General features: G+C 48.0%; 88 protein-coding genes. 67 read left to right on the top strand and 21 right to left on the bottom strand.

All coding sequences use genetic code 11. The annotated features are described in order from the left end of the window. Nucleotides 1–964: 964 nt before the first annotated feature. From menD to ACXIT9_RS12190, 3 genes are read right to left on the bottom strand one after another with little or no spacing between them, the layout of a single operon-like run. Nucleotides 965–2,578: a 2-succinyl-5-enolpyruvyl-6-hydroxy-3-cyclohexene-1-carboxylic-acid synthase gene (gene menD / locus ACXIT9_RS12180; protein WP_458056512.1), complete on the bottom strand. Its 1,614-nt coding sequence runs from the start codon at nt 2,576–2,578 to the stop codon at nt 965–967. Between the two features lie 18 nt (nt 2,579–2,596). After that, nucleotides 2,597–3,835: a chorismate-binding protein gene (locus tag ACXIT9_RS12185; protein ID WP_458056513.1), complete on the bottom strand. Its 1,239-nt coding sequence runs from the start codon at nt 3,833–3,835 to the stop codon at nt 2,597–2,599. 1 nt (nt 3,836) lies between these two features. Further along, nucleotides 3,837–4,259: a hotdog fold thioesterase gene (locus ACXIT9_RS12190; protein ID WP_458056514.1), complete on the bottom strand. Its 423-nt coding sequence runs from the start codon at nt 4,257–4,259 to the stop codon at nt 3,837–3,839. A 51-nt stretch (nt 4,260–4,310) separates the two neighbouring features. Between ACXIT9_RS12190 and ACXIT9_RS12195 the strand changes: the two genes are divergently transcribed. After that, nucleotides 4,311–4,931 (top strand): histidine phosphatase family protein, encoded by a 621-nt coding sequence (locus ACXIT9_RS12195; RefSeq protein WP_458056515.1) that lies wholly within the window; start codon nt 4,311–4,313, stop codon nt 4,929–4,931. A gap of 170 nt (nt 4,932–5,101) precedes the next feature. Here ACXIT9_RS12195 and ACXIT9_RS12200 read toward each other — a convergent pair whose 3' ends face one another. The 4 genes from ACXIT9_RS12200 to ACXIT9_RS12215 form a co-directional block, all read right to left on the bottom strand. Further along, complete coding sequence (locus ACXIT9_RS12200) at nt 5,102–5,581, bottom strand: hypothetical protein (RefSeq protein WP_458056516.1); 480 nt, start codon at nt 5,579–5,581, stop codon at nt 5,102–5,104. 82 nt (nt 5,582–5,663) lie between these two features. Beyond that, entirely contained in the window at nt 5,664–6,971 is a 1,308-nt protein-coding gene (locus ACXIT9_RS12205) for an MFS transporter (protein ID WP_458056517.1), read from the bottom strand. A gap of 194 nt (nt 6,972–7,165) precedes the next feature. After that, the gene (locus ACXIT9_RS12210) at nt 7,166–7,939 is read right to left on the bottom strand and encodes a zinc ribbon domain-containing protein (RefSeq protein ID WP_458056518.1); all 774 of its coding nucleotides are present in this window, start codon (nt 7,937–7,939) and stop codon (nt 7,166–7,168) included. Between the two features lie 3 nt (nt 7,940–7,942). Beyond that, entirely contained in the window at nt 7,943–9,046 is a 1,104-nt protein-coding gene (locus tag ACXIT9_RS12215) for a Nif3-like dinuclear metal center hexameric protein (RefSeq protein WP_458056519.1), read from the bottom strand. A 41-nt stretch (nt 9,047–9,087) separates the two neighbouring features. On the opposite strand from ACXIT9_RS12215, the gene lpxK reads away from it, so the two are divergent. From lpxK to ACXIT9_RS12505, 58 genes are all read left to right on the top strand, one after another. Then, the gene (gene lpxK, locus ACXIT9_RS12220; RefSeq protein ID WP_458056520.1) at nt 9,088–10,161 is read left to right on the top strand and encodes a tetraacyldisaccharide 4'-kinase; all 1,074 of its coding nucleotides are present in this window, start codon (nt 9,088–9,090) and stop codon (nt 10,159–10,161) included. Beyond that, complete coding sequence (locus tag ACXIT9_RS12225; protein ID WP_458056521.1) at nt 10,148–12,136, top strand: putative porin; 1,989 nt, start codon at nt 10,148–10,150, stop codon at nt 12,134–12,136. Before lpxK ends, ACXIT9_RS12225 begins: the two co-directional genes overlap by 14 nt. A gap of 32 nt (nt 12,137–12,168) precedes the next feature. Next, nucleotides 12,169–12,789: a tRNA isopentenyl-2-thiomethyl-A-37 hydroxylase MiaE gene (miaE, locus tag ACXIT9_RS12230; RefSeq protein ID WP_458056522.1), complete on the top strand. Its 621-nt coding sequence runs from the start codon at nt 12,169–12,171 to the stop codon at nt 12,787–12,789. A 139-nt stretch (nt 12,790–12,928) separates the two neighbouring features. Further along, complete coding sequence (locus tag ACXIT9_RS12235) at nt 12,929–14,167, top strand: ABC transporter permease (protein WP_458056523.1); 1,239 nt, start codon at nt 12,929–12,931, stop codon at nt 14,165–14,167. Nucleotides 14,168–14,263: 96 nt separating this feature from the next. Continuing rightward, entirely contained in the window at nt 14,264–15,553 is a 1,290-nt protein-coding gene (locus ACXIT9_RS12240; RefSeq protein ID WP_458056524.1) for a nucleotide sugar dehydrogenase, read from the top strand. Between the two features lie 309 nt (nt 15,554–15,862). Further along, on the top strand, nt 15,863–17,080 hold the full coding sequence (locus ACXIT9_RS12245) for a proline dehydrogenase family protein (RefSeq protein ID WP_458056525.1): 1,218 nt from the start codon (nt 15,863–15,865) through the stop codon (nt 17,078–17,080). Nucleotides 17,081–17,085: 5 nt separating this feature from the next. Further along, nucleotides 17,086–18,825, top strand: coding sequence for a lysine--tRNA ligase (lysS, locus tag ACXIT9_RS12250; RefSeq protein WP_458056526.1), 1,740 nt, complete (start codon nt 17,086–17,088; stop codon nt 18,823–18,825). A 215-nt stretch (nt 18,826–19,040) separates the two neighbouring features. Then, nucleotides 19,041–19,832: a hypothetical protein gene (locus ACXIT9_RS12255; RefSeq protein WP_458056527.1), complete on the top strand. Its 792-nt coding sequence runs from the start codon at nt 19,041–19,043 to the stop codon at nt 19,830–19,832. A gap of 135 nt (nt 19,833–19,967) precedes the next feature. Continuing rightward, a complete protein-coding gene (locus ACXIT9_RS12260) occupies nt 19,968–20,924 on the top strand; it encodes a GDP-L-fucose synthase family protein (RefSeq protein ID WP_458056528.1) in 957 nt (318 codons plus the stop codon). 29 nt (nt 20,925–20,953) lie between these two features. Further along, nucleotides 20,954–22,105, top strand: a complete 1,152-nt coding sequence (gene gmd / locus ACXIT9_RS12265) for a GDP-mannose 4,6-dehydratase (protein ID WP_458056529.1) — start codon at nt 20,954–20,956, stop codon at nt 22,103–22,105. 73 nt (nt 22,106–22,178) lie between these two features. After that, the gene (locus tag ACXIT9_RS12270) at nt 22,179–23,543 is read left to right on the top strand and encodes a lipopolysaccharide biosynthesis protein (RefSeq protein ID WP_458056530.1); all 1,365 of its coding nucleotides are present in this window, start codon (nt 22,179–22,181) and stop codon (nt 23,541–23,543) included. A gap of 11 nt (nt 23,544–23,554) precedes the next feature. After that, on the top strand, nt 23,555–24,514 hold the full coding sequence (locus tag ACXIT9_RS12275; RefSeq protein ID WP_458056531.1) for a polysaccharide pyruvyl transferase family protein: 960 nt from the start codon (nt 23,555–23,557) through the stop codon (nt 24,512–24,514). Continuing rightward, complete coding sequence (locus ACXIT9_RS12280; RefSeq protein WP_458056532.1) at nt 24,511–25,752, top strand: glycosyltransferase family 4 protein; 1,242 nt, start codon at nt 24,511–24,513, stop codon at nt 25,750–25,752. The genes ACXIT9_RS12275 and ACXIT9_RS12280 overlap by 4 nt, the downstream gene beginning before the upstream one ends. A 175-nt stretch (nt 25,753–25,927) precedes the next feature. Then, on the top strand, nt 25,928–33,508 hold the full coding sequence (locus ACXIT9_RS12285; protein WP_458056533.1) for a PKD domain-containing protein: 7,581 nt from the start codon (nt 25,928–25,930) through the stop codon (nt 33,506–33,508). A gap of 86 nt (nt 33,509–33,594) precedes the next feature. After that, nucleotides 33,595–34,503 carry a glycosyltransferase gene (locus ACXIT9_RS12290; RefSeq protein ID WP_458056534.1) on the top strand — a complete coding sequence of 303 codons (909 nt, stop codon included), beginning with the start codon at nt 33,595–33,597 and terminating at the stop codon, nt 34,501–34,503. A 19-nt stretch (nt 34,504–34,522) separates the two neighbouring features. After that, nucleotides 34,523–35,749: an O-antigen ligase family protein gene (locus tag ACXIT9_RS12295; RefSeq protein WP_458056535.1), complete on the top strand. Its 1,227-nt coding sequence runs from the start codon at nt 34,523–34,525 to the stop codon at nt 35,747–35,749. Between the two features lie 5 nt (nt 35,750–35,754). Continuing rightward, nucleotides 35,755–36,693, top strand: a complete 939-nt coding sequence (locus ACXIT9_RS12300) for a glycosyltransferase family 2 protein (RefSeq protein ID WP_458056536.1) — start codon at nt 35,755–35,757, stop codon at nt 36,691–36,693. Continuing rightward, complete coding sequence (locus tag ACXIT9_RS12305) at nt 36,690–37,907, top strand: glycosyltransferase family 4 protein (protein WP_458056537.1); 1,218 nt, start codon at nt 36,690–36,692, stop codon at nt 37,905–37,907. The genes ACXIT9_RS12300 and ACXIT9_RS12305 overlap by 4 nt, the downstream gene beginning before the upstream one ends. Beyond that, entirely contained in the window at nt 37,876–39,063 is a 1,188-nt protein-coding gene (locus ACXIT9_RS12310; protein ID WP_458056538.1) for a glycosyltransferase family 4 protein, read from the top strand. Before ACXIT9_RS12305 ends, ACXIT9_RS12310 begins: the two co-directional genes overlap by 32 nt. Nucleotide 39,064: 1 nt before the next feature. After that, the gene (locus ACXIT9_RS12315) at nt 39,065–40,198 is read left to right on the top strand and encodes a glycosyltransferase family 4 protein (RefSeq protein ID WP_458056539.1); all 1,134 of its coding nucleotides are present in this window, start codon (nt 39,065–39,067) and stop codon (nt 40,196–40,198) included. Between the two features lie 4 nt (nt 40,199–40,202). Next, nucleotides 40,203–41,633: an MBOAT family O-acyltransferase gene (locus ACXIT9_RS12320; RefSeq protein WP_458056540.1), complete on the top strand. Its 1,431-nt coding sequence runs from the start codon at nt 40,203–40,205 to the stop codon at nt 41,631–41,633. A 7-nt stretch (nt 41,634–41,640) separates the two neighbouring features. After that, entirely contained in the window at nt 41,641–42,525 is an 885-nt protein-coding gene (locus tag ACXIT9_RS12325; protein ID WP_458056541.1) for a hypothetical protein, read from the top strand. A 140-nt stretch (nt 42,526–42,665) separates the two neighbouring features. Next, nucleotides 42,666–43,379, top strand: a complete 714-nt coding sequence (locus ACXIT9_RS12330) for a WecB/TagA/CpsF family glycosyltransferase (RefSeq protein WP_458056542.1) — start codon at nt 42,666–42,668, stop codon at nt 43,377–43,379. Nucleotides 43,380–43,429: 50 nt separating this feature from the next. Then, nucleotides 43,430–44,254 carry a polysaccharide biosynthesis/export family protein gene (locus ACXIT9_RS12335; RefSeq protein ID WP_458056543.1) on the top strand — a complete coding sequence of 275 codons (825 nt, stop codon included), beginning with the start codon at nt 43,430–43,432 and terminating at the stop codon, nt 44,252–44,254. 2 nt (nt 44,255–44,256) lie between these two features. Further along, the gene (locus ACXIT9_RS12340) at nt 44,257–46,674 is read left to right on the top strand and encodes a GumC family protein (RefSeq protein ID WP_458056544.1); all 2,418 of its coding nucleotides are present in this window, start codon (nt 44,257–44,259) and stop codon (nt 46,672–46,674) included. 69 nt (nt 46,675–46,743) lie between these two features. Further along, the gene (locus tag ACXIT9_RS12345) at nt 46,744–48,234 is read left to right on the top strand and encodes an oligosaccharide flippase family protein (RefSeq protein WP_458056545.1); all 1,491 of its coding nucleotides are present in this window, start codon (nt 46,744–46,746) and stop codon (nt 48,232–48,234) included. Beyond that, complete coding sequence (locus ACXIT9_RS12350) at nt 48,231–49,259, top strand: glycosyltransferase family 2 protein (RefSeq protein ID WP_458056546.1); 1,029 nt, start codon at nt 48,231–48,233, stop codon at nt 49,257–49,259. Before ACXIT9_RS12345 ends, ACXIT9_RS12350 begins: the two co-directional genes overlap by 4 nt. Further along, nucleotides 49,240–50,358 (top strand): glycosyltransferase family 4 protein, encoded by a 1,119-nt coding sequence (locus ACXIT9_RS12355; RefSeq protein ID WP_458056547.1) that lies wholly within the window; start codon nt 49,240–49,242, stop codon nt 50,356–50,358. The genes ACXIT9_RS12350 and ACXIT9_RS12355 overlap by 20 nt, the downstream gene beginning before the upstream one ends. Nucleotides 50,359–50,452: 94 nt before the next feature. Next, nucleotides 50,453–51,637, top strand: a complete 1,185-nt coding sequence (locus tag ACXIT9_RS12360) for a glycosyltransferase family 4 protein (protein WP_458056548.1) — start codon at nt 50,453–50,455, stop codon at nt 51,635–51,637. Beyond that, nucleotides 51,634–52,788, top strand: coding sequence for a glycosyltransferase family 4 protein (locus ACXIT9_RS12365; RefSeq protein ID WP_458056549.1), 1,155 nt, complete (start codon nt 51,634–51,636; stop codon nt 52,786–52,788). Before ACXIT9_RS12360 ends, ACXIT9_RS12365 begins: the two co-directional genes overlap by 4 nt. 5 nt (nt 52,789–52,793) lie before the next feature. Further along, the gene (locus ACXIT9_RS12370) at nt 52,794–53,798 is read left to right on the top strand and encodes a glycosyltransferase family 2 protein (RefSeq protein WP_458056550.1); all 1,005 of its coding nucleotides are present in this window, start codon (nt 52,794–52,796) and stop codon (nt 53,796–53,798) included. 80 nt (nt 53,799–53,878) lie between these two features. Next, complete coding sequence (locus tag ACXIT9_RS12375; RefSeq protein WP_458056551.1) at nt 53,879–54,280, top strand: sugar 3,4-ketoisomerase; 402 nt, start codon at nt 53,879–53,881, stop codon at nt 54,278–54,280. Then, nucleotides 54,277–54,696 (top strand): sugar 3,4-ketoisomerase, encoded by a 420-nt coding sequence (locus ACXIT9_RS12380; protein WP_458056552.1) that lies wholly within the window; start codon nt 54,277–54,279, stop codon nt 54,694–54,696. The genes ACXIT9_RS12375 and ACXIT9_RS12380 overlap by 4 nt, the downstream gene beginning before the upstream one ends. Next, nucleotides 54,697–55,812: a DegT/DnrJ/EryC1/StrS family aminotransferase gene (locus ACXIT9_RS12385; RefSeq protein WP_458056553.1), complete on the top strand. Its 1,116-nt coding sequence runs from the start codon at nt 54,697–54,699 to the stop codon at nt 55,810–55,812. A gap of 21 nt (nt 55,813–55,833) precedes the next feature. Beyond that, nucleotides 55,834–56,403 (top strand): DapH/DapD/GlmU-related protein, encoded by a 570-nt coding sequence (locus tag ACXIT9_RS12390; RefSeq protein ID WP_458056554.1) that lies wholly within the window; start codon nt 55,834–55,836, stop codon nt 56,401–56,403. Between the two features lie 398 nt (nt 56,404–56,801). Next, the gene (locus ACXIT9_RS12395) at nt 56,802–57,644 is read left to right on the top strand and encodes a polysaccharide biosynthesis/export family protein (protein ID WP_458056555.1); all 843 of its coding nucleotides are present in this window, start codon (nt 56,802–56,804) and stop codon (nt 57,642–57,644) included. Between the two features lie 4 nt (nt 57,645–57,648). After that, complete coding sequence (locus ACXIT9_RS12400; protein WP_458056556.1) at nt 57,649–60,012, top strand: GumC family protein; 2,364 nt, start codon at nt 57,649–57,651, stop codon at nt 60,010–60,012. Between the two features lie 22 nt (nt 60,013–60,034). Further along, a complete protein-coding gene (locus ACXIT9_RS12405) occupies nt 60,035–61,831 on the top strand; it encodes an ABC transporter ATP-binding protein (RefSeq protein WP_458056557.1) in 1,797 nt (598 codons plus the stop codon). Nucleotides 61,832–61,835: 4 nt separating this feature from the next. Further along, nucleotides 61,836–62,849, top strand: coding sequence for a UDP-N-acetylglucosamine 4,6-dehydratase (inverting) (gene pseB, locus ACXIT9_RS12410; RefSeq protein WP_458056558.1), 1,014 nt, complete (start codon nt 61,836–61,838; stop codon nt 62,847–62,849). Next, the gene (pseC, locus tag ACXIT9_RS12415; RefSeq protein ID WP_458056559.1) at nt 62,846–64,060 is read left to right on the top strand and encodes a UDP-4-amino-4,6-dideoxy-N-acetyl-beta-L-altrosamine transaminase; all 1,215 of its coding nucleotides are present in this window, start codon (nt 62,846–62,848) and stop codon (nt 64,058–64,060) included. The genes pseB and pseC overlap by 4 nt, the downstream gene beginning before the upstream one ends. Beyond that, nucleotides 64,053–64,748 (top strand): pseudaminic acid cytidylyltransferase, encoded by a 696-nt coding sequence (pseF, locus tag ACXIT9_RS12420; RefSeq protein ID WP_458056560.1) that lies wholly within the window; start codon nt 64,053–64,055, stop codon nt 64,746–64,748. The genes pseC and pseF overlap by 8 nt, the downstream gene beginning before the upstream one ends. After that, on the top strand, nt 64,723–65,745 hold the full coding sequence (locus ACXIT9_RS12425) for a GNAT family N-acetyltransferase (RefSeq protein WP_458056561.1): 1,023 nt from the start codon (nt 64,723–64,725) through the stop codon (nt 65,743–65,745). The genes pseF and ACXIT9_RS12425 overlap by 26 nt, the downstream gene beginning before the upstream one ends. Continuing rightward, nucleotides 65,726–66,769, top strand: coding sequence for a pseudaminic acid synthase (pseI, locus tag ACXIT9_RS12430; RefSeq protein WP_458056562.1), 1,044 nt, complete (start codon nt 65,726–65,728; stop codon nt 66,767–66,769). Before ACXIT9_RS12425 ends, pseI begins: the two co-directional genes overlap by 20 nt. 1,289 nt (nt 66,770–68,058) lie before the next feature. Then, nucleotides 68,059–69,162, top strand: a complete 1,104-nt coding sequence (locus ACXIT9_RS12435) for a hypothetical protein (protein WP_458056563.1) — start codon at nt 68,059–68,061, stop codon at nt 69,160–69,162. A 9-nt stretch (nt 69,163–69,171) separates the two neighbouring features. Beyond that, entirely contained in the window at nt 69,172–70,467 is a 1,296-nt protein-coding gene (locus ACXIT9_RS12440) for a UDP-N-acetylglucosamine 1-carboxyvinyltransferase (RefSeq protein ID WP_458056564.1), read from the top strand. Nucleotides 70,468–70,472: 5 nt separating this feature from the next. Further along, a complete protein-coding gene (murB, locus tag ACXIT9_RS12445; RefSeq protein ID WP_458056565.1) occupies nt 70,473–71,333 on the top strand; it encodes a UDP-N-acetylmuramate dehydrogenase in 861 nt (286 codons plus the stop codon). Nucleotides 71,334–71,335: 2 nt separating this feature from the next. Then, a complete protein-coding gene (locus tag ACXIT9_RS12450) occupies nt 71,336–72,487 on the top strand; it encodes a hypothetical protein (RefSeq protein WP_458056566.1) in 1,152 nt (383 codons plus the stop codon). Between the two features lies 1 nt (nt 72,488). After that, nucleotides 72,489–73,763, top strand: coding sequence for a hypothetical protein (locus tag ACXIT9_RS12455; protein WP_458056567.1), 1,275 nt, complete (start codon nt 72,489–72,491; stop codon nt 73,761–73,763). 13 nt (nt 73,764–73,776) lie between these two features. Further along, nucleotides 73,777–74,898, top strand: a complete 1,122-nt coding sequence (locus ACXIT9_RS12460) for a hypothetical protein (protein WP_458056568.1) — start codon at nt 73,777–73,779, stop codon at nt 74,896–74,898. Between the two features lie 8 nt (nt 74,899–74,906). Then, a complete protein-coding gene (locus ACXIT9_RS12465) occupies nt 74,907–76,010 on the top strand; it encodes a glycosyltransferase (protein WP_458056569.1) in 1,104 nt (367 codons plus the stop codon). Beyond that, complete coding sequence (locus ACXIT9_RS12470; protein ID WP_458056570.1) at nt 75,994–77,115, top strand: glycosyltransferase; 1,122 nt, start codon at nt 75,994–75,996, stop codon at nt 77,113–77,115. Before ACXIT9_RS12465 ends, ACXIT9_RS12470 begins: the two co-directional genes overlap by 17 nt. A gap of 20 nt (nt 77,116–77,135) precedes the next feature. Further along, nucleotides 77,136–78,275, top strand: coding sequence for a glycosyltransferase family 4 protein (locus ACXIT9_RS12475; protein WP_458056571.1), 1,140 nt, complete (start codon nt 77,136–77,138; stop codon nt 78,273–78,275). Then, on the top strand, nt 78,259–79,380 hold the full coding sequence (locus ACXIT9_RS12480) for a hypothetical protein (protein WP_458056572.1): 1,122 nt from the start codon (nt 78,259–78,261) through the stop codon (nt 79,378–79,380). Before ACXIT9_RS12475 ends, ACXIT9_RS12480 begins: the two co-directional genes overlap by 17 nt. Next, nucleotides 79,377–80,459, top strand: a complete 1,083-nt coding sequence (locus tag ACXIT9_RS12485) for a CapA family protein (protein WP_458056573.1) — start codon at nt 79,377–79,379, stop codon at nt 80,457–80,459. The genes ACXIT9_RS12480 and ACXIT9_RS12485 overlap by 4 nt, the downstream gene beginning before the upstream one ends. A gap of 35 nt (nt 80,460–80,494) precedes the next feature. Continuing rightward, complete coding sequence (locus ACXIT9_RS12490) at nt 80,495–81,742, top strand: hypothetical protein (protein ID WP_458056574.1); 1,248 nt, start codon at nt 80,495–80,497, stop codon at nt 81,740–81,742. A gap of 9 nt (nt 81,743–81,751) precedes the next feature. Continuing rightward, nucleotides 81,752–82,360: a sugar transferase gene (locus ACXIT9_RS12495; RefSeq protein ID WP_458056575.1), complete on the top strand. Its 609-nt coding sequence runs from the start codon at nt 81,752–81,754 to the stop codon at nt 82,358–82,360. A gap of 8 nt (nt 82,361–82,368) precedes the next feature. Beyond that, nucleotides 82,369–82,998 (top strand): acetyltransferase, encoded by a 630-nt coding sequence (locus tag ACXIT9_RS12500; protein WP_458056576.1) that lies wholly within the window; start codon nt 82,369–82,371, stop codon nt 82,996–82,998. 3 nt (nt 82,999–83,001) lie between these two features. After that, nucleotides 83,002–83,730, top strand: a complete 729-nt coding sequence (locus ACXIT9_RS12505) for a YdcF family protein (protein WP_458056577.1) — start codon at nt 83,002–83,004, stop codon at nt 83,728–83,730. 261 nt (nt 83,731–83,991) lie between these two features. On the opposite strand, the gene ACXIT9_RS12510 is transcribed toward ACXIT9_RS12505, so the two are convergent. Then, entirely contained in the window at nt 83,992–84,411 is a 420-nt protein-coding gene (locus ACXIT9_RS12510; protein WP_458056578.1) for a hypothetical protein, read from the bottom strand. A gap of 837 nt (nt 84,412–85,248) precedes the next feature. Here ACXIT9_RS12510 and ACXIT9_RS12515 point away from each other — a divergent pair. Next, nucleotides 85,249–85,521, top strand: a complete 273-nt coding sequence (locus ACXIT9_RS12515) for an integrase core domain-containing protein (RefSeq protein WP_458056579.1) — start codon at nt 85,249–85,251, stop codon at nt 85,519–85,521. A 178-nt stretch (nt 85,522–85,699) separates the two neighbouring features. Here the strand turns inward: ACXIT9_RS12515 and ACXIT9_RS12520 are convergent, their stop codons facing one another. The 8 genes from ACXIT9_RS12520 to ACXIT9_RS12555 form a co-directional block, all read right to left on the bottom strand. After that, nucleotides 85,700–86,872 (bottom strand): RNA-binding domain-containing protein, encoded by a 1,173-nt coding sequence (locus ACXIT9_RS12520; RefSeq protein ID WP_458056580.1) that lies wholly within the window; start codon nt 86,870–86,872, stop codon nt 85,700–85,702. Continuing rightward, complete coding sequence (locus tag ACXIT9_RS12525; RefSeq protein ID WP_458056581.1) at nt 86,869–89,514, bottom strand: TrlF family AAA-like ATPase; 2,646 nt, start codon at nt 89,512–89,514, stop codon at nt 86,869–86,871. The genes ACXIT9_RS12520 and ACXIT9_RS12525 overlap by 4 nt, the downstream gene beginning before the upstream one ends. Before the next feature lie 1,273 nt (nt 89,515–90,787). Next, entirely contained in the window at nt 90,788–91,306 is a 519-nt protein-coding gene (locus tag ACXIT9_RS12530) for a YciI family protein (protein WP_458056582.1), read from the bottom strand. 534 nt (nt 91,307–91,840) lie between these two features. Further along, nucleotides 91,841–92,758: an alpha/beta fold hydrolase gene (locus ACXIT9_RS12535; RefSeq protein WP_458056583.1), complete on the bottom strand. Its 918-nt coding sequence runs from the start codon at nt 92,756–92,758 to the stop codon at nt 91,841–91,843. Nucleotides 92,759–92,855: 97 nt separating this feature from the next. Further along, nucleotides 92,856–93,422 (bottom strand): Crp/Fnr family transcriptional regulator, encoded by a 567-nt coding sequence (locus tag ACXIT9_RS12540; protein WP_458056584.1) that lies wholly within the window; start codon nt 93,420–93,422, stop codon nt 92,856–92,858. A gap of 753 nt (nt 93,423–94,175) precedes the next feature. Further along, a complete protein-coding gene (locus ACXIT9_RS12545) occupies nt 94,176–94,733 on the bottom strand; it encodes a YfiT family bacillithiol transferase (RefSeq protein ID WP_458056585.1) in 558 nt (185 codons plus the stop codon). A gap of 128 nt (nt 94,734–94,861) precedes the next feature. After that, a complete protein-coding gene (locus ACXIT9_RS12550) occupies nt 94,862–95,239 on the bottom strand; it encodes a nuclear transport factor 2 family protein (RefSeq protein WP_458056586.1) in 378 nt (125 codons plus the stop codon). A 220-nt stretch (nt 95,240–95,459) separates the two neighbouring features. Beyond that, nucleotides 95,460–95,783, bottom strand: coding sequence for a DUF4269 domain-containing protein (locus ACXIT9_RS12555; protein ID WP_458056587.1), 324 nt, complete (start codon nt 95,781–95,783; stop codon nt 95,460–95,462). Between the two features lie 1,043 nt (nt 95,784–96,826). Between ACXIT9_RS12555 and ACXIT9_RS12560 the strand changes: the two genes are divergently transcribed. The 6 genes from ACXIT9_RS12560 to ACXIT9_RS12585 all read left to right on the top strand — a co-directional run bounded on the left by ACXIT9_RS12560 (nt 96,827) and on the right by ACXIT9_RS12585 (nt 104,934). Beyond that, on the top strand, nt 96,827–97,897 hold the full coding sequence (locus tag ACXIT9_RS12560) for a hypothetical protein (protein ID WP_458056588.1): 1,071 nt from the start codon (nt 96,827–96,829) through the stop codon (nt 97,895–97,897). A 15-nt stretch (nt 97,898–97,912) separates the two neighbouring features. Continuing rightward, on the top strand, nt 97,913–98,614 hold the full coding sequence (locus tag ACXIT9_RS12565) for a hypothetical protein (protein WP_458056589.1): 702 nt from the start codon (nt 97,913–97,915) through the stop codon (nt 98,612–98,614). A gap of 9 nt (nt 98,615–98,623) precedes the next feature. Further along, on the top strand, nt 98,624–99,508 hold the full coding sequence (locus tag ACXIT9_RS12570; protein ID WP_458056590.1) for a hypothetical protein: 885 nt from the start codon (nt 98,624–98,626) through the stop codon (nt 99,506–99,508). Further along, a complete protein-coding gene (locus ACXIT9_RS12575) occupies nt 99,498–100,700 on the top strand; it encodes a YjbH domain-containing protein (protein ID WP_458056591.1) in 1,203 nt (400 codons plus the stop codon). Before ACXIT9_RS12570 ends, ACXIT9_RS12575 begins: the two co-directional genes overlap by 11 nt. 898 nt (nt 100,701–101,598) lie before the next feature. Then, a complete protein-coding gene (locus ACXIT9_RS12580) occupies nt 101,599–103,524 on the top strand; it encodes a polysaccharide biosynthesis protein (RefSeq protein ID WP_458056592.1) in 1,926 nt (641 codons plus the stop codon). 258 nt (nt 103,525–103,782) lie between these two features. Continuing rightward, the gene (locus ACXIT9_RS12585; protein ID WP_458056593.1) at nt 103,783–104,934 is read left to right on the top strand and encodes a glycosyltransferase family 4 protein; all 1,152 of its coding nucleotides are present in this window, start codon (nt 103,783–103,785) and stop codon (nt 104,932–104,934) included. Nucleotides 104,935–105,119: 185 nt separating this feature from the next. On the opposite strand, the gene ACXIT9_RS12590 is transcribed toward ACXIT9_RS12585, so the two are convergent. The 4 genes from ACXIT9_RS12590 to mtaB all read right to left on the bottom strand — a co-directional run bounded on the left by ACXIT9_RS12590 (nt 105,120) and on the right by mtaB (nt 108,703). After that, nucleotides 105,120–105,539 carry a hypothetical protein gene (locus tag ACXIT9_RS12590; RefSeq protein ID WP_458056594.1) on the bottom strand — a complete coding sequence of 140 codons (420 nt, stop codon included), beginning with the start codon at nt 105,537–105,539 and terminating at the stop codon, nt 105,120–105,122. Nucleotides 105,540–105,737: 198 nt separating this feature from the next. Further along, nucleotides 105,738–106,364 carry a hypothetical protein gene (locus ACXIT9_RS12595; protein WP_458056595.1) on the bottom strand — a complete coding sequence of 209 codons (627 nt, stop codon included), beginning with the start codon at nt 106,362–106,364 and terminating at the stop codon, nt 105,738–105,740. 125 nt (nt 106,365–106,489) lie between these two features. Continuing rightward, entirely contained in the window at nt 106,490–107,017 is a 528-nt protein-coding gene (locus tag ACXIT9_RS12600) for a sigma-70 family RNA polymerase sigma factor (protein ID WP_458056596.1), read from the bottom strand. A 369-nt stretch (nt 107,018–107,386) separates the two neighbouring features. Next, nucleotides 107,387–108,703 (bottom strand): tRNA (N(6)-L-threonylcarbamoyladenosine(37)-C(2))-methylthiotransferase MtaB, encoded by a 1,317-nt coding sequence (gene mtaB / locus ACXIT9_RS12605; protein WP_458056599.1) that lies wholly within the window; start codon nt 108,701–108,703, stop codon nt 107,387–107,389. Nucleotides 108,704–108,934: 231 nt separating this feature from the next. Here mtaB and ACXIT9_RS12610 point away from each other — a divergent pair, with 231 nt between their 5' ends. Then, nucleotides 108,935–111,097 carry a glutamine synthetase III family protein gene (locus ACXIT9_RS12610; protein ID WP_458056597.1) on the top strand — a complete coding sequence of 721 codons (2,163 nt, stop codon included), beginning with the start codon at nt 108,935–108,937 and terminating at the stop codon, nt 111,095–111,097. Between the two features lie 682 nt (nt 111,098–111,779). Here the strand turns inward: ACXIT9_RS12610 and ACXIT9_RS12615 are convergent. Beyond that, a complete protein-coding gene (locus ACXIT9_RS12615) occupies nt 111,780–112,292 on the bottom strand; it encodes a transposase (RefSeq protein ID WP_458056598.1) in 513 nt (170 codons plus the stop codon). Nucleotides 112,293–112,986 lie beyond the last annotated feature (694 nt).

Genomic DNA, 112,986 nt, shown 5'->3' on the forward strand with positions numbered 1-112,986 from the left:
GAGAGTAGGTCGCCGCCTCATCACTGAAGCCCTTTGGAGAAATCCGAAGGGCTTTTTTTTATGCGTAGGGTTTTTTGGAAAATCGTTGGTTTGGGTAACCATCGGTATGGACAATCGTCGAAACGGGTAACCGTCGAAATGGACAATCGTCGAAATGGACAATTGCCGAAACGGGTAACCATCGAAATGGACAATCGTCGAAATGCGTATCCGGTAGGGGCGACCCTGGCGGTCGCCCTGATTATTGGGCATATACAATTTCATATATTGCGGTCGCCCGTATTATCGGGCATATACAATTTCATATATGGCGACCGCCCCTACGTGTCTGGGCATATACAATTTAATACATCGCGGCGGCCGATTTTTCGGGTTGAATATGTTCGTTTTTGATCGTTTGGTTTCGTTTTCTTTCTATTTTTGGGATTTTCGCTTTCGTTTGGTTTCGTTTTCTTTCTTTTTACTGTTCGATTATGATCGTTTGGTTTCTTTTTGGATTCGGAAATTTGGTGGATTTCTGTAGATCTGTTGATCACGGTGTGTTCGGGGATTAGGACAATCGCCGAAATGGGTAACCATCGAAATGGACAATCGTCGAAATGGGAATCCGGTAGGGGCGACCCTGGCGGTCGCCCGTATTATCGGGCATATACAATTTCATATATTGCGTTCGCACGATTTTCCGGTATATACAATTGGGATAAACCATTTCATTTACCGCGATAATCGAAAAATGTGGGTGCGTTATTTTTGGGGATGTCGATGCATGACGGGTTTTGTATGTACGCGGGTTTGGAAAATCGTGGGTATGGGTATTCGTCGCAAAGGGCGGCCGCCAGGGCCGCCCCTACGTGTGTGGGCATATACAATTTCGTCTATCACGGCCGCCCGAAATTCCGGGTATTTACCTTTTTATATCAAACGGAACGCCCGCACATGGACAGGCGGCTGTGTGCTGATGAATTTAAACCAATACCTCGATGAGCTTAGGCTTAAAAGAGGGCTTGAAAAAAACGGTTAGCGCTTCTTCTAAAGCCGCCTCATCCTGAACCGGCAAATACTGAAAACCAAATTCCTCACACAATAAACGCGCATTCAACCGCTGCTTGGTGACGAAATACTCCTCCAACTCTGGCTGCGCACTTGGGCCCTTGATTTTTCTGAAAATCTCGCCTCCATGGTTGTTTAAAAGCAAAATGCGCAAATTCGGCATAGGATAATTATGCCAAAAGGCATTGCGATCGTAAAAGAAAGCCAAATCTCCCGTCACCAAAAGCACGGTGTCTTTGGTCGAAAATGCAGCCCCCACCGCCGTACTCGAACTGCCATCGATGCCGCTCGTGCCCCGATTGCAATATACCTCCGCAGAAATACGGCCGCATAGGTTCACATAGCGCACCGCCATGCTGTTCGCGGCATGCACCTTCGTTCCACGGGGCAGGCATGCCATGGTGCTGTAAATGGCTCGCCACTCCCCAAAAGGCTTTTGGGCCATGTCCCTCATAATTTTTTCCCGATAACGCGCCTCTAATGCTCGCCAAGAAGAAAAGGTGTCTTCCGGCTGTGGGGAACGCTGGGCAACAAAAAACCGCAAAAAGGCCGCAGGATGACAGGGGACCTGCACCTGTAAGGACTGGAATGTGTCAGGTACATAGCCGGCTTCTTGCACATGCCAGTGCGGGCAGGTGGCGGCACGAAAGAAAAGTTTCAATTTCTTCGATATAATCGACTTACCGAAGGTGATCAAGAGATCCGGCGCCTCTTCTGGACCTAACTCCTCCATAAAATGATCGTGCAAGGTAAGCGCATGGGGTACCTGCATATTGGAAATGCTGTCCGCCACGACGAGGGCTTTGCGGCTCGCCGCAATTTCCTCCAACAGCCCGGCTAAGGCACTGTTCGGCGCCTGCTGGCCAGGAACGATCAAGATGCGTCTCGCCTCCTGCAAGGTCCCTTTTAGCCGCTCCCGATCCTCTGGGCAGAGGTCTAGCTGTCCCCGCAGGCTTAGGGCCGGCACCTGTGGCACCCGAAAGTCAAAGCCATGTGTGGCATCAGGGTAAAAGGGCTCCCGCAGCGGGATATTGATGTGTACAGGCCCTGGAGGAAAGGCTTTCGCCAGCTGCAAGGCCTCTGTCACCTGCCGGCGCCCGTACCAGGCCTGGTCCGCATGCGTAAAGGAATCCGGAAACTGATACGCGGCCTTCACATGGCTTCCATAGAGGTTTTGCTGATGGATCGTCTGCCCATCCCACTGGTCGATCCACTCCGGCGGCCGGTCTGCCGTTAATATCAATAGAGGAATTTGTTGGAAAAACGCCTCCGCCACCGCTGGGGCATAGTTATAGGCCGCGGATCCGGAGGTGCAGACCAGCACTACAGGGCGGCGGGTCTCCAGGGCGATGCCCAAAGCCACAAAGGCTGCGCTCCGCTCATCGGAAAGGGTACGTGTATGGATGTCGGGATGACGCACGAAGGCCAAGCTCAGGGGGGCACAGCGACTCCCTGGCGAGAGAATGGCATCTTTTATGCCTTTGGCGGCACAGAGGCTGACCAGATCAGCGATAGGCTGTAAGTTCATGGGCGATAGTGTCAGGGCTTAAGCTTGCGGGGCGGGATGGAGGTGGCGTGCGATGATGGCGCATTTCATTTCGGTCTCCCGCCATTCTTTTTCGGGGTCTGAATCTTCGGTGACACCAGCGCCTGCGAAGAGCAGCGCCCCCTCGGGGATCAGGCGCGCGGTGCGCAAATTCACATAGAGGCTGCTCTCGCCCTGCACATGAACTGGCCCCACATAGCCGGCGAATAAGCTGCGGTCGAGCTGCTCATGGCGCGCTAAAAAGCGATGCGCCGCCTCTCGTGGCATGCCACACACCGCCGAAGTGGGGTGCAAGAGCTTCAGCATCACCGAGCCCAGCTGGGGGAAATTAGTCGCCTCCATGTCCACGAAAAAGTCGGAGCGCAGGTGCAGGAGATGTCCCGCCACCACGGTCTTCGGGCCCACTTCTTCATACTCACGGAGCCGAATTTTCTTAAAACAGTCTACGATATAACGGCTGACGAGCGCCTGCTCCTCAATTTCCTTTTGGGTCCAGGCGGCATGCTTGAGAGGATCTTTTTCAGAAGCCACCTGCGTGCCTGCCAGCGACATGGTGTAAAATTGCGCCCCGCGCGTTCGCACCAGCGTCTCTGGCGAAGCGCCCAGCCAGGTGCCCACCTGCGGGAGGTGAAAGAAATTCACAAAAGCATTCGGATAGGCCGCCGCCAAGGCTAACAGGGCCCTAGCTGGACTAAACTGATCGTGTAAAGGCAGCTGCTTGGTTCTGGCGGGAACCACCTTGCGCAGCTCTCCCCGCTGAATCGCCGCGATGGCCGCCTCCACGGTCTGCAAAAAGTGCTGCCGCTGCTTTTCTTCTTCTTGTAAAAGTGAAAGTGGCTCCGCCGGAGGGCTGCCTTTCGGCTGGAGTGCCGCTAACAGAGGGGCTATTTGACGCCAGGGGAGTAGCTGCTTGGGGGGGGCTGCAGCCGCTCCCTCCTGTTCGGGCCAGGCGCAAAAGTCCCGCTCTAAAGAAAAGGTCTCATGCACATCGGCAGCGATAAAATAGGCTTTTTCATCTGCCTGATCAGCAAAAGGGTGGGCGATAAAACCGGTCGGTAGCTGCTCTAAATCAACCTGCACACGCTTGAGCTCACCTGAGTCGTCGGCTAGAAAATGGAGCGTAGTCGTTTTTGGCTGCCGCCAAAGCGCAAATGCTTTGCCATGTAAAAGGGCGTTTTGGATCAGGCCGTCTAAGACTTGTTCCAGTGCCGTTTCCTGCGCGTAGAGGGTACTTTGCATACTATTTTTTATCGATAACTGCCAGGGTGATCCTGCTGATACAGGAAAGGTCTCCTTCCGGCGTAAAGATTTTAATTTCCCAAACTTGTGTCTTCTTGCCCAAGTGAATCGGACTGCAGACGCCCGTTACTTCCCCTGATCTAACGGATTTCAGGTGGTTGGCGTTGATTTCTAGGCCCACACAGTGCTGTTTTTTTGGGTCTACCATCAAATTACCGGCCACAGAGCCTAAGGTCTCTGCCAGCACCACATTCGCCCCTCCATGTAACAAGCCCAACGGCTGTTTGGTTCTATGGTCTACGGGCATGGTGGCCGTCAGGGTATCCTTTCCGATTTCGGTGATGCGGATGCCGAGATGCTCGGTCATGGTGTTGGTCCCCCAGGTATTCAGTTGGTCCAGCGTGATTCCTTCGCGAAAGGTCATGATATTTGGGTAAAAGGGCTTACTTTTGATTTCGTTCAAAAATACAGAATTGTGAGCAGTAAAAAAATTTACCTGATCCGCCATGGGCAGACGGACTATAATTTACGTGGCGTCGTGCAGGGCAGTGGTATCGATGCGCCCCTAAACGCGCGGGGGCGTGCGCAGGCGGATGCATTTTTTCAGCGCCATGAGGCCGTGCCTTTCGACAAGATTTACGTCAGTGCCTTGCAGCGTACGCGGCAGTCGGTGGCCTCCTTTATCGAGCAGGGCATCCCGGTGGAGTCCCTGGCGGAGCTGAACGAGATCTCTTGGGGCGACTACGAAGGGCTGCCGATGACTCCCGAGCAGAACCAGTATTATTTTGACATGTTAGCGCGCTGGGCGGCAGGGGATTTAGACCATGCCATAGCGGGGGGTGAAAGTCCGAATCAGGTGGTGGCGCGTCTGCGCAAAGGCTTCGCCCACATCCTTGCTCCTGAGCGGGAACAGGAACGCCTGGTTTTGGTATGCATGCATGGCCGCGCCATCCGGATGGCGCTCAGCCTGCTGTGTGCAACAGACCTGGCCGAGATGGATCAATATCCCCATCAGAATCTCGGCTTGTACGTGTTGAGCCGAGATGCTGATACGGGGCCTTTTACCATCGAACGCTCCAACGAAGCGCCGATGTAGAGGTTCCCGTGCCTTTCGACAAGATTTACGTCAGCGATTGCTTCAAGAGGAGGTGGGTAGTGGGGATCATTTTTGCCACCCCCTAATGCCCACAGGGACATGCGGAATACGGGCATGGTGCGAAACAGTTACTGTGCATGAGAGGCAAGTGAGGAAAAGCAGCAAATGTTTTACAGGATACCGCCGCGGGATTCTTTGTCCTTCGGCTTCGTAGGGTTTGGTGCCAACAGCTGGCGGCGGATGGCCTCAAACTGCTGGCTGTTTTCCGTCATGTCGATGATGGCCTCAGCGATGTCTTGTAAGGGGAGCACCGTTCGGGAATTTACGCGGATGATAAAATGCTGGAGCTGCTCGGCCGTCACGCTGCTGTGTGGAATGTCCACAAAGATAACGGGGGCCGAATTTCCCTTGTAGGCCTTCGTCTTAAAAATATTCGTCAGGCTCAGCTCCACGTAGGTGGGGCTGCTTTTATAGGCTTTTAGCTTTTCTTCATCGAGCAAAATCATAAAACGCTTGCCTTCTCCTTCGGGGGACCGCATGCTGGAGCCGGGAGTGAATCCTTCTCCGGGGCTGGCGGCAGCGCCTTGGGCCGGGAGGCCCCAGGTCAGCAGCAGGGCGAAAGCATAAAGGGGGAAGCAACTGATTTTCATGGAGAAAAGGTACAGGGAATTTTTGACTTGTCCAAGTATCTAGGGAACGATGAAAACGCTTTCTTGTTTTACAGCGCGTGCTTTATACCTCGCGTAGTTTGCCTGCCAGCAGAAAGGCCAGCCCCAGCAGTAGCGCGTAGATGGCCAGCATCACGGAGACCGAAAAGACGGAGGCCAGCGTCCCCAGAGCTGCCGCCACTAAGGTAAAGGCACCGATCAACGTATTCGAAAGGGCCACATAAGAGGGACGCTCCTGCTCCGGGGCGAAGTCGACCAGATAGGTTTTGCGGCTCAGCCGCGCACCCCCATGGGTCATGACCAGGCTGAGGAAGAGGGCGCTGAAGGTGTAGCGGTTCTGGAGGGCCTCCGGCCAAAAGGGGAAGCTGATCATCAGTAAAATGCAGGCAATGCCCAGCAGGCTGATGCCGCGAATGAGGGCTTTGGCATCCCGATCGGCGAAGCGTCCCCAGAAAGGGCTGCTGAGGATGCCAGCGATTCCTGCCGCTACCACCAGGAGGCCGAGGTCCGCCACACCGCCGCCGAGGGTTTCCTTGCCCAGCAAGACGAAGAAAGGTTGGGCTAGCGGAATGGCCATCAGGAGCCCGCGGGTATAGATGAAGCGACGTAGGTCTGCATCTTCCTGCCAAAATTTCCAGGCTTTGCGCGCCTCTTCCATGGGCTTACGCCCTCCTGCGTTTGCGCCTGGGGCCTCGTTTATGCGGGAAAAGGCGAGTACGGAGAGGAACCAGCAGGCGGCTGCGGCGATCAGGAGGTACACGAAGAGGGAGCTGTCACTGTCCTCGCCCAGGTCGCGCATCAGGTAGAGGCCGATGGGGAGGCTGAGGAGACTTCCCAAGCTGCTGCGCCAGGCGAGAAGCTGTCCGCGCTTACCTTTCGAAATAGTTTTGGCTGTAACATCTTTAAAGGCGATGCTGGCCACGCCGCTGCAGATGCTGTAGAGCAACAGCAGCCCGAGCACGCTAAGCCCCGCGGCGGTGCCGGTTAGTGTGGCGATGCTCCAGGCCATCAGCAGCAGGAGCAGGCCCTGCAAGAAGGAAGGGACGAGCCAAAAATACTTGCGTCTTGCGAATGCCCGGATTTTGGCGGCCACAAAAAGCTGGGGGAGGAGGGATCCGGCATCTTTTATCGGGACCAGGGCGCCACTGAAGGCGGCGGGCGCTCCGATGCTGGCTAGCAAATAGGGAAGCGTGGTGCCGGGGCTAGCGATCTGCTCGGCTACTTTCGAGCAGGCGCCACTTAGGATGGAGGCCAAGAAATTACCGGGGCTTTCCTGGCAGGCGGCTTCGGAAATGGCCTCACAGGAGCGCTCCTCCCCCTCATCGGTGAGAAAACGGTAGAGGCGCTCTTGTACTTCAGGGCTTGGCTGCATGGGAAAGCATGTTGGAAATCAAAAAAAACAAAAAGAGGGGACGATTACCTGATTTTATCTTCGAATATACTGCAATTTGGTCATTTGTAGGCTGCTGAAAGCCAAAAAAAAGACCAAGCCCGGGTGGAGCTTGGTCGGAGGGAAACCCCTCATGTATTAAGTAGGTGTGTTTCTTTAGTGCGCGCTTTTTTCCCTTAGGAAGCGGTACGCGAACGCTTTTTCTTCGGAGTCGCCTCCTCTTCTACGATATCTTCCACACCCGCTAAAATCCTGCCACAATGCTCGCAAACGATTAACTTTTTTCGCTCTCGAATGTCGGCTTGGCGCTGTGGGGGAACGATGTTAAAGCAGCCACCGCAGGCATCACGCTTGACGTACACGACGGCAAGGCCATTTTTAGCGTTTGTGCGAATTTTATTATAGGACTTGAGTAAACGTGCCTCGATTTTAGCGGAGGCTTTTTCCCGATCGGCGCGAAGCTTCGCCTCTTCGCTTTCACTTTCTGCAACGATAGTGTTCAGCTCCTGCTTTTTGGAGTCCAGATCCTTCTGGCGCTCGTCCATGACTCCTTTCAACTGATCTACATCAACGCGCTTGTTTTCGATTTTCATCTGGCACTCGGTGATTTTCTTTTTGGAAACTTTAATTTCCAAATCCTGAAGCTCCAGCTCCTTCGTGATGGCATCGTATTCGCGGTTGTTCCGCACGTTCATCTGCTGCTCTTGGTATTTTTTGATCAGCTTCTCAGACTCTTTTATCGACTCCTTAAAACGCTTGATTTCGGCTTCCAACTCTTGTGTTTCCTGTTGAAATTTATCCAGGCGCGTCTGGTATCCGATGATTTCATCCTCTAGGTCCTGCACTTCCTCTGGCAGGGCTCCGCGAATTTTTAAGATGGCGTCAAGCTTGGAATCTATGGTCTGCAGGCTGTGTAGGGCCTCGAGTTTCTGTGCAACGGTACTTTCCATGTACTAGAAGTATGTTATGGGATTAGTAAGGACTGAAGTCAAATAGAGTGCAATATTAGGGAATTTTTTCGAAATAAACGTCTTTAAAAGTTCTTTTGTATGGACTTCCGACTCATAATGCCCTATATCGCATAAAATCAGCTGTTTATCGGCATCGAAGAATTCGTGGTACTTGATGTCAGAGGTGATAAAGATGTCTGCACCAGCGGCTTTGGCGGCGCCCAATAAAAAGATTCCGCTGCCCCCACAGACGGCCACGCGCCGAATTTTCTTTCCCACCGGCAGGGCTGTGTACTTAAAGGTGTGTAAAGCGAGCCGCTTTTTCATCTCTGCGAAAAAGGCGAGCGGCTCCATCGGCTCTGCCAGCTCTCCGACCATGCCGGAGCCCACCTCTTGGAAGCGGTTTTCCAGGGCCAGCAGGTCATAGGCCACCTCCTCGTACGGATGTGCCTGCAGCAAGGCGCGCAGCACGGCGGACTGCCGATGCCGGGGGAGCAGTACCTCTAGCCTGCTTTCCGGCTCCCTGTGGGGCTGTCCTTTTAGGCCCACAAAGGCCTGGGTGTCCGCACCTCCTGTAAAGGTGCCGGTGCCTTCGCTGTAAAAACTGCATCCCGAATAGCCTCCCATTTGGCCGGCACCGGCCTGAAAAAGGGCTTCCGAAACGGCCTCTCGGTGGGCATGGGGCACGAAGGTGACTAATTTCAAGAGCTGCTGGCCTTTAGGGGCTAAAATACGCCCTTTTTCCACCCCGAGGCGGGCCAAGAGCCCACCATTTACCCCTTCCTGCACCGCGTCTAAGTTGGTATGGATCGCATAAATGGCCACATCTGCTCGGATGGCCTTCAAGACGGTGCGCTCTACATAGCTAGCGCCGGTAAGTTTTTTTAAGCCCTTAAAAACGATCGGGTGATGCGCTACGATCAGGTTACAGCCCAGTTGTATGGCCTCTTCCACCACCTCTTCGGTTACATCGAGTGCACAGAGCACGCCCTGAACTTCCGCTTCAGCATCCCCTACGATCAGGCCTGCGTTATCGTAACTTTCTTGATAGGCGAGTGGTGCCAGCGTTTCTAGCTCAGAAAGCAGCTCTCGAATCAGGTATCCCATGGTTTTTTCCTTAGTTTTGTCCCAAAATTAAACATTTTCGCATGAAATGGTACCAGTATGTGGCTTTTCCTTTTGCATGCCTCTATGGGGCTGCCATGCGCTTTCGGCAGCACCTCTTCGAGACGGGGCAGAAAAAAATCGTCCGCTTCGACCGGGCTTGCATATCGGTGGGCAACCTCTCCGTCGGGGGCACTGGAAAAACGCCTGCGGTAGACTGGCTCATCGCGCTGCTCCAGGAGCAGTATGCGGTCGCCGTGGTGAGTCGCGGCTATGGCCGTAAGACGAAAGGGGTGCGCATGGCGCAAAGCTCCAGCACGGCAGAGGAGCTAGGGGATGAGCCGGCCCTGCTCTACCAAAAGCATGGGGGACGCGTGCCGGTGGTCGTCGGGGAGCGCCGCGTGGAAGCCATCCCGCTGCTGCTGGCGGAGCATCCCGAAACCGAGGTGATCCTGCTGGACGATGCCTTTCAGCACCGCTATGTAGACCGGCAGGTCAACTTGCTGCTGAGCACCTATTCGGCGCCCTTTTTTCAGGATCAGGTGCTGCCGGCTGGTTGGCTGCGTGAGCCGCGGACGGCAGCTGCCCGGGCCACCTGTGTGCTGGTGACCAAGTGCCCCGAAACCCTCAGTGACAGAGAAAAGGCCCGCTACCGGGAGGCCTGTGCCGCCTACGCTCCCGGGGTGCCGGTGCTCTTTTCGCACATCGTATATGGCAAGCCTTATCTTTTGGGCGGCAGCCCAAAGCAGGAACTGGCACCGGGAGCTCCCATCCTGCTGTTCAGTGGCCTGGCCTCCGACGAGGCGCTCTATGCCGAGCTGAGTAGCCACTTTCAGGTGCTGGAGCGCATACGATTTCCGGATCATGTGCGTTATGGGGCAGATCAGATCGCAGGCCTGCGTAGGGCGGCGGCAGCGCATCCTGGGGTAGCGCTTGTCTGCACCGAAAAGGATGCCGTCAAACTTAAAGCCCCCGCACATGCGGAATTCTTGGCAGAATTTCCGATTTTTGCGCAGCCCATGGCCATGCACATGAGTGATACCGATCGCGATAGCTTAGAAACACATGTATTTACCCGCCTACAGGCTTTTTTTCAATCTCCCGATGCTTTCAGATAAGCGTGTGCGCAGGCTTTTTCGTGCTGCTTTCGGCCTCCTACTGGTCCTTTTCTGCTTGCTTGGGGAAGGCCTTCAGGCGCAGGTAGGTGGGTCCGGCGTGGCCCCGAATCGGCGCGATCCCATGCTGCAGCCCCCACCCCAGCAGGAGGGAGAGGTGCAGCAGGAGCAGGGCGGCCGCGGTAAAAAACTCATCGACGACTCCACAAAAATGGTCTTCGGCCCGAAAACGGCCCTGCATTTTTTCGAAAAGGACATTCGTCGAAACCGAAAAAAATTGCACGAAGTGGACACCCTCCTGACTGGCTTCCACTACTATGAGCCCGTCGCGCGCAGTGGCTGGAAATACCAGGACCTGGGCAATATCGGCACGGCCGCCAAGCCCATTTTTTATGAGGCCCCCCAGATGATCGGGCTGACCTCTGGCTTTCATGTTTATGACCTGTACATGCACTCCGTGGACTCGGTGCGCTACTACGATACCAAGTCGCCGTTTACGGATATGAACGTGTACTTTGGCGGTGGCCACCGCAATATGCTGGACCTGGCCTTCGCCCGTAATGTAAACGAGCGCTGGAATGTGGGCCTGGTCTTCCATACCATCCGTTCCCGACGGACGCTCAACCCGCGAAATCGCGACGACCATCAGACGGTCCAAAATTCCTATGGCTTCAATACCAACTATACCTCTGAGGATGGCAAATACCTCTTGCTGGCCAGCTTTACCCGCGTGCGGCACCTGGTGAATGAGCAGGGGGGCATCATCCCACAGGCGGTGGACAGCACGAGCCTTCCTTTCGCCTATGAGGATGCTCAGGTGTGGCTGCGCCAAGCTCAAGCCACGGACCTACGCCAGGAGGTCAAGCTCTTCCATCAGTATGAGTTGCTGCAGGACCAGCAGGTCTACCATTCTTTCGACCGCAGAAAGCAGGAGGTGTTCTTCGCAGCGCCGCTGACCACGCCCCAGGAACGGGTCTTTTTCGATCGCTTTCATCCGGAGCGCTTTAACCGCGCGGATAGCACGCTAAATTTTAATCGCTTCGTGGCCTGGACGAATGAGTTTGGGGTGAAAGGGGACATTGGCCCGCTTTTTTATACTGCCTTCGGCAAATTTCGTTTCGGACAGGCGAATGGCAATTTTCAGCTAGACCCTTTCCGTTTTAATGAGCTTTCGGTGGGAGGCATGCTCCGCGGGGAGCTGAGTGAGAAGTGGCGTTTCGAGGCGGAGGGGGAGTATCTCTTTCCGGAGGCCTACCGGCTGCACGGCCTGTTTATCAGCCCCTTTTTAGAGGCCAGCTATACCAGCGCACGCTATCGGCCGACGGCCCAACAGTTGATTTTCCGCGGCAATCATCATCGCTGGGTGAATGATTTCAGCAACATACAGGTGGATCAGGTAAAGGGGGTGTTGAAAGCCGATTTTAAGCGCTTCAGTCTACGGCCCAACCTCACGCTGCGGCGGGTGAGTAATTTCGTGTTTTTCGATCAGGAGCAGCAGGCACGGCAGGCAACAGGGGAGGCGGTGATGCTGATTCCTGGGCTGAAGGCCGGCATGAATCTAGGCGGCAAGTTTTACATGGATGTCGAGGGCTACTACACGGTGCTGACAGGAGGTGGGGCCGACAACTTCCGGATTCCAGAGCTTTTTGCCAACTTCCGGACTTACTACGATACGCCGCTGTTTGACGACAACTTATTCCTTCAGATCGGCTTCGAGGTCCGCTACCGCAGCGATAATTTCGCCGACGCCTACAGCCCGGCTCTGCAGCAGTTCCACCTTCAGGACGATTTTAATGTCTTTGCTTATGCGGTAGTAGACGCCTTCGTGAACCTACGGATTAACAGGACGCGCCTCTTATTTCGCTACAATCATCTCAACCAGAACATGATGGAGCAGCCGGGTTATTTCGTCACGCCAGGCTATACTGGCATGCGAGGATTTCTGGACTTGGGCATCTCTTGGCCTTTATTCGATTAAACTTAGGTAGATTAAATAAAAAACAAGCAAGTATGGCAGCGCAAGATTGGCAAGAACGGACGCGGCAGCAGATGCTACACTTACAACTTCCTACGGATCCACGCTGGGTGGATGTGGCCCTGATGTCTTTAGAGGATATTTTGGTGGACCACGCCTACTGTGAGCAGAAGGCAGCCACGTCCTGTATCTCCTTAATTATAAACTTTCATGACTTCCCCGAAGTGGAGGAGGTGCTCACACCCGTGGTAGCAGAGGAGTGGGGACATTTCGAGCGGGTGATGGAGAAGTTGAAGGAGCGGGGCTTTCGCTTGGGGCGCCCGCGCAAAGACGATTATGTTACCGCCCTCGCGGGCTTTGTGCGCAAGGGGGGCAGCCGTGCGGCACAGCTTTCGGAGTATTTGATGCTCAATGCACTCATCGAGGCCCGCAGCTGTGAGCGCTTTAAGCTGCTGAGTAAGGAGGTGGCGGATCCGGATTTGAGAAGCTTTTATTATGAACTCATGATTTCTGAGGCGGGCCATTACGTGAACTTTATTCAGCTGGCCCGACAGGTGTACGATGCAGATCGCGTGGAGCAGCGCTGGAAGGAATGGCTGGCTTATGAGGCTGAGGTGATCGCCGGCCTGGAGGTGCGCGGCGACCGCATGCACTGAGGCTGAAATCTCCATACATACAATAAATGCGTTAAAAATCCTCAAGGGTTTTTTTCTTTCAGCAGAATCCACTAAACTTATATCCGAAATCAAGTAACGGTAGCTTATCTGCCGAAAACCGTTCATTACCGAACAATTTATGGATTTGCTCGAAAATATTAAAGTTGCCCTACGTTCTGTTCGGGCTAATCTCCTACGTACTGTGCTGACAGGAGCCATCATCGCCATCGGCATCACCTCTCTGGTGGGCATGCTAACGGCTATCGATGGGATCAAAGCCCAGGTGGAGGAAAGTTTTTCCGGCCTTGGGGCGAGCAATTTTGACATCAAATCGAAATTCGGGGTACAGGTGGTGCAGGGGGGCAAAGCCGAACGCTACTATCCACCCATCAAATACCGGGAGGCGATGGCCTTTAAAGAAGACTACGATAAGACAGGCAGGGCCACCGTCTACACCACGGTTTCTGGCGCGGTAGAAGTGAAGCGAAACTCCGAAAAGACAAACCCAAATATCCGGGTGACGGCCATCGATGATAATTACCTGGATTTAAAAGCGGTAAAAGTAGACGACGGCCGGGGCTTCTCCGCAGCGGAGCTGCAGTTTGGTAATAATGTCTGCATCATCGGACAGGATGTGGTAGAGGCTCTGTTTGGTCCCAATGAATCTCCGCTCAATCAGCGCGTTAACTTCTTCGGCTCTCCGTATACGGTTATCGGGGTTTTAGAAAAACAAGGGGGTATCGGTGGTGGTCCCGGGCCGGATCGAGCGATTTTTATTCCACTCGAAAATGGGATGCGCTTCGATCGACGCGGCACCTTCCGCTACAGCCTCACCGCTGCTGCCTCTGACCCCCTGCGTATGGACTATGAAATGGGGCAGGCCACCGGGCTGATGCGTAAAATTAGGCGCGATGCCATCGGAGATTCCGACTCCTTCGAAATTTCGAAAAGCCAGTCCGTGGCCGAATCCCTGAATGAGGTGGCCGGCTACCTGCGCCTGGGTGGTTTTACCATCGGCTTTATCACCCTTCTAGGCGCCTCCATCGGGCTGATGAACATCATGATGGTGACCGTCACCGAGCGCACCCGAGAAATCGGCATACGCAAAGCCCTCGGCGCCACGCCTCTCCGCATTCGCCAGCAGTTCCTGATCGAGGCCATCGTCATCTGTGTGCTGGGAGGGATTTTCGGCGTACTCATCGGCATCGGCATCGGGAATATCGTAGCTAACCAAATCGGCCCCGGAGGATTTATCGTGCCCACCGTGTGGATCGCTACGGCCTTCGTTATCTGCGTGATCGTAGGCCTACTCTCTGGTTACTATCCTGCGCGCAAAGCCAGTAAACTGGATCCCATCGAGTCGCTGCGCTACGAATAAACGAAAATTATGTGGGGGATTTTCCTTTTTGGTGTTACTTTTACCTGCACAAGCAAACCTTTCTAAAACCATTCATTTTTAACCTTTTTCATTCGCATGGAACTCCAATTGAACCAAGTCAAAGTCGGCGTTATAGGCCTTGGCTATGTCGGCCTCCCTTTGGCTGTAGCTTTCGCAGAAAAATACCCGACGATCGGTCTTGATATCAACCAAAAACGCATTCAGGAACTTCGCGCAGGGCGCGACACCACCTTGGAAGTAGAAGATGCCGACTTGCAGCAGGTACTCCTGCAGGCCCCCGGGGCCAAAGGGCTCTTTGTCAGCGATGCGCCTCAGGACCTAGCGGACTGCCAGGTGTATGTGATCACGGTGCCTACACCTACCGACAAGCATAACCGCCCGGTGCTCACCCCGATGATCAAAGCCTCCGAAACGGTAGGGAAACTGCTCAAGAAAGGCGATGTGGTCATCTACGAATCGACCGTCTATCCGGGCGTGACCGAAGACGAATGTGTGCCGATCCTGGAGGCCATCTCCGGCATGACCTTTAACCAAGACTTTTATGTGGGCTACTCCCCGGAGCGTATCAACCCAGGGGATAAGTTGCACACCGTCACCAAAATCTTAAAAGTCACCAGCGGCTCCACACCGGAGGCGGCGGATTTCGTCGACGAACTCTATAAATCCGTCATCACGGCGGGGACCTTTAAGGCCTCTAGTATTAAGGTGGCTGAGGCGGCCAAAGTCATCGAAAACTCCCAGCGCGACATTAACATCGCCTTCGTTAATGAGCTGTCGAAGATCTTCAACTTGCTCGACATCGATACCTACGAGGTGCTGGAGGCTGCCGGGACCAAGTGGAACTTCCTGCCTTTCCGTCCCGGTTTAGTGGGGGGACACTGCATCGGCGTAGACCCGTATTATTTGGCCCAAAAGGCCCAAGAGGTAGGCTACCATCCGGAAATTATTTTGGCGGGACGCCGGCTAAACGACTCCATGGGCAAGCATGTGGCCACGGAGGTGATTAAAAAGATGATGCATAAAAACCTGCCTGTGCTACAGGCCAAGGTGCTGCTGCTAGGTTTTACCTTTAAAGAAAACTGCCCCGATGTGCGGAACACCCGCGTGATCGATATTTACGAAGAGCTGCGCCGCTTCGATATGCAGGTGGACGTCTACGATCCGCTCGCCAGTGCCGAGGAAGTAGCGCATGAGTATGGCTTGGAGCTTGTAACCGAAAAGCCGGACCTGAGCGCATATGCCGCTATCATTTTGGCTGTCGCCCATAAGGAATTTGAGCAGCTGGACCTGAGCACCAGCCCGGAGCGTGTCATCTATGACGTGAAAGCAGTGTTACCGAAAGATCGCGTGGATGCCCGTCTGTAAAAGAAGCCGCTTTGCGGGAGTGTACGCTTCGTAAAAACGGTGTAGCCGTCTTTTTTAACCTTCTCCAGTTCCTTGTTTACAGGCAGCTGGGGAAGGTTTTTTTTTGGAGCAGCCGGCAGGCAGCGGCCAGCAGACATTTGAGCGCCACTTGGGCAGGCCGGAGCATGCCGTGCGCCCTAAAATGCCCTTCTACCAAAGGGAGGTGAGAGACTTCTTCGCTAAAAACCCAAAGAAAATACGGTAGGACACAAAAAATCTTCAAGCTGCCGGCAGGAAAATTCACTATATTTGCGGCAGAATGAGAGCTGCATGACGTCCAAACCCAAATTGACTTTCGAGAATCTGGAAATCGCCTTCCAAGCGAAATCCGACGCGGAGCTGCGTAAGATGTACGTAATTTTCGCGACCATAAACAATAATACCGCTACGAAGTTGGGCATAAAGCTGGCCAACTTGGGCTTTTCCCTGCGCTTGCCTATAAAAGGCCTGATGAAGCAAACCATGTTTGGTCATTTCTGCGGGGGAGAGACCATAGAAGAATGCGGGCGGACAGTTCAGGAGCTCGCAGACTTTGGGATCGGCACCATCCTCGACTATTCGGTGGAGGGCAAGGGGAATGAGGCCAGCTACGAGGCCACTTTCCGTGAGGTGATGCGCACCGTAGAACGTGCTGCCGGCGACCCCGCCATCCCTTTTGCCGTCTTTAAGGTCACTGGCCTGGGCGACTACCGCTTGATGATCAAAAAGCAGGCTGGAGAGGCCCTCAGCCCGAGTGAGCAGGAGGCCTATGCCCGGATGGAGGCCCGCGTAGATGCCCTTTGCGCCGCGGCGCAAAAAGCCCGGACCAAAATCCTCATCGATGCTGAAGAATCCTGGTTCCAGGATAGCATCGACGCCCTGGCTTATGCCGCCATGGAGCGCTATAACCAGCAGGACTGCATCGTGTACAATACGTACCAGATGTACCGCCACGACATGTATGCCCGCCTGGAAGCGGCCTATGCGCAGGCGGAAGTGCGAGGCTATTACCTCGGTGCCAAGCTGGTGCGTGGCGCTTACATGGAAAAGGAGCGCGAGCGTGCGGCGAAAAAAGGCTATGCCAGCCCCATTCAGGCCACGAAAGCCGACTCTGACCGCGACTACGATAAGGCCATGCGCTTCTGTCTGGACCGCGTGGAGCGCCTACATTTCGTGAGTGGCTCGCATAATGAACAGAGCAACCTGCTCCTGGCGGAGTGGATGCTGGAAAAAGGGCTGGAGCCCGGTGATGCGCGCGTGTACTTTGCGCAGCTTTATGGCATGAGCGATACGATCAGCTTTAACCTGGCCCATGCGGGCTTCCGGGTGGCCAAATATGTGCCCTATGGGCCGGTAGAGAAGGTGATGCCTTATCTCTCGCGCCGGGCGGCGGAAAATACCTCTGTGGCGGGTCAAAGCAGCCGGGAGTTTGAGCTGATAAAAAAGGAATTAACGAGAAGAAAGGCAGCGCGGAGCCAGAAGGAGCCGGCTGCTGCAAACCAACGATAAGCGATATGCAATTACTGAGCGAACAGGAAATCGAACGTAGAAAAGACCGTGAAGCCCTCTATGCGCTGGGGATTAATCCCTATCCGGCGGAGGCTTTTCCGATCAATGTCAGCGCGGCAGACATCCACCAAAACTATGAAAACCGCAAAAATGACTACAAAAACATTTCCATCGCAGGGCGCCTGATGAGCCGCCGCATCATGGGTTCCGCCTCTTTCGCGGAGCTGCAGGATAGCTCCGGCCGGCTACAGCTGTACATCCGCCGGGATGATATTTGCCCCGGTGAGGACAAGACGCTCTACAATACGGTGTTTAAAAAATTACTTGGCATCGGGGACTTTATCGGGGTGAAGGGCTATATGTTCACCACCCAGACAGGGGAGATCTCCCTGCACGTGACCGAGCTGACGGTACTTTCGAAGGCGGTCAAGCCGCTTCCTGTGGTGAAGCGCGATGAGGAGGGCAATGTCTACGATGGTTTCACCGACCCCGAGCTGCGCTACCGCCAGCGGTACGTGGACCTGACAGTGAACCCGGAGGTGAAAAAGGTCTTTATCACACGCTCTCGCATCATCAGCAGCATGCGGGCCTACTTCGATGGGAATGGCTGGCTGGAGGTGGAGACACCGATTTTACAGGCCGTTCACGGTGGGGCTGCGGCGCGTCCCTTCCAGACGCACCATAACACGCTCGACATGCCGCTTTTCCTGCGGATCGCAAATGAGCTCTACCTGAAGCGCCTTATCGTGGGGGGCTTCGACGGGGTGTATGAGTTCGGCAAGATGTTCCGTAATGAGGGCATGGACCGCACCCATAACCCAGAATTTACCTCCATGGAAATCTATGTGGCCTATAAGGACTACATCTGGATGATGGAAATGGTGGAGGATCTGCTAGAAAAGGTCTGCACACAGATCCATGGCACGGCGATCGTGTCTGTGGGGGATAAAAAAATCGATTTTACCGGCCCTTACCGTCGCCTCAGCATGTACGAATCCATTCAGGAATATGCCGGCGTGGATGTATCCGAAATGGACGAAGCCGCCCTGCGCACGCTCTGTCGTGAGATGGGCATCGAGGTGGACGACACCATGGGCCGCGGCAAGTTGATCGACGAAATCTTCGGTGAGAAGGTGGAGGCGCACCTCATTCAGCCTACCTATATCACGGATTATCCGATCGAGATGACGCCACTGGCGAAAAAGCACCGCAGCAAGCCCGGCTTGGTGGAGCGTTTTGAGCTTTTTGTAAACGGAAAGGAAATCGCTAATGCCTACACCGAGCTAAACGATCCGATCGATCAGCGGGAGCGCTTCGAGGAGCAGCTTAAGCTGGCCGCGCGCGGTGATGATGAGGCCATGGCCATGGACGAGGACTTCCTCCGCTCTCTGGAGTATGGCATGCCGCCTACATCCGGCTTGGGAATTGGTATCGACCGTCTGACCATGTTGCTGACCGATAACAGCACCATCCAGGAGGTGCTTTTCTTCCCGCAGATGCGCCCGGAGAAAAAGGTGGAAGTGGCCAGCGATGCCCAGCTGCAGGAAATCGGTGTCCGCGCGGAGCTGATCCCCGTGCTGCGCAAGCTGAACCTCTACACCCTCCAGCAGATCGCTGAGGCGGAGCCGAACAAGCTCTTTAATGATAGCTGCGGCATGCGGAAAAAGTTGAAGCTCAGCGTCGACAATCCTTCTAAGGAGGAGGTAGCGGGCTGGATAGCGGCAGCGGCCAGTCAGCAGGCCTAAGGAATAGTATCTTGTATATTTGCCTCGGCAGAGGCGGTAGATTTGGCGCGCAGGGCGCAAAGGCAGCTGTTGAGCAGGTTCCTTTGTGCCCTGCACGCACTTTTTTAGCTGTTGGGTCCGCAGGAGCACTCGATCTAGCAGGTAGCACCTATTTATTTTCGGATTCTACGCACCTTCAGGCATCCAATGCCATTTTCAATTACGTTTACTAAAGTATGAGTTCATTTCGTCTGGCCCTTCTTTTGGGGTTCACATTTTTTCTTATGGTTTCGGAACTGAATGCCCAAAACTTATACGGCTATCGCTTTCGCAAGCAGGAGTTTGTGGGTGTGCAAGCGGGCATCGGCATTCCTTACGCAGCGGGTTTAGGGCATTATCAGCCGCTCCGTCTTCCGGTGGCGCCGGCCCTAAGTGTGTTTTACGAAAAGGAGTGGAGCCCGCGCTTGTATTACCGCTTCCAAGCCTCGGGACAGCAGCTGCGCTCTTTAGCGGAAGGACGCTGGGACCCGAATATTTTGGAGTCCAAAAGGGCCGCAGACGATCCGCTAAATGTACGTGGATACATGCAGCAACTTGAATTTAGCCTTCCTTTTTATCTTTTTAAGAAGTCTCCTTATTACGGAGGAAATACCTGGAACATGTACCTGGCGCCTGCCGTCGGGGTGATGGGGGTGTGGCGCTCTTTCGAGCAGGCTAGTGAAGCGGATCGGCAGCGCGCTTCCGAGGGTTTGGCTTTTGCAGGCTTACGCTTGGGTGCCTGGTGGCAGCTGCCGGATAGCCCTTGGCGCATCGGCCTGGAAGGAAACCTGCAGGTGCTCAGCCGAAATGGGCTGGGAGGCCTCGATCGTCCCACACGCCTAGGGCCGGACATGAATGGAACTTTTCAGGTGACGCTACGCCGGAAGGTGGACTTCGGTAGCGAGCCCCTGCGGAACCAGTTTTATTATTTCTTTAGTCCACAACAAAATCCCGGCTCTCCAGAAAAACGTAAGCCCTCCGCGCGCTAGGCAAATCGCTGTGGCCAGCAGTATTTGTTGGATCACAGCGGGCGTACCGTTTTGCTCTTTGGCTTCCAAAGTAGATTGTTTTGGATTTGCTGCTTAAAATGCCGTACTTTGCGCAGTTACTTTTTAACATTGTTTATGTCAGTACATTTAGAGAAAAAAATCTACATCGCCGGACATCGCGGCATGGTAGGTGCAGCGATTAAGCGCGCGCTGGAGCGCAAAGGATACCGAAACATCATAGGCAAAAGCAGTCAGGAACTGGACCTCCGCAATCAGGCGGCCGTAAATGCGTTTTTTGCGACTGAAAAGCCAGATATCGTACTCGATGCCGCTGCCCGTGTGGGCGGGATCTTGGCGAACAACAGCTATCCCTATCCTTTCCTGATGGAGAACATGCAGATTCAGAATAATCTGATCGATGCCTCCTTAAAATCGGATGTAGAGAAGTTCATTTTCCTTGGCTCTTCTTGTATTTATCCCAAGCTCGCCCCACAGCCGCTAAAAGAGGAGTATCTGCTGACCTCTTCCTTAGAGCCTACCAATGAGTGGTATGCGCTAGCGAAAATTTCAGGGGTGAAGGCCTGCGAGGCGATTCGCAAGCAGTATGGCAAGGATTTTATCTCGCTTATGCCGACCAACTTATACGGTCCTTTTGATAATTTTGATCTCGAGACCTCTCATGTGCTGCCTGCCATGATGCGTAAGTTCCACGAGGCCAAAGAAAATGGCCATGCGCCGGTAACGCTTTGGGGCTCGGGTACGCCCATGCGGGAGTTCTTGCATGTAGACGATATGGCTGAAGCCACTGTCTTCGCGATGGAAGAGCGCTTCGATGATAATTTGTACAATGTAGGCACCGGAACTGACGTTACCATTAAAGAGCTAGCGCTGCTCATTCAGCAGATCGTCGGCCATGAAGGACGCCTGATCTGGGATGCAAGCAAGCCGGATGGAACACCACGGAAATTGATGGATGTCAGCAAGCTGGCGGCCAAAGGCTGGAAGGCGAAAATCGGTCTGGAGACAGGTATTCGCGAAACCTATGACTGGTTTCTGGCGCATAGCGACCGTTATAAAGAAGTAAAAATTTAACCCAATCATTTTTTTGATTCGATAAACACATGAAAACTGCATTAATTACCGGTATTACCGGACAGGATGGCGCCTATTTGGCGGAATTGCTTTTAGAAAAGGGCTATATGGTGCATGGCATTAAACGCCGCGCCTCGCTTTTTAATACCGATCGTATCGATCACCTGTACCAGGATCCACATGTAAAGGACCCGCGTCTGGTGCTCCACTACGGAGACCTGACAGATTCGATGAACTTGACACGTATCATCCAGGAGACGCAGCCGGATGAAATTTATAATTTGGCGGCCATGTCGCATGTGAAGGTGAGTTTCGACACGCCTGAATATACGGCGAATGCAGATGGTATTGGGACACTTCGTATCCTGGAGGCCGTACGCCTGCTTGGTATGGAGAAGAAAACCCGCATCTATCAAGCCTCCACCTCTGAGCTTTACGGCTTGGTGCAGGCGGTTCCGCAGTCCGAGACGACGCCTTTCTATCCACGCTCTCCCTATGCGGTGGCCAAATTATATGCCTACTGGATTACTGTGAATTACAGAGAAGCTTATGGCATGTTCGCCTGTAATGGAATTTTGTTCAACCATGAATCTCCACTTCGTGGGGAGACCTTCGTGACGCGTAAAATTACACGGGCGATTTCTAAAATTGCGCTTGGCATGCAGCAGGACCTATACATGGGGAACCTCGATGCCAAACGGGACTGGGGCCATGCGAAAGATTATGTGAAAGCCATGTACCTGATCTTGCAGCAGGATGTGGCGGAAGATTTCGTCATCGCCACCGGTGTCACCACCAAGGTGCGTGACTTCATCAAGATGGCCGCTGCCGAAGTGGGCTTGATGCTTGACTTCTCCGGCGAGGGTGTGGATGAAATCGGTGTGCTCATCGGTATCAATGAGCCTGTTTTCGAACGAGCGACTGGCTGTGGCAGTGACGAAACAGGTGCCCGTTCTCTCATCGGAAAGACGATCGTTCGCATCGATCCGCGTTATTTCCGACCGACGGAAGTGGACCTCTTGATCGGTGATCCGACGAAGTCGAAAGAAAAGTTAGGCTGGGTTCCGGAATACGATCTGAAAGGACTCGTAGAAGACATGATGCAGGCAGATGTCAAGGCCTTCCGTCGGGATAGAGAGCTCCTGAAGGCCGGTCATAGCATCCTTAACCAGGCAGAATAAGCGTTTGAAAAGACGATAGGGAAAAGGCCGGGGCGTGAATTTCGGCCTTTTTCTTTATTTTTTAACATGTACGATGAGTCAACTTGTAACGCGTTTTCAGCAACTTCTCGGAATTAAAAGCGACCGGACGAAAAATATTAGCGTCCATGTCTTGAAGTCATTGCTCTTTAAGGGAGGCATGATCGCGAGCAGCTTCATTCTCGTGCCCCTCACACTTAATTTCCTTACGAAGGAAGCCTACGGCGTCTGGTTGACCCTTACCTCCTTCCTCTCCTGGTTTACCTTTTTCGATGTGGGATTGGGGAATGGCCTGCGCAACAAGCTGGCCGAGGCCCTGACAGAAAAAGATCAGCCCAAAGCCCGTGCATACGTGAGCGCAGCGTATCTGAGCATCGGCTCGATTTCTTTCCTGCTCGTTCTCCTGCTGCTGGCCATCGGTCTCTGGGTGGATTGGGCTCAGGTATTTAATGCCTCCGAGGACTTGGTCTACGACCTGAACCGACTGGTGCCTGTTGTTTTTATCTTCTTTGGACTGAATATGGTAGGGAAGTTGATCACCACCATGTATTTGGCAACCCAAAACCATTCCATAGAAGGTAAAATAGGGATCTACACCCAAGGGCTTACCCTGCTGTCCATCTTCTTGTTGACGCGCTATGCAGACAGCTCCTTGCTGCTGTTCGGCTTGATCGTGAATGCCATCCCCGTCCTGATCCTGGCCGTTCTTTCTTGGGCCGCCTTCCGCGGTAATTTTGCGCCCCTACGCCCCTCCTTTAGAAGCTGGAACCGTGTGCATTTAGGCGAAATGGCCGGGCTAGGAGGGAAGTTTTTAATCATCCAGATCGCCACGATTGTGTTGTTCTCAACAGACAACTTCATCATTACCCGTATCTTAGGACCGGAGGAGGTAGTGCCCTATCAAGTGGCCTTTAAATATTTCTCTGTGGTGACCATGGGGTACACGATTCTTCTGGGCCCGTACTGGTCTTCGTTTACAGAGGCCTATGCCAAACAAGATTTGGGATGGATTCGAAATAGCGTGGGAACGATTCAAAAAATTTGGCTAGGGATTCCGCTCGTGCTGCTGCTGCTCTACCTGGGTGCAGACCACTTCTACCTCTTCTGGGTTGGTGATGAGGTAGTCGTTCCACGAGGACTATCTGCGGCTATGGCGCTCTTCGTGCTGCTCATGACCTTTAACATGGTGTATGTGAATTTCATCAATGGCGTGGGCAAAGTCAAACTGCAGCTGTACACGTCCATGTTTACCATGCTGATCAATATTCCGCTTAGTATCTTCTTTGCCAAGACACTGGAACTGGGGGCGACGGGTGTGATTTTAGCCACCTGCTGCTGTTTCAGCTACTCTGTGATTCTCAGACCGCTTCAATATTATAAAATTATGTCAGGAAAAGCATCCGGCATTTGGATGCAGTAAGCCTTAAACCTATGAAAAAACAACTTACGATTTTTGATACAGCCATCTGCTCCAGTAACCTGGGCGATTTTATCATTATGGATGCTGTGAAGGAACAGCTAAATGCGCTGTTTCCGGACTATATGAAGTTTTATGCAGTCACGCATGATGTGGTCGGCAAGGCCACTTACGACTTGGTACGTCAAAGCAACTATTCCTTTGTGGGAGGGACGAATTTGCTCTCTTCAAACATGCGTTCCTATAACCAGTGGAAGATCAATCTGAAAGATGCCGTCTACATGAAGGACATCATCCTGCTCGGCGTAGGCTGGTGGCAGTACCAGAGAGATCCGGATCTGTATACGCGCACCCTCTTTCGCCGTGTCTTGAATCGAGAGATCCTCCACTCGGTCCGGGATTCCTTTACCGAGCAGAAACTACACGCCATGGGGCTTAAAAATGTCATCAATACCGCCTGTGCCACCATGTGGAAGCTCACCCCGGAGCACTGTGCCGACATCCCGAAGGAAAAAGGAGAAGAGGTGGTCTTCACACTTACGGACTACAACCAGCAACCTGAGGCGGACACCTTTCTGATCGATACCCTGCTCAAAACCTATAAAAAGGTCTATTTCTGGCCACAGGGAAGCGAAGATATCGCGTATTTTGCGAAGCTCAACAAGCAAGATGAGCGCCTGCATGTGCTTCCCCCAACTTTAGAGGCGTATACCGCTTGCCTGGCCGATACCCGTAAGTCGCTGGACTTCGTGGGTACCCGCCTCCATGCCGGGGTGCGCGCCTTGCAGCTGAAAAGGCGCTCGCTGATCATCGCGATCGATAACCGCGCGAAAGAAAAAGCCAAGGACTTTAACTTGGCGATCATCGACCGCTCGGATTTAAGCCAGCTGGCAGAGCGCATCCGTAAGCCTTTAGCAACAGAAATTCATATTCCACAAGCTGAAATCGAGCGCTGGAAAGCTCAGTTTGTATGAAAATCGTTATCGTCAATACCTTCGAGCAGGAGGGAGGCGCCGCTCGGGCTGCTGAGCGACTCTACCATGCCCTGAAACGCTATACGGCGCATGAGGTGTATTACCTCGTGCAGTATAAAAGCAGTTCAGATCCGGATGTGCTCCAGCTGCCTAAGCGTTTTCCCTTTTTTCCCCACACCTTAAAAGCAAGGCTAGATAAAGTAGACCTGCTAAAATATCCCGAAAGGTCTACCAATACCTTTACGGCGGCCTTGCCTCGATGGAATACGCTGGTGGACACTTTAAATGCACTTCAGCCGGACATCGTGCATCTGCACTGGGTGTCGGCAGGCATGCTGCATGTGGACGATATCCCCAAGATACAAGCGGAGATCGTCTGGACGCTGCATGACATGTGGCCCTTTACGGGGGGCTGCCACTACGATGGCTCCTGTGGCCGCTACACGCAGCAGTGCGGCGCCTGCCCGGTTTTGGGTTCTACAGACGAGAAGGACATCAGCGCTCGCATCTTTCAGCGGAAGAAAAAAGCTTACGGCAGGCGTTCTAAGCCGCTGCATATCGTCGGGCTTAGCCGCTGGCTGCATGAAGCAGCGAAAAGCAGTACCCTCTTTCGGGAGCGTCAGCACTATCAGCTGCCCAACCCCATCGATACCTCTCTTTTCTTTCCTATAGCGCGAAGTACGGCCCGGGAGGCACTTGGCTTGCCTGAAACAGGTCGAATCATTCTCTTTGGTGCCATGTCCGCGACCACCAATCCGATTAAGGGCTATTCGTTCGTAGAAGCAGCGCTGTCCGGCTTAGCCAATAAAGAGGAGCTTCGCTTGGTCATTTTTGGTGCCTCGGAGGGAGAGGCCGAACGGTTCGGCATCCCCGTGCAGTATGTCGGAACCCTGCGGGATACGGTGAGCCTCCGCCTGCTCTATAATGCGGCAGATGTGATGCTGGTACCCAGCAAACAGGAAAACCTGTCCAATAGCATCATGGAAGCATTAGCCTGCGGTACCCCAGTCTGTTCTTTTGCGATCGGAGGAAATGGCGACATGATCCAGCATAAGCAAAATGGCTACCTAGCGCGGCCTTTCGAAGTGGAGGACTATCGCGCCGGTATCGAATGGCTGCTAGAAAAGGCGGATACGAGCGATCTGCGACAGGCTGCGCGTGCGTATGTTTTGGAACACTTTGAAGCCAAAAAGGTGGCAGAACGGTATGAGGCCATGTATGCATCCATTTTGAGCTAATTTTTTAATTTTAAGAAACTTATGAAATAGTTTTAGCGCTTTAAAGGATAGCGCAACAGTTTTACCGTGCTGGGGTGAAATAAAAAGATGGGAATATACTTTTTAGCTTGCTTTTAGCGGTTTTTTAATAACTTTGTAAGGTACTTATTTCACCCAACGGTAAGTCAGCAAAATCTTGAACACCCGCAATAAAGCAGTTTTTACATCTGTACTTGTCTGGCTATGCATATTTTTCTTTGCTCATGCTGCCTATGCCCAAGACCCTGTCGTGGTGCCCAGGGAAGGTTTTCCCTATTGCGAACCTTTTTTTGGTGGGGATGATCCCTTCGCCAGCGGCCGTGTGGAGCTCTTCGGCAATGCCCGTCTGAACCCGGGTTTCGGGGGACTCCAACTTACAGAGGCGGTTCAACAGCAGTCAGGTGCATTGGTCGTTAATCAAGCTTTTCCTTCCAAAGGAGGGATTTCCATCTCCTTTGAGTATGCGAGCTTCGGGACACGTAACAGAAATAATTTTACTGGACTTCCTTTTGAAACAGGCGCCGATGGTATCTCCGTCTTTTTGTTTGATGCACTCGTGCCATCATTTATTCTGGGGGCTGATGGTGGTTCCCTCTCTTATGCACCTCGTGTCGCTGATAATGGCACGATAGAAGAACCCGGCCTTTCCGGAGGGTACATTGGTATAGGGTTCGATGAATTTGGGAATTTTGCTAACGGGGTGGTAAATGTCGGTAGAACGCGAGAGGATCAGAATCAACTCAATAAAGTGCTTCACAATGTTACCATTCGAGGCCCACAAACAGCTAAGTATAATCCCCTTCTACGCTATGTCACTCGGCTGGAAAATAATGCTATTCCGCCTTTTACAGATATTTACAATGACTTGTATCGGACCACCGAGATTTTTGATAAATCGGTCAGCTTTACCATCGACAATGCAAGGATGGATACTCCTGTCTGGAACGCCTCTCAGGAAGGATACCGGAAAGTGTTTATCGATATTATCCCCGATGGGGCGCAATACAGAGTGGTGATTGATATGCTAATCAATACGGGAACGGGCAGCCAGTTGGTGCGCATTACTCCTCCCAATGGAATTCCCTATAATTTCCCCATTCCGGACTTTTTGCAAATCGGCTTTGGGGGCGCCACGGGAGGGAGTACGAATAACCACGTGATCCGCAACTTATCCGTAAACGTTTTTGATAACAGAATCGTGCAGCCTCCTAACCTGGCCACACTGGATTATGAGCTCTGCGTGGGAGAAGAAATGCAGGATACGATCGAGCCTGTGCTGGAGGCCCCTTCCTTTATCCAGTGCGTGCAGATATTCGAAAATAGTCCAGGAACTAACCCGAGCGGGAATCCGAGTGGAACCCCGGAAAATCGCGCACCCGGTCTAGCCCCCTTCTGCGGGACGAATAACTGCGACAACCCCGTCACAACGCTGGTCCTTCCTGGCCAAGGCACCTTTACCTTAGACTTATCTAGCACAGTGGAAATCGGCGGAGCAACCCCTACAGCCGATAGCTTTGATATCAAATTTGTTCCTGTGGCTGGTTTTAGCGGGGTGGCGGTCGCTTTCGTGGTGATCCAAGACAACTTTGGACGGCAGTCCCAGCCCATCCGCATCTCCGTACAAGTGCTGCCTGAGTTAGCCCCCGAGGATATCTCCATCGACAATTTCTTTTCCTGCGGGGATGCAGCGAGTTTCTCCATCGGGATCCCGAGTACGGTCACGGATGGATTCGAAAGGCCCATCGCTGTGGAGTATGTTCTCCTAGCTCCGGATGGCAGGGAGCTGGACCGAAATGATAGCGGGGATTTTAGCATTTCTGGCTTGACGGCGGCTACCGCGGGGGACTATACGGTAGAGGTGGTTTTTTCGGTGACCGGCACTGACCCGCTAAAGCAATGTATCAGCAGCAAGACGGTGCCCATCCCCTTTAATCCACTGCCTGCGCCGGACTTTATACCCGAAGCGGCGCTTTGCTTCGGAGAAGCCACGGGCAGTATCGAAATCCGCGGTGCCCCGAATTTTCGCTACCGCCTAAATCCAGATACGGCAGGGGAGCAAGCAGCCACAGCTGATGCTAGCGGTGTGCTCGTTTTTCCTAATCTCCTTGCCGGCACCTATGAAATTTTAGCCATCGACCCCGTCACCGATTGCCAAGAGCTTTTTACGGGGTTAATCGTGGAGCAACCGCAAGGCCCGCTCACAGCGAATTTTATCGAAGCCATGGACCCTACCTGCTCCGATAACGATGGCAGCTACCGCTTTTTTGTCGAAGGAGGAACGCCGACCGGGGATGTCGCCGCACCCTATACCTTTGAGCTAAATGGAACGGCGGTGCCCTCCTCCGCATACACGCTAAGCCCGAGCGGTGGCGGCTGGGAAGTGCTTCTTTTCGGCCTCGACGAAGGCACTTTTACGCTGCAGCTTATCGATGCGAATGCTTGCGAACTGCCGCTGTCACTTCCAGCTTTGAACCGTCAGGTGCTGCCCACCTTCGAGGTAAATGGTCCCTTCGAGGCTTGTGTGTTGAATCCGCTCAGCCTTCGCCCAAGTATCCTTACCGAAGGAACCCCGCCTGCGGCACCTGTCTACCGTTGGTTTAAAGATCCGGCAGGCACGGAGGAGATCCTGCCCGGAACGGATGCCGCCTGGGACATGGATTTTGGCATCGCCACAGACGGGTCCTTAGAAATCAGTAATGCCGGCACTGCGGGCAGCTACCGGGTGTACCTGATGCCGGACATTGTCAATGACTGCGCACTTGCCCCCGTGGCGGTGGATTTCGTGATTACCCCTGCCCCTGAGGCTAGCTATACCGTGGAGGCCATTTCCTGCGCAGGGCAGACGGATGGCATCATTACGCTCAGCAGCCCCCAAGAGGCGGGGGCAAGCTACACGCTTTTGGGTGGAGCGGGGGCAAGTTTCGATCCGGCCACCGGGACCTTCTCCGGGCTGGCGCCGGGTACTTACACCGTGCGGATGACCAATGCCTCAGGCTGTTTTGTGGACAGTGAGCCGCTGCTCATCGAGGATAAAGACCCTCTCTTGCTCAGCCTGAGCGATAGCGTGGACCCAAGTTGCGATTTGCCAAACGGTAGCCTTAGCTTCCGGATCAGCGGTGGAACGCCAGATGCTAGCGGCTCCTATGCCTCCATCACCCTAAATGGGCAGCCGCTCAGCGCTTTTTCACATACCCTTACCACGGCGGGAACGGAAGTAGTACTTGAATTTATGGATTTGCCGGAGGGAAGCTATTCCCTGGAGGTGCAAGACGAGGCACGCCCCTCCGATGGCGCGCGCTGCACGAGTACCGCCGCGGCCACGCTGGTCGCACAGGTGCTGCCCACCTTCCCCGCAGATGCAGATGCGGCCATTTGCGCCTCGGCGCCCAACCTGCTCCTTCCGATCGCGCCGCTGACGCCGGGTGCCCCTGTGGAGTCGATCAGCTACCGCTGGTTTCTGGATGCGGGCATGAGCCAAGAGCTGAATCCAGGCGATGCCATCGGCTCGGCAGGGCTGCAAGTGGGCTTTCCTGCACCCGATCGGGCCACGCTGGAGCTGACGAACTTGACCGATGCCGCAGGAACTTATGTGCTCTATGTTTTACCGGTGCTCCCGAGCGGCTGTACGCTGACTCCCATCCCCTACACCGTGACCCTGGAGGCACTGCCGGAGACGCGTTGGGCGGCGGAGCAGCAGTCTTGTGCCGGCCTGAACGATGGGCGCATCCTGTTGATAGGCGGAGGGGAGGCGGGCTACAGCTATGCCTTGCTCGGCCAAACGACGGCTTTTGATGCCAGCGCCAATGCCTTTTTGGGGCTCGCCCCTGGCATGTACACGATCGAGATTACCAATGCCTTCGGCTGCGTGCAGCAGGAAACGGTGGAAGTGGAGGCAGTGCCCCCCATCGTCCTTAGCCCCCTCACGGCGGTAGATCCTAGTTGCGGGGACCCGAATGGAGCCATCAGCTTCACCCTGGAGGGTGGAAATGGTGATTTCCGCGTGCAGCTGAATGGGCAGCCGCTCAGTGCCTTTCCCGGCGCAAGCATCAGCCCGGCCAGCGGTACAGATCCGGTGACGGTTACGGTGGTAGACCTGGCACCGGGCACCTATGCGTTTACGGTCGAGGATGCGAATGGCTGTGCGGGCCCCACACATAACGTGACGCTGGTAAACAATCAAGGAATTCCGCTGACTACCGCGGCCACGCAAGAAACCATCTGTGAAGGCGGCGATGCTGCGCTGCGGCCGGTGATCACAGGGGCGGGGGCTAATCCACTCACCCTCACCTGGTATGCCGATGCTGCCCGCACACAAGCCGTGCCGCTCACTGGGCCCGACGCGCAGGGCCGCAGCTACAGTGTGGCTGCTGATGGTACCCTTACCGTTAGCGGTTTGACGGCAGGCACCTATACCTTTTATGCACAGATTAGTGGGCCTGGGGTCTGTACCATACAGGAAGAAGCCCGCGTGGAAGTATTACCGCCCGTGGTGGCCAGCACGGTAAATAGCACCCGCGTCACCTGTTTTGGTGGAGTCGATGGCACGATTAGCGTCTCCGGGGTGAGTGGCGGAAATGGCAGCTACCTGTACAGCATCGATGGGGTAAATTTTCAAAGTAGCCCCGAGTTCAGCGGCCTGCCGGCGGGGACTTACACCGTAGCCGTAAAAGACGATAGCGGCCTGACGGGCTGCGGATTTAGTACAAGCATCGAGGTGGAAGGTCCTACACAAGCACTGGGTGCTACCCTCGTACGTGTCGATGAGGTAGCTTGTGGAGCGAACATCGGCCGCATCGAGGTGGCCTTCGTCGGTGGCTATGGCCCCTACACGGCGGAGTGGCGTGCCGATGACCCCCTGACAGGTGCGGTGCTGCCGGCCCTAGCGGGCGGCACGGTGGTGGAAGATTTGCCAGTGGGCACCTACCACTTGATCCTTACGGATGATGCAGGTTGCTCCGTGACCCTTCCTTACACGATCAGCACCAAGCCGGATCCCGTCTACAGTTGGGACAGCAGCCCGATCGAAATCTGCCAGGGGGAGCCATTCCGCCTCCGCGCCACCTTAACGAATGCGGGTGTGAGCCCTGCACTTCCGGGCTTTAGCTGGTCGCTACAGGCAGATTTTAGCAGCTTGATTACCGGCACCCAAACCCTTTCAGGAGCTACTTTCACTGCGAATGGGGATGCTGAAGCACCGCAGCTCGACATCGTGGATTTGGCGCCGGGGACTTATACGGTTTACGGGCGCAACGACTGTACCGGGGAGGAGTTTAGCCGTGCCATCACCGTGGAGGCCGCTCCGGTGAGCAGCTTTACGGTGGTAGATGAATCTTGTTTTGGGGCGGCCGATGGCCAAATCCGACTGGCCACAGGTCCGGATACGGGTGTGCGCTACACGGTAATCGGTCCTGCCGGAAGCTTTACTTTGGCCGATAAGGCCGCCCTGGAAAGCACCTTATTCCCTCCTGGCACTTATGAGGTGACCAGCATCTCGGCTTTTGCCTGTACGGCTAAGGTCTCGCTCACGATCGAGGCTGCCACGGAGCTGCTGGCCCGAAACGAGCAGGTCAGCCCGACCACGTGTGGGCTTTCCGATGGGCGTATCCAGTTCGAGGTGCTCGGCGGAAAGGCGCCTTACCAGGTGTTTTTCGGGCCCGATGGCGGTACCCTGAGCCCACGTACGCTCACGGCAGCAGGGGAAATCACTTTTACGGATCTGGCCGTAGGCAGCTATAACTACCGCGTCGAAGATGCCAATGGCTGTGTATTTACCGCGCCAGCGCCGCTGCAAGTGGTGGATGGCCCCACGCCGATTATCGTGGATGATGTGGCCATCTGTGAGCAGGAAATCGCCCGTGTGCCGGTGGCCGTAAGCCCTGCTGCTGCGGGCGTGAGCTACCGCTGGTTTGTGGGCAGCCATGCCGATCCGGTGGCTGCCGGCGCCACCGAAATCGCGGACGGCGATGTGCTCGGCGGCATCCGCTATGGCCTTGAGGCGGAGGGCACCCTGATGCTGGAAGACCTAAGCTTGGGCGGCAGCCCCTATACCTACACCGTCATCGCCTCGGGTGGAGGCATCTGTGCGGGTGATGTGCAAACCGTCCGTGTGGAGGTGCTGGGCATCCCACAGGTGAGCGTCACAGAGGTGGATGAGCGCTGCTTCGGTGCGGGGGGTAGCCTGCGGGTGCAGGAGGCCCCGGGCCAAAGCCTCCTCCGCTACAGCCTAAATGGGGGTGCTTTCGAGCCGCTGGCGAGTGGTCTGCTGGATAATTTAGCGCAAGGCACTTATACCCTCGAGGTGGTGAATGCGGCCAACTGCCCCCTGCCGCTGGGGAGCTTTACCGTGGGCGGCCCTGTGGAGGCATTGGATTTCGCGGCCTTAGGGGCGGTCAACACCACCTGTAACCAAACCAATGGCCTCATCGGAGGCACCCTCCGCGGCGGTACGGCGCCCTACCAGGTGCAGGTGCGTACAGTGGGGGGCAGTGTGGTGGATCCAAGTCAAATTTCCTGGTCCAGTGCCACCATCTTCCGTGTAGAAGGCCTGCCGGTGGGCGATTTTACTGTAGACGTCAGCGATGCGAACGGCTGCAGCTTGCCTACAGAAACCCTCAGGGTCTCCGACGATCCGATCCCCGTGGACCTAAACGATGCCCGCTTCTGCGTAGGGGAATCGGTGGCGCTGCAACCTTCCGTAGGAGCGGGTGCCTGGACGGGAGGCTTCCGCTGGTACTTGGATAAAGACCGTCGGCAAGCGATTCCAAGGGGCACGCTCACGCAAGGCGACCTCACCCTGACCGTAGATACCGCAGATGTGTTGACCGTCAGCGGCCTAGAGGTAGGAGAGGAGCTGGAGGTTTTCGTGGAAATGGCCCTGCCGACAACCTGTAATTTGATTCTAGCCGAGGCCACCATCAGTGTGCACGAAGAAGCCGAGCTGCGCCTCCGTAATCCGCTTGTTGTCTGCGACCCTACCATGGGTTACCTGATCAGCGACGTGATCGAGAATTTCGACCCGGGGCGCTACGAATATCAAATTATCGCGCCTACCGGGGATGAATTGGGTGGCCCCCAAGAGCGCGTTTTCCAGTCCGGAACCTATGCGATCGCCTCCCGCTTCATCGGTAGCCCCTGCTTTAATAGCCCCCAGGAGGTGCAGCTGCTCATCGAGCCAGAAGCCATTCAGGCGAACTTCTCCTTCGAGGTGGAAGACCCCGACACGGGCGAGCTGCTGCCTAACCATATCATCGGGGTAGGAGAGCTCCTGCGCTTCACGGATCTGACCACAGGGGACCCCGGGGCCGTCTGGCAGCAGTGGGACTTCGGCGATGGGGAGATATCCGTGGACCAAAACCCGAGCCATTCCTTCAGCAGCCCAGGGACGTATACGATCACGCTCTTTGCCGAGACGGCCAATCAGTGCCGCTCCCAAATGCAGGCCGTCGTGCGCGTCATCGATGGCTACCTCTGGGAAGCCCCTACGGCCATCTACCCAGGAGGCCCTCGCCTAGAAAATGAAGTCTTCAAGCCGCAGCACCGCGGCATCGTGGCCATGGAGCTGCATATCTTCAACCTCTGGGGCGAGCAGCTCTTTAAAACGGAGATATTGGACAGCAGCTGGGACGCCACCTTTAAGGGGCAGCCGGTACCTGGCGGCAATTATGCCTACCGCGCCATCGTTACCAGCAGGGGCGGGACAGTGTCCACGGAGGCCGGCTATTTTAAAGTTATTCGCTGATTTAATTTTATAATTGTTAAAAAGCGCTAATTTTGTGTTTTATTCCAACTTTATCTGCTTTTTTACGTGCGATGCGCATATCGCTTATGGAAAACAACACCCCGCTGCTCACGCTTATTACCATTAACTATAACAATGCCGCCGGCTTAGCACTCACGCTAGCTGCCGTGGAAAGGCAGGTCTGTAGCCATCCTTTCGAATACCTGGTCATCGATGGAGGGTCTACCGATGGCTTCGAGGAGGTCATCGCGCCCTATGTAGGGAACACCGTGACCCGCTACATTTCCGAAAAGGACCGCGGCGTCTACCATGCCATGAATAAGGGTACCCAGATGGCCACCGGCACCTACTGCCTATTCCTAAATTCAGGAGATTACCTGCTCGCAGAAGACAGCCTGCAGCGTGCCCTGGACAGCTTAAATGGCGACGACATCCAGTCCTTTTCCTGCATCATTAAAAAAGCCGGCAAGACCTACGAGCAGTCGCCGCCCTTTGAGCCCACGCTCTTCACCTTCGTGCAGGGGAGTCTGCCGCATCCGAGCACCTTTATCCGCCGCGAGCTGCTGCTGCGCATGGGCGGCTATAAAGAAAGCTACCGCGTGATCTCCGACTGGGTTTTCTTTATGGAAGCGCTCCTGGTGGAGCATGCCAGCTATACACTGCATCCTTTTCCCCTCAGCGTCTTCGAGGCAGATACCGGCCTAAGCAGTACCAATGCCTTTAATGAAGGGGAGCTACGCATCAAAATCCTACGGGAAACTTTCCCGCGCATCGCGCCGGACTATTTTCTTGAGCATAAAATTCCTTTCTTTTATCAGTACAGGAGCTTTCAGCTTGTCAATAAAGACAGTAGCTTTGTAAAACTCTTATTAAAAGCGATTTACTTTGTGCTGTATCGTCTAAAGCGTCAAGATCCAGCCCAAAACCCTGGCATCCGCGTGCGGCAGCTGCCCGCTGAGGACCCGATCCATCGCCGTATCTACGGCAGCCCTTGAATGCCCTAAGTTCTACACTATGTTGAGTGAAATAAAACAGTTTATACGCTTTGAGTTCCAGACGCAAGACCTGGAGTTCGAGCGCTTCTTTAACCTGCTCGTGGTCTCCACGCTGATCGCCTATGCGAGCTCCATTCTGCCCTTCCTGCCGGGCAGCTTCCTGGGCTTTGCCTGGACGGGACTGGCCTGGATTTTCATGCTCTTCGTCTGCTTTTACTACCTGTTGCGCCTGGACAGCGTCACCTTTCCGATCCTGCCCTGGCTGCCCTGGATCGCTTACTCGGGCATTTACATCATCGTCAGCTACAGCTTCTTAGGCCTTCAGCTCACCGCACAGTATTACCTGCCGCTTATCATCGGCATCATCGCCAGCAGCTTCCAGTATTCGGTCATTAAAATCCTCTGGCTGGGGCAGCTGCTGCTTAAGTTGATCCTCTTTATCTTCGTGCTGGGCTTTATCTACTACCTGCTCACGGGCTACTTCGTGCATATGGCTTCCACGCCCATGCTCTTTGCCGTAGGCGGCTGCGTGGCACTGAGCATCTTCTTCGTCATCCAAAAGCGCGAAGGGCTCTACTATTACCTCATGCTCTTTTCCATGCCTTTTCTAGCCGTGACGCGGATGGCTATGCTGACCTTTATCATGAGCTTCGTGTTTCACTTCGCGAATAATTCCATCAAAACACGCTTTTACTCCATCACCGCCGGGGTGATCATCGGCCTGGTGGTGGTCAACTCCTCCGGTTTTAAAAACAAGTCCTTTTATGCGGGCTCGGGAGAGATCAATGAAATTTCATTAGATTACTACAGCTCCGAAAGTACCTTTAACAGCAGCGGCCGGAAGGCCTGGCAGGAAGCCCTGGACCTCGGTCTCCAAAAAGCCCCCGTCTGGGGTAATGGTCCGCGGGCGGACAATGAGCGCTTGCGTCAAATCACCGGCTCCGGCTCCGGAGAAGCGCATAACGATTACCTGTCCATCCGCTATAATTACGGCTGGGTAGGCTTGATCCTACTGCTCACGGGCTTTGGCTTCACGTTTATCAGGCTTTACTTTTTAAAAGTGAAGACCTCCTCCCATCCCATCTACTTTATCATGACCTCTAGCACGATGACTCTGTTTATCGTCATGCTCATGTTTATGTATTCGGATAATATTTTGAAGTATACCATATTCTTTCCCAATTACTTTTTTGCCATGATAGGCATCACCTTCGCCATGTATAAGAAGGGACTTCCAAATTACTGAAGCGTATGCAGATCACCGTTGTCATTCCACTTTACAACAAAGCGGCCACCATCGAGGCCACGCTACAGACGGTCCTCGACCAGCAGCAGGCAGCCGATGAGGTGCTTATCGTAGACGATGGCTCCCGGGACAATAGCCTGGAGATCATCGCCCAGAGTGCTGTGGCGGCGCAGCTGCCCATACGGATCCTAAGGCAGGAAAATCAAGGTGTATCTGCTGCTCGCAATACAGGGTGGCGGGCGGCGCGGCATGACTGGGTCTGCTTTTTGGATGCCGATGACCTCTGGGAGCCGGATTTTCTCGCCACGCTGAGCGAACTAAAAAAAAAGTGCCCCGAAGCACGTCTGCTGGCCAGCACTTATTCGTTTCTTTCTCCGAAAGGACAGAAGCGTCCTGCGATCCTGCGCCGACTCCAGCTACCACAGGGAGCACTCGGTTACCTGGATAATTACTTCGAGGTGGCCGCTCACTCGAATCCCCCCGTGTGGACTTCTGCCACGGCGCTGCATCGGGAAGCACTCGAGGCGGTAGGTGGATTTCCCGTAGGGATCAAGTCGGGAGAAGATTTACTCACCTGGGCACGCGTAGCCCTGCGCTATCGCGTGGCCTATGCGTACCGGGTGCTGGCCTATTACAGAGATAATGCGGACATGAGCGTCGTGAGCGCCCGTAGAAGTATCGATGACCCTGTGGGTGCAGCCCTACTGGCAGAACTTGCCCACTGCCCAGAGGCGCTGCGCACCAGCTACACTCTTTACCTGGGGCGCTGGCTAAAATCCATGGGGGTAGTGATTTTTCAGCAGCAGGACATGCCCGCCGCCCGAGCGAAATTCAGGGAGGCGCTGCCCTATACTGCCGAAAAGTTTAAGATTTATATTTTTTATCTATTAACTTACATGCCCAAAAGAATAAGAATGTCACTGTATAATGTATTGAAAAAATGAATATATGTTTGGTCTCCCGCGAATTTGGGAACTCCCAGCGGGGGGGAGGCATCGGAGCGTACATCAAAGAAATCGGAGGTCTATTCGTAGATCTCGGCCACCGGGTGCATGTCATCACCGCCCATGATGATACCCGCCTGGAGGAGGAAAAAACGGTGGACGGCATGCACGTACACTTTTTATCCGGTGCTGATTTCGTAATCCCTGCCGTAGAACCTGGTAACACCCTATACAAAAAATTACGCACCCTAACCCGTTTTCATGCCTTTCGCAAAAAAATTCGGGATAAAATCCAAAGCATTCCTGACCTTGATGTTATTGAAGTGCAGGAATATGGGGCGGAAGCGCTCTATTTAGAGGATATAGGGATTCCCGTCGTGATCCGCTTTCAGACGCCCACACTGCTGGACCGCGATACCTTTCTGCCACGAAAGAACCTCTACCAAAAGCCTCATGAGTGGATGATGGCGCATTATGAACAGGCGAGCATACGGAAGTTTGCTTACTTTACCTCTGCCTCCCAAAGCCTACTGGACTGGATGGAAACACACTTTGACCTACGTCATGCCAAACAAAAAGTGGTGATCTTCAATCCGATACGTCTGGAAAATTGGCGACCACGACCTCTTGAGGGTGAAAATACGCCTTTTCGCCTGATTTTTGCGGGTACTCTGGTGGAGACGAAAGGCATCGGGGAGCTGGTGGAGGCTTTGCGCATCCTGCGCAAAGAAAATAGGGCAGTGCAGCTCGACATCGCGGGCAAACAGAGCCCCTACTCGCAGGCATTACAGGCCTCTCTGAGCACAGAAGACCGCCAGCAGGTGCGCTTCGTGGGACAGCTCACCCGGCCGGAGCTAAACGCCTACTACGCTGCTTGCGATGCGGCCGTGTTCCCCTCCTGGTGGGATAACTTACCCCTCGTCTGTGTGGAGGCCATGTACGCGAACGGCGCCGTCATCGGCTCTAATGCTGGAGGCATGGCCGAACTGATCGAGCATGGAAAAAACGGTTGGCTCGTGCCACCGAAAAACCCACAGGCGCTCGCCGACTGTATCCGACAGCTGCTCGCCCTGCCGGTAGCGGAGCGCGCCCGCGTGCGCGAAAAGGCCCGCAGGGATGTGCATGAAAAGTTTTCAAACCTCCCCGCTCAGCAAACAGTAGATTTTTATAAGCAAGTGTGTTATGACTGGAAAAAAACGCGTACTCTGGGTTAACCCCTCTTTTTTATCTTACCGGATTCCCGTGTACGAAGCGCTCTCCCGTCTCCTGGGAGACAACTTCTACCTGCTCTACTCCGAAAAAAGAGTGCCGGAAAACGTACGCACGCGCATCAGTCAAGCCCTCGGCACACGCGCACGGGCACTGAAGGAAGAAAAAATCATCCGCCTCGGCCGTTCCGGGAATTTTGCAAACCAAGGGCTGTCCATCCCCATCCAAAAAGACCTCTACCGCGCCATCCAAGAGGTGCAGCCGGATATCATCATCTCCGAAGGCTTCTTCCAGTGGACGCTCTACGCCGTCTGGTACACGCGCTTCCGTAACGTGCCCCTCTATGTCGCCTACGAACGGACAGCCTACACGGAAAGAAATTGCCCCCCCTGGCGGGAACGCTACCGCAGCCTGCTGGATAACTTCGTTCAAGGCTACCTCGTGAATGGTACCCTCACCAAGGCCTACCTGAGAGAGAAATTGGGCGTCAGCCCCCAAAAACCGATACAAGAGGGTGTCATGGCCGCAGACTCTGACCTGCTGCGCACCCAAAAAGAAGGCGTGAGCCCCCAACAAAGACAAGCGCGAAGATGTGCCCTCTGGAGCAGCAAGGGAGATAAATCCTCCGAAAAAGGCTTGGCCTACCTCTACGTAGGCCAAATTATCGACCGCAAAGGGGTAAAAGAACTCCTCGAGGGCTGGAAACAGCATGCCCGCGCTTTCCCCGATGACCTGCTCATCCTAGCCGGAAGTGGCGATATGGAGGAGGGCTTGCAAGCCTCCTACAGCACCCTGCCTCAAGTCTACTGGACCGGAGAGGTAGCCTATGAAGAAATCTACCAGTATTATGCCGTGGCCGATGTTTTCGTCATGCCGACACTGGAGGACAACTGGAGCCTGGTCGTGCCCGAAGCCATGGCCTGCGACCTACCCATCATCTGCTCTACCTATAATGGTTGCTACCCGGAACTGGTGACGCCCTGCACTGGCTGGCTCTTCGACCCGCTGCAGACCGACACCCTGGTGGAGGCCCTGGCCAAAGCCCATGAGGCGGACCTTCCCCAAATGGGTCGAGCAGCGGCAGCCTTGGAAGCCAATTATAACCCCGCACGCGCTGCGCAGCGTATCCACCACCTCATTTCGCATGGCAAAAGTGAGTAAGATGGACGCTACACCGCCGCAGATGCCTACCAAAGGGGCACGAAAAACCATGCTCTGCATCCTCCACCTGCCGCCACCCCATCATGGTGCCGCCGCCGTGGGGGAGCTGATCCGTACCAGCACACGGATCCATGCCGCGGCCGACATGCATTTCCTGAACCTGAGCACCTCCACCACAGGGGAGGACATCGGGCGCCTGTCCCTACGGAAAATCAGCCAGATCGTCCAGCTCTACCGCCGCGTGGCTCAGCGCCTGCGCCAGCTGCAGCCGGATGCAGTCTACCTCACCCTGTCTTCCCATGGCTTCGGCTTCCTGAAAGACTATCCCATCCTCTGGCTCGCTAAGCGCCTGAAAGTGCCTGTCTACCTGCACTTCCACAACAAAGGCGTGGCGCGCTATGCCGATAAGTGGCCCTACCGCCTGCTCTACCCGAAGGCCTTCCGAGACACGACCGTGCTGCTGCTCGGCGAAGCGCTCTATGACGATGTGCAGCGCTTCGTGCGCCCTGAACAGGTCCGCTACCTGCCCAATGGCATCCCGCAGCCGGAGCTGCCCGCCGACAGCCTGCCGAAAACCCCGCGCATCCGGCCAGAAGACCCTTTCCAACTGCTGTTCCTCTCCAACCTTTTCCAATTTAAAGGCCCCCTGCTGCTGCTGGATGCCCTAGCCCTGCTGGCCGCTAAAGGGCTCCCCATCCACGCCCACTTCATGGGCAAAGCGGGCGATATCTCCGAAGCAGCCTTCACCGCGGCCATCGCGGAGCGGCAGCTCACGGAGCATGTCACCTATCACGGCGCCTGTTACGGGGAAGAAAAATACCGCATCTTCGCCGCCATGGACCTGCTCGTACACCCCACCTCGGACGACTGCCAGCCCCTGGTGATCCTCGAGGCCTTCGCACTCGGCATCCCCGTGCTGAGCACCGCCGTGGGCGCCATCCCCTCCATGCTCCACGAAGGAAATGGCCGCATCGTGGCCCAAAATGCCGCCGAAATCGCCGCCGAAATCGAAAATTTGAGTAAAAATCCGGAATTATGCGCCAATTTAGGCCGGCAAGCCAAAATGGATTTTGAAAAACGCTACACTATTCCGATTTTTGAAGATAATTTTCTAAAGTCTTTACGCTTACCTTAAGCCTATGCTTTTCAATTCCTACGAGTTTGTCATTTTTTACCTCGTAATTCTTTTTTTGTATTTTAATACAAACCGGTCCGGCAAGCTCTTCGTGCTCCTGCTCGGCTCCTACTACTTCTACATGTCCTGGAAATGGGAATTCGGCCTGCTCATGTTCGCCGTCTCCCTGTTTAACTGGTACATGGGACGCCACATCTTTATCAGCAGCGGCTGGCGCCGCAAAGCCCTGCTCTGGACCGCCATCGCCGTCTCCCTGCTGCCGCTGTTCTACTACAAGTACCTCAACTTCTTCATCGATAGCGCCAATACCCTCAGTGGATACTTCTTCTCCCCGCTGGACTGGCCCTTCGTCGCCGTCATTCTGCCGGTAGGGATCTCCTTCTTTACCTTCCAGGCGATGAGCTACTCCATCGACATCTACCGAAATAAAATCCCCGTAGAAGAAAATGCCCTGCACTTTCTCACTTACGTGGCTTTCTTTCCTCAACTTATCGCCGGCCCCATCGAGCGCTCCACAAACATCCTGCCTCAGCTAAAAAAGGAGGTGCACTTCGACTGGATCCTCTTCGAGCAGGGAGCCAAACTCTTCGTCTGGGGACTCTTTAAAAAGATCGTGATCGCCGACCGCCTCTCCCTGTACGCAGACCCGGTCTTCAATTCCCCGCAAGCCTATGAGGCCCCCACACTGGCGCTGGGAACGCTCTTCTTTACCCTACAGATCTACTGCGACTTCTCAGGCTACTCCGACATGGCCATCGGCATCGGCCGCACCCTCGGCATCCGCCTGATGCAGAATTTCAACTTGCCCTACATGGCGCTCTCCATCGGCGACTTCTGGAAGCGCTGGCATATCTCGCTCTCCAGCTGGTTCGGCGACTATGTGTACATCCCCCTCGGCGGAAATCGCGTGAAAGTCAGCCGCTGGTTCCTGAACATCGCCATCGTCTTCCTGCTCAGCGGACTTTGGCATGGGGCCAACTGGACCTTCGTCATCTGGGGCGCCCTCCACGCCAGCTTCTACTTCTTCGAATATTTCGGCGATAAGCTGCTCGCCGTCCTGGGACTCACCGGCATCAAAAAATCAGGAGGATACCGGCTCTTTAAGTGGTTCAGCACCTTCTCCGCCGTCATGCTGGGCTGGATCTTCTTCCGGGCCAATAGCGCCGGCGATGCCTGGTACATCCTGAGCCAGCTGCTGAGCTGGTCCGGTAGCCAGCTGTGGACGGGCTTTAGTGCCATCAACTTCTACCTCTCCCTGCTGCTGATCGCCTTCCTCTTTGGGGTACAGCTCCTGCAGTACTATGGCATCCTGGGGCTCTACGACAAGCACTCCCGCCTGCCGCGCTGGCTGGTGAACACGGGTTATTTTGTGCTCCTGTTCCTGATTAGTATCTTTGGGGTCAGCTCGAATGCATTTATTTACTTCCAGTTTTAACCCGTCTATGCGCTATCCACTTCGTTTTTTACTCTTCCTCGGCTGCTTCTTTTTGGCAGATTTCGCCCTGGATCAGGCCTTCCGCTCGGGACTGGAACGCTACTATGGCCTGCGCCCCGAAAGCCGTAGCGCCATCCTCGGCCACTCCCACATCATGCTGGGAATAGATGTGTATCAGCTGCAGGAATTTTATGGGCGGCCCGTGGCCAAATATGCCCGCGAAGGGGCCAATGTCCACGACCTGCTGCTCATGGGACGCCACCTCCGCGAACAGGCTCCTGAACTGGAAAGGGTCTTCATCGGCATCGACCCCTGGATGTTTACCGAAAGTGGGCTCTCCGAAAATTCAGCCAAGCTTTTCTACCCCTTCCTGAACTCTCCTGCCGTGCGCGCCGGCATCTCCGAGCAAGTGGAATCCATGGAGTACCTCTTTAAGCTCCTGATCCGCAGCAGCCGCTATAACGAGCTGCTCATGGGATCGGTGTATAGAGGGTATACGGCCAACTGGCGCAACCTCAAAACGGGTACGCTGGAAGGACAGGATCCGGAGCGGCTGGTAAAAAATTTCGGTTTGCGCCAGATTCAGTCCAGCCCCGCCATGAAAGAGACCTTCGAAATGCTCGTGGAGGAGTTTCGCCAAGCAGGCATCGAGGTGCACCTGGTATATACACCGACCTTTTATGCCTTTAACGCACAAAATCCAGAGGCTTTTCAAGCAGAAATCGCTTATTTTCAGCACTTCACAGCGCAGCAGGAGGGCCTCCACCTGCATGCCTTTACGGAGGAGTGGACCCGGGAGGCGGGGTATTTCTTCGACCCCATCCACCTCAACCAGCGCGGACAAGCAGCCGTCACCCAGGCGCTGATCGAAGCGTTAAAGGGGTTAAAGTGAGCGAGGAAGCCCTTTTCCTCCTTAAATGTTCTAAATAAGGGGCTTATTTGGGAATATTTTTTTTCGATACAGAAAGTAGGTCTATTTTATTTGTATATTTGCAGCTTATTGTGATGAGGATTTGATTGTTTTTTTAACGCATGCAAGCTTTTTTAGGATTTCAACTTAGCACCCAGCTTCCAGACACCTTGTCGAGTCAAAAGACCGTCTGCCTGACGATTAACCCACACTCTTTCTGTGTGGCCAAGACAGACCGGCCTTTTCAGCGCGCGCTCCTGGAATCGGATATGCTACTTCCAGATGGAATCGGAATCGTCTATGCCACCCGTTTTCTTTACGGTCAAAAAATTACGCGCATCAGCGGCTCTGACTTACACCTGCACATGCTGGAGCTGCTGCAGCGCCAGGGTGGGGGACGTGTCTTCTACCTGGGGGCAGCGCAGCAGACACTGGATAAAATCCAGGCACGCATCCGGAAGGAATATCCCGCCCTCACAGTAGAAACCTATTCTCCTCCCTATAAGGCTGTCTTTAGCGCTGAGGAAAATGCCGACATGATCCGCCGCGTGAATGCCGCAGCGCCCGATGTGCTCTTCGTGGGCATGACGGCCCCTAAGCAGGAAAAGTGGATCATGGAACATCAGCAGCAGCTACAAGTACCCTTTATGGCTGCTATCGGAGCCGTTTTTGATTTTTATGCCGGCACCGTCAAGCGCCCAGGGCCCTTTTGGATCAAGGCAGGACTCGAATGGCTACCGCGACTCGTACAAGAACCCAAACGCCTCTGGCGCAGAACCTTTATCTCCACCCCGGAATTTCTCTGGGAAGTGCTGAAGGTGAAGTTAACCCGATAACCCATAAAATTGAAACCCTATACTCATTTAAGTCTAATCTAGTGAATGTAATGATTGCTTCTAAAATTAAGTTCGGTATGCGCAGTGTCGCTTATACGCTGCTCGTGGCCTTGTTTTTCTCGTCTTGTATCTCAAATAAACGCTTGATTTATTTTCAAGACTACGATGGCAAGTACCCCGCAGATGCGCTGATCGACTATCAACTGCCCGAATACCGCATTCAAGCCAATGACATCTTGGATATTCAGGTGGTCACCATCGATGACCTCCTGGAAAGAGGCTTTACGCTAACCCCACAGATCGAAGGCATGGGTATGGGCATGCAGGCTGGCCTCGGAGGAGGAGATATCTACTACATGACGGGTTTCTCCGTGACCAACGAAGGCTATGTGCGCCTCCCGCTTATCGGTCCAGTGATGGTGCGTAACCTCACCCTAGAGGAAATTCGCCAGGCTGTCGAAAAAGAATTGGAAAAAATCATTAAAGCCGAGTTCCTCGTGCGCGTAAAACTAGGCGGGGTGCGCTTTGCTGCCCTCGGAGAGTTTCGCACGCCAGGTAAATTCGTCATCCTCCAGGATCGGGTGACCATCTACGAAGCCATCTCCACCGCCGGTGATATGACCACGCTGGCTAAACGCGATGAAGTGACCATCGTCCGCCAATACCCGGACGGCTCCCGCATCCATAAAGTGAATCTGTTGGATCGGAATATCATCAACAGTGAATTTTACTTCATCCAGCCGAATGATCAGCTCTATGTGGAACCCATGCGGGTGCGTGAAGCCGGTACCGGAGAAAACTTCACCCAGAGTTTGTCTATTTTTATATCTTCCATATCTTTGATCGGATTAATTATTAGTATTTCAGCACGTTAACTATGCGTCAAGCCAACACAAACAGTCCGCAAGACCCGATGGCCTTCTTCACAGGAGGCGGCGCGTCTAAGGCAAAAAACCCGGTGAACCTAAAAGCCACCCTGTATAAATACATTATCTACTGGCCGTATTTCCTGCTATCCGTGGTCTTTTTCGTCGGGGCTTCGTACCTGATCAGCAAAACACTCACACCGGTCTACCGCGTGAATGCGTCTCTGTTTATCGGGGATGAAAAACAAAATATGGCCTCGGAAATCCTCGACAAATCGGTCATGGGCTTCCAATCGAATAATATCGAAAACGATATGTTTGTGCTTAAGTCCTTCTCCATGGCCAACGAGGCACTGAAGCGACTGGACTTTAACGTTTCGTACTACCGCGAAGCTTTCTTCAGCAAGCAGATGATCTATGGCAATACCCCCATCCTGGTGGATATGGCCTGGAATGGCCCGCAAATTACTGGCGGTATGCTGCGCGTGCAGGTCCTCGATGAACAAACTTTCGAGATGAGCATCGAAGAGGATGGCTTCGCGATCTATAACCCGATCGATCCTTTCTACAAAACAGGGCTGCGCAATACCGAGCCGCTGACGGGTAAATTTACCTTCGGAGAGCCGATCAAATCAGAAACCTTTAACTTTACCATCAAAAATGCCGGCGCCCTGCCCGGTGATGTGATCTTCTTCACCCCGATGGATACGCCTTCCCTGGCCCTGCACTATGCGGGTGCCGTAAGCGCATTCCCTGCCGAACGCGCCTCCAGCGTGATCACCCTTAGCCTACAGACGCCCGTCCGTAAGATGGGAGAGGAGTACCTAAACGCACTCATGGATGCCTATATCGACTTTGAGCTGCGCGAAAAAAACCGCTTCTCCGAGCGTACCGTGGAGTTTATCAACAATCAGCTTCTCGGCATCACCGACTCGCTAAGCTTCTTCGAAAATCGCTTGCAGAACTTCCGGAAACAAAACCGGGTCTTCAACCTACAAGATGAAGGAACCAAGGTCATCGACAACCTCTTCGAAATCGAAAATGAAAAGGCACGCGAGCAAATCGCCCTCCGCTATTATCAGGATATCTTGACCTACATCGAACGCGATGACCTGGATGCCCTGGTTATCCCTTCTGTGGCTGGCGTACAAGATGCCCTTCTGAATACACTCGTCACCTCCCTGATCGAGATCCAAGGGGAAAAAATCCGTGTAAGCGCTATCTATGCCGATGGTAGCAAGCCGGTGTTAGACGTCAACCGTAAACTGGAAAGTACGAAGCGCTCCCTGACGGAGAATCTACGTTCTTCCATCCGAAATTCCCAAAGCCTCCTCAGCCAATACGAGGACCGTATCCGCGGTATCAATACGAGCATCAACGCCCTTCCGGAAACAGAGCGTAACTTGATCGGTCTGGAACGGCAGTTTAACATCAACGAGGGCATCTACATGTTCTTGATGGAAAAACGCTCAGAAGCGGAAATTGCCCGCGCGGCGAACTCCCCGAAAAATTTCGTGGTGGACGCTGCACGCGCTGGAGGCATGCCTGTTTTTCCGAATAAAAAGGTCAACTACCTCGCGGGACTCCTGGCGGGATTAATCATCCCTGCCCTGGTGCTCTATGGGAAATTTGCGCTCAACACGAAAATTTCAGACCTAAACGACTTCCGAAACAGCATGATGGACGTGGCGCCGGTGATTGCCGAAATTCCGGAAGCGAAAAACAAGCACCTGCCGGTCTTAAACAATCCCAAATCCGTGGTGGCCGAAACGTATCGCTCCATCCGCTCGGATATGTCTTTCCTCGTGCCGAACCAAGAGCAAGTGACCGTGCTCTTTACCTCCACCGTGGGGGGCGAAGGGAAAACTTTCTCCTCGATCAACTTGGCCGCGGCCTATTCCCTGCTGCGTAAAAAGACGATCATCATCGGGCTGGACCTTCGGAAACCGAAAATTTTCGATGACTTTAAGTTGAAAAACACCAAAGGGGTGACCAATGTCCTCACCACCGACATGGACTGGAAGACGGTCGTCAGCCCCAGCGGCTACGATTACCTGGACATCATGCTCTCCGGGCCTGTGCCTCCGAATCCAGCTGAACTCCTGCAGTTCCCGAAATTCAAGGAGATGATGGCCGCGATTAAAAAAGAATACGATGTGGTCATCCTCGATACGCCTCCTGTAGGTTTGGTGTCGGAGACCAAAGAAATCGCGAAGTATGCCGATGTCTGTTTCTATGTGTTCCGCTACGACTACAGTGAGAAAAATGCACTCCTCACCGTAGAGACCTTTAAGGAACTCATCGGCAAAACGCCGCTCTACTCCATCCTGAATGCCGTGCCGCAGAAAGCCGCTTATGGCTATGGATACGGTTCGAATGGCTATGGCTACTACGAAGAAGAAAGCCCTTCGAAAAAGAAGAAAGCCTAAGTACGAAAGCCTCCGAAAGGGGGCTTTTTTTCACAGCAGACATCCTTAGCAGCTGAACCGAACAGACACATGGAGGCTCCTTCCAAGGCCGGTTATGGCCAAATCCTAAAATCTACTTCCCTCTTCGGAGGGGTGCAGGCGGTCAGCATTCTGACCGCCATTTTGCGCGCTAAAGTGATGGCCGTCCTCCTCGGAACGAACGGCATGGGACTCCTCGGCCTCATCCAAACGGCCCTGGAATTGATCGGCGCTGCCACTAACTTTGGCCTCAGCCAAAGTGCCGTGCGCGACATCTCCCTAGCTGCCGCCTCCGAGAAGCCGGAAAAAGTGCAGCGCGCCGCTTCGATCTTTCGGAAAATCGTCTGGGCTACCGGCCTCCTCGGCGCCGGAACCACGCTGCTGCTTGCCTACCCCCTCAGCCTCTGGATGCTGGAAGACCCCGGATACACCTGGGCCTTTATGTGGCTAGGGGCTTCCCTGCTCTTTAATCAGCTGGCCGTCGGCCAAACGGTGCTGCTGCAGGGCTTGCGCCAACTCAAATGGATGGCGCAGGCCAACCTCTACGGGACAGTGCTCAGCCTCTTTGTGACGCTGCCCATCTATTATGTTTATGAAATCCAGGGGATCGTGCCGGCCATCCTCGGACAGGCACTGCTCACCTTCCTCATCGCCCGCTACTTCGGAAAAAAAATCGCCCTACCCCTCGTCCACATCAGCTGGAAAGAGGCCTGGCGCGAAGGAAGCCCCATGCTTAAGTTTGGCCTGGCGCTGAATGCCACCGCCCTCATCACGCTGGGCTTCTCCCTGCTGATCCGCATCTTTATCAACCGCAGCGGCGGCACAGACGATGTAGGCCTCTATGCCGCGGGCTTTAACATCATGAACACGTACGTGGGCCTGATCTTTAATGCCATGGGTGCAGACTACTACCCGAAACTGGCCGGCGTGGCCGAAAATAAGGAAAAAGCCAAAGGCTTTATGAGCCAGCAGGGGGAGGTGAGCCTGCTCATCCTCATGCCGCTGCTTACCTTCCTGGCCCTCTTCCTGCAGCCTTTCGTGCGCCTGATCTATACGCCGGAATTCTTGCCCATCGTCCCCATGCTGCACATCGCCTTCCTGGGCATGCTGCTGAAGACGGGGGGCTGGGTAACTGCCTTTTATATCGTGGCCAAAGGCAAAACCAAGTTCTTCTTCTGGAGTGAACTGCTCTACAATGGCTACTTCTTCGCCAGCCATATCCTTGGCTACAGGTACTTTGGCATCCCGGGACTGGGCATGGCCTTTACGGTCTCTTATGCCCTCTACTTCGTGCAGGTGTCCTGGATCGTGCAGCGCTTTTATGGCATCCGCCTGGAAAAAGCCTTCTTCCGCCTGCTCAGCCTGGCCCTGCTGCTGGTCGGAACTGCCGCTGCCGCCGCCCACTTCCTCTCCGGAGCTCTCTTCTGGGCACTCGCAGTCCCGCTTTGCCTCGGTACCGCCCTTTTCTGCTTCCGCAGCCTGGATAAACGCTCCGGCTTGGCCACCAAACTTGTCGAACGCCTAAAACGCTTCTTCCCATGAGCATGCTTTCCACTCCCTCCGACCTACCGCTCATCAGCATCGTGGTGATCAGCTTCCGCCATGAAGCCACCGTCTGCGCCACGCTGGCCTCCTGCGCCGCGCAGTCGTACCCCCACATCGAACTCATCTGCTGCGACGATGCCTCCCCCGACCAGAGCGTGGCCCGTATCCGGGACTGGATCTCCCAGCATAGCAGCCGCTTCCAGCGCTGTCAGCTCATCGCCCAGCCAGAAAACCGGGGTACGGTGGAAAACCTGAACGCCGGCTTGCGTGCGGCCAGCGGAAAGTACATCAAAATCATCGCCGCCGATGATCTGCTGCTGCCCCACTGCCTCTCCGATCTCCTGGCGGCTTACCAAGAGGCCCAGGAAGCTCCAGGTAACCCGAAGACGCTCTTCCTGGGCAGCGGACTGACCTGCGATGCACAGGGGAATGTCCTGCAAGAAATCCGCCTCCCAGCCTGGTATTTTCAGCTGGAGGCGCAGGAGCAACTGGCCCTCTATGCCCTCTTCTTTTATTTTGTGTTCACACCGGGCATCCTCTACCCGCGCGAGGTGTTCGAACAGGAGGGACTTTTCCAGCCCGAACACCCGCTCATCGAAGACCTGCCCTATTACATGCACCTGCTGGCGGCGGGCTACCGCTTCCGTCTTATCGAGACCCCCGTGGCGCTCTACCGGGTGCATGCCCAAAGCATCTCCCAAAGCGGTGCCTCCCCGGCTTTCCTCCGCTCGCTAGAGGCCTTCCTCCAAGGGCGCTTCCCCCAGCTGCTCCAGCGTGCGGGCTTGCAGCAGTACCTGGCCTATTTCCAAAAACGCCAACGACTCTCCCAAGCCAAAGGAAGGCTCAGCAGCCTCCGCGCTCGCCTCAGCCTGCTCCGCGCTCCGCTCTACTGGAAACAGCGGGCCCTGGAGAAAAAATACGGGATCCAACCCTACAAAACGGCCTTCTGGGTGCCCCTCAGCAGCCCGGAGCGCGTCCTCCATTATTTCCCCGAAGCCAGCCATGTCTACTTCCCGTCCTAAAGCACAGCCCCGCCCCAGCACGAAACCTGTTGCCATCAGCATCAATCCCTTCCTGGACCGCGGGGGCATCGGTACCTTTACCCTCCACCTGGCGCATGTCTGGCAGGAGGACTACCACCGCGTCCTGATCCTCACCCACTACGGCGGCACCCTGGAAGCCGAAGCACGCGCTGCCTTCGATGAGGTGCATGTCTTGCCCCCCTCCGGTAGCCTGCAGCGCCTAAGGGGCCTCCATGCGCTTCTGCGCCAACTACAACCTGCCCTCACGCTGCTGAATAATGCACCTACAGCAAATTACCTCTTGCCTGTTTTAGGGGCCAAAGGCCGCGGAAAGGTCATCAGCGTCATCCACTCGGATGATCCGCGCTACTACCGCCTGGATACCCGCGCCGCCTACTGGATCGATGCCTTCGTAGGGCCTTCGCCCAAAGTGGCCGCCACCCTCCCCCAGTACCTGCCCCCAATAAAAAAACACCGCATCCTCTGCATCCCGCATGGCGTGCCGATCCCAGAGCAGCTCCCCCAGAGCGCACCCCACCCGAAACGCTTGCTCTTCGTGGGCCAGCTCGATACGCATAAAGGCGTGCTGCTGCTCCCCGAACTGCTCGAAATCCTCCACCAAAAAGATCCCGAACTGGAACTGCACCTGGTAGGGGAGGGGCCCCTGCGCGAACGCCTGGAGGCCGAAGCGCGGGCGCGCCAGCTACAGCAGCATCTCTTTTTCCATGGACACCTCCGCGGTGCGGCCCTCCAGCAGGCCTATGCCGCCAGCAGCTTTTTCGTCTTTCCTACCCGCCTGGAAAGCTTCGGCCTCGTCATCCCGGAGGCCATGGGCCAAGGCTGCATCCCCATCCTCAGCCACCTGCCGGGCATCACCGATGCCTTCCTGCCCGAAAATACGCCCTGCGGCGCCCTGCTGCCGCTCCACGCGGATGCCCAAGCCTATGCCGAAGCGCTCCTGCCCCTGCTCCAAGCACCGGCCGAACAGCGGCTGGCCATGCGTCAAGCCGCACATCGCCATGCACTCCAGCATTTTTCCCTGCAGCAGCTCCAAAAAGCCTACCGCCAGCTTTTCGCCGACCTGCAGGCGGCGCCCTAAACAGGCGATGTAAAAAAAATAGCTATATTTGCGGCAGAAATCTTTCCGCACAAATAGCGCACAAGCATTTTTTCCGAATTCGAACTTTTCCAACATGAAGCAGTACCCTTACCCCATTCTTTTTACCGACAAAAGCGAACTCTTCGCCGGGGCCGAAAACTCGCTGATCGAGCTGTACCAACAGCTTCACCCGGAAAAATTTCCAGCACATGTGCTCTTCCATTTCCCGCGCCCGCACCAAGAGGCCTTCCCTACAGAAAAGGCCCGGCTCCACTGGCGCTTCCCCGAAGCGGCCTGGTGGATGGGCTCCGAAGTGACGTATACGCCCTTGCCGGGCATGGACGCTCTAAAACGCTACCGCTTCGGCATCCGCCTGCGGGAAATCATCAGCAGCGAAAACATCCGCCTGCTGCATATCAACTTGCTCCGCAACCAAGACCGACGGGACATCCAGGTGGCCCGCAAGTTGGGCATCCCGGTCATCGGCCATGTCCGTAGCCTCCAGCATCAGGCACCCATCGCCGCCGAAGTACTCAGCGCCTGCTCGGCGATCGTCTGTACCTCTACTTATGTGGAACAGCAGGTCCTGGAGGCAGCTCCCGCCTGTGCCGGACGGACACGCACGATCTACGATCCTGTACGCCTAGAAAACTACCAGCAGCAGCGCTCCCCGAAAGCGCTGCGCCAAGCCTTTCAAGTGCCGGAAAATAGCTTCTGCATCCTCAGCATCGGCATTCTGGACCAGCGCAAAGGCCACGATACGGCCATCCGCGCCTTCCATAAAGCGCGCCCAAGCCTACCCCCGCATGCGCTCCTGCTCATCGCCGGGGGCAGCTACCCCGACGATACCCGCGAAGCGGATCGCCTGCAGGAGCTCGTCCAAAGGCTGGGCCTCCAAGACCAGGTCCGCTTCCTCGGGCATATCGACAAGCCCGCCGAAGCCTATGCCATCGCCGACCTGGTCCTCTCCCTCACCAAAGATGGAGAGGCCTTCGGCCGTATCCCCCTGGAGGCTGCCGCCCAAAAGAAACCCTGCATCGCCGGCAGCAAAGGCGCCACCCCGGAAATCCTCTCCGAGGGCCTGACGGGCTTCCTCGTGGCCAACGAAGACCAGCAGCAGGTGGCCGCACGCATCCAGCAGCTCTACGAAAACCCCGCCCTGCGGGAAAAAATGGGGGAGGCCGCGCAGCAACTCCTTTCCGAAAAGTTTTCCGTCCAGCGCCATGCCGACAGCATGCAGGCCTTTTACCTCGAACTCCTCCACCCCACTCGCGCATGAAAACCATCAGCATCGCCATCCCCTGCCTCCAAATGGGCGGCACCGAGATGCAAACCCTCAGCCTCATCCGCGCCCTCCGCAGCGCTGCATTCCGCATACGCCTCATCGCCTACTTCGAGACGGATCCCCTTATGCTGGAAACCGTCCGCCCCCTCTGCGATGAACTCCACCTCCTCCACATGGACAGAGGCTGGAACCCGCTGCGCCAACTCCTCCACCTGCGCCGCGCCTTCCGCCCCTTCCGTAAGGATCCCATGCACCTCCAGTACATGAACCCGGGCCTGCTGCCCGTACTGGCCGCCGCCAGCCTGGGCATCCCCCGCATCCTGGCGACCGTGCACCAGCCCTGGACGCCCGGACATGGGAAGCGGGCCCAACAGCTCCTCCGCTTTGCCGCTGCACGCTGCCATGCCTTTATCAGCGTCTCCGAACATGTGCAAAACTCCTGGTTTGAGGGCCTTCCCGATAGCTCCCGACGGCATGTCATCTACAATGCCATCGATACGGCTTTCATCGCCGCGCATGCCGCCAGCGCCCCCGCCCGCCAGCAGCTCCCCGGACTGGAACAACTCCCGCCGGAGGCCTACTGCATGGGAACCATCTCCCGCATCCGCCATGAAAAGGGTATCGACGTGCTCCTGGAGGCTTTCCTGCAAGCGGCCCCGCAAGCGCCGGACCTGCACCTGGTGCTGGTAGGCGATGGCCCCGACCGCCCAGCCCTCCAGGCCAAAGGGAAGGCCAGCCCCTACGCCGAGCGCATCCACTGGTGTGGCGCCCAAGCCTGGGAAAAAGCGCTCCACTATGGTGCGGCGCTCGACTTGATCGTCATCCCTTCCCGCTTCGAAGGTTTCGGCCTCAGCGCTGCGGAGGCCATGGCACTCCAGAAACCCCTCATCCTCAGCCATACCTCAGGTCTAAAAGAACTTATCGTAGAAGGGGAGTCGGGCCGCTTCTTCCCCAATGAAGATGCCGCCGCCCTCGCGCGCATCCTCCTCGAACTGCACCACCAAAAGGCGCTGGCGGATCAACTGGCCGCCGCCGCCCGCCAGCGCGTCATCGCGCGCTTTGACTATCCGGTCTTCGTGGACCGCACGCTCCACTGCTATGCGCAGCTAGGTATCCATAGCCCCCAGCAAAGCCCTCATCCCTAATGCCCATGTCTCCTTCTCCATCCCCGTATCCACAGTCTCCCCTGGTCAGCATCATCCTGATCAGCTACCGCCAAGAGGACTTTATCGAGGCGGCCCTCCGCAGCATCCTGGCCCTGGACTATCCCCACCTGGAGCTGCTCCTGGCAGACGATGCCTCGCCCGATGCTACCGCAGCACGGGCAAAAGCCTTGCTCGATGCTTTCCCCCCAAAACCGGGATTCTCCTACCGTATCCTCCCCAGACCGAAGAACCTGGGCCTCACCGCGAACGTGGCCGATGCCCTGCGCCAGGCCCGCGGCACCTACTGCCATATCCTCGGGGGGGATGATTACTTCTGCCTCCCCTCCAAACTGAACCTCCAGGTCCTCGAGCTGGAACAGGATCCCCTCCTCATGGCTTGCTTCACGGATTACCGCATCATCGATGCACAGGACCATACCATGGAAGCGCAGGCACTCCGTGCCAAAGGCCTAAATGCTCCCAAACGCTTCTCCATCGAAGCGCTCTACTCTGGGGCCTCGGCTTATGTGCTTTCTCAAACGACGCTCTTCCGTCGAGAAGCACTTGACAGCACCTTTTTTGACTTGCTCACAGATCCGCGCACGTTGATCGAAGACTTTCCGCTGATCTTGCACCTGGGCTTCCAAGGGGACTTCCTCTTCCTGCCGCTCGTGGGCTCGGCCTACCGCTACCACACGGGCTCCATGACTGGGGGCATCGACCATCAGCGCAACTGGCGCCTGCATCTTTCCCATAAATTTGTGCGGGAGTCGCTCTATGCGCGCTACGGACGTGCACTAAAAGGACATGCAGCCATGCAAGTGGAAATCGCGAAGGAGGAACTGCTCCTGGCGACCAAATCGCTGCAGCAGCCCCCGGAGGGCGAAGCGGCCTACCGCTTGCTAAAAGAGCGGGGCGCGCTCACGATGAAACTCCGCGGCCTCTACCTGCTGTATCGCTTGCCTTTCCTCCTCCGCCTGGCTCTGCGCCTTAAAAATGCGCTGCGCTAAGCTCCGGCCGGGAAAGGAAAAAACGAGCCCTTGGACTTTCTCCGAATTTCTCTTTACTTTGTACTAGTAATTCTTTTGTTATGCAGCGTCCTACGCTTTTACACTTTCCGAAAATCGAAGACCCCCGCGGAAATCTGACCTTCTTGCAGCATGCCGATCAGGTGCCTTTTCCCATCCAGCGGGTCTTCTGGACCTACGACGTGCCGGGCGGCGAACAGCGCGGCGGACATGCCTACCGACGCCAACAGGAACTGATCATCGCCCTCAGCGGGAGCTTCGATATCCGGGTCACCGCCCCCGATGGGAGCAGCGAACGCTTCGCCCTGAACCGCTCCTACTACGGACTCTACCTGCCTGCCGGCTGTTGGCGCCACATGGAGAACTTCTCCACGAATGCCCTCGGCCTGCACCTCTCCGATACCGCCTACGACGAAACGGACTACATCCGGGATTTTGAAGCCTTTAAACAGCTACACGCATGAGCCGCACCAGCACCGTCTTCGACTGCAGCATCCTCTCCCTGCCGAAAAACCATAGCATAAAGGGGCATATCACCGCCATTAACGGGGGCATCGAGGTGCCTTTCCCCCTAAACCGGATCTACTACCTCTACGATGTGCCTGGAGGGGAGGGGAGGGGTGCCCATGGGCACCGCGCCCTGCAGCAACTCATCATCGCGGCCAGCGGGAGCTTCGACCTCCAGGTAGACGATGGCCGCAGCAAACGAACGTTTCAGCTCAACCGTCCCTACCAGGGACTGCTGCTTCCCTCAGGACTCTGGCGGGAGCTGTCTAATTTCTCCTCCGGAGCGATCTGCCTCGTCCTAGCCTCTCATGCCTACGATGCGGCGGATTATATCCGCGACTATTCCGAATTCCTTGCCTTTAAAAACTTGTAAATGCATACGCTTCCTGTTCCTTTTCTTGATTTCTCCGGCATGCATGTGCCCCTCCGCAGCCGCATGCAGGAGGCCTTTACCCGTGTCTACGATCGGCAGTGGTTCCTCCTGGGAACCGAACTGACGGATTTCGAAGCGGCTTATGCCGCCTATAACGAGGTGCCCTACGCCCTCGGCCTGAGTAATGGCCTGGATGCCTTGCACCTGGCCCTGAAAGCCCTCGGCATCGGTCCGGGCATGGAGGTGATCGTGCCCTCGCATACCTATATTGCCACCGTGCTGGCGGTCAGCTACGTGGGCGCTACGCCGATTTTCGCGGAGCCGGATCCACGTACCTATAACCTTAGCGCTGCGGGCATCCAAAGTGTCCTCAGCCCCCGCACCCGGGCCATCATCCCCGTACACCTCTACGGACAGGCCTGCCCCATGGCGGAAATCATGGCGCTGGCGGATCAGCATGGCCTAAAGGTCATCGAAGACAATGCCCAAGCGCATGGCGCCCGCTACCGGGGTATCCGCACCGGTGCCTGGGGGCATGCCAATGCCACCAGCTTCTACCCGGGAAAAAACCTGGGAGCCCTGGGCGACTCGGGGGCGCTCACACTGCGCGATGAGGCGCTCTACCAGCAGGTGAAGGCGCTGCGCAACTATGGCAGCGAGAAAAAGTATTATAATGCCTACATCGGCCATAACATGCGCATGGATGAGCTGCAGGCGGCTTTCCTTTCGGAAAAGCTGCAGCATCTGGATGCCTGGACGGCGGAGCGCCAAAGGATCGCGGCCACTTATTCCCAAGCCCTGGAAGGGGTAGGGGACCTGATCTTGCCCTACTGCGACCCGGAGGCCACGCATGCCTACCACCTTTATGTGGTCCGTACGGAGCAGCGCCCGGCCTTGCAGGACTTCCTCCAAGAGGCGGGCATCCAAACGCTGATCCACTACCCGGTGCCCCCGCACTTGCAGGAGGCTTACCGTGACCTGGGCTATCAGCGGGGGGATTTTCCGCTGGCGGAAGCCCTGGCCGATACGGTACTCAGCTTGCCGCTTTTCCCCGGTATGTCCGAGGAGCAGCAGGCGCATGTCTGCCAGACGATCCAAGCGTTTTTTTCCCGTTAAGCCAATCTCCTTTCTCCTCCCATGAACGAAAACCCTGCCTTTATCCATCCCCTGGCCGATGTCCAAAGCCCCCATATCGGGGCGAATAGTCGCGTTTGGCAATTTGCGGTCATCCTTAAAGGGGCGCGCATCGGGAAAAATGCGAACATCAACTGCCACACCTTTATCGAAAACGATGTGGTACTGGGCGACGATGTGACGGTGAAGAGTGGGGTCTACCTTTGGGATGGGCTTCGTGTGGAGGATCAGGTCTTTATCGGCCCGAATGTGACCTTTACGAACGACAAGTATCCCCGCTCCAAGCAGTATCCGGAGGCTTTCAGCCAAACGATCCTGGAGCGGGGGGCTTCTATCGGCGCTGCGGCCACGATCTTGGGCGGTGTGCGGATCGGGGCGCATGCTCTGGTGGCGGCGGGCAGCCTGGTGACGCGCGATGTGCCGGCCCATGCCTTGGTGATGGGCAGTCCGGCGCGGGTGGTCAAGTGGCTAAATGCGGATGGCTCTGCCATGCTGCCGCTAGGTGAAAACCGCTGGCAGGGACAGGAGGGTACCTACCGCGAAGCGGAGGGCCGCTTGCTGCGGGAGGCCTAAGTCGGTTTTCTGTTTGGGGAACATTTTGTCTTTTACAGGGGGATAAATGCTTTTTAAACAACAGATTTTGGAGTTAAACATTTTCTTGCAAAAATAGTTAGCCCCCTTTCGTGCTTTAAAAAAGAAACGTTTATATTTGTCCCGCATACGTTTTTGCACTGAACCACATTTGCTTTTTAACAGCCCACACTCCCGTATGTCTTCTAGCCTTTAATCGGCCGTATCGAGCAAATGAATTCCGTGCAGCGTGCGCTACCGGAAGTTCTGGCTCGTTTTTTTTGTCAAAAAAAGACGGGTACTGGGACTGAGAGGGCGAAGCTGTGCTTGCCTTCCTCCGAAAATACTACCGCCACAAGCTTTACCTGCTTCTCCCTTATCTTATACCCGCGTACCCTTTTATGAATCGATCCCGTATCAGCGGCGAGAACCTTCGCCCCCTTAGCCTTCTACTCGGCCTCTTCCTTCTCTTAGCCAGTAGCTCCTGTATTTCGAATAAGCGTCTGATTTACCTGCAAGATCGCGGTTTTTCAGAGCCTCTCTTTGAGGAAGGTCCTTTGGTCGCCAATTCAGAAGATACCTACCGCCTGCAGTATAATGATGTGGTGGATATCAACATCCGAACTACTTCGGAAGAGTTGAATGCTATATTCGGTATTTCTGAAAGTACCATGAGAATGGGCGGAGGAATGCAAGGGGTAATGAACGGTGGGGATGTGTTCTTTATACAAGGTTATACGCTAGATGAGGAAGGCAATGTGGATTTACCTCTTATTGGAGAAGTGAATTTGGTTAATTTAACTGTGCGGCAATCCAAGGAAAAAATAGAAAACCTACTAACGGAGTACATCCGAAAAGATGATCTCTATGTGCGTGTCCGCTTAGGGGGTATGCGATTTTCCACACTAGGAGAGTTTAACCGAAATGGCAATCACACGTTGTTAGCGAACCGTATCAATATCTTTCAGGCCATTGCGCATGCGGGGGACATGACAGTGACCGCCAAGAGGGATGAAGTGGTTTTAATCCGACAATATCCGGAAGGAACGAAATCCTTTCGGATAAATTTGAACGATAAACGTATCGTAGAGTCGGACTTCTTTTTTTTACGCCCTAACGACATGCTCTATGCCGAGCCCCTACGTGTACGGGAGATTGGTTCAGGAGTAAATCTTGTTCAGACCATACAGTTAACAGTTACGATGATAACCGCGGCACTTCTAGTTATTAATGCTTTGAATTAAGAACATGCAAAAACAAACAACAAATAATTCCCAACAGGAAGACGATTTAGAGATTGGCCAGCTACTCCGTCGCATCGTAGCCATTTGGCCTTATATCTTGCTCTCCATTGCCTTTGCCTTAGTTAGTGCTTATATATATCTCCGTTTTCAAGTTCCGACCTATCAGGTGGAAAGTAAGTTTTTTGTCAAAGAGAAGGAAACGGCTTTAGGCATTTTTGAAAATGCCTTGGATTTTAAGCAGGACATGGGCCTGAATAACCAGATGATCATCATGCGCTCACGGCCAGTAGCCGCTGCTGCTTTGGAAAAGGTAGATTTTTCAGTAGAATACCATACGCAAGGTTTTTTCCAGCGCAAAGAGTTGTATCCCAATTCGCCCATTGCAGTGGAGGTAGACTGGAACCATCCCCAGCTCTGTAATGGAGATATTGTGATCTCTTGGTCGGATGTTAGTGGTTTTCAGGTACGGTATACAGAAGAAGAATATACGCAGGTCTGGCAAAATGAAAATCGGAAGCAAAAAGTAGAAAATCCAATTTCTCCAGAGCGAAGCTTCGCTTTTGGTGAGTATATCGAGCTTCCCGGAAATAAATTCAAGGTGGAGCTTACTGGTATACAAGCGGAAGGCGAAATCATGCTTCGTTTGCGAGATAAAGAATCACTGACCAATCAATTTGCAGCAGCACTAAAGGTAACGCCACAGGAAAAGCAAGCGAGTATTTTATTACTTTCCCTTATTATTCAAACGCCCACCAAAGGAATAGCTTACCTGAATGCCGTCCAAGAGATTTTTATCGAACGTGAACTCGCAGAAAAGAATGCGGTAGCAGCGAATACGGTTGACTTTATTGATCAACAGCTTTTACTTTTATCCGATTCTTTATTGTTTACAGAAAATCGCCTGCGGGATTTTCGTTCGGCCAATGCGACCTATGACTTAAGTTCCGAGGGATCTGCGCTTTTTACAGAGATGTCCTCCTTAGAACGTGAGCTGGGTCAGGAGCGTTTGAAACGGAACTACTATCGACAGCTGAAAGAGTACCTGGTGCGCGAGTCCTACGATAATATCGTCGTTCCCTCAGGGATTGGCATCCAAGATCCTATTCTAAACTCCCTGATCATGAATTTAATCGACCTGCAGGCCGATAAATCCATGAAAATGGCCAAGCTGACGGAAAATTCGCCTCCCGTACGCGAGGTGAACCAAAAAATTCGGGATCTAAACAATTCCATACGAGAGGTGCTCAATAACGTAGAGCGAAATGCAGAACTCACCATTAATGATCTGCAAGGCCGCATCAACCGCATGGAGGGCTCCTTTACCGCACTTCCAGAGACCGAACAGGGATTAGTGCGCATCCAGCGGGAATTTGCACTTAACGAAGGACTGTACACCTATTTATTACAGAAACGTGCAGAAGCGGCCATCACCAAGGCCTCCAATATGCCGGCCAATAAGGTGATTGAACAAGCACGTGTATTGCCCGGACTTGTTACACCGAAAGCGGCACGTAGCTATGCCATCGCTTTTTCTTTGGGCATGCTCATTCCCATCGCATTTGTCTTTGGCAAGATGAAACTCAGTACGAAGGTCATTGAGCCAAAAGAGTTAGAGAAAAGTTTGAAGATACCTTTGATCGGTTCCGTCGGTCGTGGAAAGGAAAACGAGCCCCTGGTCGTCTTCGATAATCCGCGTTCGGTCATCACAGAGTCTTTCCGTTCGCTGCGTGCCGATATGGCCTATCTGATCCCCAAGCAAAAGGAAAACATGTGCCTACTTTTTACCTCAACCGTGTCAGGCGAAGGGAAAACATTTTGCTCAATCAATATGGGGTCCGTTTATGCCCTGACAGGGAAGAAAACCATCGTCATCGGTTTGGATTTACGTAAGCCTCGTATTGCGAATGAATTCGGGCTATCGAATGATCGGGGCATGTCGAATGTACTCAGCTTGCAGTCCGACTGGCGCGAAATGGTAAAAAACTCCAAATACGAAAATCTAGATGTACTCTTATCCGGCCCCATACCTCCGAATCCGGCCGAATTGATCCTGCAAGACTATATGGGTGAAGTCTTACAAGAAATCAAAGCCGCATACGATGTAGTGATCTTGGATTGTCCTCCAGTAGGCTTGGTGTCGGAAACACGGGATCTTTTCCAGTATGCGGATGCTTCTATTTATGTCTTTCGTCAAAATTATTCAGACAAGGCAGCGGTGGAGCTACCCAATAGCCTAGTAGAAAAAGGAGGAGTGAAGAAGTTATATGCCGTGCTGAATGATGTGCACCTGAACACTGGGTATGGTTATGGCTATGGTTACGGTTATGGTTATGGTGCCAAGTCGGGGTATTATGTGGAAGGTAAATGATTTTTATATTTAACTAGTTAAGATGTTATTTTTAAAAAAGCTCATAAGCAAGCATTTTACCACTTTTACCTATTTCTATCGCTATATGCGGTACAAGATATTTGTGTTTGTGGGTTTAAGCATTTTTGTGGGGGTATTGGATGGTTTGGGCTTGGCGATGTTTTTGCCCTTATTACAATTGGTAAGTGGGGAAGAAACCGCCAATTCAGAAGGCTTGGGCAACTTAAAGTTTTTAGTGGAAGCAATGGAAGCAATGGGTATTCCACTGACTTTAGGTGCTATTCTCCTAGTTATGATCATTTTCTTTGCACTGAAGGGGATTGCCACATTTGTTGCAGCTTGGTATAAGGTGCTTATTCAACAGGAATTTATAAGAAAAATAAGAGTAGATGTTATCGATGGATTGAATCAGATTAAATTTAAGGAATTCATTATGGCTGATGCCGGAAGGATTCAAAATGCGATGACGGGAGAGGTGGATAAAGTGGTACAGGGCTTTTCCTTTTATTTTCAGTCTTTTCAACAAGCTGTCCTGGTTGTAGTCTATATAGGTTTTGCATTTTTTGTAGATTACCAATTCGCTATTTTGGTCACTTTAGGTGGTGCTTTGACAAATATTTTGTACAGAGCTCTGTATAAGAAGACAAAAGGTGCTTCGCGTAAATTGACCAGCGATAGCAATATGTATCAAAGCCGAATCATACAACATGTAGCTAATTTTAAATATTTGAAAGCTACAGGCTTAGTAGATTTTTTTGGAAATCGATTAAAAGAGATTGTATCCCAAATTGAAGAAAGTCGAAAAAAGATTGGTGTGCTAGATGCCATATTAAAAGCTGCACGCGAACCCATGCTGATATGTATAGTTGCGGTGGTTATTTTTGTTCAGGTAAACATTTTATCAGGCGCATTAGGAGGTATTTTGATTTCCCTATTGTTTTTTTACAGAGCATTGAATGCCTTAACTCAATTACAAAATGTTTGGAATAGGTATTTAGCCGTTACTGGTTCATTGGAAAATCTTAAAAATTTTCAACAACAATTAGAAAAAGGCAAAGAAATTAAAAAACTTGGTAATAACCATGTTTTTAGAGATAGAATTGAAATACAGGGTGCCTCATTTAATTATGGCGATGTTCAAATTTTGGAAAACATCAATTTGAGTATTTTTCGGAATGAAATTGTTGCATTTGTTGGTGAAAGTGGAAGTGGCAAAACAACGTTAGTGAATCTATTAACTGGTATTATGCCTTTGGAAAGTGGTAATTATCTTATTGATGGAGTAGATATTCAAGAAATTGAAATTGAATCTTTCCAAAGAAAAATAGGATACATCACTCAAGAGCCTGTCATTTTTAATGAAAGTATCTTTAATAATGTAACGCTATGGGATAAATATAATAGTGATACTAAAATGAGATTTAATGAAGCATTAAGGAAAGCTTCTCTTCTGGATTTTATAAACTCACTTCCTGAGAAGGATAAAACTCAAGTTGGAAATAATGGAATTAATTTAAGTGGTGGTCAAAAGCAGAGGATTTCTATTGCCAGAGAGCTTTACAAAAATGTAGACATCCTCATTATGGATGAAGCTACATCTGCTCTAGATAGTCAAACTGAGAAGTCAATTCAGGAGAATATAGATGCTCTGAAAGGTTTTTACACTATTATTATAGTAGCACATCGTTTATCAACTATAAAAAATGCTGATAAAATCATTTTAATGAATAAAGGGAAAATAGAAAAAATTGGAAATTTTGATGATTTAATTCTTCAAGATCCAATATTTAAAAAAATGGTTCAACTACAGGAAATATAAAATTATGTTGACAAATAAATCCGTTTTAATAACTGGAGGTACAGGCTCATTAGGGAAATCTCTTGTTTCTCATATTTTTCTAAACTATCCATCGATAAAAAAAATTGTTGTATTTTCAAGAGACGAACAAAAACAGTTTCAGATGTCTCAAGAATTTCCTCCAGATAGCTATCCACAACTTAGATTTTTTATTGGTGATGTAAGAGATAGAGATAGATTGACCCGTGCTTTCAAAGGTATTGACTATGTTATCCATGCTGCCGCAATGAAGCATGTGCACATCGCGGAATATAATCCGGATGAATGTGTAAAAACGAATATCGATGGGGCTAGAAATGTGATTCATGCCTGTTTGGAAACGAATGTAGAGCGCGTTGTTGCATTATCTACTGATAAGGCCTGTGCCCCGATCAATTTATATGGCGCTACCAAACTGGCTTCGGACAAGTTGTTTGTAGCTGCCAATAATATCACAGGATGGAATCCGATCAAGTTTTCTGTAGTACGATATGGGAATGTGATGGGCTCTAACGGTTCGGTGATACCTTTTTTCCTGAACAAAAGAAAAGAAGGCGTACTTCCCATTACCGATCCCAATATGACCCGTTTTAATATTTCCCTTCAAGGGGGGGTGGATATGGTCATGCATGCGCTGGAGCGTGCATGGGGAGGAGAGATTTTCATTCCCAAGATACCTTCTTACCGTATTTTGGATGTAGCTGAGGCAATTGCGCCTAATTGTGAACATCAAGTGGTAGGTATTAGACCTGGGGAAAAAGTTCACGAAGAAATGATCACACCTTCAGATTCGTTTTATACTTATGACTTGGGTAAATATTATACGATCTTGCCTTCCAACCCAAAATGGAAGTTAGATGATTTTATCAAGGCCCATGATGCAGTGAAAGTCAAAGATGGATTTCATTATCATTCCGGTGAGAATATGGAATGGGAAACGGTGGATTCCCTCAGAGAGCTGATCAAAGAGCACGTCGACCCAACTTTTGAAATCCAATGAAGATGAAGCCAATTCCCTACGGAAAACAATGCATTTCCAAAGAAGACATAGAAGCGGTTATAGAAACACTTCAATCTGATTTTTTGACCCAAGGTCCAAAAATCAAGGAATTTGAAGATGCCTTTGCAACTTATGTAGGTTCAAAGTATGCTGTAGCAGTCGCTAATGGGACAGCGGCACTACATTTATGTACATTGGCTTTGGGGGTTAAAGAAGGTGACAAGGTCATAACCACTCCAATTACTTTTGCTGCATCAGCTAACTGCGTCCGCTATTGCGGTGGAGAAGTAGTTTTTGCTGATATTGATCCTGATACCTATTTATTGGATATTCATAAGGTTAGGGAAATGTTGACTTCCAGTCCCCGAGGAACCTTTAAGGGAATTATTCCTGTTGACTTTGCTGGAAGAGCAGTCAATTTAGAGGAGTTTAGAAAACTTGCTGAAGAGTATGGTCTTTGGATCATTGAAGATTCCTGCCATGCTCCTGGGGGGTATTTTGTTGATTCAAAAAATCAAAAGCAGTTTTGTGGTAATGGAAACTTTGCAGACCTTGCCATCTTTTCGTTTCACCCTGTGAAGCATATAGCTGCGGGAGAAGGAGGAATGATCACGACAAATGATGAAGGACTCTACAAAAAACTATTGATGCTCCGTACTCATGGCATCACAAGAGATGAAACAATCTTCCAAAATACACCTGAATTTGCCAGCGGGTCCGATAATTCCTCATTCCTCATTCCTCATTCCAAATTCCCCGCTTGGTATATGGAAATGCAGGAACTTGGGTTTAACTACCGATTGACAGATTTTCAAGCAGCCTTGGGATTAAGTCAATTGAGCAGAGCTGAGGAAGGAATGAAAAGGAGAAGGGAGATTGCTCTTAGGTATAAAGAAGCATTTGATGGCAAATCCTTCATCAAAGGGCAATCCGGTGTTATTGATGGCCATGCCTATCATTTATACGTGATAGAGGTAGAAAACAGGCTAGGATTGTACCATTATCTTAGGGAACGAAACATACTTGCCCAGATCCATTATACCCCGGTCCACTTGATGCCCTATTACAAGGCATTTGGCTGGAAGGAAGGAGATATGGTCAATGCAGAAGAATATTACAGAAACTGCATCAGTCTTCCGATGTATCCTACGCTGAGTTACGAAGAACAGGAATACGTAATCCATACTATTCTTTCATTCTACAATGGTTGACATTTGTATTATACCTGCGAGGGGTGGCAGCAAAAGAATCCCCAGAAAGAACAGTAAACTCTTTGCAGGTAAGCCCATTATTGCTTACAGTATAGAGTCAGCCTTAAAATCCAGACTTTTTGAGGAGGTGATGGTATCCACTGATGATTTGGAAATTGCAGAAATTGCCAAAAAGTTTGGGGCAAAAGTTCCGTTTTTCCGTTCGAAAGAAAATTCTAATGACCATGCCACTACATCTGATGTTCTTGAAGAAGTACTTTTAGATTACAGTGGACAAGGTAGGGAATTTAGGAATGCCTGCTGCCTTTATCCAACAGCCCCTTTTGTAACCTCAGATGCATTGAAAGAAGGAAAAATAATTTTGAAGGAGTCTAGTGCAGATACCGTTTTTCCTGTGGTCAGTTTTGGATACCCGATTTGGAGGGGGCTAAGAAAAGATTATTCAGGTAAAGTGGAAATGGTCTGGAAAGAGCACTTAAACAGCAGATCTCAGGATTTGGAAGAAGTTTTCCATGATGCCGGTCAATGGTATTGGTTTGATGTGAAAAGTTTTATGCAGAACAAAAAACTATTCACGGAAAATATAAGAGGACTAGAACTTTCACAGCTTGAAGTACAGGATATTGACAATTTACATGATTGGCATTTGGCCGAACTGAAATATGGGTACCTACAAGGTCTTAAATAATCAGGTTTTTTCAGCAGGCAATTATTCCATTGTTCCTATACGAATAGAGGACAGGTATGCTATCATGAAATGGCGTAATGAACAGCTATACCATCTCCGTCAGGAAAGACCTTTAACAAAAGCTAACCAGGATGATTATTTTGAAAATGTAGTATCCAAATTATTCGATGAGAAAAAACCCAAGCAAATTCTGTTTTCCTATTTAGAGGGGGATAAGTGTATCGGTTATGGAGGTCTGGTCCATATCAATTGGATAGACAAACATGCGGAGATTTCCTTTATCATGGACACTGCTATGGAAAAGGATTACTTCTCCTTTCACTGGCAGACCTATTTGGGCTTGATTGAGAAAGTGGCTTTTGAGGAGATTAACTTGCATAAAATTTTCACTTATGCCTTTGATTTAAGACCTAAGCTTTATCAAGCATTAGAGGGAAGTGGATATGAAATGGAAGCAAGGCTAAAGGAGCACTGTCTTTTTGAAGATAACTTTATTGATGTTCTGATTCATTCAAAAACAAGTGATAGCCTTTATTTACGGGATGTGCTGATGGAGGATGTGTATCTCACTTATACTTGGGCCAATGACCCTAATACAAGACAATATGCTTTCAATCAGGAATTTATCCCATTGGAGGAGCATCAAAATTGGTTTACCAAAAAGATCAATGATCAGAACTGTATCTACCAGTTATTTCAAAGAGGGGGTGAACCTGTAGGCTCCATTAGATTTGATATCAATGCACAGGAAGGTCTTATCAGTTACCTGATTGCGCCTGATCACACAGGTAAAGGATATGGAAAAAAAATGCTTGAACTGGCAGTTCGAAACTTGAAAAACGGAAGACCTGATATAAATATGCTTAAAGGTCTTGTAAAAAAAGATAATCTGGGCTCAGTAAAGATTTTTGAAAAATTGGGATTTGAAAGGAAAGATCTCAATAATGGTGTTATTGAATATACATTGAATATGAATCATGCAAATAGGAACTTATAAAATAGATAAAACTTCTTCGGTTTTTATCATTGCGGAGCTTTCGGCGAACCACAACGGCAGTCTGGAAACGGCCCTTGAAACAATCAGAGCAGCGAAAAGAGCAGGCGCTGACGCAATCAAATTTCAGACTTATACAGCTGATACGATAACAATTGACAGTAATAAGAAGGATTTTATCATAAAAGGCACGATATGGGAAGGAAAGAACCTCTATCAACTGTACCAAGAGGCTTATACCCCTTGGGAATGGCATGAAACATTGTTTAAGACTGCTGAGGAAGAAGGCTTAATTTGTTTCAGTTCTCCTTTTGATAAGACATCTGTTGATTTTCTGGAAGATTTGGATGCACCTGCCTACAAGATTGCTTCTTTTGAGATCACAGATATTCCTCTGATAGAATATGTTGCCAGCATAGGGAAGCCTGTGATTATTTCCACAGGGATTGCCACTGAGGAGGACATTGAACTGGCATTGGATGCATGTTACCGAATGGGTAATAGGGAAGTGGCATTGCTGAAATGTACTTCCAGTTACCCTGCGCCCATTGAAGAAGCCAATATGGTAATGGTAAAGGATATGGCCGAAAGGTATGGCGTGATTACAGGCCTTTCTGATCATACTATGGGTAGTACAGTTCCAGTTGTTGCTACATGCTTTGGAGCTAAGATTATTGAAAAGCATTTTATTCTAGACAGATCAATTGGTGGTCCCGATGCTTCGTTTTCCATGACCGAACAAGAATTTGCTGAAATGGTCATAGCTGTCAGGGAAGCAGAGAAAGCCATTGGGCTGGTAGATTACAACTTGACTGAAAAGCAGCAAAAAGGAAGGGACTTCTCCAGGTCTTTGTATGTGGTGAAGGATATTCAAGCAGGTGAGATTATTACAGAAGAAAATGTTAGAAGCATAAGACCAGGTTTTGGGATGCATCCTAGATATTTCTATGAAATTTTAGGGAAAAGTGTTAACATTAATATTAAAGTGGGTGATAGGTTAAGTCTTGAACAAATAAAAACTATTTAAGTTCTAAAGAAAATAAATCTTTATTTATTTATTTCAAGTAACCAAAATATCACTTTTGTTAGTATTTGTTTTCATTATTCTTTGAGTAACGACTGGCTTTGTGTATTTTGAATAATATATAACTATGTTATTTTGTTTTTTTTTTTTTTCATCCATCATGTTTCAATATGTAAAATAATTAAATATCATTTAAGTTTTTTGTAAATCAAAAGAATATAGATATTTAAATAAATCAATTACGTATATACAATAAATAAATATTGGTTTAATTTGCTTTATTCGTTTAAATTTTCTTTTTGCTTCTGTGTGTGAATTAGTTAAATCAGTGTATATTTTTTTTGCTTGCTTCAAGGTTAGACGAGGGAGGGGCAAAATATTATTTTATAAACAAGTTCTAGCCGGAATTTTATTTAAAATAATATTTATAAATTTATTGTCTTGTTGTAATTATTTAAGTGAGTTATATATTCAATTGTGTTTCATCTAATTTACTAACTACGAATTTTCAAGTACTTTTGTCGGTATAATAAAAAAAAATACTTAAAATTAATTTTTTTTTCTAATTATTGTATTTTTCTAATTTATTGATGTTGACAAGCATAATGCTTTTGATGTTTAATTTTAAATATTGTTCTTCAGAGTTCAATTTCATAGTTTGTAAATAACAATTTCTAAAACCAGGTGTACTACCTAAGTGAATTTTATATTATGTGAATTACTTATCATATTTGTGTTTTTATATGGGTATTTGTTTTAAAAATGTATATAAGTAAATCATTAGCCACATACGCTTTCTATGTTTTGAGCCAAGTTTGCCTGTAGTTTGTGATGTAAACTTATTTTAGTAAAATGTTACGAATATAGCGTATACTCTTGGTTCACTAATTTTCCTGTAGCATGACTCATTTTTAATTGTATCAAGCAAATTTAAATAAAAGTACTAACCTTGCTACCAAGGTTTAAAGATAAAAATATCCATTACAGAGTTAGATGTGTAATTTTGAATTATATCAAGAGAAAAAATAGTTATTGCTTTATGGTAATCTATACGAAATTGTATTATCATTGAAGGTAGCTTTATATCACCTTATAAAAATCGAGTTATTAGTTTTGTTTTAAATTTTTGGTATAAAAAAAAGTTATACAGTTTTTATTAGTTTGTTGAATAAAATAATTAGGATATGATATAGTACGTGTTTCACCATTGGACTATTTATTTTATATTATTATGTATTTTAATTTAATTAAATAATGTATAATTATTATAGTTGTTCCTTTCTTTAGTTATAATGAGTAATTTAGTAATATTTGCAAATGGTTTAAGGAAAAGAATGATTAATGAGTCGGGAGGCCAAGAGTCATTAAATCAAAATTTTACTTATTTTATTGGTTTCGATGCTTGGCTGAAACCTTGGGATTATCATAGAGATTTCCAAGATAAGTTAATAGATAATCAATATTTTTTAGAATTCACTAATCTAGATCAATTTAGACTCTTTTTAAATTCTAAAAATATTAATTGTATAATGATAGTAGGTCTTGCTGGATCAGTTTTGTGGCGTGTTTTACCTTTACTGAGACTTATTAGCGATTTCAAAATTCATTATTTTTATTTTGATAATAGAATTGATCTTAACAAAAAACTTATATCTGTTACCTCGAAACGTAGTGTTAGTTACAGAGATTCAGTAAAAAATATATTAAGTTATAACGTTATCCCCTGTTTATATCGATTTATATTCCGTGTGCGTAAGTCAAAGGGTTGTTTAATATCTCACAATGTGTATTTACCATATGTTGCAAAAACCTCTCATATATTTATTCCTCATAGAGAAGTATATCGCTTACTATATGAGTTATCTCCTAGCTCTAATGATGATTACATACTTTATCTATATACGGCTACAGTAAGAATTTATTCTAGTAGAGAGGAAGTTCTAAAAATGATGGAAATAGTCAAGGATAACTTATTGGTAATTCAGAAAATATACAATAAAAAAGTTATCGTTTCCTTACATCCAAATAATAGTGAATATGAGCAAAAATTTTTTAGTAAATTTTTTGAAACTTATAATGTGGGCTCAGCAGGCTTAGCACGAAATGCCTATTTTATTATCTCTCATTATTCAATTGCGATAAATTTTGGATATGTGATTAATAAACCCTTTATTCTTGCTAAAGTTGATGATGGTAATTTTAAAAATAATATTGTTGATGATTGGGCTGAATTACATCATTTACCTGTAGTTATGTTTAAGGCAAATCCTTCTTCCTTAATTAAATTAAGTCCTAGTGTTCCTACAAATTTACATGTAAGAAAAATTCTTAATTTAGAAAATTTCGATACTAGGAGATATGAAAAAATTATTTCAGATTTTATAAAGTCATTTTAAATAGAAGATATGATTAAAGATGATATAGTTGTGAAAATCAAAGGAGGCCAGACTCCAAACGGGAAAGTAAAAGTCAGCGGTGCAAAAAATTCAGCTACTCGACTTTTAGCGGCGTCTTTGATTGCTGATGATGTAGTGACATTAAGAAACTTTCCTACAGAGTTAGTGGATGCGAATTATAAGTATGATTTTATAACTAAGTCTGGTGGTGAAATCACGGTAGATAGAGAAAACGAAACTATTAATATAAGTAGCATCAATATTCAAGATATTCTTCTAGAAAATTATGAATACCCTATTAGAACTACCTATTTATTTGCAGCAGGAATTGTAAAGCGCTGTCAAAAAGCTAAAATTCCTTATCCAGGGGGCTGTAAAATCGGTAATAGGGGCTATGATATGCATATTATGGTTTGGGAACGATTAGGGGCTCAAGTTATTGAGCATGATGACTACATTCAAGTTATAACAAGAAATGGGTTTGAACCCGGGGATATAAATTTTCCCATATCAACTATTGGAGGTACCGAAAATGCATTAATCTGTGCGTCTACGATAAGCGGCAAGACTACTATTTCAAATGCATATATTTCTCCAGAAGTTAATGATTTGATTAATTTCTTAAAATCTCTTGGAGTTAAAATAGTAGTGGTTGGGAATAGTTATATAGAAGTAGAGGGATCTGAAAGTCTAAAAGGTAGTAATTATAGGGTAATGCCAGATAGGATAGAGGTTATAACTTGGTTAGTCTATGGAGCTCTTTCAAGAGGTTCAATTTTGATTGAAGATGTTCCATTTGAAGCCTTGGAAATTCCTTTAAAGCACATAAAAGAATCTGGAATCGATTTTTTTAATAATTCTAATAGTATCTTTGTTTCTCAAGATTCTTTAACAAATGGTATTATTCAGCCTTTTGAGCTTGCGACAGGGACACACCCTGGAATTATATCTGATATGCAGCCTTTTTATGTTCTTCTTGGTCTTTATGCTAATGGTATAAGCAGGGTATTTGACTATAGATATCCTAAACGCACTAAATATTGTGATGAATTAAGCAAACTGTATCCAGGTAGATTGCAATGGGAAGATGGAAAGATAACTACTTATGGAAGTATGTGGCAATACCCTGAAGCAAATATTGTTTATTCAACTGATTTAAGAGGAAGTATGTCATTAATCCTTGGCGGTTTGTTATGTGAGAAGGGTGAAACTGTTGTTGTAAATGCGGAAATGGCACTACGTGGATACAATAAGTTGGTTAGTAAACTTAGTGCATTGGGAGTGGAAATATCTGTTTTAGGATAGATTTTATGGTTATAATTGAAAATTTTGATTTAACTTGTTATAATGCATATAGGATTAAGGCTTTTTGTAAAAAAGCATATTTTCCTACATGTGAGGATGATTTTAAGATAATTTTTTCTCGTTACAATGCAGATGAAATTGTTATCCTTGGAGGTGGTTATAATATAATTCTTTCCCAACCCTATTACGAGAAATCTTTTATTATTGTAGGCAATTCCTTTGCTGATATTAATGTTGAAAACAACGATGTTATTTATTGTGAGGCTGGAGTATCTACTGAAATGTTTAGTGTATTTGCATTGAACAAAAGCTTAACTGGTGCTGAGATATTTTACGATATTCCTAGTTCTATTGGCGGAGCAGTTGTTATGAATGCTGGAGCTAGTGGTGAGGAGATAAAAGATCTATTAGTGAAAGTCAGATATCTTGATCTAGATGATATGTTAGTAAAAGAAATAATAAATAATGATATTGGATTTGAATATCGTAATAGTTTTTTTCAAAAACATACAAATAAAGTTGTTTTGAAAGCATGGTTCAAGCTTAAGTTGGGTAATCGAATGGAAATTGAACGTAAAATGAATGAAGTAAAGAGTTTACGATGGGCAAAGCAGCCAAGAGACTTACCCAACTGCGGTAGTGTTTTTAAACGTCCACAAGGATTTTATGTAGGAGCATTGATTGATGAACTTCAACTTAAAGGATATACCGTGGGTGATGCTCAAATTTCTATTAAACATGGTGGATTTATTGTTAATTTGGGTAATGCTTCGGGTTCCGATATTCTCAAAATAATTAAAGAAGTTAAAAGGCAAGTTATGCATCGGTTCGGAATTGATCTTGAGGTTGAACAACGAATAATTTAAATATGAAGATTTTATTTATTATACATTGTAGTGGTTTAGGAGTAGGTGGGCACTATCACTCCCTTTATCATGTTTCTTTCGTTCTGTCAAAAATTTTTGATGTTTATTTGATCACAATAGGAAAGAATAAAAGCCCTGTTATTAAAGAGCATCCTAAATTTTATAAACATATATATTGTGTAAAGAGTTTTAGGTCTATTTATAAGGCCAATAATAAATTTTCAAAAATCAATAAAGAACTGAATGTTGATATAATTCATTTCTTTGATTCTCAGTCATTTAATTTTCTAATGTTAAATAAATATGTTTTTAAGCTCAAAGTTGCTCTAAGTAAGTGTGGAGGACCCAATTCCATTCATTCTAACTGGCAACATGCTGATGCTATTTTTAATCAGAGCTTAGAAAATCATTTATGGTTTAAAAATAATATTAACTATAAAAATGAATTACTTTTTCATATACCTAACAGGGTTGCTAAATTTGAATTTGATAACCTAAATAGGTTTGGACCTCGTTTAGAAGGATGTTTCACATTTTTGCGTGTATCACGTATTGGTAGAAGATATGAGAAAACTTTTTATGATTCATGCAATCTTATTAAATTATTAAAAGATAGTTTTAATGTTAGATTTGTTTTGATAGGTAAAGTTCAGGAGGAGGATGTTTTCATTAAAATGAAAAGGTTTGTATCTATGAATTCGTTACCAGTTGAGTTTATTACAGATGATAGAGCAAGTGATGGAAAACAAGCCCTATATTTGGCAGACGCAGTAATTGGTACAGGTAGGTCCTTAATGGAGGCTTTATCAAAATCAATTCCAATACTAACACCACTAACTAATAAAAAGATGCCTGTTTTGGTCACTGAGGATAATTTTCAGAGCTTTTTGAGTACTAATTTTTCTGAACGTAATGATATTCGTAATTATGACGAAGCAGGGGAGTTGTCAAATATTTTTAAACTTGTTACTGATAAACAATTTTATGAAACTATTTCACTTCAAATGTCTCGATTATTCGATTGTGAATTAGGAGAAAAAGGTATTATTGATAAATATTCTAAAGCTTATAATGAGTTAATTTTGAATAAAAGAAATTTCAAAAAATTTTATTTTCCTAACTTATTTTATTCATTTAGATATAGTTTTTTTTAATATGGTAAGACATTATTTCTTATTCACAATTTTATCATTTATAAATCCGCTTATAACCATTTGTGTTCTTTTTTTTATAAGAAAGATGGTTTTGATAAAGTGGGGGCTTATTGCGTTATTTACTGTTTGGGGTGGTATTATGCCAATCACAGAAGGGATGGATGGTATGACGCTTTACAATTGGATGATTTACGAATATGAGAATATGTCTTTTAGTTACTTTGTTAAGGGGATTTACTATATTTTAACTTTTCAAAATGTGTCTGGTTTAAAAGGTGATTTGTACATACATTTTTTGTCCTATTCCTTATTTCCTCTTCTTGGTGTTCCGAATTTATTTTTTTTTGCAGTAGCTTTTTTCTATAGTTATTTTTTTGTTAGCGCTTTATTTAAGATACTTGTCCTTACTAACGATATGTCGTGGAGGTTTTCTAATTTTATTTTTTTTGTTTCCTTTATTTTATTTTGTAGTTTAGAAAATATGCAAAGTGTTAGAACTTGGACTGGAATGTGGTTTCTTGTTAATGCAGTGTTGGGATTTTATATTAATAAGGATAATAAATATCTATTTTTGATTATGTTTACCCCTTTTTTTCATACGATGTATTTTATATTTATATTACCCGTTCTCTTATTTTTTAGGTTTTCTAATGTGCCACGTTTACCATTATTTGTTTTCTTTATATTTTCTTTCATAATTTCTGTACCACAGGTCAACGTTTTAACCTTGCGAGCGCAAAATACTGAGTTAGGAGCAAGTAAGGTTGATTCTTACACGGGTGATGATCTCGAAGAAAAAAAAGAAGAGTATAATAGTAGTACTAATTTACATAAATTACTTGGTAAAAGAGAGGCGACACGTTATTATTCATTTTATTTTATATTTATAATTTTTATATATTCATTTATTAAGACTAAATTTAATCTTTCGCCGCTTTTTGTTATTTCAGTTATTATGATCTCAATTGCTAATTATTTTGAAACCGCTATTCCTGTTTTTTCTGGTAGGTTATCTTATGTTGCTTCTAGTATTTTGCTTGCTTTTTTATTTTTATCATCATTTAATATTTCTATCTTTTCTAATTTTGTTAATACTCTTGTTTTACCGCCATGGATAGTGTTAATAGGGTTCATTATTTTTTTACCGAGGGTTCAATTTGCCTTTCTTATGCTTTTATATAGTACTAATGAGCTTTTTTTTATATCACCAATTTCCGTTACGTTATTTCAAGATAATTATCAATCCATGAGAGAAATTTTGGAATTTTTGTTTTAAATTTAGTTTTATTATGTTAAATAATATCAAATCAAAATTATCAAATCATGCTGTTAACCTATTTGGTAAAAGGATTAAAAATAGAATCGTAGTTATAGAGAGTGATGACTGGGGCTCTATTAGGACACCTTTGGTGCATAATTACAATGATTTTAGGAATAAATTTGGTCCCTTTTTCAATCCTTATTTAAAGTTTGATTCTTTAGCTTCCGTACAAGATTTATGTTTGTTGTTTGAAGTTTTAAGTAAGTTTAAAGATTCCTATGGAAAGCATCCAGTCGTTACATTTAATACAGTTGTTGCAAATCCTAACTTTGAACTCATTAAAAATAATAATTTCCTTGAATATTATTACGAACCCTTTACAGATACACTTGATAGATATTTCCCTAATGATAGAGTTTTCGAATATTGGAAAGACGGAATTAATAATGGATTGATTTATCCTCAATTTCATGGTAGAGAACATGTAAATGTGCCAGTTTGGTTGTCGCAATTGCAAGCTGGAAATACTGATCTTAAAAAGGCTTTTGATTATATGGTGTGGTCAACACCTAATGGGAAGTATCAGCCTGGTAATATAAAGCTTCAGGCTTCATTAGATTATTTTGGAACGCAACCAGTTTATTATCAAAAATCCTTTATAACAGAAGGTTTAAATTTATTCGAAAATATTTTTGGTTTTCGTTCAGAATCCATGATCGCTAACAATTTTACATGGAATGATAATCTACATTCTTTAATACATCAATCTCAAGTTAAAATACTTCAAGGTATGAAATATCAGGTTTTTCCTGTTGCCAATAATTTAGGACATACCTTTGTACGTAGGTACTTTGGTCAGTCTGATAACCATGGGATCACCTTTAATGTTAGAAATTGTTTTTTTGAGCCTTCTCAAACCAATGAGTCTTTTGATGATGTTGGGTTTTGCTTAAATCAAATAAATAATGCATTCTTTTGGAATAAACCTGCTGTAATATCTTCTCACAGATTAAATTTTATTGGTACGCTTTGTGAAAAAAATCGAAAAAATAATCTTCAATTGTTAGAAAAACTTATAAAAGATATACTTCTGAGATGGCCAGATGTGGCTTTTGTGCATTCAATCGATTTATTTGATAAGATTAAATGAGTACCAGCATGAATCTTAAAATTTGTTTAATTATTCATTCTCTAGGGATAGGAGGGATGGAAAGAGTAATGTTTACCTTAATTAATTACTTTTCAAAATTAGATAATGTAGATATTCATTTAATTCTTACTGGAAATAAAAGAGAAGTTGTTTATCCCTTGCCGCCAAATGTAAAAATTCACCGACCACTTTGGAAAATCGGTAGAGGTTTTAGAGCGTGGTATGCCTTCAAAACTATTTTTTTTATTAGAAAATCATTAAAGTTAATCAATCCTAGTACAATCTTAAGTTTTGGTGAAATCTGGAATAACTTAGTTCTTATTGCGTGTTATGGTTTGAACATGCCTGTTTATATTTCGGATCGAAGTAAACCTGATAAAAATCTTGGCGAAATTCATAATTTCCTTCGTAATTATTTTTATCCTAAAGCCTCGGGGTTTATTGCTCAGACCGAACAAGCATATCTTGTTGCACAAAAAAAATGTTGGAATACCAATCTCATCATTATTGGCAATCCTGTGATTCAGTTCCCTAAATATAATTCTCGTAACATTCGAAGAAATTCAGTTTTGACTGTTGGCCGTCTTATTCCCACTAAAAATGTTGATAAGTTAATTGACTTTTTCAGTCACATAAACAATAAATTTCGGTGGGAGTTAATTATTATTGGAGGAAATGCCATGAAACTTAATTTATTTGATAGTCTTAAAAAGAAAATTTATGATAACGAAATGGATAGCTATATTCATTTGAAGGGTGAAATTTTGGATGTTAACTCCTTCTATGAATCTTCTGCAATATTTGCATTTGTTTCAGAATCTGAAGGTTTTCCAAATGCTTTGGCAGAAGCTATGGCAGCAGGTTGTGCCTGTATTGCATTTGACTGCATTGCGGGTCCTTCTGATATAATTGATGATGGCATTAATGGATTTTTAATTCCTCTCGGAAATGAACAAATGTACATAGAAAAGCTATCTCAGCTTATGAGTGATTCTCATTTAAGAATTCAATTTGGGAAAGCTGCTCAAGAAAAAATGAAACAGTTTGAAGCTAAAAACATTGCTGATAGATTTTACGGGTTTATAACAAGAAATTTTGAGAATTGTAATTAACACTGCTCATCAACGGTTTGGTGGAGCGATTCAAGTAGCACTGTCATTTATTCACGAGTGTATCAAATTCCCGCAGCATGAATATCATGTTTGGCTTGGTTCTGGTGTAGAAAGTAATTTAGATAAAGAAATTTTTCCATCGAATTTCTTTTTTTATAGTTTTGATTTTGGTGTTATTAAATTTTCTATGATTAGAAAAATTCAAAAATCACTTCGTAGCACAGAAAGAAAAATTTGTCCAGATGTTATGATTTCTACATCAGGTCCTAGTTATTATCATTCTATTTGCCCGCAAATTGTTGGATTTAATCTACCCCTTTATATATACCCTGAATCACCTTTTCTTCAAACTTTGCCATTATCTAAAAAAATTAAGTTGTTTATCAAAAAAAAATTTCATTTTTATTATTTCAAAAGAGATGCTTCAGCCTACTTAGTTCAAACTGATGATGTTAATTGTAGGGTGAGAAATATTTTAGGAACTAAAAATGTCTATACCGTTACCAATAATCATAGTAGCTTTTATTTAGAAAATAATTTAGAACATTTCTCAAAATTACCTTCGAAGGCTGAAAATGAGTTTAGATTTTTAACAGTTACTTCCTACTATAGTCATAAAAATATAGAAATTATCAATCAAATTGCTCATATTCTTCACCAGAGAGGTATTGATAATATTAAATTCGTTTTAACACTTAATGATGGTGTTTTTAGAAATATTTTTTCTTCTGTAGTAAATGTAGTTAATGTTGGTCCTGTCAGGCCGCAAGAGTGCCCATCCTTATATCAAGAATGCGATGCCATGTTTCTGCCTACCTTGGCTGAATGCTTTTCGGCTGCCTATCCTGAAGCCATGATTATGCGAAAGCCCATTGTTACAACTGATTTAGGTTTTGCAAAAAGTATTTGTGGGCATGCTGCCCTTTATTTTGCTCCTATGGATCCTTACGAGGCTATTTCTAAAATTATTGAACTAGTATCTTCTTCTGATTTACAAGCAAGATTAATTGATAAAGGGTTAAAAGAACTTAAGAAATTTGACACTCCAAAACAAAGAGCACAAAAGTATCTTGAATTTGTTCACAATTTTCATGTAAATAGTTGAACTGTTATAAAAATAAAGTAGTGAAAAAAATTGTTGTAATAAATCAATCAACTGGATATTTAACTATTGATGTTGTTAATCAGTTTGTTAAGTATTTTGATCAAGTGGATTTAGTGTTTGGTACCATGACAGAGGAGAAGCATCCTTTGGACCGTACTGTTAGAAAAACACGAGTGATGCAAAAGACAAGGAAATCTAATGTAGGTAGATTTTTTCGGTGGGGCATAGCTTCAGTTCAAATTCAATTTCTACTATGGACGAAGTTTAGAAACCATGAAGTATTTTACTATTCTTTGCCACCTTTTGCTTATTTAGGTGCTCTTTTGCTGAAAAGAAAATATTCTATAATGATCTTTGATGTTTATCCCGACGTTTTAAAAACTATTGGTATCTTACCCTCCAATCCAATATACCGTTTTTGGGCTTGGGCGAATAAAAAAGTATTTTCCAAAGCTCATCGTGTTTTTACCCTTAATGAAGGACTTAAAAAATTATTAGAACAATATCATAATCAAATCTATGTTGTAGATTTATGGAACACTTTATCGGGTATAAAGACTGGCTCCAAGTGCGATAATCCATTTTCAAAGACTCATGGATTTGAAAATAAGTTTATAGTGCAATACTCTGGTAATATTGGACAAACATACAATGTTGATATTTTAATAAAATTGGCTCATCGTATGCAAAATATTCAAAATTTGCATTTTGTTATTATTGGTAGAGGTACCAAATTACCATACTTGGTCAATATGATTGAGGAACATAAACTAGTCAACGTCACAGTGCTACCGTTTCAGCCACCTGATATGCTTCAATACTCCCTTACAAATGCAGACATTGGTGTTGTAATGCTAGATGATAAAGCTGCAGATATGAGTTTACCTTCCAAAACCTTTAATATGATGGCAGCAGGGAATGCCATTTTAGCCTTAGCACCCAAAGGATCAGTTCTAGATTTATTAATTCAAAAGCATAATATGGGTTTTTGTATACCTGAAAGTCATTTAGATGATATTGAACGGACGATTTTATATCTTTATCAAAATACAGATCAATTAAATAATTTGAGAAATAATGCATTATATGCCTCTAATTTTTATACTGAGCAGAATGCAAGTAAAGTAACCCAAATATACTTTCATGATAGCAAAAATTAAAAGGTTCCTAATTGCAAACCTTAAAAATATTCCAGGATGGAGAAGTAATCAAAAGTACCTAATAATCGAAAGTGATGATTGGGGAAGTTTACAAATTATTGATAAGAATCATCGAGATAAATTAATTAAACTTGGTTTATTGCAAATTAAAAGTGATCCAATTTCCTCGTTAGATGGTCTTGAAGTTGCTGAGGATTTTGAGATGCTATATGAAGTACTGACTAGCGTTAAAGATTCAAATGGCAATTCCGCTGTTTTTACCCCTTTTATAAATACAGGCAATCCTAACTTTCCTGAAATATTAAATTCCGATTTTGAATCCTTACATTATGAAAAGTTTACTGATACTTATAAGAAATTTGGTCGAGATCAAAATGAGATTTTTTTATCGCAAGGCGTTTTAAATAAAATTTTGAGACCACAGTTGCATGGTCATGGCCATGTTTGTGACTGGATTTGGTTTGAGAATCTTAAAAGCTCTTCTATTGCTAAATTAGCTATTCAAAATAATTTTTCGTCTGTTACTGTAGATAATCAAATTAAACTTTTAAATGGATTTAGACCAACCTATTTCGTACGCAATTCTGGAGAGCTTGAACTTGCAAAAATTTCATTGAAAAGAGCTGTAAATGAGTTTGAGGATATAATGGGTTATAAAGCGGAAGTCTTTGATGCTCCAAACGCAGTTTTTCATCCTGAGCTTGAAGGGCATCTAACAAAATTTGGTATCCGATCCATTGTGACTCCTTTCTACAGAAATGAACCCGATTTTAATGGAAATGTGGTAAAAAATGGAAGATATAATTTTGGTGCAAAGAATGAGTATGGACAGATTTATCATATAAGAAATTGTATGTTTGAGCCTTATAAAGGGACAACTGCTGAAACTACTCTCCGAATGATTGATACCTGTTTTCGTTGGGGCAAGCCAGCTGTTATTTCGTCCCACAGAGTTAATTATGTAAGTAGTGTCTTTCAAAGTGTACGTAATAATTCCCTAAATGAATTGAAGAAAATTTTATCATCAGTAGTCAAGCGTCACCCTGATGTTCAATTTATTAGCTCTGGAGACTTATCTCGAATTATGCATAACGATATAAAATGATAGTTCTTGGTGATATCGCTGTTCCTTCTGCAAAGTATGCACGGTTTTTAAATCGTGAACTTACGAAGCATCATTCTATCTTTAATGGTAAAGGTCTAGTATACAATTTAGAGGGACTGGTTGTGAATAATATATCTACAGATCATCCTACTCCAGTTTTGTTTAATGTCAAGGAAGCTCTAGAAGTTTTGAAAGGTAATGCCGCTTTACTCTCCTGTATTGCTAATAATCACACCCTGGATTTACCTCAGCAGTGGGCCTATAATCAAGAGATCCACGAAAAGCTTCAAATTCCCTTTGTAGGTGCGGCTTGTTCGGAGGAGGAGGCTAAAAAGCCAGTAATTATTGAAGAATACGGTCAACAAGTCGCTGTTTTTAATCATTGCTGGAATGTAATGCTCCATCATCAAAATAACCCATCTGGAAATGTGTGGGTAAACTCTAAAATGGAGCATAAACTGCCGGCGCAAATAGCCGCTCATAAAGCTGCTTTCCCAGAGCATAAAATTATGGTATATATGCATTGGAGTTATGACTTGGAAACTCTACCTTTTCCTGCGCATAGAGAAATTGCTCGTGAAATGATCGATGCCGGCGCAAGCCTCATTGTTGGCACGCATGCGCACTGTGTCCAAGGTGGGGAATCTTATAAAAATGGGTATATCCTTTATAGCATCGGTAACTTTTTTGTTCCCTGGCACACATTTATTAAAGGCCATATTTCATTTCCTGATTTTGCTAGAAGGGAAATTGCTGTTGATTGGAATCCGGTTTCTAATTCTTGCACCCTACATTTTTTCGAATATGAAGAGGGAAATGATGAACATCTACTTCATCATATTCGTAGTGAGCATTTTCATGAAAGTAAATTGCTTGAAGCATACAGTCCTTTCCGTGGTATGGCGAATGAGCTATACCTTTCTTTTTTTAAAAAAAATAGAAGGAAAAAAGGCGGCGTACCTATTTACAGATCTTTTCACGATGTTAACGCTAACTTTATTAAAGATAAACTTCTCATCTCGCGCATGAAAATCGCTCGTGTAATCGCGAAGGCTAAACTCCGTCAATGGAATAACTAATTGTTGACGCTCACCACTTTCACTCTTAAATTGTCATGAAAAAAAGCCTTGCCAAAGCCGTTTTCAAAACTTATAATGCATTAAAGGGGAATGCTATATCCGCGCATACCAAGAAGCTTCTTGCATGGAAATCAATGGATGGTCATGAGCTGCAAAAGCATACTGCTGTCTTTTTAACCCGTAATGGCTTTAATCCAAACTTAAATGAGAATCCTGTTCAAACAAAAGCTGATATTAAATATTGGACAGAGAAGGTGCCGGAAGAGCTTATTGCCACATGGGCATATACGGGTGGTTCTTATGGGGAACCCCTCCGCGTACCTTATTCTAAGAATAGAAACTTTGTTCGCACCGCCACATTTAAGTATTTTAACGAGCTTGCAGGGTATAATTTAGGTGATCCGTTCGTACTTATTCGTGCAAAAAATAAACCGCGCTGGGAAAAACTTCTAAGGAATGAACACATTTTCATTCCACATGATACTTCGGTTGAAAACCTAGAGAAATTCGCCATATATTTAGTGCAACATAAAATTGAGGTTTTGATGGGATATCCCTCCGTGATGTATGCACTAGCTATATTTCTACATGATCATCCTTCACTTAAAAAGAATATTAAGGTCAAATCCATGATAAGTGTGTCTGAGCCCTTGGAAATGGATAAGAGAGAATTCATTCAAAAAGTTTTCGATTGTGAATTTGTGGATCGTTATAGTAATGAAGAGGTTGGTCTTATCTGTCAGCAGGATACCTTTGGAGGGCCTTATCAATGTAATTCTTACGGAATCATAACAGAAATCGTAGATCCCATTACCTGCAAAGCGGTGAATACTGGGGAGAAAGGTAAGGTATTGGTAACAGATTTAACGAACGATCTGATTCCAATTGTTCGCTATGATACGGGTGACTTAGCAATAGCGGGTGAGTACAATGAAGGGTATTTAAAAAGCATTCTTTCGATAGAGGGTAGAGTAACTGAACAAATTTTTTCAACAGTAGGCAAGCCGATAAGTCCGCTTATGCTTGGACCTTACATTTATAAGCCGCTATCCCGTCAAGACAAAGTATTCCAATACCAGTTCGCTCAAGTTGAAAAAGAAGCTTATGAGCTACGTGTTAAAGCTCAACAGGGAGAGTTATCTGTCACGTTAAAAAATGAATTAATGAATGGCCTTCTTCCACTTTTAGGAGCGAATGCTAGACTTCAAATTTTAGAATTGTCAGACATCCTGCCACAGCCTTCAGGAAAAAGACCAGTCTTTAAGAATGAAGTTTCAAAATAAATTGGTTACATGCTATACAAGAAATTCTTTAAGAGGCCTTTCGATATAGGGGCTTCTCTGTTTGTACTTTTTTTGACTTCGCCTGTTATTTTGATAACGGGCATTTTTTTGATCGTACAAAATAAAGGGACTCCCTTCTTTTTTCAAGAACGACCTGGATTACACCAAAAACCTTTTTTTATTATTAAATTTAAGACCATGACGGATGCACGCGATGCGTCTGGACAGCTGCTTCCTGATAATGAACGGATAACCTTGCTCGGCAAGTGGGTGCGTAAATTATCCATCGATGAGCTTCCTCAGCTGTTTAATGTCTTAAAGGGCGATATGAGTTTAATTGGGCCACGGCCCTTACTCTTTAAATACATTCCCCTTTATTCTGCAGAACAAAATCGGAGGCATGAGGTGCGGCCAGGTATCACGGGCTGGGCGCAAGTAAATGGTAGAAATTCCATTTCTTGGACGCAGAAGTTTGCCTATGATGTGGAGTATATCGATAGACTAAGTTTTCGGCTCGATGTAAAAATATTTTGGCTGACTATCCTGAAGATTTTCAAGCGCGAGGGGGTTAACCAATCGGCGGCCCGCCCCATGCAACCTTTCAACGGGCATAATTAATGGCTTTAATGAAGAAGAAACTTTTTATCGTAGGTTCAGGGAGTGTTGGCTTACACATTGCCTCTAACCCACTCTTATATGGTCTGCAAGAGAACTATGCGCTTTACCTGGTGGATGACGATCCACGAAAAGCGGATATGGTTGTCAATGGCATTCCTGTTGTCGGGGATGTGGGGTATCTGGAAGGCTTGGAAGAGGAAGTAGCTATTGTCATAGGTATAGCCTTTCCTAAAATTAAACGAAAGATCTTCGAACGATTTGCAGCCTACCAAAATTTCTCTTTCCCGAGCTTAGTGGCGCGAAATGCATGGCTGTCCCCTGATGTACAAATAGGGAAGGGGAGTATCATTTATCCGCACTGTAGCTTGAATTACGGCAGCCGTTTAGGTGATTTTGTTTTGTTAAACATGAACTGTGCCGTCGGTCATCATGGTACTTTAGAGGATTTTGTGACCTTGGCGCCGGGTGTTAACTTAGGTGGACATACGCATCTCAAACAGGGATGCGATATGGGCATTGGCAGCGCCACGCTTCAAGGGGTCAGCCTAGCAGAAGATACGGTAGTCGGCGGACAAGCGATGGTCGTGCAGTCGAGTATGACTCCCGGACTAACACTTAAAGGGGTACCTGCCCGCTAGCTCATGCGCTCTATCGTCTATCACTTTATTTTGAACCCCTTCATTTGGTTGTTGGGGTTTTCTTTTTTTCTGTGGAAATGCCGATCTTGGTGGGGGAGGGGCCTGCTGCTGGGGCTTTTGTACCTGCTTTTGCTGCCCGGACCGGTGCGCTGGCTGGTAGAAAAGCAAGAGGATGCCTTTCGGGGCCAAGAAGAGGTGCCTTTGCCGCCAGGCGTACAAGGCATTATCGTCCTGGGCGCTGGGGGGACTCCCGATCCGCGTACCGATATCCTGGGGCAGCTCGGGCGTGCTGGGGTGCTGCCGCGTCTGCTGCGGGGGCGGGACCTGGCGCTGCAGTATCCGCATCTGCCGCTCGTGCTGTCTTCGGCAGGGCGGCCGGAAGGTCCCAGTCAGGCCCGTCTCTACCAGGACTTTCTGCTGCGTATAGGTTGGGAGGAACCCGAGCGTCTCCGGCTCCTGGAAACGCCACGTACGACCCGGGAGGAGGCCCAAGCGCTACGTGCTGCCTTTCCCGATTGGCAGGCGGTAGTGCTTATTAGCCATGCGGAGCATTTGCCGCGAGCGGCAAAGCTTTTTCAGCGGGAAGGGTTTCAGGTGCATGCTGTCCCCGCGACCTACACCGTCCTACGCCATCCGGCTGGCGAGCGCCTCGAATGGATGCCCAGCTTGGAGGCTTTAGCGCTTTGGAAGGGCCTGCTCAAAGAACAAATCGGCTATCTCTTTCCTGTATAAGGCCACCTTTCCGGAGCGACGTGCTCAGGTGGTGGGTATTTCGGTCTGACCATGCCAGCTATTTCGGTCTGACCATGCCAGCTATTTCGGTCTGATCATGCCAGTTGTAGTGCGACTTATTTATTTTTCTGCATTAAAAATTCTTCTAAATCCGTGTAAATTTCGATTTCATTAATTTCCGTCAATTCTAGTTTAAGGATTAGGTTTTTTTCTGATTTAAACTCAAGTTGTACAAATCCATAATCATCAGCATAAAAAGCGCTAAGATGTGATGGAAAAAAAGCTATCTCTAGGTGGATGAATCCAAATATTCTCATCGTTTTCCACAAGTCCAGTCGCAGATGCCAGGAACTTTGTGTTTGGGTAACTATAAAAAATTTCAGTCTGCTTTTTATTCGTTTTATCTTTATCTTTTGGTTTTGCTATGGTCATTAAAATAGTGGAAACTGTTGATTCCGTTTCTTCCCTTAAAAGTTCATAGGTTCTGTCCTTATTCAGTTTTAAGAAAGCAGGTTGATGGTCCTGCGTGATTTCTACGTTAAAGATAAATTGTAGTCCGGGTCTGTAAATGGTATTGTTCGCATCAATTTGATTTTTTTCAATTTCAACAGTTTTGTATCCTTGTCCAAATAGCTGAAATGAAACCAGCAGATTTATAACAATCAATAACTTAGCTAGCATCTTATTTGTCTGTTTTATAATGGGTACTTGCGGTTTGATTCTTTTTTGATCGTTTGCTTTCGTTTTTAACCTATATCGTGTTCGTTTGGTTTCTTTTGCTTTCTTTTTTGTGTTCGATTGTGATCGTTTGGTTTCGTTTTGATTTTTACGTGATTTTTATTGTCATGCTGTGTTGATGGGAATTGTCGGTATTATGGGGGGGATACGGATCGGTATGTGTCGTAGGGGCGGCCCTTGCGGCCGCCCTGCGTGTATTGTCGATGGGCGATACCCGTGGCGTGAATGTCTTCCTTTGGGGTTGAATATTGATGTTTGGATTGGAAATGTCGGTATTATGGGGGGATACGGATTGGGGTGTGTCGAAAGGGCGGCCGCAAGGGCCGCCCCTACGGGGGATTCGGTGGGGTTGAATTGATTTTTCGGTTGGAAATGTCGGTATTACGGGGGGATAAGGATTGGGATGTGTCGAAAGGGCGGCCGCAAGGGCAGCCCCTACGGTGGATTCGGTGGGGTTGAATTGATGTTTGGATTGGAATTGTCGGTATTATGGGGGGGGTAATTGGATCGGTATGTGTCGAAAGGGCGGCCGCAAGGGCCGCCCCTACGTGGATTTGGTGGGCGATAGCCGTGAAGGCTTTCCCTTCTGTTTACTTACATCTGCCTGCTAAATCAGTGGTAATCATGTGTTGTCGTGATTCTTTATTCTTTAGACAAGGTAGGCTTCCATGGAGATAAATTGCCATTGCTGAATACATCCCTATTTAAGCTAAAAATCTGTTTTATATCCATGGGATCTAGTACATTCGCTATTCCTTTTTTCTGGAAAAGATACAGCAGGTGAGACTTAATCTCCCAAAGTGGCTCAAATCGAACCGAAACGCCCCTAAAAACTGGTACCGTTTAAACCGAAACAGATGGCGCAGTTACTCCGAAACGCATGGCACAAATCGAACCGTTATATCCAGCTTTAACAAAACATACAGAAATGAGATCCTTGACAGATATCTCTTCTATGATTTAGAAGAAGTTAAGGCTTTGACGGCAAATTGGATAAACGATTATAATGAGAACAGGCTCCATGACAGTTTAGGCGATATGTCCCCAAGGTAGTTTGCCAGCCGCACTGGGGCGTTAACAGTGGATAACTTCCATGATTTACCCACAATTAACACCCTTAATAATAATAATAACTAAATTTAATTGTCTAATTTAAAGTTGTCCAAAGAAGGGGAAGCCTTCAGATATGTGTGTGGCAGTTGCGTATAGACTTAGATGGTATTCATATCCTCTAATTCTTTTTTGGTCTTGGAATTATAACTTTGAATTGTTCAGCTACAATGTCATTAATTAATTCCAGATTTGGCTGTTCGGCCAAAGCCCTTTTAACTCCTGAACCTAATCCACTAAATGGCAATGTATGCGTACTAAATGCAACCAGTTGGTTGTTTCTTATTACAGGGTTCCCAAATTTAATATCTTCTACGGTTAAACTGTTTGGAAGCTTTCCCGGACTGATTATCTCAATACGATTATCAAAAATGAATAGCCTTATTGGTGAATTTTTGAAATAATCTCTGTGCACTAAAGCGTTCTGCAAAAGTTCTTCAAGTGCAATACTCGAAACTTCAAGTTTCCCTTGCGCATTGAAACTTTCACTAGCCTGAATGAAATCTAAGTTGTTTTTTAGAAAATCAATTCCCTTATCGAATAGTTCAGGAATTGTTCCTTTTAAATCTTTAGGCTTACTTCTGTATTGATTTCCTTCCAGATCATTTCCGAAATAAGAAACGACCTTAATTGTAAATGCAGGTTTAACAGCTTGAGGGTCTGAACCAAAAAATAATAATCCTGCCAGCGTCAACTGATTATTTCGTAAAACTCTTTTTACTCGAAGTGCCTGTTCGAAAGTAAGTCCTTTCTCTTCATAAGTCTTTTCAAACTCTTTTTTGAAATAATTAGAAAATCTCTTTTTATCAATATCCTCAATAGAGGTTCCGTGTACCTCCATTTCATCTGCAAGTAAATTCCCACTGTGCTGAAACAGCCGCATGATTTCAGCATTGTCAGTTAACAGACGTTTATTCGAGCCTTGTTTTACATATATTTCCCCTCTTGCAGTTTTATATGGCTTATTTATTCCTTCTTGTACATGAACAATTAACACATTTTTTGAAGATTCTTCTTGGTCAATTTTTACAACTTCAGTTGCTATATAAACAGGTGGTTTTAGGTTGTCTGCTACTTGTGAAACCACTCTATCGTATTCTTCAATTTGTGCTGATGTTAAGCCAGTAATTTTTCCAGTTACATCCTTAATACCTATGAGAATAACTCCACCTAGTGAATTTGACATTGCAACAATCTCTTGTGCAACGCTATCACGATGAGGAAGTTCTTCTTTAAACTGAACCTTGCTTGTTTCACCTGTACTGATTATGTCCAGTAATTCTATTGCGTTCATTTTGGTTGTATTTTTTCAATGTTCCAAATGTTGTAAATGTTTTTTCTGCGATTAAATGCTTCGTCTCCACCCTCCATAATGTCAACTATATAGCGTTGTGTTTGATGATTATCAATGGTGCCCGAGTGGACTGTGATTTTCTTTTCGTCATAACTGCAAGAAATAACTTTTTCACTGTCACCAAGAACAGGGATGTTAGCATTGTGTGTAGCAAAGATGAACTGCATATTCCCCTTTATTTTCTTTAGTTCCTTTATTACCTCATCATAAACGGTCTGATTATCTAAATCATCCTCGGGCTGGTCAATAATCAATATATCATTTTCATTTTGAGCTAACAAAAATAGAATTAAGGCAGAAGCTCTTTGACCAAGAGAATGTTTATCCAAAGACTTACCATTGTATTGAATAATGATTTTATTTTCAACTTTAAACGTCAGCAAATCTTCAAGATTTTCGGAAAATCTTCTTTTAAAATCAACAACTTGATTTTCATTCAATAATTCATTCAGCTTACTGCTATCCCTGTAAATTTGGATGAAATCTTTGTAGACCGATTCAATCTCCTGATAAGCTGTTTCCCGAATACCTGACCCTCTGAAAACCTGTTTCATCTTATCCATAAACTTATCTCGCCTGTCTTTGAAAAGCACATCAATAAAAAGTTTACTTTCTGCTATATTGATTCTATCAACTTCCTTTTTCAGTAGTTTATATTCCTCAACCCAAAGATTATCCAGTTCTGTAAGTCTCTCTAACAAATTAGTCTGTAAATCGCTTCTTTTCTTTTCAGACTTCTCAATCTCCTTTAGTTTTAATTGAGCAGTTTCAATTTGTCTATTTAGATTCAGAAAATTGTCAGGGTTAATAGAATCAGTATTAACGTCTCTTTTTATCTTGGCAAACTCCTCCTTTAAACCTTCTTTCTTAGCATTGATTTTTGAAATTACTTCCTTAAATCTTAATTGAATTTGAATCGAATTTTTCTGAATGCTTTTTAACTTTTCGAATTCGGTTTTCAATTCGACCATCAATGCCTTTGCCACCTCAAAAAGCTCCCTATTCACTTCAGAACCAGAAATTTCTTGTTGAAAGAAATATTCGTGATTCGAAACTATAGAGGCTAACTCATTCAAATAACTTCTGATGGATGAATTCGTTTGCGATATTTTGGCAATATCAGAATCAAATAAAGTTTGTTGCTTTAGCTTTTCTTCAATTCCTTTCTTCTTAAAGAATTCAAGCTGATGTTTTGCATTTTGAATAAGTGTATCCGTTTCTTTTTTTAGCTCCTTTAAGTTTCTGTGTTTTTTGATTTCTGATATAAGATTTTCAACTTCCCTTTTCTTTTGTAGAATTTTATTTTGAACACTTTTTAATCGATTTCCAATTAATCGCTGAATCAAATCTGCCTCAAAGTCAACATCTTTATTAGACAAATCCTTTTGACCGAAATAGACGGGAAAATCAAAAATGGCATCAATAGAAATTCCTGTCTGTAGAACCCCTTCTTTATAAATATCCTCTTTCTGGCCATATATCTTTTCAATTCTATATTCTTCTTTGTGCCTGTTTACGACTGTAACAATTGACTTACCTCCACTTCTTAATACATTTTCAATCAATCCGTCTTTATACTTTGGGTCAACAGCTATCGGTGAAAGAGGAATTCCTAATGTGAATCGCAATATTTCAAGCACAGAAGATTTTCCACTTCCTCTGATACCTATCAAATTATTAAGTTCAGGTGAAAAGTCAATTTTAGTTTCATCTAATAATCCTCCTTCAAAAGAAATTGATTTAATGTATGCGTTTTTAATTTCAGGCTTGGTATTCAGCGAAATTCTGTAATTAAAGTCAGTAAGTGCATATCTCAATGCTTCGAAATTGAATTCTCCAATTTTGATAAACGTTCTTTTTTCTTCATTTAATTGTTGGTGTGGTCTTCCTATATCTTCCAATGATTTACAGTCTGAACCTTCAATAAATGCAGGTAATTTATCGTTAAACCAGTTTTTCCATATAGCAACTTTATCATAAGTTCTTACTTTTTGGAAGCCTAAAACAAAATGTCTGAATAGGTCATTTGATATAAGCTGTTGAATTCGTCCTCCGTCTAATTCGTTAAAAAAGCCACTGTTCTGCTCTACATGCGCAAGAATGATAAAAGAATCTCTACCATTATTTTCATGATCGCTTAATTTCTGTAATACGGTTTCAAAGTTATATCTACACCTTGTATTTTCATTTTCTCTATTTACTATACCTTCAAATGCAGCAGTAAGAAATTGATTAATGAAATCTTCACCATTGATACACCATTTTTCAAAATCGAAAACAAGTAAGCAATGAATCCCGTTTGCTCCATCATTTACAGAGAGTTCAACCCCAGAAAATAAGCCAATACCTTCTTTTAAGGCCTTTTTTCTCAGGGCTACAAACTCGGATTTGTCAAACTTATTATGATTGGTAATTACTCCAAGATTAATTTTCTGCTCTTTAAGTTTCTCTATATAAAGACGGCAAAAATCATTCTCAGTACCTGTGTACGAAAATTCTTTGTCTGCTTTAGTGTGCAAATGGAAATCGCCTCGAAGCCAGGTCGCTCCATTTTCAAATATGTTCTTGGTTGCGTTTTCCATTATTGCGCTTTTCTTTCAATTATTAATTCTTTGACTTCAATATCAAGGATTTCAGCAATCTTGTATAAGTCCTCTAAACTTGGTTCTTTTGTTTTGAGCATAAGAGTTCACCATATTGTAACTTTTGTCCAATTGGTCTGCTAACCATTTTTGTTTAATACCTTTCTGTTCTAAAACTCTTTAATTCGGTTCATTATCGAACTTGTTTATGATTGGCAAAACTAAGAATAAAAATTAAATAGCTCACTAAATGAGTATTTTAATTATCATTCTGTTTGGTTGAGGTGGGTAGAGGATTCCCTTTAGCTCCTCAAGCTCTATCCATTGGTAAAATGTGACAGAAGTGCCGCTAGGCAAGGTGACTTTCAAAAAAGGAAGGACTCCAGCGGACCGAGCCGGGGCTGAAAGCCGTTTGAAACTCCTGTTTTATTCCGGAGGCAAGTCCCCGAATGCTTGCAGCTTTTTACACCAATACAAAAAAGCCTACCGATTGATCCCTCGATGAAGAGCGAATTATGATCACTGGGTCGTCATTTGTCTTTGTCCAACAAACCTGCACAAGCCTCTATTAACATTCCATTTTCGTTATCATCCACAAATGTAGGAAGTCGAAATTGTCTTGTAAGTATGACGGTTTTTTGTTTTTTGTTGTAAAGCAAAATTGTCGCACCATTTCCTCTGTCGTAGGCTTCTCTGCTTTCAGCCAGCTTGGTACCGTTTTTTTAGTGTACTCGCAAGTAATTTTTCTGAGTACATACCAATTATCGGAAAGAACTTGGGTATCTAATATTTTTATATTGTCTATCATTTTCAGGTTGCTGTTATAAATTGATACTAACAGTTTGGCGCTTGGCGAAGACGGGCATTCGATGCAATTATTCTCGTGCCTACTTCCAAGTTCTTAAAGATACTGAATTTTCCCATTTACGCTAAACCGCCCGATGTATTCAAGGTCCTGTGTTTGCCTTGAATGGTGAATATAGGTCCTAAAGTTGCTCGTACCGATGGGTGAAAGTTCCTAATCGCGGTGGTATCGACCCGAAGCCAAACTAGTGACATGCGGATTTGCTGTGAGAGGGCCGAGCGTGAAGAATACTTCCTGAAGAAGTTTTTTAGGGAGAAGCCCGGTTGGAGGGTAGTAGATTAAGCCCTTCCGTAAGGGAGGAAGTACCGAAGTAGTAGATAGGGCAGCCGACAAAGCCTTAGCTATGGGCCAGGTATGCGGATAGCCAAAAGGATATTCATCCGCTTTAGGCGGAGAGATCTTCGGGTGTTAAGGTTTTGATTTCCAAATTTTGTCAGAAAATGGCAAGTATTCAGGAAGAGCTGCTGAGCCATACCAGGTAAATAGTTCATAGTCTAAAAGACCAATATGAATTGCTGGGTCTGTTTGCAACATTTCCTTTGCCTCATCTATTGTTTTTATGTTGTTTAATATAAAAATTCCCCTGTAATTATTTTCATTTTTATCTAAGGGCCCGGCTAGGATTAATTTTCTTTCGTCAACCAAGTGGTTTATATGGTCCAAATGTCCACGGAAACTTTTATCTATAAGTTCTTGGTCTGCTGTAGTATTTGTGCCTGTTTTTAGAATAACCAAAAAATAACTTTTCATTCCATAATCATCTCCGCCAAGTTTTTCAGCTAAGGATGTGTCATAATTTGAATTAGAGGTCAAAGAGTCTTTTTCTGAATTTATTTGTCCAAAAGTCAGGTTGGATATGACCAAAAGTGTTAAAGTGAAAATATATTTCATTATGCTTTTGTGTTTAGTGCTATTTCGTTTTTTCATAGTTGTAACGGTTTGGCGCTTGGTGTTTTCTGTTTTATTTTTTTAGCTTGCATTAACTTATACATCTGTCCGGAATAACCAGACCTGATTTACCAATTTTAAGCAATAAGTTTGGCTTTTCCCAATTGAAATTTAAATCAAGGGGATCGTTCATTGAATTTTTACGTGATTTTTTTGGCATTCTGTGTAGATGGGAAATGTCGGTATTATGGGGCGGATAATTGGATCGGTATGTGTCGAAAGGGCGGCCGCAAGGGCCGCCCCTACGGGGATTCGGTGGTCGGTACCCGTGAAGGCTTCCCCTTCTGTTTACTTACATCCGCCTGCTAGATCAGTGGTAATCATGTGTTGTCGTGATTCTTTATTCTTTAGACAAGGTAGGCTTCCATGGAGATAGATTCCTGTTCCACAAGATTAAGAATTAATAGGTCTCTCATGGGATGTGCTTTAGGCTAGAAAATATTCTGAACAGGCTATCTGACCTTTAAAGACTAACCCGCCACTTTTGGGTAGGTGCTGTTGGCTGTGATTTTTCTATTCTTTCATAAACTCAAAGATAGCATTTAGAACCCTTTGGGGTTGTTCTTCTTGTGGAAAATGACCACTTGTTTCCAACTTAACAGTTTTTGAATGAGGAAAACCACTTTGAAATTTTTCAAGGTTGTGTGGTTTGATAACTTCGTCTTTCATACCCCAAATAAACAAGGTTGGCTTATTTGATATTGAACTTCTTTTGTTCCATAGTTCTTCAAACCAATTTTGATCATTGAGTAAAGATTTTGCAAATGCTAATGCTCCATTTCTTTCCGAACTATTGGCAAATGGTTTTGTGTATTGCTTTAATAGCTTTTTTGAAATCTTTTCGTCACCAAATGATTGAGGTAGGATGAATCTTGGGGAAAAATTTAAACTACGATAAAGAAATGGCAAAAAAGGGCTTTTCAAAATTTTTCTTAGCTTAATATAGTCTGGGTCGTTTTCGCTACTCCAGAGCCACGAATTAAGTATGATAATTTTTTTAATTTTTTCAGGTTGCTCAATGGCAAAATTTAATCCAATAGGTCCACCGAAGTCGTGTACTACAAAAGTAATATTGTTCAAATGTTTTTCAGCTATGAATTTTCCAAGCGTTTTACTATGATTTGCTGTTGAATAATCATAATCCTTGGGCTTATCGGATAGACCAAAACCGATATGGTCTACCGCTATACACCGATAATTCGATTTTAATTCTTTTATGATGTTCCGATAGTCAAAACTCCAAGAAGGTGTGCCGTGAACAAACAAAATAACTTCGCCTTGTCCTTCATCTATGTAATGCAATTTTTGATTGTTTACTTGGAAGTAGTTAGCGTTAAACGGATACTCGCTTTTATCCAACCATTTGAATTTTTCTTGTGCCATAAGATTTTTGTTTATAATTAACAATGCCAATAAAATTTTAGCTTTCATTCTTTTAAGAATTAGCAATTGTGTTTTGCAAAACTGCTCGGCACAAAGGTAAACAATAGTGAAATTGTAAATCTTGGTATAGACCAATATTACAAGATTAGAACTTCACCTTATTAAAAAGTTTGCTAAAATTTGTCGGGTCAATGTTTAAATAGGAAGCAATGTGTTTATGTGGCACAAGTTGAAGTAAATGCGGACTCCTTTGGCAAAAAACTTTAAAACGTTCTTCAATAGTCATACTATGAAGTTCAATATGTCGGTTAATAATTCCTGATAAAACGGCCTCGGTCATTCGCCTAAAAAGGCGTTCAATTTGTTGCGAACTGTCGAATAGGGATTGTAGTTTTTCAAATGAGATGTAATCCAATTCGGTGTTAGTAAGACACGTCAAATAATATTTTGATGGGCTTTGGAAAAAGAAAGATTCCGGAATAGCGCACAAATTAGGTGGGTAAGTAAAAGCAATGACGTGTGTTTTGTTTTCTGCGTCAAAGTAAGACATTTGAACGCCACTTTTCACAAAAAAAACTTCTCTTTGTATTTGTCCTGGCACCGTAATATAATCCCCTTTTCTAAATGTCTTGTTTCTTAGATTTTCTGTCAACAAGTCATAGTCAGCGATTCCTATATCGTGAAAAAGTTTAAAATATTCGTATCTATTCATTTCGTTTTTCGGTGTGTATTTCTAAAATCACAGCTAACTTATATATCTGTTCGAAAAAACCTGACATCGTCTACCAATTTTAAGCAATAAGTTTGGTTTTCCCCAATTAAAGATATAAAATAAAAGTATAGTTTACTGAATTGTGTCTATGTTTCTCGTTTTATTGCTGGGGGCTAGCTCCCTTGGCCTATGGCCTCTCGTGTCCGAAATGCGGGTTTATGGGATTTGATGGGTTTGGGGCTAGGGATTGCGTATTTGGGTCTGATCATGCATGACCTTTCGGCAGTTATGATCTGGTTTTCGTTTCCTTTTTACGTTATTTCTATGGGTAGGGTGTTTCGTGGGGTTTTTGGTGATATACAAGTTGGCGGGTGTAGAAAGGGCGGCCGCAAGGGCCGCCCCTACGGGGACATTCGATGTGTGGGGTGTTTCGTTGGGTTTTTGGTGATGTGCAGGTTGGCGGGTGTCGAAAGGGCGGCCGCAAGGGCCGCCCCTACGGGGACATTCGATGTGTGGGGTGTTTCGTGGGGTTTTTGGTGATGTGCAGGTTGGTGGGTGTCGAAAGGGCGGCCGCAAGGGCCGCCCCTACGGGGACATTCGATGTGTGGGGTGTTTCGCGGGGTTTGTGGTGATGTGCAGGTTGGCGGGTGTCGAAAGGGCGGCCGCAAGGGCAGCCCCCGCGGGGGATTCGGTGGGGTGGGGGTTCCCTGTAGGATTGTGGTCTAATGAAGGCTACCCCTTCTTTGGCCAACTTCAACGCTGCGCTTCTTCATTCTTAGTCCATTCGTTTCTTTTTATCGTTTCAGTTATATGAGCCAGATGGTGGTTGCAATGCCATGCGTAAGCTCCTATATTTTCGTCAATTCTAAAGGTTTTTCCCTGTTCAGGATGAATAAATATTCTTGCATGTTGATCCTCTGTCAACTGATTTAATAACACCGTCCACCTTTCGTGTATTCCTTCTATCATTTTCAAGGAGGGCTCTATGGCCATATTTTTTGTGTCTGGAAGTTCTGCCCAGCGTTCTTCGAAGTAAGGTTTTATAGTGGGTTGATCTTCTGTCAATGCAAGCTTTAACCGAGTTAAACTGTTCATATGGCTGTCCGCACAATGATGGACGACCTGTCGAATCGTCCAACCATTAGGTCTATAGGGCGTATCAAGTTGCTCATCTGTCAAATTAAGTACCTCACTTGCCAGTCTTTTTGGGAACGTTGAAATATCAGAAATCCACTTTTTTATATTTTCCTTGGTGATAGTCGTAGGTGGATCAAACTTACCTATAGGAAATTTTAGCTTTTCTATGTCCATTTATTTTTTCTATGTATATCGTTTGGTAGAGTAGGGCTGGTGTAGGCCTTGAGTTTTGCTGTTCTCTGTTTTAGAAGCATAAAATTCCTATTTTTGTCAAACTGCTGTTAGCGGATCGGTATTCTTTTTTAGCTTTCGTCCGTCAATTTGATGACTATTCCGTCTTTAAACTCAAAAGTTGATTTACCTTTTAGCTTTATTTCTTGCCCCTTTTTAAGTCCGTTTGGAAAATCCTGTGCTAAAACTCCCTGATAATCAATTTCAATTTGACTGATTGGTCCTTCGTGTTTGAAGGATATTATTTTTTGCTCTCTTTGTAAAAAAAACTGTTTCGCTGTTTCCGCTTGTTTTTTGAACTCATGGATGCCGTTCAACGTCATGGTCACTTGTCCATTTTGTTTATTCATAAAAACGATACTGTCAGCAAAATTCTCTATCATTTTTAGGATGTCGAAGTTGTTATAGCTGTCAACATAATTTTTAATTACTTCTTCTCTTGCTTTCATAAACATAAAATTATATTTTTTTAATAAAAACTTCTATGCTAGGATTCCTTTTTCTCTTGTAAGCACTATTTTTCAAGTTTGTAGGTCATAAGTTTCCCATTCGTTACACTTGCTATTTTGCCAACATTTTTTTCATAGTAATTAAGATATTCCGTCATCTTATTTTTATCTCTATTTTGAAGTTGGGTTGCTTTTATCTCAAGTAGGTTTTTAATCCGTGTTAGCGGTTCAGGCTTTTTTCATTGTGTTCGAATTTTAGTAGTTCGGTATAAGGGTCGCCTGTCAACCCAAGTGCTAATGCAAATGCTGGTTCTGTCTTTCGTCCTTGTCGTTTGAGTTCAATAATTTGTTTATCTGCGAAACAGCAAATGATGTCAAGGTCGCTATTTTCAATGTCAATGTTTATGGGTATTGTCCCAACAAGGATAGGGTCAAACTGTTTTAGTTTTAATAAAATTTGATTATTCGTCAAGATAGAATAGGCTTGTCGTTGTCGGTTGTTGCCGTGTTTTAAATATTCTATAGTGTCAAAATCTATATTCACAAATTAAGCTTTTTAGTTTAGATTTTCTGTCCTATTATTTAAAAGCGCCAATGCTGCGGTGTCGTTTTAGGCTGACTCCTTACTTATACATCTGTCCGGAATAACCAGACCTGATTTACCAATTTTAAGCAATAAGTCTGGTTTTTCCCAATTAAAAAATTTAAATCATCGGGATAGTCCATTGAATTTTTACGTGATTTTTTTTGGCATGCTGTGTAGATGGGAAATATTGGTATTATGGGGGGTGATACATATTGGTATGTATCGTAGGGGCGGCCCTTGCGGCCGCCCTGCGTGTATTGTCGATGGGCGATACGCGCGGTGGGCCGCATCGATGTCCAGAATGGGCGACGTATGTTTCGATGGGGGATGATACATATTGGTATGTGTCGTAGGGGCGGCCCTTGCGGCCGCCCTACGTGTATTGTCGATGGGCGATACCCGTGGCGTGAATGTCTTCCTTTGGAGTTGAATTGATGTTTCGGTGGGCAATCTCGGTATTATGGGGGGGATAATTGGATCGGTATGCGTCGACAGGGCGGCCGCAAGGGCCGCACCTACCGGTGGGGTCTGGCATGGTGGACGGGTTGGGCCGTATCGATGGTGCGGGGAAAAGGCATGGGATCTGGTGCGGTGGACTGCATGTAGGGTTTAGGTGAAAAGGGATAGGGTCCGCTGCGGTGGATCGTTTGCAAAGGCTGGGCTTTTGGTATTATTCGTGGGTTGCTTGGTTAATTAATACGTTTGAATGAATTAATTAGGATTTTTAATTTTGTAAAGGTTCTTTCGTTTTACAAAATATTTTGTTAATTCGTGAAATAGGTGGGGAAAAAATTGAAAATTTGTTGGTGCCAAGCTCCAAACCCTTGGGAATTATTTAAAGAAATCCCCTATATTCGTTTCATGTTTCGTGCCGTAGCGTAGTTACCCGTACTTCTGTTTGGCGCCGTTTGTCCCTTTGACTGCTTTTTTTTCCAAGGGCCTACCGTGCAGCAGCACTTGTTTTTCGCGTGTAACCATCCTTTTTCTAAATATTATTTCGTATGAAACACAAACCCAGTTTTCTCCCCGTACACAAGTGGCGTGTACCCCTCCTGCTACTGGCCACACTGTTTTTCTTTCAGTGTGCTAATCAAGATGTGGAGTTTCTAGACCCCTTCGAATTCGTCAATAATGACTTCGAGGACATCGGCGAGTTGCCAGCAGTGAATGATCCCGAGCCCACTCCTTCCACCGTGACCCCTGTAGAAATCGTGCAAAGTCCACGTACCGCGCAAATCATCGGCGATGTCTCTACAGCAACTGAACCAGAGGATGTCACAGAAGAGAATCTCCAAACCATCAACGATGTGGCTGTGGCTACGGCAGCTTTGCCCCCGGCCTCAGCGGCAGCCCTTACGACCGAAGCACAAAATGTAGATCAGGCGCGTCTGGATGCGCTCGTGGCTAACCCGAATGCTATAAGCCCCGAGGTGGCCGCAGCACTTACGGGCCTTCTGGCCAACCCGGAGATCGCCGCGCTTTTCGCCTCCCTGACGCCAGAAACCGCCGGCACACGGATGGATACAGAAGCCATACGCCTCTTGAATTCCGATGACCTGATCAGCCGCATCGAGACCCTTTCCGGTCCCTGCGCAGATGCCGCCCGCGCCAGCTATAACCGCGCACTTGCTGAACTCGATGCTGCCCGCGATGCACGCCTGGCCACGATCGCCGCCAACTTCACCTCACGGGAAGCCGCAGCCAATACCCGTGCCGCTACGCGTACCGCCGATGCAAATGACCGCGCCACCGCACGCGTAAACGATGCAGTAGCCACCTTTTTAGCCCTGCAGACTGTGGCCAACTTGCCCAGCTTCAGTGCCTTACGGAATGATCTTCTGCTCTTCGCCTTTGTGAATCTGATCACTACGCTGCAGACCTCGAATGCAGCCCTGGCTGCCGATATCGTGCGCATCGAAGCCGGCCGTACAGCAGATTTAGCCGCCGCAGCTGCCGCACGTACTGCCGCCACGAACCAAGTGCAGACCGACTACGCTGCATCCTTAGCGGTATTAAATCAGCGCTTGCAAGCAGCACTTAATGCTTGTCACAATCAAGGTTCTGCTAACTAATTAAAGACAAAACGCATGAAAAAGATACTCTTTACCTGTTTAATCGCACTTACTGTGCAGTACACCTATGCCCAAGTGGCGCTGACCCGCATCGGGATCGGTGTTAGCCACTGGGAAAGATCCTATGATGGCGCAGATGAATTTTCCGCCATGTTTCAGCCGCTGAATGCTACCAGTTCCAGCAGCACGGTGATTCCCTCTATTTTCGCGCAGGTGAACCTGATCGGCGGTTTCGGTGTGGAAGGCCGCTTCGGCTTGTACAGCGCCAGCTTCGAGGGAAGCAGCGTCTTTACTGGCTTCACCATTACGGAGTCCATCGAGCAGCGTATCCTGCCTTTTTCCTATGGGTTGGTGTACGATCTTCCGCTTAGCGAGCGCTGGACGGCCATGCTCGGTGCCGGTTTCAATACCTTCACCATCCGAAATGAGATCACACGCACCGTGACTGGGGCAGAGGGCTCTACGGGTCCGAATACCTTCACAGGACGTCAGACAGCGGCCTATGTACGCGGAGCACTCGAATACATGGTGACCGATAACATCGGGCTGGGCTTGGATCTGCGCTATAATACCGGCGCCTACAACCAGGTCTCTCGTCCGGAGCCGGGAGCTGCTCCCGTGACGCGTGAAATCAGCTTGGCAGGCGTGGAAGTAGGCCTCAGTGTCCGCTACCGCTTCTCCGCTTTATTTGAAGGCAAAACCGAAAAAGAAGATTAAGTGCCGCGAATGGGACGTTTAATTGGTTCAACTTCCATCGTTAAAAGTATGTGCAGCATTCCGCTGCCATACTTTTTTTTATGCCTTATCTTCAGCTGCCTCCTTAGTCTGGCCCTGCTGCAGCCCCTGCAGGCGCAGCATAATGTGCTCGGCAAGCCGGGCTACATCTTTACCCCAAGTGGGGACTGGTCGGAGCAGCCGCAGGCACGGGTGGGGCTCGCCTTTATTCCCCAGCAGTACGCCATCAATCATTACATGGGGCGTTTTGCGGATGAGCTGATGTACCATGCCACCGCCGACATCACCCCCTTCCTGCGGGTGACGCTGAACATGACCTACCTTCCGGACGTGCCACGCATCGGGATCGGGGATCGGCATATCGACTTCAGCCTACGTCTGCTGCGGGAGCGCACAGACAGCTGGCTGCCGGACGTTTCCCTGTTTTTTTCTTTGCCGCAGGTGAACTCCGCCGCCGACTATCTAGGCCATCAGGCCCTGGTGCTGACGAAAAGCCATGCACTGGATCCCCACTGGACCCTGAGCGGAAGTGTGGGGTATGGCTCTCCCTTCTTTTACCTGACGCGGGAGAGCAGAGATGCGAACCGGGAGCCCATCGGTCCGGGGCTGGTGCGCAAGGAGCGGATCAATAACTTTTATCTCTCGGGGCTGTTCGGCGCGGCTAAGTTGCGCTACCGCGACTGGGGTGGCCTGCTGCTCGAGCATGATGGCCGGGCCCTGCATGGGGGGCTGTACAGCAATTTATGGCAAGAAAAAATCGCGTTGCAGCTGAATGCCTATGGGTTCAGGCAAGTGGGTGCTGCGCTGCATCTGGTGCTCCCGCTGGAGGTGGCGCCGCGGGCTTTACGACGTAAACAAGGACAAGATGAAAATTAGACGGCTACTTTTCTTACTGCTCTGCTGCTGGAGCGTTTCCTTTGGCCGGCAGGCCGAAATCCAAGAGGGGGAGGCCCCACAGCCTCTGGGCGCGGAGATGGGGCCCAGTCAAAAGGGGATGCTAACGGCAGAGCAGCAAGCGCGCCTGAAGGAGACCCTTCGGGAGGCGGGATTCGAGCAGGTGCACCTCCTGGAAGAGGAGCGCTACTGGGGGCTGGTGTACGAACATCGGAATTTCCGTGACCCCTATGCCTCCATCGCCCTCATCGAGCGGATTTTAGCGGAGCAGGGCTTGGACAAGGAGGCCTTTCGCTATGTGCCTTTGCTTTTAGGAGAGACCCTGGGCCTGTTTACCGCAGCGGGCTTACTGGAGCCCCTGAGTCCCCAGCAGGAGCTGCAGGTGCGGCGCAAGTGGCGACCGGAAGGGTATCGCTATAACTTCCGTTTGATGCCGGACCTGAACATTCGTTTTGGGAATTTCGAGCAGCCCGTGCAGGAGAAGTTCGGGATGCTGTTGGACACGCGCTTTTATTTGTTGCCAGGCCTGAGTCTGCATACGGGCCTTTACCTACCGATCAGTAATCGGCTGGATCGGACCTCTGACCGGGTACATGTGGGCCCTACGCACTTGAATTTTTTCCGTCACCTGGGCAAGGGCCATTTTATGTTGGTGCAGACGGGTCTTTTCGTATACGATCGGTATGGCTGGGATGTACAGTACCGCTACATGCCGCTGGATGGGCGGCTGAGTTTCGGGGCGCAGCTGGCGCAAACGGGCTTTTATGCCTTTGCGCGGGAGCGCTTCTTTACGGAGGCGTTAGGCGGCTGGATGCTGCTGGGCGATGTCGAATACCGCTTGCCTTTCGAGGGGCTGGTGCTGAAAGCCAGTGCGGGCCGTTTTCTGGTGGGGGATCGCGGTGTGCGCGGGGAGCTAATTCGGCAGTACGGCACCTGGGAGCTGGGCTTTTTCGTGTCGCGGACGGGCTTAGGAAATAATGCCGGCTTTCAGTTGGCCTTTCCTTTATGGCCGGGGCGGCTGTTGCGCACGCGCAAAATCGAATTACGCACCACAGAGGAGTTTCGCTGGGAGTATGGCATTAACGCCGAAGATCCGCTGGGGCGCCGTTTTCGTACGGGCACACCACGCTTGGATGATTTGTTGCGCCAGTACCAGTATCCGCGGGGCTTCTAGTCCCCCCTTTGGTAGGGGCGGCCCTTGCGGCCGCCCTGCGTGTATTGTCGATGGGCGATACGTGCGGCGGGCCGTATCGATATCCAGAATGGGCGACGTATGTTTCGATGGGGGGTGATACATATTGGTAGGCATCGTAGGGGCGGCCCTTGCGGCCGCCCTATGTGTATTGTCGAAGGGCGATATGCGTGACGGGTCGTATCGATGTCCAGAATGGGCGACGCATGTTTCGATGGGGGATGATACATATTGGTAGGCATCGTAGGGGCGGCCCTTGCGGCCGCCCTATGGGTATTGTCGATGGGCGATACGTGCGACGGGCCGCATCGATGTCCAGAATGCGTGACGTATGTTTCGATGGGGGATGATACATATTGGTAGGCATCGTAGGGGCGGCCCTTGCGGCCGCCCTGCGTGTATTATCGATGGGCGATACCCGTGGCGGGCCGTGTCGATGTCCAGAATGGGCGACGCATGTTTCGATGGGGGGTGATACATATTGGTATGTGTCGTAGGGGCGGCCCTTGCGGCCGCCCTGCGTGTGTTGTCGATGGGCGATACGCGCGATGGACGATATCCGCGGTGGCCCGTATCGATGCAACGGGAAAAAATGTATATTTTTTCCGCCGTTTAAATAGTAAAAAACGCATTTCAAATAATTGAAAACGTTTTTTGTTTCCTGAGAAGTTCGTTTTGTGACGTGTTTTATCGTTTTGTGCCTGAGAAATAGTAAAATAACGGCATTTATTTAGCTCTAAGGATTTTTTTGGCCTGTTATTTGACACCAGTGCATAATCGATTACGGGAGAGAAGCGTTTGATAAGCCATTAGGAAGACAATAGAATTTCATGTATTTTTACCGAGAACCACAAATTTTTACTAACCGATCATTTAAAAGATGAAGTTTTTACTGCAGATGAAAATCATGCCGCGCTGGTTAATCGTCTTAATCGATGCGGTATTTATAGGAAAGGCAGCTTTTTTCGCCTATTTCCTGCGTTTTAATTTCGACTTCGTTCGGATCAGCGCCTTCGAGGTAATCCCCAGCGTGGCGGCCTTTATTCTGCTCACCCTCCCGATGATGTACTGGAGTAAATCCTACTCGGGTATCGTGCGGCACACGGGACTGCGCGACATGGTGCGCATCGGCTTGATGCTCGGAGCCTCCATCTTCGTCCTCCAGTTGCTAAAACTAAGCAATGTGCGCGTAGACCTGGTGGATCCCCATTATTTTTTACCGATTTCGGTGGCGGTCATCGCCAGCTTCATTAGTTTGGCGCTCTTAGTGGGCTACCGCCTGCTGATTCGCAATGTCTACCACGTCGCCAAAAGAAATACGGGTACGCCTAGCAAGTTGATCCCCGTGCTCCTTTATGGGGCGGGGGATGCGGCCATGATCACCTGCCAGACGATAACGCGCGATACTTATACCCGCTATCAGGTACTGGGTTTTTTAGACGATGATCTCGACAAGCAGGGCAAGAGCCTTCTTGGGTTTCCGATATTTAAGGGTGGCTTGGACGCCCTTCCCCAGCTCGTAGAAAAGAAAGGGGCGAAAGAATTGATTATCGCCATTACTTCCCTGCCCGTGGAGCGGCTACGGGAGCTGACCGATGCTGCTTTGGCCGCAGGCCTACGGGTGAAAAAAATTCCAAGCTCTGTCTCCTGGTTTGAAGAAAAGAGCCTGAAGCCCTCCGACATTAAGGAAGTCCGCATCGAAGACCTGCTGCCACGGAAGAGCATTCAGTTAAATGAAGCCCATGTCGCCTCCTACGTTAAGGGCAAGCGCGTACTGGTCACTGGCGCGGCCGGCTCCATCGGCAGTGAGATCTGCCGGCAGTTGATGCGCCTACAACCCAGTGAAGTGCTTCTGCTGGATCAGGCAGAGTCTGCGCTTTACGATCTGCAGCAAGAGTTAAAGACAGCGAAAGCTGCCAAGGCCTGCCGCTATGTGGTGGCCGATATCCGAAACAAGCCCGTGATGGAGCGGCACTTTGCGGCCTTCCAGCCGCAGGTGGTCTTCCATGCTGCAGCCTACAAGCATGTGCCGCTGATGGAGGAGTATCCCCATCAGGCCATTCAGACGAATGTGCGGGGCACGCAGGAGCTAGCCGACCTTTCCCTGGCCTATGCGGTGGAAAAGTTCGTGATGGTCAGCACGGATAAGGCCGTAAACCCCACGAATGTGATGGGCGCTAGCAAGCGGCTCGCTGAGATGTATGTGCAGACGTTAGGGGAGAAGGCGGCCCTGTCGGGCAAGGCGCAGACACGCTTTATTACCACGCGCTTCGGCAATGTACTGGGCAGTAACGGTTCGGTCATTCCCCTTTTCCGCAGGCAGCTGGAGCAGGGGGGGCCTTTGACGGTCACGCATCCCGATATTACACGCTACTTCATGACCATACCCGAGGCCTGTCAGCTGGTGCTGGAAGCAGGCGCTATCGGTCAGGGAGGCGAGATCTTCGTGTTCGATATGGGCCAACCCGTAAAAATCGCGGATTTAGCGAAAAAAATGATTCGGTTGAGTGGCCGTGAGGTAGGTGAGATCGGTCTGGTATACACCGGGCTACGCCCTGGGGAGAAGCTCTACGAGGAGCTGCTAAACGATGCTGAGGCTACCCTGCCGACGCATCATGAAAAGATCAAGATTGCGCGCATGCAGGCCATCGATCATCACAGCCTACAGCAGGGGCTGCAGCGGCTCTATGCGCTGGTGGAGCAGGGAGATGATTTCGAGCAAGTGCAGCAGATGAAAGTGCTGGTGCCGGAGTTTGTGAGTAACAGTTCCCGTTTTTCACGATTGGATGTAAATATTTTGAATTAATGGATTTTATTTAAATAAAACAGAAGAATCCCTTTGGGCAGTCCGTTTGTTCTTAGGGATTCTTTTTTTTAGTCGTTTCTAAATGTATTGGACGAGAAAACAAAAGGACGTATCTTGCGTTTTCAAGAAGTAGACCTTTTTATCCACTTCTTCCCGTTTGTTTTGAATAGGAAATGTCTTTTTTGGCACTTTTTTAGATGAAGTTGGACACCCGGATATCACGCTACTTCACCCGTGCACTTTTGCGAGTATTAACGTATGGAAAAATTACCTAAAATTGCTTTTTTTACCAATGTAGCCCCTCATTATCGGAAAGAGATTTGGGAGATTTTGCTGCAAGAAAAAGAGTGGGACCTACATATATTTTTTGGTGATAACTGTCCCAAGGATCCGCAGCCCATCCGGCAGATCGATGTGCGGCATAAGCCCTATAGAGGCCACTGTCATTCCGTAAAAAACCTTTACCGACAAGGAACGCTCATCTGGCAAAAAGGTGTGTTGCAAGGCTTTTCTCGCTGGGATACCATCATTTTGCTGGGACAGGTGGGCATCCTTTCGAACTGGATGCTGGCGCTTTTAGGAAGGTTGACGGGCAAGCGGGTCTTTACCTGGAGTCATGGCGTCTATGGGAATGAAAGTAGAGCGAAGCGTCTTTTGAAAAAGCTGTTTCATGGCTTGGCCCATGAGCATCTGCTTTATGGAGAGTATGCGAAAGAGCAGATGGAAGAGATGGGCTTTCGGCGGGAACATGTGCATGTGGTGTATAATTCGCTGCACTATAATGAGCAGCGCAAGTTGCGTCGGGAGTCTGTGAAGCCCTGCTTTTATCGGGAGCAAAGTTTCTTTCAGGACAATACCCTCCCCACGCTGATTTTTACAGGCAGGCTGACGAAAGTGAAGCGCTTAGACTTGATTTTTCAAGCCATGGAAGAGCTCGAGCAGCGCTATCAGCAGCGGGTGAATCTGGTGGTGGTAGGCGATGGGCCGGAGCGGAAGGCGCTCGCACGCAAGGCGGAAAAACTGAAGGGGAGGGTGCATTTTTATGGTCCCTGCTACGATGAGGTGCAGCTGGGTGTGCTTATCGCAAATGCAGCACTCTGTGTCTCTCCGGGGAATGTGGGCTTGACGGCTATCCATGCCATGAGCTTCGGTACACCCGTGTGCAGCCATGACACTTTTGAAGAACAAATGCCGGAGTTCGAAGCGATCGTGCCCGGTAAAACAGGCTTTTTCTTTTCCCTGTCGGCAAATAACCTGGCTGAAAAGTTACATGACTGGCTGCAGAAAGAAGGAGGCAATAGAGAGCAGATCCGCAAGGCCTGTTACAGCATCATCGACCGCCGCTTTAATCCCTATGCGCAACTGGAGGTATTAAAAAAAGCGCTACTCAAAACCAAGCAGGTGGTCTAAAGTGCTACAGCCTTATTACCTACGGAACAGCAGACAAAAAAAGCGAGGCATATAGCTTCGCTTTTTTCTTAGGGTGAGATTTAAGTAGGTGTCTAAATCACTTAAGAGGATACTTAAGTAAGTGTTTAAGTATCGGAGTGCCCGGAGGCACTCCGAGATGTAGGTGTTTAAGTTTAGAAAACTACTTAAGCCATTCCCTCTTCCTTCACCCACTTCAGTAGGGTAGGATAAGAGACATCGTTTCGGTTCGCAAATTCGAACTTCGAGACGCCAGCCTTTGCAGCCTTCTCATAGTCACGCAAAATACGTTTTTTATCTGATTCGGTAAAGTTTTTTCTTCTTTTTCTGCCAGTAGGCGTGATATTTTGGCCGAAAAGCCCATTTAATATACGTGTAAGCGCGTTAGCCTCCTGCTCGGATGCGATGCCGATAGCCGCTAAATCCTGCCTGGCGATATCTTTCGCCTTTAAAATACGTACCTCAGCACCTTTTTCGTAGGCCTCTTCGATGCTGCTGTATTGATTGCCTTCCGCGTCGTAATATAAAAAAGCTGAAGTAGAAAAACTTACGCCTTGATACTTGTTAATAAATTCCTGTAAAGTCATACAATTGTTTTTTTTGGGTGTAAGAAATAATTTGTGCTTTAGTTTTCAGTAACGAGCACAAGTTAAGAAAAAAATCAATATAGATACAAATATTTAATTTATTTTTCTAAAAAAGGTGTCACTATAGTGAGGGAGCAAATTTACTTTTCGACTGACCTGTTTAATGGTTTGAATAGCGTTAAAAGTATAGCGCTGTATTTAATTTAAATGATGCGATGCGCGGTAGAACAGTCCTTCCGAACGGATATACTGTGTTAATTGAATCATTTCTTTTATTTGCTCTTGTAGCTGGGTGATCAGATAAGCATCCTCGTGTTCGTGAAGATTGGGCGGGAACTGTTCCAAGTCACTCATGTTTGTGGCCGACTGCTGCTGCGCGATCTTTAGTTCCAGTTTAAACTGGGTATATTTTCTTTTTTTATATAAATTTTCTAAAAAGAGAAAAGCTTCGGAAAACTTGGGTGGGTTTTCTTTCGAGATAAAAAGCCGAAGGGCTTCTTCTTCGCGAAGAAGGGTCTTCAAGAGCGCCTCCTCCACTGTAAAGGGGGTCTCTTCTAAGCGGACATTTTGTAAAAAGTCCGCGACTACTTCTCGCATATGGAACATCCAGCCTAAGGTTTCCATATTCTTAAGTAGTAAAAAGTCACCGATGATATAATTACCCGACATCAGTGCATTATTAAATGCCTTATTCGTGTCGTAGGTACGCTTGATACACAGATTCAGGAAAGCTTCCTGCTCTCGAACCGGTGTTTCGATCCAAAGCGTGTTTAAATGCTCACTTTCTTGAAACAAGTGTTCGAGCGCGCTATAAATGTGATCCATATCCTAGTTTGTGGTTCTGTTATTCTTCTATAAAAATTAGAATCTGTGAGTAAAATAACAAAAAAAATAAGACAAAGTTTCTTGTTTTATGAAAAATTCAAAAAATGAGGGGAAATTAGTTGGCCTCAGTCTTCGCAGCATTTGGGCTCGCCCACCAACTTGCCCTGAGGGTCCACGGTGTACTGGCAGCAGGAGGTAAACTGCTGCTTCAATAGCCCTTTGGCCCGGAGGGCCCGCGCCTTCACATTCGCTAAGCTGATCCCCAGCCGCTCGGCCACCTGCTGCTGCTTCTCTCCACGGAGGTAAAGTCCCTCGATGACCAGCCGATAGGGTTCGGGGAGCTGCCCCACGAATTTATCGAAGCAGCAGACGCGCTGAATGCCCTCAGGCGCCTGTTCGGCAGCCACTTCCTGTTCTTCCTCCGCCACATAATGCAGCTCCTTTTCGCGGTAGCGGTGCACCTCATTCCGGGCGATCTGATACACCCAAGCACGCACCTTCGTCGGGTCCTGCAGCTGCTCCAGGCCCTGGTGGATCTTGATAAAGGTGTTTTGAAAAATATCCGAAGCGGCCTGCTCGTTCTTGATCCGTTTTAAAATAAAAAAGTACAGCCCTTCCCGATAATTCTCCCAAATTTCTTGTGTCGTATACATAGCTAGTAAACGAAAAAAAGACCAACAGAGTGCCGGCCTTTTTCTTTCATTTTAATTCCGTGTTATGCGCAGCAGGTATCGTTACACGTAGCGCATTCACACTTTTCACATGGACAATTACTCTCTTTACAGTTGACACAGTTGCACTTCGTGCAAGTACATGTCGTGCAGGTACATTCGTTCATAAGGTATGGTTTATTTATCTATTCACTACGTAGACCGAAATTACGCGAAAAAGATACACCTTGCCTTATTTTTTTATGGTTTTTTTCTAAAATGCAACAAGTTTGCGCCATAGATGCAATTGAATTGCCTATTTCGTGCAATATTTCTGCATGTAGACGGTAGAAAATAGCGTTTAGCGCTGGCTTAGCGGTGCACGATCATTTCCGGCTCGCGCACGCTAACGGTACCATCTGCTTCGATGCTATCCAGGGTGACTATTTTCAGCTCGTTTACCAGCACGGGATCATATTTGGCAGACACCCGCACATAATTTTCTGTAAAGCCGAACATGCGGCCCTCCTGCACCTCCTCTTCGAAGAGCACGGTAAAGGTCTTGTTGAGCTGCTGCTCATAGAAGAAGCGGCGTTTTTTTTCTGAGAGGCCACGTAGCGCCTTCGAGCGTTCGTTTCGGACGGCCATGGGCACTATGCCATCCATTTCCGCAGCGCGGGTATTCGCCCTTTCGGAGTAGGTAAAGACATGCAGGTAAGAGATGTCCAGCTCGTTTAAAAACTGGTAAGTCTCCAGGAAGAGCTCCTCCGTCTCCCCGGGGAAGCCCACGATCACATCCACGCCGATGCAGCAGTCCGGCATCTGCCGCTTGATGCGTGCCACCCGGTCGGCATAGAGCTCGCGGAGGTAGCGGCGCCCCATGCGGCGCAAAATCGTGTTGCTGCCTGACTGCAGCGGAATATGAAAGTGCGGCACAAAACGCTGGGAGCGCGCCACATAGTCGATGATTTCATTCGTGAGCAAGTTGGGCTCTATCGACGAAATGCGGAAGCGCTCGATGCCTTCTACTTGGTCCAGGGCCTCTACCAGGTCCGCGAAACGCTCCACCCGCTTGCCCTCTTGTATGCCGAAGTCGCCGATGTTCACGCCAGTGAGGACCACTTCCTTCACCCCCGTTTGCCCGATGCTTTGCGCTCCGCGCAAAATTTCTTCGATGCTATCGCTGCGACTTTTTCCGCGTGCGAGTGGGATGGTACAGAAGGCACAGCCATAGTTACAGCCATCCTGTACCTTTAAAAAGGTCCGGGTGCGGTCGTGGAGGGAGTAGGCATGGTTGAAGCGCCTGGCTTCCTGGATTTCGGAGGCCAGCACCTGCGGCTGCGCGGGCTTGACAAAACCATCTAGCAGTTCAATGAGGCGAAACTTCTCCGCCGCGCCGAGCACGGCATCTACGCCGGCGATCTCCGAAATTTCCTGCGGCTTCAGCTGCGCATAGCAGCCGATGATGGCCACATAGCTGTCGGGAGCGATCTTTTTGGCCTCCTTCACGATCTTTTTACACTTTTTGTCCGCGTTTTCGGTGACCGAGCAGGTATTAATAATATAAATGTCGGGAGTGTCGACAAAATCCACTTTGCGGTAGCCCTTTTCCTCGAACATGCGCGAGATCGTAGAGGTTTCCGAGTAGTTTAGTTTACACCCCAGCGTATAGAAAGCAACTTTTTTCACATTAGACTCCTTATATTCAGTCACAAAGGTACACATTCTCTGGATTTTTTCCTTTTTCTATTTTTTAGCCCCAGCCGCCGCCAAAATCGACTATCGGTGCGTTTTTAGCCCGTATTTTTTCAAAATCACATAAATTTTTCGTGAAACTGGCTAAAAATTCAGCCAAACTGGTTTTAATTCGCATATTTTCATATTTTTGTTGGTGTAAATTTAAACCACTTATAGTAAAGTATGGCAACTTTAAGACATCAGGCGCTATTAAAAGTGCAAGACAGACCTCGTGTAACGGTCACCCCTCCGGCACCGAAGATTTCGGAATACTTCGGCAGTTTAGTTTTTGGCGAGGAGGAGATGAAAGAGACGCTGGCTCCTAGCGTATTTAAGAAGGTGAAGGAAGCCATCGAAAAGGGGGCTAAAATTGAGCCGCTTATCGCTGAGGAAGTTGCCTCTGCGGTGCGTATCTGGGCACTTTCGAAGGGCGTTACCCATTATACCCACTGGTTCCAGCCGCTGACGGGCTCCACGGCGGAGAAGCATGACGCGTTTTTCGACGCACATGCGGGCATTGAAAAGTTTAAGGGCTCGGCGCTGGTGCAGCAGGAGCCGGATGCATCTTCTTTCCCAAATGGAGGTATTCGTACCACTTTTGAGGCGCGTGGCTACACCGCCTGGGATCCCTCATCGCCGATTTTTATTTTCGGCAATACCCTCTGTATCCCTACCATCTTCGTGTCCTACACCGGGGAGGCGCTCGATTACAAAACACCTCTTTTAAAGTCTATCGAGGCAGTGAATGCGGCGGCGGTGAAGGTCTGCCAGCTTTTTGACAGAAATGTGCGTAAGGTGACGCCATCCCTCGGCGTGGAGCAGGAGTACTTTGTCGTAGACAAGGCCCTGTTTAACATTCGCCCGGATCTGGTCATGGCGGGACGTTCCGTTTTCGGCCATAATCCGGCGCGTGGGCAGCAGCTGGAGGATCACTATTTTGGCTCTATCCCGACGCGCGTAAAGGATTTTATGATGGACTTCGAGATCGAAGCTCTGAAGTTGGGGATCCCAGTATCTACGCGTCATAATGAGGTGGCCCCGGGCCAATTTGAGGTGGCGCCACTTTTCGAGGAGATCAACAAAGCTACGGACCACAACCAGCTCCTGATGGATCTGATGGATAAGGTGGCGGATCGCCATAGCTTAAAGGTGCTCTTTCATGAGAAGCCTTTTGCGGGTGTTAATGGCTCTGGAAAGCATAACAACTGGTCGCTGATCACGGATACGGGCATCAACTTGTTCCAGCCGAGTAATTCAGCGCGGGAGAACTTGCAGTTCCTTTGCTTCCTGGTGGCTACGATCAAGGCGGTCTATGACAATGCCGACCTGCTTCGTGCCAGCATTGCGTCAGCGGGAAATGACCATCGTCTGGGTGCGAATGAGGCGCCACCAGCGATTATTTCCGTGTTCTTAGGCTCTACCTTGACCGGGGTGCTGGATGAGTTAGAGAAAAATGGAAATATTTCCATTGAGAAGGGAGACAACATGTACATGAAGCTGGGCATTTCGAAGATCCCGGAAATCATTTTAGACAATACAGACCGTAACCGTACTTCACCTTTTGCTTTTACCGGTAACAAGTTTGAGTTCCGTGCGGTAGGTTCGCAGGCAAATGTGGCAGGACCGATGACGGCGCTGAATGTGATCGTGGCGGATGTCTTAAATGCGCTGCATGCAGAAGTGGAGGCTTTAATTGAGGCGGGCAAAGAGAAGAAAATTGCGATCGTGGAGGTGCTTCGTAAGTACATCACCGATTCCAAGAAGGTGCGTTTCGAGGGTGATGGCTACTCTGAGGAGTGGGCGCAGGAGGCGGAGCGTCGCGGCCTGTCGAATTTGAAAAGCACGCCATTTGCTTTAGATGTTTATACGCGTGAAGAGGTAAAAGCCCTTTTCGACAAGCATCGTGTGATGTCGCCGATCGAGCTGCATGCCCGTCATGAGATCATGTGTGAAAACTACATCATGAAGGTACAGATCGAGTCGCGCGTGATGGGCGACTTAGCCTTGAACCACATCATTCCTACGGCGATGCAGTATCAGAATGTATTGATTCAAAATGCGCAAGGCCTGGCTGCTTTAGGTTTAGATAATAAGGCGGCGGTCGAAACGATCAAGCAGATCAGCAAGCATTTAGAAAATCTAAAGACCGATGTGCATGCGATGATTGAAGCCCGCAAGCGTCTGAATAAGGTAGAAGATCCTGCCGAGCGTGCGAAGGGATACAGTACGGATGTGAAGGATGCCTTCTTCGACAAGATCCGCTATGCGGTGGACAAGTTGGAGTTATTGGTAGACGACGAATATTGGCCGCTGGTAAAATACCGCGAATTGCTTTTCTTAAAATAACAGCAAAGCCCCGCAAGGGGCTTTTTTTATGCGGTATGGTTTTTTAGGTGTCGTGGGCCCTAAACCGTCGTGGATCATCGATTATCGGTAGGGGCGGCCCTTGCGGCCGCCCTGATTCGTTAATGATTCGAAAATTACCATAGGATTAATAATTTTCGGGATGGATGTGTGTCGTTAACCGTCGTGAATCATGCATCGCGATTCATCGATTATCGCCAGGATTCCCGGTAGGGGCGGCCCTTGCGGCCGCCCTGTTTCGATTATGATTCAAAAATTACCATAGGATTAATAATTTTCGGGATCGATGCGTGTTGTCACCCGTCGTGAATCATGCATCGCGATTCATCGATTATCGCCAGGATTCCCGGTAGGGGCGGCCCTTGCGGCCGCCCTGTTTCGATTATGATTCGAAAATTACCATAGGATTAATGATTTTCGGGATCGATGCGTGTTGTCACCCGTCGTGAATCATGTGTCCCGGATCATGGGTCGCGATTCGTCGATTTTCGCAAGGGCGGCCGCTAGGGCCGCCCCTACATTTTGGATTCGAAAATTACCATAGGATTAATAATTTTCGGGATGGATGCGTGTTGTCACGCGTCGTGCATCATGTGTCGCGGATCATGGGTCGCGATTCGTCGATTTTCGCAAGGGCGGCCGCCGGGGCTGCCCGTACATGTAATTATCTATAGAATTCATCGTCCCCCCAATTTGGGGGGTTGTTTCGAATGTAATCGGCAATACGTTGATAGGATTTTTCATCACGAATGATGTGATCGTAATAATCTCGTTGCCATAATTTTCCCATGAATTCATTTCTTGATTTGTAAATGGGCAGACAGCCATTCGATACTAGGGATTGATAGGCACCTACAATTTGGCCTAATGGTATTCGATTGCCTTCTGCTCTTATAGGTTCTGCTTGCAGGTCATCTGTTAATTGAATGATACCGTGCATGTGATTCGGCATGATTTGAAAAACATCTAATTCCACATGTACAAAACGTTCAGGTAACGCTAACCATTCTTGGTAAGCTATTTCTCCCATTTCATTTAAAATCATTTCATGATTTTTTATTTGTCCGAAACGGCACAATTTATTTTGACAACAAATAGTCACGGAATATAAACCTGCTTGTGAATAGTCGTACCCTTTTAATCGGATCGATTTACGGTTCCCTTTGTTATTACGCATATGCTGTTGTTTTATTAAAAATATAGTAGTTTTTTTCAAAAATAGAATTTCTGAAAAATCAACAGTTGTTATAATCATTTAAAATCCCGTAGGGGCGGCCCTTGCGGCCGCCCTGAAACGATTATGATTCGAAAATTGCCATAGGATAAATGATTTTCGGGGTTGTGTATGTGTTGTCACCCGTCGAGCATCATGTTTCGCGATTCATCGATTATCGCCAGGATTCCCGGTAGGGGCGGCCCTTGCGGCCGCCCTGTTTCGATTATGATTCGAAAAATGCCATGGGATTAATAATTTTCGGGATGGATGCGTGTTGTCCATCGTCGTGCATCATGGATCGCGGATCATGTGTTACGGATCATCGATCTTCGCAAGGGCGGCCGCCAGGGCCGCCCCTACATTTTGGATTCGAAAATTGCCATAGGATTAATAATTTTCGGGATCGATGCGTGTTGTCACCCGTCGTGAATCATGTGTCCCGGATCATGGGTCGCGATTCGTCGATTGTCGCAAGGGCGGCCGCTAGGGCCGCCCCTACATTTTGGATTCGAAAATTGCCATAGGATTAATGATTTTCGGGATGGATGCGTGTTGTCGCCCGTCGTGGATCATGGATCGCGGATCATGTGTCGCGATTCATCGATTGTCATCAGGATTCCCGGTAGGGGCGGCCCTTGCGGCCGCCCTGTTTCGA

This window comes from Nitritalea sp. (genome assembly GCF_054166705.1).

Excerpts from the sequence above, each read along its gene's own strand:
- menD (WP_458056512.1), bottom strand. The coding sequence starts at position 2,578 with ATGAACTTACAGCCTATCGCTGATCTGGTCAGCCTCTGTGCCGCCAAA.
- ACXIT9_RS12185 (WP_458056513.1), bottom strand. The coding sequence starts at position 3,835 with ATGCAAAGTACCCTCTACGCGCAGGAAACGGCACTGGAACAAGTCTTA.
- ACXIT9_RS12190 (WP_458056514.1), bottom strand. The coding sequence starts at position 4,259 with ATGACCTTTCGCGAAGGAATCACGCTGGACCAACTGAATACCTGGGGG.
- ACXIT9_RS12200 (WP_458056516.1), bottom strand. The coding sequence starts at position 5,581 with ATGAAAATCAGTTGCTTCCCCCTTTATGCTTTCGCCCTGCTGCTGACC.
- ACXIT9_RS12205 (WP_458056517.1), bottom strand. The coding sequence starts at position 6,971 with ATGCAGCCAAGCCCTGAAGTACAAGAGCGCCTCTACCGTTTTCTCACC.
- ACXIT9_RS12210 (WP_458056518.1), bottom strand. The coding sequence starts at position 7,939 with ATGGAAAGTACCGTTGCACAGAAACTCGAGGCCCTACACAGCCTGCAG.
- ACXIT9_RS12215 (WP_458056519.1), bottom strand. The coding sequence starts at position 9,046 with ATGGGATACCTGATTCGAGAGCTGCTTTCTGAGCTAGAAACGCTGGCA.
- lpxK (WP_458056520.1), top strand. The coding sequence starts at position 9,088 with ATGAAATGGTACCAGTATGTGGCTTTTCCTTTTGCATGCCTCTATGGG.
- ACXIT9_RS12225 (WP_458056521.1), top strand. The coding sequence starts at position 10,148 with ATGCTTTCAGATAAGCGTGTGCGCAGGCTTTTTCGTGCTGCTTTCGGC.
- miaE (WP_458056522.1), top strand. The coding sequence starts at position 12,169 with ATGGCAGCGCAAGATTGGCAAGAACGGACGCGGCAGCAGATGCTACAC.
- ACXIT9_RS12235 (WP_458056523.1), top strand. The coding sequence starts at position 12,929 with ATGGATTTGCTCGAAAATATTAAAGTTGCCCTACGTTCTGTTCGGGCT.
- ACXIT9_RS12240 (WP_458056524.1), top strand. The coding sequence starts at position 14,264 with ATGGAACTCCAATTGAACCAAGTCAAAGTCGGCGTTATAGGCCTTGGC.
- ACXIT9_RS12245 (WP_458056525.1), top strand. The coding sequence starts at position 15,863 with ATGACGTCCAAACCCAAATTGACTTTCGAGAATCTGGAAATCGCCTTC.
- lysS (WP_458056526.1), top strand. The coding sequence starts at position 17,086 with ATGCAATTACTGAGCGAACAGGAAATCGAACGTAGAAAAGACCGTGAA.
- ACXIT9_RS12255 (WP_458056527.1), top strand. The coding sequence starts at position 19,041 with ATGAGTTCATTTCGTCTGGCCCTTCTTTTGGGGTTCACATTTTTTCTT.
- ACXIT9_RS12260 (WP_458056528.1), top strand. The coding sequence starts at position 19,968 with ATGTCAGTACATTTAGAGAAAAAAATCTACATCGCCGGACATCGCGGC.
- gmd (WP_458056529.1), top strand. The coding sequence starts at position 20,954 with ATGAAAACTGCATTAATTACCGGTATTACCGGACAGGATGGCGCCTAT.
- ACXIT9_RS12270 (WP_458056530.1), top strand. The coding sequence starts at position 22,179 with ATGAGTCAACTTGTAACGCGTTTTCAGCAACTTCTCGGAATTAAAAGC.
- ACXIT9_RS12275 (WP_458056531.1), top strand. The coding sequence starts at position 23,555 with ATGAAAAAACAACTTACGATTTTTGATACAGCCATCTGCTCCAGTAAC.
- ACXIT9_RS12280 (WP_458056532.1), top strand. The coding sequence starts at position 24,511 with ATGAAAATCGTTATCGTCAATACCTTCGAGCAGGAGGGAGGCGCCGCT.
- ACXIT9_RS12290 (WP_458056534.1), top strand. The coding sequence starts at position 33,595 with ATGGAAAACAACACCCCGCTGCTCACGCTTATTACCATTAACTATAAC.
- ACXIT9_RS12295 (WP_458056535.1), top strand. The coding sequence starts at position 34,523 with ATGTTGAGTGAAATAAAACAGTTTATACGCTTTGAGTTCCAGACGCAA.
- ACXIT9_RS12300 (WP_458056536.1), top strand. The coding sequence starts at position 35,755 with ATGCAGATCACCGTTGTCATTCCACTTTACAACAAAGCGGCCACCATC.
- ACXIT9_RS12305 (WP_458056537.1), top strand. The coding sequence starts at position 36,690 with ATGAATATATGTTTGGTCTCCCGCGAATTTGGGAACTCCCAGCGGGGG.
- ACXIT9_RS12310 (WP_458056538.1), top strand. The coding sequence starts at position 37,876 with ATGACTGGAAAAAAACGCGTACTCTGGGTTAACCCCTCTTTTTTATCT.
- ACXIT9_RS12315 (WP_458056539.1), top strand. The coding sequence starts at position 39,065 with ATGGACGCTACACCGCCGCAGATGCCTACCAAAGGGGCACGAAAAACC.
- ACXIT9_RS12320 (WP_458056540.1), top strand. The coding sequence starts at position 40,203 with ATGCTTTTCAATTCCTACGAGTTTGTCATTTTTTACCTCGTAATTCTT.
- ACXIT9_RS12325 (WP_458056541.1), top strand. The coding sequence starts at position 41,641 with ATGCGCTATCCACTTCGTTTTTTACTCTTCCTCGGCTGCTTCTTTTTG.
- ACXIT9_RS12330 (WP_458056542.1), top strand. The coding sequence starts at position 42,666 with ATGCAAGCTTTTTTAGGATTTCAACTTAGCACCCAGCTTCCAGACACC.
- ACXIT9_RS12335 (WP_458056543.1), top strand. The coding sequence starts at position 43,430 with ATGATTGCTTCTAAAATTAAGTTCGGTATGCGCAGTGTCGCTTATACG.
- ACXIT9_RS12340 (WP_458056544.1), top strand. The coding sequence starts at position 44,257 with ATGCGTCAAGCCAACACAAACAGTCCGCAAGACCCGATGGCCTTCTTC.
- ACXIT9_RS12345 (WP_458056545.1), top strand. The coding sequence starts at position 46,744 with ATGGAGGCTCCTTCCAAGGCCGGTTATGGCCAAATCCTAAAATCTACT.
- ACXIT9_RS12350 (WP_458056546.1), top strand. The coding sequence starts at position 48,231 with ATGAGCATGCTTTCCACTCCCTCCGACCTACCGCTCATCAGCATCGTG.
- ACXIT9_RS12355 (WP_458056547.1), top strand. The coding sequence starts at position 49,240 with ATGTCTACTTCCCGTCCTAAAGCACAGCCCCGCCCCAGCACGAAACCT.
- ACXIT9_RS12360 (WP_458056548.1), top strand. The coding sequence starts at position 50,453 with ATGAAGCAGTACCCTTACCCCATTCTTTTTACCGACAAAAGCGAACTC.
- ACXIT9_RS12365 (WP_458056549.1), top strand. The coding sequence starts at position 51,634 with ATGAAAACCATCAGCATCGCCATCCCCTGCCTCCAAATGGGCGGCACC.
- ACXIT9_RS12370 (WP_458056550.1), top strand. The coding sequence starts at position 52,794 with ATGTCTCCTTCTCCATCCCCGTATCCACAGTCTCCCCTGGTCAGCATC.
- ACXIT9_RS12375 (WP_458056551.1), top strand. The coding sequence starts at position 53,879 with ATGCAGCGTCCTACGCTTTTACACTTTCCGAAAATCGAAGACCCCCGC.
- ACXIT9_RS12380 (WP_458056552.1), top strand. The coding sequence starts at position 54,277 with ATGAGCCGCACCAGCACCGTCTTCGACTGCAGCATCCTCTCCCTGCCG.
- ACXIT9_RS12385 (WP_458056553.1), top strand. The coding sequence starts at position 54,697 with ATGCATACGCTTCCTGTTCCTTTTCTTGATTTCTCCGGCATGCATGTG.
- ACXIT9_RS12390 (WP_458056554.1), top strand. The coding sequence starts at position 55,834 with ATGAACGAAAACCCTGCCTTTATCCATCCCCTGGCCGATGTCCAAAGC.
- ACXIT9_RS12395 (WP_458056555.1), top strand. The coding sequence starts at position 56,802 with ATGAATCGATCCCGTATCAGCGGCGAGAACCTTCGCCCCCTTAGCCTT.
- ACXIT9_RS12400 (WP_458056556.1), top strand. The coding sequence starts at position 57,649 with ATGCAAAAACAAACAACAAATAATTCCCAACAGGAAGACGATTTAGAG.
- ACXIT9_RS12405 (WP_458056557.1), top strand. The coding sequence starts at position 60,035 with ATGTTATTTTTAAAAAAGCTCATAAGCAAGCATTTTACCACTTTTACC.
- pseB (WP_458056558.1), top strand. The coding sequence starts at position 61,836 with ATGTTGACAAATAAATCCGTTTTAATAACTGGAGGTACAGGCTCATTA.
- pseC (WP_458056559.1), top strand. The coding sequence starts at position 62,846 with ATGAAGATGAAGCCAATTCCCTACGGAAAACAATGCATTTCCAAAGAA.
- pseF (WP_458056560.1), top strand. The coding sequence starts at position 64,053 with ATGGTTGACATTTGTATTATACCTGCGAGGGGTGGCAGCAAAAGAATC.
- ACXIT9_RS12425 (WP_458056561.1), top strand. The coding sequence starts at position 64,723 with ATGGGTACCTACAAGGTCTTAAATAATCAGGTTTTTTCAGCAGGCAAT.
- pseI (WP_458056562.1), top strand. The coding sequence starts at position 65,726 with ATGCAAATAGGAACTTATAAAATAGATAAAACTTCTTCGGTTTTTATC.
- ACXIT9_RS12435 (WP_458056563.1), top strand. The coding sequence starts at position 68,059 with ATGAGTAATTTAGTAATATTTGCAAATGGTTTAAGGAAAAGAATGATT.
- ACXIT9_RS12440 (WP_458056564.1), top strand. The coding sequence starts at position 69,172 with ATGATTAAAGATGATATAGTTGTGAAAATCAAAGGAGGCCAGACTCCA.
- murB (WP_458056565.1), top strand. The coding sequence starts at position 70,473 with ATGGTTATAATTGAAAATTTTGATTTAACTTGTTATAATGCATATAGG.
- ACXIT9_RS12450 (WP_458056566.1), top strand. The coding sequence starts at position 71,336 with ATGAAGATTTTATTTATTATACATTGTAGTGGTTTAGGAGTAGGTGGG.
- ACXIT9_RS12455 (WP_458056567.1), top strand. The coding sequence starts at position 72,489 with ATGGTAAGACATTATTTCTTATTCACAATTTTATCATTTATAAATCCG.
- ACXIT9_RS12460 (WP_458056568.1), top strand. The coding sequence starts at position 73,777 with ATGTTAAATAATATCAAATCAAAATTATCAAATCATGCTGTTAACCTA.
- ACXIT9_RS12465 (WP_458056569.1), top strand. The coding sequence starts at position 74,907 with ATGAATCTTAAAATTTGTTTAATTATTCATTCTCTAGGGATAGGAGGG.
- ACXIT9_RS12480 (WP_458056572.1), top strand. The coding sequence starts at position 78,259 with ATGATAGCAAAAATTAAAAGGTTCCTAATTGCAAACCTTAAAAATATT.
- ACXIT9_RS12485 (WP_458056573.1), top strand. The coding sequence starts at position 79,377 with ATGATAGTTCTTGGTGATATCGCTGTTCCTTCTGCAAAGTATGCACGG.
- ACXIT9_RS12490 (WP_458056574.1), top strand. The coding sequence starts at position 80,495 with ATGAAAAAAAGCCTTGCCAAAGCCGTTTTCAAAACTTATAATGCATTA.
- ACXIT9_RS12495 (WP_458056575.1), top strand. The coding sequence starts at position 81,752 with ATGCTATACAAGAAATTCTTTAAGAGGCCTTTCGATATAGGGGCTTCT.
- ACXIT9_RS12500 (WP_458056576.1), top strand. The coding sequence starts at position 82,369 with ATGAAGAAGAAACTTTTTATCGTAGGTTCAGGGAGTGTTGGCTTACAC.
- ACXIT9_RS12505 (WP_458056577.1), top strand. The coding sequence starts at position 83,002 with ATGCGCTCTATCGTCTATCACTTTATTTTGAACCCCTTCATTTGGTTG.
- ACXIT9_RS12510 (WP_458056578.1), bottom strand. The coding sequence starts at position 84,411 with ATGCTAGCTAAGTTATTGATTGTTATAAATCTGCTGGTTTCATTTCAG.
- ACXIT9_RS12520 (WP_458056580.1), bottom strand. The coding sequence starts at position 86,872 with ATGAACGCAATAGAATTACTGGACATAATCAGTACAGGTGAAACAAGC.
- ACXIT9_RS12525 (WP_458056581.1), bottom strand. The coding sequence starts at position 89,514 with ATGGAAAACGCAACCAAGAACATATTTGAAAATGGAGCGACCTGGCTT.
- ACXIT9_RS12530 (WP_458056582.1), bottom strand. The coding sequence starts at position 91,306 with ATGAAAAAACGAAATAGCACTAAACACAAAAGCATAATGAAATATATT.
- ACXIT9_RS12535 (WP_458056583.1), bottom strand. The coding sequence starts at position 92,758 with ATGAAAGCTAAAATTTTATTGGCATTGTTAATTATAAACAAAAATCTT.
- ACXIT9_RS12540 (WP_458056584.1), bottom strand. The coding sequence starts at position 93,422 with ATGAATAGATACGAATATTTTAAACTTTTTCACGATATAGGAATCGCT.
- ACXIT9_RS12545 (WP_458056585.1), bottom strand. The coding sequence starts at position 94,733 with ATGGACATAGAAAAGCTAAAATTTCCTATAGGTAAGTTTGATCCACCT.
- ACXIT9_RS12550 (WP_458056586.1), bottom strand. The coding sequence starts at position 95,239 with ATGAAAGCAAGAGAAGAAGTAATTAAAAATTATGTTGACAGCTATAAC.
- ACXIT9_RS12560 (WP_458056588.1), top strand. The coding sequence starts at position 96,827 with ATGAAACACAAACCCAGTTTTCTCCCCGTACACAAGTGGCGTGTACCC.
- ACXIT9_RS12565 (WP_458056589.1), top strand. The coding sequence starts at position 97,913 with ATGAAAAAGATACTCTTTACCTGTTTAATCGCACTTACTGTGCAGTAC.
- ACXIT9_RS12570 (WP_458056590.1), top strand. The coding sequence starts at position 98,624 with ATGGGACGTTTAATTGGTTCAACTTCCATCGTTAAAAGTATGTGCAGC.
- ACXIT9_RS12575 (WP_458056591.1), top strand. The coding sequence starts at position 99,498 with ATGAAAATTAGACGGCTACTTTTCTTACTGCTCTGCTGCTGGAGCGTT.
- ACXIT9_RS12580 (WP_458056592.1), top strand. The coding sequence starts at position 101,599 with ATGAAGTTTTTACTGCAGATGAAAATCATGCCGCGCTGGTTAATCGTC.
- ACXIT9_RS12585 (WP_458056593.1), top strand. The coding sequence starts at position 103,783 with ATGGAAAAATTACCTAAAATTGCTTTTTTTACCAATGTAGCCCCTCAT.
- ACXIT9_RS12590 (WP_458056594.1), bottom strand. The coding sequence starts at position 105,539 with ATGACTTTACAGGAATTTATTAACAAGTATCAAGGCGTAAGTTTTTCT.
- ACXIT9_RS12595 (WP_458056595.1), bottom strand. The coding sequence starts at position 106,364 with ATGGATCACATTTATAGCGCGCTCGAACACTTGTTTCAAGAAAGTGAG.
- ACXIT9_RS12600 (WP_458056596.1), bottom strand. The coding sequence starts at position 107,017 with ATGTATACGACACAAGAAATTTGGGAGAATTATCGGGAAGGGCTGTAC.
- ACXIT9_RS12610 (WP_458056597.1), top strand. The coding sequence starts at position 108,935 with ATGGCAACTTTAAGACATCAGGCGCTATTAAAAGTGCAAGACAGACCT.
- ACXIT9_RS12615 (WP_458056598.1), bottom strand. The coding sequence starts at position 112,292 with ATGCGTAATAACAAAGGGAACCGTAAATCGATCCGATTAAAAGGGTAC.